The sequence below is a fragment of the Pseudoalteromonas sp. SiA1 genome, from assembly GCF_018732205.1.
In the GTDB taxonomy this organism is placed as follows: Bacteria; Pseudomonadota; Gammaproteobacteria; order Enterobacterales; family Alteromonadaceae; genus Pseudoalteromonas; species Pseudoalteromonas tetraodonis.
This window is the reverse complement of record NZ_CP076084.1, coordinates 1,685,489-1,800,831: the sequence shown is the minus strand read 5'-3', so window position 1 is coordinate 1,800,831 and position 115,343 is coordinate 1,685,489. Positions and strand designations below refer to the sequence as shown.

Here is a 115,343-nt window from a genome sequence, read left to right as displayed (position 1 = left end):
GATTTGTGATGTCTAATTTTATTTGGATCGGGTAAAAACCGTTGGATCGTTTTTTTAGCCATTTAAAGCAACCATTTACTTCTGTGTGGATGAGTCTTGGGTTTGTTATCGGAGTTGTTGTTACCGTATTTTATTACCAAACCCTTGAATTTACAGTTATCACAATTTCAATCCTCATTGTGAGCACGTATTTTAAGCCGTTTTTAACTGTATTGTTAGGCTTTATTTTCGGTATTTGCTGTGTAGCAGCACATTTTATCTTGTTTTATTCATTTGAATTACCTAATCAGCACGAAAAATACGCATATTCTGTCAATGTTGTTGTCGAAGAGGTCATTTCTTCAACCCCTCCACAATACGTAAAAGTGAAAATAACCCGTTTGGAAGATAGCGAATATAGTCAGTTTAGAGCACCTAATGCCTTATTAAGTATTAATTCAACACAACCTATTCAGCCAGGTGATGCTTTTACTGCTCAAGTTAGGTTAAAAAATTTTAGGGGGATTAAAAATTTTACAGTGTTCGACAGTCAACTCTATGCCTTTACACAAAAAATAGCGTTTAAAGGCACAGTATTAAATAATCAGTTAGCGATTTACAACCGCCCACAAAATAATCATATCGCGGCTTATAGGACTTATGTCAAAAAGCTCGTAAGTAATGCTGAGCTTAATTGGCTATATTATGTGCTCTTAACCGGAGACAAGTCGTTAATGACCTTTAAGCATAAACAATTAATGCAAAGTCTTGGGTTAAGTCATTTACTGGCTATTTCTGGATTGCATATCTCTTTGGTTTTCGGCTTTTGTTATTTTGCAGTGCGCTGTTTTCTTAAGTTGATTAAGCCTGAACTAAATCAATCATTAAATATTGCTATTTTTTATAGCGCTGCTGGCTTTGTTGCCGCTTTTATTTATGTTTACTTGAGTGATTTCATTATTTCGGCAACCCGCGCCTTAATTATGTTGGGTTGTTATTTGTTGCTTTATTATTTAGCGAAGCAAGCGCTTAGATGGCGAAGTATTTTATATGCGTTGGTTATTATTCTAGCGGTTAATCCATTTAGTTTGCTTAATCCTGGCCTGTATTTTTCCTTTTTAGCGGTATGTATTATTTTTATGGTTTTAAAACAGTTTCCGCTGCGAGGTCATTCATTGTTAGCCAATATTCGCACTCTTTTTATTATTCAACTGGGATTATTTATTGGCTTATTACCGCTGTCATTATACTTTTTTAATGGCGTGAGTTTAGCAGGTTTAGTTTTAAATCTTGTCGCTATTCCCATTTTATCTTTTGTATTAATGCCTGCTTTATTTTTAAGTGTGTTGCTGGGGTTATTAACCGACTGGTATGCGTTTATTGTGTTGTATGATTTTCCACTGACCTATATTTATCAAATGTTGCTGGCAATACCGCAGCACATACGTTGGCTTAATGTTGGTCAGGTAAGTATAACCACTGTGGTGCTGCTTTATAGTGTCGTTCCTTTACTTTATTTTATTGAGCTTCGCGTACTGGCGTGTATTCCGCTTTTGACTTTACTGTCTAATTATTATTTTACGCAATCTAGTCTTTGGCAGTTGAACGTATTTGATGTAGGCCATGGCCTAATGGTACTGATAAAAAAAGATAAGCATGCGTTTATTTATGATTTTGGCCCGAGTTACTTTAATCGCTTTAGTCGTGTGCCTAGTGTATTACTACCCTATATTGACGCCCATAATCTAACGGTAAGTACCGCGATTGTCAGTCATCAAGATAACGATCATGCCGGAGGTGTTGCGCATTTTAAAGCGGCCGGTTATGCATGGAGTTTTGATTATTTTCATCCAAATGGTGTATATAACGACTGTATAGCAACAACACTCGATTTTAATGGATTGAGTATTCAAACTTTTGCTAAAGAGGAATTTAATAATAGTAATGATAATTCCTGTATCGTTAAAATCTCAGCTGCAAACTATAGTGTGCTACTTACCGGTGACATATCAAAGACGCGAGAGTCGCAATTAATTAAAAAGGAAGATGATTTACAAAGTACCGTTTTGATAAGCCCACACCACGGCAGTGACAGCTCCTCGAGTGACGAGTTTATTAAGGCAGTAAACCCAACGATTGTGATTCATTCAAGTGCCTATCAAGGTCAGTGGCAATTTCCAAGTAAAGCGGTAGTTGAGCGTTACAATAAAATAAACGCCAAACAATATAGCACCGGTGATGTAGGACAAGTTAGAGTTGATTTTTATGCTAAGCACCTTGAGCTTACTACAGCGAGGGCGCAGGAAAGTTATTGGTTTATCAAAGATTGACGTTTTGTTTTGCTGTTGCTAAGGATACAATAGAGGCTGTCAGTGGTTTTAGAGAGTGTTATGGATCAAAGTACTACACAAATTTATAAACGGCTTGTTTCTTACGTTGGTGCCTATAAGTCGGTTGCCATCGTCGCAATTATTGGAATGATAGGTTATTCAGGTATGGATGCATTATTCATCCAACTGATGAAGCCGTTTATCGATGAAGGTTTAAATGAGCGTAATAGTCAGGTACTTACTTATGCGCCATTTGTGGTTATTGCGTTGGTGATCGGGCGTGGCGTATTTAATTTTATGTCATCGTACTGTTTAAGCTATGTTGGTTCGCAGGTAGTGCGTGCGCTTCGCCAAGAACTATTTGAGCATATATTACATTTGCCAGTATCGTTTCATGATAAAAACTCGACTGGCGACCTTATTTCAAAAATTACCTTTGATACAGAGCAAGTACAGCAAGCGATTACCAAAGCATTGCTTATTGTAGTTCGTGAAGGCGCTTTTGTGGTGTTTTTACTTGCAGTTATGTTTTATACCAGCTGGCAATTATCGTTAATCTTTTTAGTTATTATTCCATTAGTGGCTATTATAGTGGCGGTGGTATCTAAACGTTTTCGTCATATATCTAAAAATATTCAGTCTGCGATGGGGCAAGTTACCCGCAGCTCAGAGCAAATGCTCAGTGGTCACAAAGTGATCCACGGCTTTGGTGGTCAAACTCAAGAAATCGATCAATTTTCTAAAATTAATAATCATAATCGCCAGCAACGTATCAAAATGGATGCGACTAAGGCGTTAAGTGTCTCTATCATTCAAATTTTAGCCGCCAGTGCAATGGCCGTTATTTTATGGGTGGTGTCTATGCCCTCAATGATAGACAGTATTAGCTCTGGGGATTTTGTAGTGCTCATTTCTTCGATGATGATGTTACTACGCCCGTTAAAACAGCTTGCCAATGTGAACAGCGATTTACAACGCGGTATTTCAGCTGCGCAGAGTGTATTTTTAGTGCTAGATGAAGAAATAGAAAAAGACACAGGCACCTTATCGGTTGATAAAGTTAAAGGTCATATTGAGGTAAAAAATGTCACCTTTAAATACCCAACCAAAGACGAGCCGGTATTAAATAATTTGTCTATGACTATTCAAGCGGGCGAGAGCATTGCGCTTGTTGGTCGCTCAGGCTCGGGTAAATCCACCATATCAAACTTACTACCTCGCTATTATGATTTAGAAGCGCCCAGTGAAATATTACTGGATGGTATTGCTTTAAATGAATATAAGCTCACCGATTTACGTCGTCAATTTGCTTTAGTATCGCAGCAAGTGGTACTTTTTAATGACACGATTGCAAATAATATTTGTTATGGCCTCCAACGCGATGTATCGATGGAAGAGCTTCATGCTGTGGCTAAACAAGCTCATGTCTGGGAGTTTGTTGAAGATTTACCGGAACAACTTAACACTATGGTTGGTGAGAATGGGGTGATGCTTTCAGGTGGTCAGCGTCAACGTATCGCGATTGCTCGCGCAATATTAAAAGATGCACCAATTTTAATTTTAGATGAAGCGACCTCGGCGCTGGATACTGAATCAGAAAAACTCATTCAACATGCCCTCGATACATTAATGAAAGACAAAACGTCTATTGTAATTGCGCATAGGTTATCGACTATTGAAAATAGTGACCGCATTTATGTAATAGACGGTGGTCAAGTTATTGAAAGTGGTACCCATACAGATTTACTTGCTAACGATGGCACTTATTCTGCGTTATGCAAAATGCAGTTTGGTGAGCAAGGGTGAGTAAAATAGAGCAAAGCTGGTATAAACCTTTTAGCTTAATTACGTTATTGCTATTACCACTGTCCGCTATTTTTGGCTGTATTTCTTTGCTACGTAGATATTGCTATAAGTTCGGCATTTTTAAATCGTTTATCAGCAAAACACCGGTTATTGTGGTTGGTAATATAAGCGTTGGCGGTAATGGTAAAACGCCGTTTGTATTGTGGCTTTATGATTATTTAACTGCTAAAGGTTTATCTGTTGGTTTAATTAGTCGAGGTTACGGCGGGCAAGCAACTCATTACCCGTTATTGGTTACTGCACAAACGACTACTTTAGAGGCTGGGGATGAGCCGGTACTTTTATTTAATCGTTTACAGTGCCCATTAGTGGTTGGCCCTAATAGGCAACACAATATAGAAAAGCTCAACGCAAACTTTAAGCTTGATGTGATCATTTCTGATGATGGCATGCAGCATTACAAAATGGCACGCAGCATAGAATGTTGTATTGTTGATAGCGAAAGAAAATTTGGTAATGGTTTGCTAATGCCCGCAGGGCCACTGCGCGAAACCGTCTCTCGATTAAAGAGCGTAGACGTAGTAATTGAAAATGGCTCTGAGGATGAGTTTAGTTATCGCTTGCAGCCATCGGTTATTAAACGCGTTGCCGATAACACGGATATAGCGACGCCTTTAAAGGCTGCGCATGCGGTGAGTGCTATTGGTAACCCAGGTCGTTTTGAGGCTTCACTGCAAGCACAAGGTATTAAATTACTGTCTACACATCATTTTCGCGATCATTATGCTTATAGCGCTGATGATTTCGCTCAATTTGGCGATGACTGTGTATTAATGACAGAAAAAGATGCGGTTAAATGCCGTGATTTTGCAAAACCTAATTGGTATTACCTGCCTGTTGATGCTCAACCAACAGCGGCGGTAATAAACACATTAAATTTACTATTAAAAGAAAAAGGGATCCATCATGGCCTTTGATACGAAGTTACTCGAAATTATTGCTTGCCCCGTGTGTAAAGGTAAGTTGCGCTTTGATAAAGAAAACCAAGAGCTGATAAGTACAGCTGCAAAGCTTGCTTATCCTGTACGCGATGATATTCCAGTATTACTTGAAAATGAAGCCCGAGAATTGTCTCTTGAAGAGGTAGAAAAGTGGAATTCGTAGTAGTTATTCCTGCGCGTTACGCTTCTACTCGTTTGCCAGGTAAGCCACTTGCTGATATTTGTGGCAAGCCAATGATCCAACATGTCTATGAAAAAGCGTGTTTGTCGGGAGCGAGTAAAGTGGTTATTGCCACCGATCATCAAAAAGTATTTGATGCGGCTAAACACTTTACCAATGATGTATTGATGACTCGAGAAGATCATCAATCAGGGACTGAACGGTTAGCAGAAGTCGTTGATTTATTAAATTTATCAGAAGATACTATCGTGGTTAATGTGCAGGGCGATGAACCATTATTATCCCCTGATAACGTGTCACAAGTGGCTACATTATTAGCGCAATCAACCGCGCCTATGGCAACCCTAAGTGTTGCCATTGAAGAGCGTGATGAGGTGTTTAACCCTAATGCGGTTAAAGTGGTCAGCGATATTAATAAAAATGCCTTATATTTTTCAAGAGCCAGCATTCCATTTGATAGAAGTGCTATGATGGCAGAGCAGCAACCACTTAATTTAGCGCCTTTTCAACGCCATGTGGGTATTTACGCGTATCGCGCAGGGTTTATAAAGCAATATATTCAATTATCGGTATCACCATTAGAAGTTTTAGAATCACTAGAGCAGCTAAGGGTGCTTTACCATGGCTATGCGATTAAAATAGAGCAAGCGCTGGTGACCCCTCATGCTGGGGTTGATACACCAGAGGATTTAGCTAAAGTCGTTGCGCATATTCAAAGTAAAGCGCGTGAATAAAGCAGATACGCCTGTGTTTAAGGTGCAATACACGCACGATGATTTTTATATTATAACTAAACCTGCAGGGCTTAATTTTCATTCAGAAGATAGCCCTGGTTTTGTGGTACTTGCTGAGCAACAACTAAACGAAAAATTGTTTGCGGTTCATCGTCTAGACAAAGTGACTTCAGGGCTGATCATATTAGCGCGGCATAAAGACGCTGCGGCAAAGTTTACCCAGATGTTTACTGAGCATACTATAAATAAATTTTATTTAGCTGTAAGTGATTCTAAGCCTAAAAAAAAGCAAGGTTGGGTTAAAGGAGACATGGCGAAGTCACGTCGGGGTACTTTTAAATTATTAAACTCGCAAATAAATCCCGCTATAACGCGGTTTTATTCATTTAGTTTTAAAAGTGGTTTTAGAGCTTACCTATTAAAACCCTATTCGGGTAAAACCCATCAGCTCAGAGTTGCTTTAAAGAGTTTGGGTGCCCCCATAATGGGTGATGCAAGTTATGCAGGCAGCCCTGCAGAGCGTACCTATTTACATGCATTTGCGCTGGATTTTTTATGGAAAGGGCAAAAAATACAACATACCCTGTTGCCAGAATCTGGTGAAGAGTATGCGCAATTGATTAAACATCAAGATTTTAATTCTTGGCAAACGCCGTGGAAACTGGATTGGTAAATGAGTGAACAAGTAACTGATATCCGCTTTGGTGGTATTAAACGTCTGTATGGTCAACAGCAATTTGAGTGGTTACAGCAAGCACATTTTTGTGTTGTGGGTATTGGTGGTGTAGGCAGTTGGACTGCTGAAGCACTAGCGCGTACCGGCGTAGGTAAAATCACCTTAATTGATTTAGATGATATTTGTGCAACTAATGTAAATCGTCAAATTCATGCCTTAACAGGCACAATAGGGGAAGCTAAAGTTGAGGCGATGAAAACTCGCTGCAAGCTTATCAACCCTGAGTGTGTGGTGAATGTGATTGATGACTTTATTAGCCTTGATAATATTCAAGAACATATTCAAGGTTTTGATTATGTAATAGATTGTATTGATGCGGTTAAAGAAAAAGCGGCGTTAATAGCTCACTGTAAACGTAATAAAATGCCTATAATTACAACTGGCGGTGCAGGTGGTCAAACCGATCCGAGTCAAATTACCTTTGGCGATGTGGCAAAAACCACTCAAGATCCATTACTTGCAAAAGTGCGTTACATTTTGCGTAAACAATATAATTTCAGTTCAAACCCAAAACGTAAATTTAATATTGACTGTGTATATTCCACTGAACAGCTTGTTTACCCAGGTAGTGACGGCAGTGTGTGTCATGCGAAGCAAAATGCTGATGGCAGTATGAACATGGATTGTAATAATGGCTTTGGCTCAGTGACGATGATCACCGGTAGTTTTGGTTTTTTTGTTGCCGCTAAAGCGGTTCGAAAATACTTAGACAAGCGTGCGCGTCTAAATACTTAGATAAAGTGTTTTGGTTTAATAGTATTTAAAAAGCGCTTAAAGCGCTTTTTGTTTGGCCATGGTTTGTATTGTTTCAACCATGGCTTTTACTCCATTGCCCCTTGACGCACTCAAATGACTGATTAAGCCTAACTTTTCAAATTCATCATAAGCATTTACTGCTAACACTTCTTCGGGTGTTAAACCGTTATACAGGGCTAAAATTAACGCCAATAAGCCTTTTACTATGCGAGTATCAGAGTCTCCAATTACAACCAGTGCATTCTCGGTTAAGTCAAACTCGACAAACATCCATACTTTACTCTCACAGCCTGGCACTAACGCATCATCTGTTTTTAATATATCGGCTAGAGGTGGCAGCGTTTTACCGAGTAACATAATTTCACGGTACTTTTGTTGCCAGCTACTACTGCTTTGAATACTTTTAGTTACGAGTTGATATGTGTGTGTCATTATTTATCCAAATTAGTCTAATAAAGCAATGCATTCTTTGAGTGCGGCAATAAATTGGTCTACATCTTTAGTCGTATTATAAAAAGCAAAACTCGCTCTCAGTGAACCATTTAGGTTTAAATGACTCATTAAAGGTTGGGTACAATGATGACCACTTCGTACAGCAATACCATAGCCGTCAAGTAAAGTTGACAGATCATAAGGATGTTCATTTTTATAATTAAAGCAAAGTGTGCCAATATTCGATTTGAGGTCGCTGTAGATAATAATACCGTCTATTTTGCTCAATGCGTTCGCTGCATAAATAAACAACTGCTGTTCATAGTGCTGTAATGTTTGCAGATCAAGCGCCATTAAATACTCAAGTGCAGCGCCAAAACCTAAAACACCGGCTATATTTGGCGTTCCTGCTTCAAATTTAGCCGGTGCATTACGATAAGTACTGTGCGTTAAGGTTACTTTTTCAATCATTTCACCGCCTGTTTGATAAGGCGATAGTGCATTAAGGGCTGTATAACGGCCATATAAACCGCCTAGCCCTGTTGGCCCCACCATTTTATGAGCAGAAAACACGTAAAAATCACAATCGAGCTTTTTTAAATTCGGTCTTAAATGCAGCGCCCCTTGTGCGCCATCGACTAAGGTTAGCGCGCCTACCGCCTTAGCTGAGGCTATTAAGGGGACTAAATCAGTAATATTGCCTAGCGCATTAGAAGCGTGAGTAATAGCCAGTAGTGCAGGGTTGGTGCGCTTAATCACTTCACAACACTGTGCTATATCAAACGTAGCATCTGCATTAAGTGGTAAAGTTTTTAATGTTGCCCCGGTTTGCGCTGCCAGTTCTTGCCACGGCACGATATTAGCGTGGTGTTCGATTGGGCTAATTAAAATAGTGTCAGCAGCTGTTAATGTATTTCTTAAGCCATGAGCAACTAAGTTAATCGCTTCAGTGGCACCTTTGGTCCAGACAATTTCGTTACTGGTTACCTGAAAATAATCGGCAACGCGTTGACGTACTTGCTCATAAGCCGCTGTAGCTTGCTCACTCAGCGTATGACGTCCGCGGTGAACATTTGCATTCTGTAAGGTGTAAAACTGTGTCGTAGCGTCAATCACGCATTGTGGTTTTTGTGTTGTTGCTGCTGAGTCTAAATAAACCAAAGGGTAGCCATTGATTGTCTGATTTAGAGTAGGAAAGTCATTACGGATTTTTTTAGGATCAAACGAGGACACAGACATAGGCTCATAAAGTTAATCAAGTGGGCAGGAATTGTAATCTGTTTAAGATAATTCTCAAGTAGCAGGTAATAAAAAAGGCCGCAGAGGCGGCCTTTTAAACTAACTTAATGCTTAGCGCTTGTCAGTTGCTTTATAATCACGGTGTGTTTCACCTGTGTAAAGCTGACGTGGACGGCTGATCTTATGACCAGGTTGAGAAAGCATCTCGTCCCAGTGTGAGATCCAACCTACAGTACGTGCCATTGCAAAGATTACAGTGAACATGCTGGTAGGGATGCCGATTGCTTTTAAGATAATACCTGAGTAGAAATCTACATTAGGGTAAAGTTTCTTCTCAACAAAGTACGGGTCTTCAAGTGCAATTTGCTCTAGTTTCATTGCGATATCAAGTAATGGATCTTGAATGTTTAGCTCTGCTAACACTTCATGACATGTTTGACGCATTACTGTTGCACGAGGATCGAAGTTTTTATAAACACGGTGTCCAAAGCCCATAAGACGGAACGGGTCCGCTTTATCTTTTGCTTTTGCTACGTATTCGTCAATGCGATCAACTGAGCCAATTTCTTCTAACATGTTTAAACATGCTTCGTTAGCACCGCCGTGAGCAGGGCCCCAAAGTGATGCAATACCCGCAGCAATACATGCATAAGGGTTAGCACCAGAAGAACCTGCTAAACGTACTGTAGACGTTGATGCATTTTGCTCATGGTCAGCATGAAGCATGAAGATTTTATCCATTGCTTTAGCTGTGACAGGGTTTACTTTGTATTCTTCAGCAGGCACAGAGAACATCATGTGTAAGAAGTTTTCTGCATAGCTTAAGTCATTGCGTGGATATACAAATGGTTGACCGATGTTTGTTTTGTACGCCATTGCTGCAATTGTTGGTAACTTAGCAACTAATTTAATAGCGCTTGTTTTACGTTGAACTGCATCAGTGATATCCAGATCTTCATGGTAGAAAGAAGATAAAGCACCAACCACACCACATAGCATCGCCATAGGGTGGGCGTCAAAACGGAAACCTTGGAAGAAGTTTGCGATTTTTTCATCTAGCATAGTGCTACGAGTGATTTTTGTAGCGAAATCATCGTATTGCTCTTTAGTTGGTAACTCACCATTTAATAGTAAGTAGCATAACTCAACGTAGTTAGAGCTTTCTGCTAACTGTTCGATTGGGTAACCACGGTGTAATAAAACACCCTTGCCACCATCGATGTAAGTGATGGTAGATTCACAAGAACCAGTCGACATGAAACCTGGGTCATAAGTAAAGTGACCATGTGAGCCGAGTGTACGTACGTCAATTACATCTTGGCCAGCAGTACCTTGATAAATTGGAAGTTCGATTGGATCTAGCCCATCAATATGGACCGTGGCTTTCTTATCTGCCATCTATGTATCTCCTATTAAGATAACTATTCTGATTTTTATATTCTAAAATCTATTCTAAGCACATCTTTACATTTTAACGTGAAAGAGGGGTATAAAGTCAATTTTTATAAGTATTATGCACATATGTATAATAAATATTCGGTATAGATTGAATATTATACCATTGGCTAATTCGCAAACGACTCAAAGTAAACAAGAATTGTAAAAGAGTCTCCGGCTATATATACTAACGGAGGTTTTTAACCAATTTGTATTTGGGTAAACTTTTTTTTACATAATAATTTTCATAAAAAGTGAACTTTATTAGTATCAATACGTTTATTTTGATAGTTCCACCAGAAACATTTGGTGGGTTTTAGAAAAACAAGTAGATGAGCCCCACTGCGGGCAAGATGGGCAAGTAACTGTGAAAAAGCAAAGACCTGTAAATCTAGATCTAACAACTATATCTATGCCGGCAACGGCTAAAGCTTCAATTTTTCACCGCGTCACCGGTGTTGCATTATTTTTTGCTTTAACGTTTGTCATTTGGGCTTGGTCAGAGTCTCTTTCTTCAGCTGAAGGTTTTGAATTCGTCAAGAGTCTGTTTAACGGATTCATTGCCAAATTTATAGCTTGGGGCACCCTTTCTGTATTGGGTTATCACCTTATCGGTGGTATCCGTCACATTATTATGGATATGGGGCATTGGGAAGAACTTGAATCAGGCAATACTAGCGCTAAAATTGCGATGGCACTTGGCGTTGTGTTTGCTGTATTGGCAGGGGTGTGGATATGGTCTTAAATCAAGCAACTCTTAAACGTGATGGCGTACAAGATTTTGTATCTTTACGCACAACGGCATTAATAATCAGCGCGTATGCAATCTTTATTATTGGCTATTTTTTAGCAATGCCAGAAGTCACATATGAAGCCTGGACAGGCCTATTCTCAAACCTAGCAATGAAAGGGGCAACGTTAATCACCCTAATTTGCATTATGGTTCATACCCGTATCGGCCTTTGGCAGGTTCTTACCGACTATGTAAAGAACGCTAAATTGCGTGCTTTTTTAGGCTTTGTACTAAACCTAATGGCTGTTGCTTACGTAGCTGTGGGTTTAATCGTTTTATGGGGTGTTTAAGTGAAATATTCTGTTCGTGAATTTGACGCCGTAGTAATTGGTGCCGGTGGTGCAGGTATGCGCGCTGCTCTTGCTATTACTGAATCTGGCAAAACATGTGCGCTAATCTCTAAAGTTTTCCCGACACGCTCACACACTGTATCTGCTCAAGGCGGTATTACAGTCGCGTTAGGTAACTCGCATGAAGATAACTGGGAATGGCATATGTATGATACCGTTAAAGGTTCCGATTTTATCGGTGACCAAGACGCTATCGAATACATGTGTCAAACTGGCCCAGAAGCTATTACTGAATTAGAAAACATGGGCTTACCATTTTCGCGTTTTGAAAATGGCCGTGTTTACCAACGTCCTTTCGGTGGTCAATCGAAAAACTTTGGTGGTGAACAGGCTGCGCGTACTGCAGCAGCAGCTGACCGTACGGGCCATGCATTATTACACCTTCTTTATCAACAAAACGTTAAAAACAAAACCAATGTATTCTCAGAATGGTATGCACTTGATTTAGTTAAAAACGATAATGGCGATGTAGTAGGCTGTACAGCGATTGAAATTGAAACAGGTGAAATCACCTTCTTCAAATCAAAAGCAGTTGTGTTAGCGACAGGTGGTGCAGGTCGTATTTTCGCATCAACAACCAATGCTCACATTAATACCGGTGACGGTGTTGGTATGGCTGCACGTGCTGGTATTTCTATGCAAGACATGGAAATGTGGCAGTTCCACCCGACAGGTATAGCTGGCGCTGGTACGCTAGTAACTGAAGGTTGTCGTGGTGAAGGTGGTTATCTTTTAAATAAAGATGGCGAACGCTTCATGGAACGTTACGCACCAAATGCTAAAGATTTAGCGTCTCGTGACGTTGTTGCTCGTTCAATGATGACAGAAATTCGTGAAGGTCGTGGTTGTGATGGTCCTTGGGGTCCTCACCTTAAGTTGAAACTTGACCACTTAGGCGAAGAAACGCTTAACTTACGTCTTCCAGGTGTATGTGATCTTGCTAAAACATTTGCTCACGTTGACCCTGCAAAAGAACCGATTCCAGTTATCCCAACATGTCACTACATGATGGGTGGTGTGCCAACAAACGTAAATGGTCAAGTACTTAATATCGATGCTGCTGGCAACGAAAAAGTAGTACAAGGTTTATTTGCTGTTGGTGAGATTGCGTGTGTATCTGTACATGGTGCTAACCGCTTAGGTGGTAACTCATTACTTGACTTAGTTGTATTTGGCCGTGCAGCAGGTAACTTCTTAGGTAAATACCTAAATGACGTTGAAATTTCTAAAGCGGCTTCAGAGTCTGACCTAGAAGCGTCTCTTGCGCGCTTTAACCGTTGGGAAAACTCAACAGCTGGTCAAGGCGAAGACCCAGTTCAAATCAAGAAAGACCTACAACAATGTATGCAGCTTAACTTCTCGGTATTCCGTGAAGGTGACTCAATGGCTACAGGTCTTACTGAACTTAAAGAAATCCGTGAACGTTTACAGCACGCGCGTCTTGATGACAAATCATCAGACTTTAACACCATGCGTATTGAATGTTTAGAACTAGACAACTTAATGGAAACAGCTTACTCAACTGCAGTAGCTGCAAACTTCCGTACTGAAAGCCGTGGCGCACACTCTCGCTTTGACTTCCCAGATCGTGATGACGAAAACTGGTTATGTCACTCAGTATTTAATCCGGTAACGGATGAAATGAGCAAGCGTAAAGTAAACTACGAGCCTAAAACACGTGAAGCTTTCCCACCTAAAGCACGTACCTACTAGGAGCGAGACGATGGCACAAGTACAATTTTCAGTTTATCGTTACAATCCGGATGTTGATAACGCACCTCGTATGCAAGATTACACTTTGCAAACTGAGGAAGGCCAAGACATGATGGTATTGGATGCACTTTTACTATTAAAAGAGCAAGATCCTACACTATCGTTTCGTCGTTCATGCCGTGAAGGCGTGTGTGGTTCAGACGGCGTAAACATGAATGGTAAGAACGGTTTAGCATGTATTACTCCTTTATCTACGCTGCAAAAAAATGGCAAAGGTAAAATCGTAGTGCGTCCATTACCTGGACTTCCTGTTGTTCGTGACCTTGTTATTGACATGAGTCAGTTCTACACTCAATACGAAAAAGTAAAACCGTATCTAATTAATGATGAGCCTGCTGCAGGTGAACGTCTTCAATCTATCGAAGAACGTGATAAATTAGATGGGCTTTACGAGTGTATTTTATGTGCATGTTGTTCTACATCGTGTCCTTCTTTCTGGTGGAATCCAGATAAGTTTATAGGTCCAGCAGGCCTTCTTCATGCTTACCGTTTCTTAGCTGATAGCCGAGACACAGCAACAGAAGAGCGTTTAGCTGACTTAGACGATGCATTCAGTGTGTTCCGTTGCCACAGTATCATGAACTGTGTTAGCGTTTGTCCTAAGGGTCTTAATCCGACCAAAGCAATTGGACAAATAAAATCTATGTTATTAAACCGCTCGGTTTAATTTCTAGTAGACGAAAGATGGCTAATAATTTATTAGCCATCTTGTTATATAACTATTAATTTCTGCGCTAAAAAAAAGGGCTTATAAATGCACGAAGGTGTGATGAAGGCATGGCTAGAATCTTCACATTTAAACGGCGGTAACGTTGCTTATGTTGAAGAGCTTTATGAAGCGTATTTAGACGATGCGACTTCGGTGCCAGAAGAATGGCGAGAAGTGTTCGAACAGTTACCAAAAGTAGATGGTGTGGATGTTGAAGTAAAACATTCAGAAGTTCGTTCACAATTTGCGGCGCTTGCTAAAAACAAGCATAGAGAAGTAGTGGTAGCAGAGGGCAGTGGTGGCGACCTTAAACAGGTTAAAGTACTGCAACTTATTAATGCTTTCCGTTTTCGTGGACACCAAAATGCAAGCCTAGATCCACTAGGTATTTGGCAACGAGAACGTGTACGAGATTTAGAGCTAGAGTACCACGACTTATCGGATGCTGACTTTGACCGCGAATTTAACGTAGGATCGTTTGCCGTTGGCCGCGATACTATGCCTTTAGGTGAGTTATACCAAGCACTAAAAACCACTTACTGTGGTTCTATTGGCGCCGAGTATATGCACATCACATCAACAGAAGAAAAGCGTTGGTTACAACAGCGTTTAGAGTCTGTTCAGTCTAGGCCAAAATTTGATAAAAATGAAAAGCTACGAATCCTCAAGGGATTAACGGCGGCTGATGGTCTTGAAAAATATTTAGGGGCTAAGTTCCCGGGTGCTAAGCGTTTCTCACTTGAAGGTGGCGATGCGTTAGTGCCTATGTTAAAAGAGCTTATTCACCGTGCCGGTGAAAGTGGCCAAAAAGAAGCCGTTATTGGTATGGCTCACCGCGGTCGCTTAAATGTTCTTGTTAATGTGCTAGGCAAAAATCCATCAGAACTTTTTGATGAGTTTGCTGGCAAGCACAAAGAAACGTTAAGCTCAGGTGATGTTAAATACCACATGGGTTATTCATCAGATTTCGCGACTAAAGGTGGCAACGTGCACATGGCACTTGCGTTTAACCCGTCGCATTTAGAAATCGTAAATCCGGTGGTTATGGGCTCTGTGCGTGCACGTCTTGATCGTCTTAATGACAAAACAGGCAGCAAAGCACTTCCAATCACTATCCACGGCGACTCAGCAATTGCAGGTCAGGGTGTTGTTCAAGAAACGTTTAACTTATCGCAAACTAATGCATTTAGTTGTGGCGGTAGTATCCGTATTGTTGTTAATAACCAAGTTGGTTTTACAACAAGTAAAAAAGACGATGTACGCTCAACTGATTACTGTACTGATATCGCAAAAATGGTTCAATCGCCAATTTTCCACGTAAACTCTGATGATCCTGAAGCGGTTGCTTTTGTAACGCAACTCGCGCTTGATTTTAGAAATCAGTTTAAACGTGACGTTGTGATTGACCTTGTTTGTTACCGTCGCCATGGTCATAACGAAGCTGATGAGCCTAACGCTACACAGCCAATTATGTACCAAAAAATTAAAAAACACCCAGTACCTCGTTTAATCTACGCGGATCAGCTGATTTCTGAAGGTTCTTTCACAGAAGATGAAGTGAAAGCACTTGCTGATGATTACCGTAATGGTTTAGACGATGGCAACTGTGTTGTTGAAGAAATACAGCCAGAAACATCACACTCTTCAGATTGGGCTAAGTATGTAGGCCATGAATGGAGTGTTGATTACGATGCTAGCGTTTCGGTAGAAAAGCTTAAAGAACTTGGTAACATAGTTGCAAGTTACCCAGAAGAGTACAAAGCACAATCTCGTGTTAAAAAAATATACGATGATCGTAAAGCAATGGCTGCTGGCGAAAAACCACTTGATTGGGGTATGGCAGAAACTTTAGCGTATGCAACTATTGCAGCTGAAGGCACTGATATTCGTCTAACTGGACAAGATTCAGGTCGTGGTACCTTCTTCCACCGTCATGCGGTTGTTCATAGTCAAAAAGATGGTGCAACGTATTTACCATTACAGAACCTTAGTGAAGATCAAGGTACGTTTGAAGTGTTCGACTCAGTACTGTCTGAAGAAGCGGTATTAGCATTTGAATATGGTTATGCAACTGCAGAGCCGACCTCATTAGTATTGTGGGAAGCACAATTTGGTGATTTCGCTAATGGTGCACAGGTGGTATTTGACCAGTTCTTAAGTTCAGGTGAGCAAAAGTGGGGTCGCTTATGTGGCTTAACGTGTTTGTTACCTCATGGCTATGAAGGTCAGGGTCCAGAGCACAGCTCAGCTCGTCTAGAACGCTTTTTACAGCTTTGTGCTGATCACAACATGCAAGTATGTGTGCCATCAACACCGGCGCAAGTGTACGCAATGTTACGTCGTCAATCAGTTAGACCACTGCGTCGTCCACTGATTGTAATGACACCTAAATCATTGCTACGTCATCCACTTGCAACGTCATCGCTAGAAGAGCTTTCTGAGGGTGTATTCCACAACATCATTGATGAAATTGATGAGATTGATGCTAAGAAAGTAGAACGTGTTGTATTTTGTAGCGGCAAAGTTTACTACGAATTATTACAAGAGCGTCGTAAACTTGAGCAAGACAATATTGCAATTGTTCGTGTTGAGCAGCTTTACCCGTTCCCACATGACGAAATGAAAGCAATTATTGAACGTTACCAACACGTTACTGATTTTGTGTGGTGTCAGGAAGAGCCGCAAAACCAAGGCGCTTGGTACTGTTCACAACATCACTTTGTTGATGCAATTCCACAAGGTGCAAAATTGAAATATGCAGGCCGTAAGGCATCAGCATCTCCTGCATGTGGATATATGTCAGTACATACTAAAGAACAACAAGCGCTCGTTGCCGACGCGCTTACTATAGAAAAGAAAGGATAAGCAATGAGCACAGAAATTAAAGTTCCTGTTCTTCCTGAGTCGGTTGCAGATGCTTCCGTTGCTACATGGCATGTAAGTGTTGGCGACAAAGTAAGCCGTGACCAAAACTTAGTAGATATTGAAACAGACAAAGTGGTTTTAGAAGTGGTTGCACAAAATGACGGTGTGATCACTGAAATTTCACAAGAAGAAGGTGCTACGGTACTTGGTGACCAAGTGATCGGTTTAATTGGTGATGCGCAAGAAGCATCACCAAGTAAAGAGCCAAAAGAAGATAGCTCAGCATCAGAAAAATCAGAAGACGCGCCGGCGGCGCAATCAGCACCAGCATCAGAAGGTAAAGAAGTGGATATTAAAGTACCTGTACTTCCAGAATCAGTTGCAGATGCAACAATTGCTACTTGGCATGTTCAATCAGGTGACGCGGTAACACGCGACCAAAACTTGGTTGATATTGAAACAGATAAAGTTGTACTTGAAGTGGTTGCCCAAGAAGACGGCGTTATGGGTGAAATCATTCATGACGAAGGCGATACTGTTCTTGGTGAGCAAGTAATTGGTAAAGTAAAAGCAGGCGCTGCACCCGCTAAATCTGACGCTAAAGCGGACGCACCAGCAGCCAAAGAAGAAAGTTCAAGCGAGAGTTCAGATGTGTTAACGCCATCTGTTCGTCGTTTAATTGCTGAGAAAGGCCTTGATGCATCAAAAATCAAAGGTTCAGGTAAAAATGGTCGTGTGACTAAAGAAGATGTTGATCAATTCTTGAAATCACCTGCTCCAGCAGCAAAAGCTGAAGCAGCGCCAGCAGCACCTATGGGTGACCGCACGCAAAAACGTGTGCCTATGACACGTTTACGTAAAACAATTGCGAATCGTCTTCTTGAAGCGAAAAACTCTACTGCAATGTTAACTACATTTAACGAAGTTAACATGAAGCCAATCATGGATCTTCGTAAGCAGTACCAAGAAGTATTTGAAAAGCGCCACGGTATCCGTTTAGGTTTCATGTCTTTCTACGTGAAAGCAGTGACTGAAGCGTTAAAGCGTTTCCCAGATGTAAATGCATCAATTGATGGCGATGATATTGTTTACCACAACTATTTCGACATCAGCATTGCTGTTTCTACACCTCGTGGCTTAGTAACACCTGTTCTTAAAGACTGTGACAAGCTATCTGTTGCAGAAATCGAAAAGGGGATTCGTGAGCTAGCGCTTAAAGGTCGTGATGGTAAGTTAACGCTTGACGATATGACCGGCGGTAACTTCACTATCACCAACGGTGGTGTATTCGGTTCGTTACTATCTACTCCAATTATTAACTTACCGCAGTCTTCAATTTTGGGTATGCACAAAATCCAAGATCGTCCAATGGCTGTAAACGGTAAAGTTGAAATCTTACCTATGATGTATTTAGCGTTATCTTACGATCACCGCCAAATCGATGGTAAAGAATCAGTTGGTTTCTTAGTAACAATTAAAGAGTTACTTGAAGATCCAACACGTTTACTGCTGGATGTTTAATTAAGTAGTATGAAATATAAGCTGTGAGTTAAAATCACAGCTTTTTTTTTGTGCCTATGGTCATACTGGGGTTTTCATGTAGCGCCATGAGATCTATACTAGGCACGCAATTTGGGATAGTTGTTTATTTGCATAAATATTCAACTCTTTTAATATAAAAAATTGGATAAAGCATCATGAATTTGCATGAGTATCAGGCAAAACAACTTTTTGCCGAATATGGTTTACCAGTTTCTCAAGGTTTCGCTTGCGATACACCTGAAGAAGCTGCAGCAGCTGCTGAAAAGATTGGCGGCGATATGTGGGTTGTTAAAACTCAGGTTCACGCAGGTGGACGTGGTAAAGCTGGCGGTGTAAAGCTAGTTAAAACTATCGACGAAGTTAAAGCGTTTGCAGCTAACTGGTTAGGTAAAAACCTAGTTACTTACCAAACAGACGAGAAAGGCCAGCCAGTTGCTAAAATTTTAGTAGAAAGCTGTACTGACATCGCTAACGAACTGTACCTAGGTGCTGTTGTTGACCGTGCTTCTCGTAAAGTTGTGTTCATGGCGTCTACTGAAGGCGGCGTTGAAATTGAAACTGTTGCTGAAGAAACACCAGAACTTATCCACAAAGCTGAGATCGATCCATTAGTAGGTCCTCAAGCTTACCAAGCACGTGAGCTTGGTTTTAAATTGGGTCTTAACCCAACGCAAATGAAACAGTTTGTTAAGATCTTCATGGGTCTTGGTAATATGTTCAACGATTTCGATTTCGCATTACTTGAAATCAACCCGCTAGTAATCACAGATGAAGGTAACCTTCACTGTCTAGATGGTAAAATCGGTATCGATGGTAATGCACTTTACCGTCAACCTAAAATCCGTGAAATGCACGATCCATCTCAAGAAGATGCGCGTGAAGCTCACGCAGCAAGCTTCGAGCTTAACTATGTAGCCCTTGATGGTAACGTAGGTTGTATGGTTAACGGTGCAGGCCTAGCAATGGGTACTATGGACATCGTAAACCTACACGGTGGCAAGCCAGCTAACTTCCTAGATGTTGGTGGCGGCGCAACGAAAGAACGTGTATCTGAAGCATTCAAAATTATCCTTTCAGATGACAACGTTAAAGCTGTTTTAGTTAACATCTTCGGCGGTATCGTTCGTTGTGACATGATTGCAGAAGGCATCATTGGCGCAGTTAAAGAAGTAGGTGTAACAGTACCAGTAGTTGTACGTTTAGAAGGTACTAATGCTGAACTAGGTCGTGAAGTACTTGCTAAGTCTGATCTAAACATCATCGCTGCTGAATCATTAACAGACGCGGCTGAAAAAGTTGTTGCTGCTGCGGAGGGCAAATAATGTCTGTATTAATCAATAAAGATACAAAAGTTATCTGTCAAGGTTTCACTGGTGGTCAAGGTACTTTCCACTCAGAGCAAGCGCTTGAGTACGGTACACAAATGGTTGGTGGTGTAAGCCCAGGTAAAGGCGGTCAAACGCACCTTGGTCTTCCAGTATTTAACACAGTACGTGACGCTGTAGAAGCAACTGGCGCAACTGCATCAGTTATCTACGTACCAGCACCTTTTTGTAAAGATGCAATCTTAGAAGCAATCGATGCGGGCATCGAGCTAATTGTTTGTATTACTGAAGGTATTCCTACACTTGATATGGTTGACGTTAAAGTTAAACTAGATCAAACAGGTACACGTATGATCGGTCCTAACTGTCCAGGTGTTATCACTCCTGGTGAGACTAAGATTGGTATCATGCCTGGTCACATCCACAAGCCTGGTAAAGTAGGTATTGTTTCACGCTCTGGTACTTTAACGTACGAAGCAGTTAAACAAACTACAGATGCTGGTTTTGGTCAGTCTACGTGTGTTGGTATTGGTGGCGACCCAATCCCAGGTACTAACTTTATCGACGTTTTAGAAATGTTCGAAAAAGACGACCAAACTGAAGCAATCGTAATGATTGGTGAAATTGGTGGTACTGCAGAAGAAGAAGCTGCAGAGTACATCAAAGCTAACGTAACTAAACCTGTTGTTTCTTACATTGCTGGTGTTACTGCACCAGAAGGTAAGCGTATGGGTCACGCTGGCGCAATCATCGCAGGCGGTAAAGGTACTGCTGATGAGAAATTTGCTGCATTAGAAGCTGCGGGCGTAAAAACTGTACGTTCACTGGCTGATATCGGTAAAGCACTTAAAGAAAAAACAGGCTGGTAATCAGCGGTTATTCTTTAAAAAAGGCTCGCAATTGCGAGCCTTTTTTTATGTATGGCTAGAGCGTATTGCCCTTAATCTTAAAACGGGTAACTAATATGTTGAAAAAATCGCAGAGATAAATCTTGGCGCTGCTTATTAATTGCTAATTCATCACAGAATGCATGAACGGTTTTCTCTACTTGATTCATAAAGCGACCATAGCCAATCTCATGTTTATTATGCGCGGCGGCAACAATCACAAAATGCAGCGTCTCTACGAGTTTATTTTCATCAAAAAATACTTTCATTTGTGGCGCTGAATCTTCTATATCAAAACTAATTTTTTGTAACTCACCATTTCCCTCATTTCTATCTACTTCACTATTACGAATTATTGGCATTGCCCCATTGGCAACCATCGCTGCATGGGTGAGTCTATTATCTTCACAAAGTTGACTAAATAACTGCAAAAAGTGGTTATAAAACGGTTTATAAGTATGGCTATTAATTTGTGTTTGAAATTGCGTTTTAATATTACGTGACACGGGAATAGAGAAGGTGACGTAAGTCATTTCAGCATGGCTACTAGGTATTGCGCATTGTCTGGATTGATAACGAGGATATAAACTTCTTAGTTTATATCCATAGCTTTCTTTATTACCTTTTTCTTTAGCGAATAAATCATAGGTTAAATGTTGATGATCGCGCAGCTTAAAGCTTGGCTGGTCTAAGAATAACTGATCTTGTAAATGACTCAATACTTTTTGTACATTGGTATGAAATTGCGCAGAGTAGGCACGTATATCTTCACCAGTAGCTAAAAACAATAGGCGTATTTTTTTACTTTGCTGATTTTCTGTGTGATGAAGTTTATGCGCTTCATGGTAACGAGGGTTATAAAAAAACAACATTTGCTTATCGGTTTCAAGTTGGTAAGACTCATCATGAAATCTCACCACGGGGAGTTTATCATTTGCGAGTAAATGGACATTATGCAGTTCATATTCATCACATGATGCAAATAACTGACGCGCAATTCGTTCATAGCAAGCATTAATATTACTGAAGTTTTTATAAAAATCTTCATTAGGTGTAATTTCGGCTAATAAGTAATGATTTGCACGTGCATTACTTGGAATATATATGCGGTGTTGATTTAATGAGGCCATCTTCGTTCCTTTAAGTTGGGGTTATTCGTTTACTATAAATCGCTTTAATGACTTTAATATTGCGCTAAAACAAATTTTGCTCATAAACTACCCCTTATCTAACAAACTTTGGTAATAACTGCATAAACCCGCATCTATTACTGTATGTTAAGGTTGGTTTTTGTAATAATGCAGTAGTTTTGTTATCACGCAATATACAGAGGTTTATAATCCTATGGCGGAAATCGAGAATCGCCCAAATAACTTTATTAGAACCCGAATTGATGAAGATTTAGCAAGTGGAAAACATGCCACAACGCATACCCGTTTTCCACCTGAACCTAATGGCTTTTTACATATTGGCCATGCAAAATCAATTTGCTTAAATTTTGGTATCGCCAAAGACTATAACGGTTTATGTAACCTTCGTTTTGACGATACAAACCCAGAAAAAGAAGATATTAACTACGTTAATTCAATTAAAGAAGACGTACAGTGGTTAGGGTTTAATTGGGATGGTGAGATTAAGTATTCGTCAAACTATTTTGATCTGCTTTATGGTTATGCGGTAGAGCTTATTAATAAAGGCTTAGCGTATGTTTGTTTCTTAACTGCAGATCAAGCTCGCGAATACCGTGGTACATTAAAAGAGCCTGGTAAAAACAGCCCATACCGCGAAACATCACCTGAAGAAAACCTCGCATTATTTGAAAAAATGCGTAACGGTGAATTTAAAGAAGGTGAATGTGTCCTTCGCGCTAAAATAGATATGGCCAGCTCATTTATGGTGCTGCGCGATCCAATTATATACCGTATACGTTTTGCTAATCATCATCAAACAGCGGATAAGTGGTGCATTTACCCAATGTACGACTTCACGCATTGTATTTCTGATGCACTTGAAGGCATTACTCATTCATTATGTACGCTAGAGTTTCAAGATAACCGTCGTTTATATGACTGGGTATTGGATAACATCAGCCTTGAATGTCACCCGCAACAAATTGAGTTTTCACGTTTAAACCTTGAATACACAATTATGTCAAAGCGTAAGCTTAATGACTTAGTGGTTAATAAGCACGTAGAAGGGTGGGATGATCCGCGAATGCCAACCATTGCGGGTCTGCGTCGTCGTGGTTATACACCGGCATCTGTTCGTGAATTCTGTCAGCGTATCGGTATTACTAAGCAGGAAAATATGGTTGAAATGGGCATGCTTGAAGCGTGTATCCGTGATGACTTAAACGAAAATGCTCCGCGTGCAATGGCTGTACTTGATCCAGTGAAAATTGTGATTGAGAATTATGAAGCCGATAAAGTAGAAACGCTTTCTGTGGCTAATCACCCAAATAAAGAAGAAATGGGTCGCCGTGAAGTGCCTTTCACGCGTGAAATTTTTATCGAACGCGAAGATTTCCGTGAAGAAGCGAACAATAAGTTTAAACGTTTAGTGCTTGATAAAGAAGTACGCTTACGTGGTGCTTATGTGATTAAGGCAGAGCGTGTTGAAAAAGACGACAATGGTGAAATTACCACTATTTACTGTACTTACGATCCTGAAACATTGGGTAAAAATCCAAGCGATGGTCGTAAAGTAAAAGGGGTTATTCATTGGGTATCTGCGCCTGAGTCAGTGACAGCTGAAGTACGTTTATATGACCGTTTATTCAGTGTGCCTAACCCTGCAGCCGCAGAGGACTTTGAAAGCACGTTAAACCCAGACTCATTAGTGGTTATTTCTAATGCTAAACTTGAACCTTCATTGGCTAATTCTGTACCTGCACAAGGTTTTCAGTTTGAGCGTACCGGTTATTTCTCACGTGATACTAAATCAGAAAACGTGGTATTTAACCAAACGGTTGGCTTACGTGATTCGTGGGCTAAAATAGAGCACAAATAATACTGCTCTATTTTTTAGTTATAAAAAAACCTGCTTAATCGCAGGTTTTTTTTATTAAACTAAATAGGCTTTTAACTATTGCTTTGCGCAAACGCTTTACACGCGTCTTTATCTTCACATTCGCCATATAGGTAAAGAGAGTGATTGGTCAGCTTAATACCGTTTTCTTCAGCTATTTCGAGTTGACGACGTTCAATTAAATCATCTTCAAACTCAACAACCTTGCCACATTTTAAACACACTAAGTGGTCATGGTGAGTGCTGCCAGAAAGTTCAAATACTGACTTACCGCCTTCAAAGTGGTGACGGCTTACAATTCCTGCATCATCAAATTGATTTAAAACACGGTAAACAGTCGCAAGACCAATTTCTTCGCCTAGATCTAATAAAACCTTGTAAACATCTTCAGCGCTTATGTGTTGGTTATCTGGAGATTGAAGAATCTCTAAAATTTTAATACGCGGTAAAGTTACCTTTAGCCCGGCTTTTTTAAGTTCCAAGTTATGATCAGTCATTAAATCTGTCTCAATTTTATTTAGTTATACTAGACATCTTGCAAGATGTACTCGTCACAATAACAGTTAGGATAACGTGCCTTAGCAGGAAGTGCAAAGAACAATTGATCTATATCAATATTAACGCGGAAAATGCTAACTGTTTGATAATATTTTAAACAGTTAGCATTTAAAAGGGGGGGATTAATCTGCTAACTCACTTAAGCACATTTCATCATATACCTGAGCACACCACTGCTTAACACGCTGCTCAGTCAATTCTGGCTGACGGTCTTCATCAATACCTAAACCAACAAAATGCTTGTCATCAGCCATGCCTTTTGATGCTTCAAAATCATAACTGTCTGTAGGCCAATGGCCTACAACAATAGCGCCACGTTCTGTTACGATATCGTTAATCATGCCCATAGCATCTAAGAAGTATTCTGCATAGTCTTCTTGGTCGCCACAGCCAAAAATAGCCACTAGTTTACCTTCAAAGCTTACTTCTTCAAGCTCAGGAAAGAAATCATCCCAATCACATTGCGCTTCACCATAATACCAAGTTGGAATACCGAATAAGATCAGATCAAACTCAGCAATCTCTTCTTTAGAGCTTTTTGCAATGTCATGCACAGCAACGAGCTTTTTACCCAATTCTTTTTGGATCATTTTTGCTACGTGTTCTGTGTTACCTGTGTCACTTCCGAAAAAAATGCCTACACTTGCCATGGATTTAAACCTTTTATCTATCAATAGCCAATCTTTCTTGTAAAATTGTTTCGATCAACGCACTGCGGCTAATATTTTGTGCATCTGCCATATCACTCAGTGCCTGATACAGCTGTGACGAAACTTTAAATTCAACACGCTTTAAACCACGTGCCTTATCTCTTTTTATTTGATTACGTTTATTAACCTTTAACTGCATATCCCGAGGAAGGGGATTAGTTTTAGGTCTTCCTGGACGTTTCTCGTATTCAAATAAATCAAGCGTTGTTCTATCTGTTTCTGACTTGGCCATGCTTAACCTACACCCGCACCTTGCCAAAATACCTGAATAAGTCCTTTGGCAATAAAGCCAGAGCAACCTAAAAAGAGTACCAGCCACACAATATAACGACCAAATTTAGGCACATTGCCGCTTTTCAGTACGTCTTTAATTGCCAAGCCGATAAAAATAAAAATACCTGCTAAGCCAAAATACAACCCTAAGGTATCAAATTCGTTAATAAACTGACTGACCATCGACGTATAACCTTTAAATTAAACGGCGCGTACTATAGCACATAAATCTTTAATTATTTAGTGTGATAAATCAAAAACACGCCATAAAAATAACATTAAACTGCAGTTAAAAAATCATTGATTGCTTTGTTTACAGCCTGTGGTTTTTGGGCATGTAACCAATGACCCGCACCATGAATGATTTTTGCACTGACGTTTTTAAACAGCGCATTAATCGCTTCGCGATGCTCGGTTAAAATGTAGTCAGAGTCATTACCTTTAATAAACAGAGTTTCGCACAAACAAGAATTATTTGCATTAATGTTTGCGGTAATAGTTGAATATTTATCATCGAGCACAGGTAAATTAAAGCGCCAAACAAAGTGCCCATCATCATTTTTATATAAACTTTTTAATAAAAACTGACGTACACCTAACTCCTCTATATACGGTTGCATTATTAAATCAGCTTGCTTTCTATCACTAATATCTGCATTTTTTACTGCATTTAAAGCCTCAAGTATTTGAGTATGGCGCGCAGGGTAGCTCACAGGCGCAATGTCAAGAACCACTAGTTTATCGACTAAATCAGTATGGCTCAGTGCTATTTGCATCGCCACTTTGCCGCCCATAGAGTGCCCAACCAGATGCGCTTTTTGTATGTTTAATGCCGTCATTAATTCAACAACATCATTAGCCATTTCAGTATAATCCATTTCATCGCTGTGGGGCGAAAGGCCATGATTACGTAAATCAACATTGGTTACGCAAAAATGCTCGCTTAATGGCTTTGCAATCACATTAAGGTTTTCTAAAGAGCCAAACAGTCCATGGATCAAAATAACATTTGGACCTTGACCAATTTGTTTGTAATTTAATTGCATAGACGCCTCCTTCAATTTTGCGCATAGTTTGCCGAGCATTACCCTAAAAAGCAAAAAATACAGATATTATTTAAACGTTATGTACAAATATACCTAGCTCCCTGATTATTTGGTCGTTATTAATTATTTATATGTTAAGGCAGTGAGGGTTTAAAAGTGATTTATACTCGTCATAGGTTTTAAAACTGGAGCAACTATTATTTGTAATAATGTCTTGCCTAAATCGCTTTTAATTCCAACGACGCTCGCATCTTGAGGTGATTTGGGTATAATCATATCGAAAGAAAAATGTGACCCGTAATGACAGGAAGAACATGAAACAAATCGACATAGACGACGAGTTATATCAGTACATTGCAAGCAACACACAGAGTATTGGTGAGAGTGCATCCACTATTTTACGTCGTTTATTAAATCTTAACGGCGAAAAAATTAACACCAAACAAGACACTGATCATAAAAATGAAACCGTTAGTGTGTCTAATTCACCATTAGAACAACCAATAGCAGACGTTGAACAGCCAACCCAAGTGGCAAAACCGCCGGTAAATAAAAAAAATGCAAACGTATTTAATATTTTAAATAAAGAAGAATTGGCGATGCAAAAAGGCGTTGTAGGTCGTTTCTTATTTATTTTAAGTGCATTTTATCGAACCCATAAAACAGATTTCTCTGCGGTGCTAGATATTAAAGGTCGAGATCGTGTTTACTTCGCGACCAGTAAAGAAGACTTAGTGAATAGCGGTAGTAGTATGAACCCAAAAAATATCACTGACAGTGAATATTGGGTGATGACCAATTCTAATACCACGCGTAAAAAAATGATGCTGCATGAAGTTGCACTTAGTTTAGGCTATAGCAACGAGCAAGCTGAAAAAATTCGTGATTATCTTTAAGGAAAGACCATGGCAATTCATTCCGGCGCAGGTAAAACTGCACCACAATCGGCTTTAGTGAATGTACCAAAGTTAGTGTCTGCGTATTATTTAAATGAGCCTGACTTAGAGCAAAACCCCGAGCATTGTGTTGCATTTGGCACCTCAGGGCATCGAGGCTGTGCCTACGATGTAAAATTTAACGAATCACACATATTATCAATCACCCAAGCTATTTGTGATTACAGAAAACAGAACGATATATTTGGTCCGTTATTTTTAGGTAAAGATACCCACGCACTGAGCGAGGCGGCCTTTAACTCAGCAATTGAAGTGTTGGTTGCTAATGAAGTGCAAGTGATCACCCAAGAAAATGGTGACTTTACTCCAACGCCAGTTATTAGCCATGCTATTGTTAGTTATAATAAAAATCATCCTAATGAGCTTGCCGATGGCATTGTAGTGACTCCATCTCATAATCCACCAGAAGATGGCGGTTTTAAATATAACCCGCCCAATGGCGGTCCTGCAGACACAGACGTTACAAAATGGATTGAAGACAGAGCCAATCAATTATTATTAGAAGACTTAGTTGAAGTAGAACTGTTTCCTTTTGCTAAAGCTTCACGTTCTGGTTTTATTCGCTACGAAGATTTAATGACGCCTTATATTGATGATTTAAAAAACATTATTAATTTAAAAGCGATTAGCGATGCAGGCATCAAGATTGGTATTGATCCATTAGGTGGCTCAGGCATTAACTTTTGGCCAGTGATTGCGCAAAAATATAATTTAGATTTAACGGTCGTTAATGACAGTGTTGATCCGCGTTTTGCATTTATGCCGCTTGATAAAGATGGCAAAATTCGTATGGATTGCTCATCACCTTACTCAATGGCTAATTTAATTGCCCTTAAAGATGATTTTGATTTATCGATTGGTAATGACCCTGATTATGACCGTCACGGCATAGTAACACCAGATGGGTTAATGAATCCTAATCACTTTTTAGCCGTAGCGATTGACTATTTACTAACGCATCGTGATTGGGATGCCAGTGTTGAAATCGGTAAAACTCTTGTTTCTAGCTCAATGATTGACAAAGTAACTGAGCGCAACAAGCGTAAAGTAAAAGAAGTACCCGTTGGCTTTAAATGGTTTGTTGAGGGTTTAAACAAAGGCAAATTGGCCTTTGGTGGTGAAGAAAGCGCTGGAGCGGCTTTCTTACGTTTTGATGGCACGGTTTGGTGTACAGATAAAGATGGCTTTATCATGGGCTTACTCGCCGCTGAAATTCTTGCTGTTACAGGTAAAACACCGTCTGCGCTGTATAAAGAACTAGAGCAAGAGTTTGGTGCGCCACTTTATAAACGCCTAGATGCGCCAGCAACGCCTGAGCAAAAGTCGCGATTAAAAGCACTCAGTGCTGATGACGTAAAAGCAGATACCTTAGCGGGTGAGCCTATTTTACAAAAGCTAACTCATGCGCCAGGTAATAATGCAGCTATTGGTGGGCTAAAAGTGGTAACTGAAAGTGGCTGGTTTGCGGCGCGTCCGTCAGGTACAGAAGATATTTATAAAATTTACTTAGAATCATTTAAAGGCGAAGAGCACTTGGCCTTATTAGAAAAAGAAGCTAAAAAACTGGTTGATTCAGTGATTAGCTAATATGCAATTACAACTAAAAACGGCTGATTTTATCAGCCGTTTTTGTATCTATAATTTACAAAAAAAAGGGCTTTTATCGTTATGTCAGCCACTGCAGAATATATTAATCAATTAAAACAAGATGGTGATTTTTTAACGCTTTCGCGAAACCATGAATGGCATTTAGAGGCAGGTCAATTTACGCTTAATAACAATACTCAGGTTACCATACACGATACCGGAGTGATTGAGTTTGAACCAGATTGTATAACCTCAAAAAATGTGGTGCTATCCAGTGCCATTCATGGCAATGAGACAGCCCCCATTGAAATTTGCGATGAACTCATTAAACACATTATTAGTGGGCAACTTGAATTACAACAACGGGTTTTATTTATTTTTGGTAATCCTCAGTCAATTAATATTGGTAAACGATTTGTAGAAGAGAACTTAAACCGCTTGTTTAACGGCCACCACACTGTTGATGGTATAGCGATGAACGACGAACGCGTTCGCGCTGATAAACTTGAGCAATATGTTAGCGATTTTTACGCCCGTTCAGAGCAGGGTACGTATCGCTGTCATTATGATTTACATACCGCTATTCGCGGTTCTAAAAACGAAAAATTTGCTGTTTACCCATTCTTACATGGCAAGCCTTGGAAAAAGTCGCAACTGCAGTTCTTATTAAGCTGTGGTGTGAATACAGTATTGATGATGAAGTCGCCAGCCACCACGTTTAGCTACTATTCGTCGTTTGTGCATGGTGCCGACTCATTTACTGTAGAGCTTGGGCAAGTGAAACCCTTTGGTGAAAACGACATGTCACGCTTTGCAAAAACAAAACAAACTCTAACTGCATTAATTAGCCAAAAAGAAGTAAAATACCCAGAATTTAATGCAAGCGACTTTGAGTTGTTTTCTGTTCATCGAACTATTAACCGCACAGAGCAAAACTTTAGTTTTCCGTTTTCTGACGATGCCGAGAATTTTACAGGGTTTGCAAAGGGTGAGCTTTTAGCCACCGATGGCGATAATGCCATATATGCCGACGTAGAAGGGGAAGCAATTATTTTTCCTAACGCACAGGTAGCCATTGGGCAACGTGCATTACTTACAGTAGTCCCTATGCAAGTGGATAGCCGCTTTAGCTAAATCAACACATCAGACCACTTGTTATTAAAGTTTAACCAACTGATTAATAAGTGGTTAATTATATGTATAGTTAACTTGCCAGTTTTTTGCTCATTATTTACTTTTGTTTGGTCACAGTTTTGTTGAATAACACTTTACGTTAACGTAAAGTGTTGGCAGCTTTAATTAAATACAGTGCAGATGTTGCAAAGTTTATTCAGCAACTATCACCCATAATAATAATCCAAAGGGGCGCTGTGATACCGACAACAAAAGAAGGTAGGTTATGAGTAATCCCAATAACGTATCGCTGAATATTAATCATGAGCTTGAGTTTATTGACGGCCACGCACTTAATATTCCAACCCTGAGTATTTTAACTGAGGACGGCGACATTCATCCTAGTGCTCCTGCACCTGATATTTCTAAACACACCGCTATTAAATTATACGAAACCATGCGTTTTATTCGTTTATTGGATGAACGTATGCAGGGTGCTCAACGCCAAGGGCGTGTTAGCTTTTACATGCAGTGTTTAGGGGAAGAAGCGGCGGTAACAGCCTCTGCTGCAGCCCTTGAACAAGATGACATGATCATGGCGCAATACCGTGAACAAGCAGCCTTACACTATCGTGGTTTTACCCTTGATCAATTTATGAACCAAATGTTTTCGAATGAATTAGATTTAGGTAAAGGCCGTCAAATGCCGATCCATTATGGTTCTAAAGCACTTAACTACATGACCATTTCATCACCTTTGGGAACACAAATTCCACAGGCTACGGGTTACGCATATGGTCAAAAAGTAAAACACATTGATGCTAAAACAGGTGAACTAGCAAGTACTATTGATAACGTTACTATTTGTTATTTTGGTGAAGGGGCTGCCTCAGAAGGTGACTTTCATGCAGGCTTAAATATGGCTGCAGTACATAAAGCACCGGTTATCTTTTTTGCACGTAACAATGGTTATGCTATTTCAACCCCAGCCGATGAGCAATTTAAAGGCGATGGGATTGCATCGCGTGGTGTGGGTTATGGTATTAAAACCATTCGTGTTGATGGCAGTGATGCGCTCGCCGTTTACGCGGCTACTAAAAAAGCCCGCGAAATTGCTGCAACACAAGGTGAACCGGTATTAATTGAATCGATAGCGTATCGTTTAGGTGCGCATTCAACATCAGATGATCCAAGCGGTTACCGTTCAAAAGATGAAGAAGCAAACTATAAAACATGCCCAATTGAGCGCTTTAGAAAATGGTTAGTAAAACAAAATTGGTTAGATGACGCAGAAGATATCAAAGCGAAAGAAACAATTCGTGATGATATTTTAGCGGCACTAAAACGCGCTGAAGTAATTGATAAGCCGGCGTTAGAAGAGCTAATTTCAGATGTTTACGATACGCCAATTCCATCTTTACAACGTCAATATGATGAACTTAAAACGCATATAAAAGCACATCCAGACGCCTACCCAACAACAGCAGGGAGAATTAAGTAATGGCTAAAATGAACATGCTACATGCAATTAATTCTGCTTTAGATATCACCATGAATGAACATCCTCAAGCGTGTATTTTTGGTGAAGACGTGGGTTATTTTGGCGGTGTTTTTAGAGCAACATCAGGGTTACAAGAAAAGTACGGTAAGCATCGCGTATTCAATACCCCGCTCACAGAGCAAGGTATTTTAGGCTTTGCAAATGGTTTGGCAGCCTTTGGTGCACCTGCATTGGCAGAGATTCAATTTGCTGATTACATCTTTCCTGCGTTTGATCAAATTGTGAATGAATCGGCTAAGTTTCGTTATCGTAGTGGTAATGAGTTTAATGTGGGTAATCTAACGATTCGTACACCTTACGGTGGCGGTATTGCTGGTGGTTTGTATCACTCGCAATCGCCAGAAGCGTACTTTGCTCACACGCCAGGGTTAAAAATTGTCGTGCCGCGTAACCCGTACCAAGCTAAAGGCTTACTGCGTGCGTGTATTAAAGACGACAACCCAGTGCTATTTTTTGAGCCCAAACGTTTATACCGTGCTTCAACTGGTGAAGTGCCTGAGGAAGATTACAGCATTGAACTTGGTAAAGCTGAAGTGGTTCAAGAGGGTACTGACGTTACTTTATTAGCGTGGGGTGCACAAATGGAAATTATAGAAGCAGCGGCAAAGCAAGCCAGTGAACAGGGCATTAGCTGTGAAGTGATTGACCTTCGCAGTATTTTACCATGGGATGTTGAAACGATTGCTAAATCAGTGACTAAAACAGGCCGTCTTATTGTTAGTCATGAAGCACCTATTACTAACGGTTTTGGCGCAGAAATAGCCGCAACCATCGCTCAAGAGTGTTTTCTGCATTTAGAGTCGCCTATTTTACGTGTTTGTGGCCTAGATACGCCATACCCGCTGGCGCTCGAAAAAGAATATGTTCCAGATGCATTAAAAGTAATGGCCGCAATTAAACAATCAGTGAACTTTTAGGGGTTTCCATGGCTAAAGATTTTATATTACCTGACATTGGTGAAGGCATAGTTGAATGCGAAGTAGTCGAATGGCTGGTACAAGAGGGCGACACTGTAAAAGAAGATCAGCCTATTTGTGATGTGATGACAGATAAAGCCTTAGTGCAAATTCCAGCGGTACACGATGGGGTGATCACTAAGCTGCATTGTAAAAAAGGCGATATTGCTAAAGTACATGCGCCGTTATTTGCAATGGATGTTGCCGGTGAAGCGCCTAGTGAAGAGACTCAAACAGCTTCTTCACCAACAAGTACTCGTGAACACTTAGAAGACTTTATTTTACCCGACATTGGTGAAGGTATTGTTGAGTGTGAAATTGTTGAATGGTTAGTTGCAGAGGGCGATGAAATAGAAGAAGATCAAGCCGTTTGTGATGTAATGACCGATAAAGCATTAGTACAAATACCAGCTAAATACACCGGTACAGTGCAAAAGCTGTATTATCAAAAAGGTGAAATTGCGAAGGTGCATAGCCCATTATTTCAAATGACGGTTGCAGGGCAAGTCGCAAAAGAAGACGTTGATGTTAACCAAGCAGTTGTAAAAGCACAAAGTAACGCAACGTCAGACGCACCTGCTAAGCAAACGCAAACTGCAATAGTTAACGAAAAAGCGGTTGCATCACCGGCGGTTAGGCGTAAAGCGCGTGAGCTTGACGTTGATTTAACCTGCGTACCAGGTAGTGGTAAAAATGGCCGTATTTATAAACAAGATATTGAAGCGTTTATAAAAAATGAAGTGCCATCTGGCATGGATACCTCTGAGCTTAACAAGCCACAAACTACCCAGAGTAAAAACACTCGTAGTACTGAACACGCAACTAGCGCGGGTGGAACGCGAACAGAAGTAATTAAAGGCATTAAAGCGGCCATGGCAAAACAAATGGTGGCTTCAGTTTCAACGATTCCGCACTTTACTTACAGTGACGAAATTGATCTAACTGATTTAATTGCACTTCGAACTGATCTTAAAGAGCAATATAAAGCACAGGGCGTTAAACTTACGATGATGCCGTTTTTTATTAAGGCATTATCTTTGGCAATGACTGAATTCCCGGTACTTAACTCAAAAGTAAATGATGATTGCAGTGAAATTACCTACTATGATGATCACAATATTGGGGTTGCAGTGGACTCTAAAGTGGGCTTATTAGTACCAAATATTAAAGCCTGCCAAACTAAGAGTATTGTAGAGGTGGCTAATAATTTAACGCAATTAACTGACTCAGCTCGAGAAGGCCGCGTAGCACCAGATGATTTAAAAGGCGGTACTATTAGTATTTCTAATATTGGTGCGATTGGTGGCACTATAGCTACACCAATTATTAATAAGCCAGAAGTGGCGATTGTTGCCTTAGGTAAATTACAGCACCTTCCGCGCTTTGACGAGCAAGGGCAAGTGGTATCGCGTGCAATTATGCAAGTAAGTTGGTCAGGGGATCACCGTGTAATTGATGGCGGCACTATCGCGCGCTTTAATAATTTATGGAAAGAATACTTAGAGCAGCCAGCTAAAATGATGATGGCTATGCGCTAAGTCTTTATATTCATTTATAAATTAAAAAACCAGCAACTAGCTGGTTTTTTTATAACTAAATAAATAAAAGCTAGACTGATTTAGCTCAGAAAATACAGGCCATAACCAACCATTAATGCCGGTATGGCGGTATAAATTGTAGCAATAATAGCCGCTTTAGGTGTCATGGCAATGGCTGGGAAAAGTGCATCGCCATCGTTGGAAATGGCATTGGCCGCTAATGCGCTAAACGGAATAACCCCTTGAATATATAAAGTGGTAACAATTATTTGCGGGCCACAGCCAGGTAAAAAACCAATTAATACCGCTATGAGCGGGGCCATATAAGCATAATTTAAAAACCATGTTTTTAAGTCAAGGCCAAACACTGTTACCAGTAGTTCAAATAATATAAAGGAGGCAACCACCCACGCGGTTACAAAATGAGTATCTTGCAGTACTTTTGTGAGTTTTGAAGGTGGACTGCATATATCATCTTCTGAGGTTACTTCTTTATAGCTTTCACCTTTTGAAGATAACGCCCACATAAATACGACAAACAACGCCATTAATGCGCCAAAATGAGTAACAGTGAATGTGGTGTACTGCCCAAATTGGCTCAAATCAATATTAAAAGCGAGTAAAAAGGCAATGAGTAACCCCGGAATAATAGCGATGTACCAAATAGGCTTACTGAGCGTAATTATCTTCGTCGGTAAAAGGGTAATCTGTGGTGTGTGCTTTTGATCAGTTGGGCATAAGTAGCCTGTTTTATGAAGTGTGTTGACGATTAAACCCGTTACAGAACCAACCACAAACCCTATTGCCATGATGGTTAAACCCTCGGTAGGGCGAGTCGCTAATAATAAAAACGCGGCATCACCCATAGTCGCCGTTAATACAGCCACAATTGCGCCAAAGCTAGCTTGGCCTTTTGTAAATTGAGTCACCACAATAATCGCGCCACCACAGCCTGGTAACATGCCTAAAAAAGCAGCAAAGCTGACCTCTAATACCGGTGACTTAGCATTTAGGTAACGAAGCTCTAGTTGGGGTAAATGATCAATCGCGTAGTAGTAAATAAATAAGGTCGCAGCAACAAACACACTCACTTGAAAAAAAGCATCACTGAGTGCAGTAATTGTTATGGTGCGTAAATCGGGCAGGGCTAAACAGACTAAAATTAACAGAGGTAAAATTAGGCGTTTATTTTGATGAAAAACACGTTTTGCAGCTGGCGAAATAACTCCTAAATGGGATGTTAAAAACATACAGTACGACCTAATTAAAGAATGAGATCGCACTGTACTATTTTATTAAATGATAATCAATATCATTTAAGTGTTGCCGCAGTAGTTACTTTTTACGTTGAAACTCTGAGTTTTCATTCCACGTAGGCCACTGAGTTTGTTGTGAAATATCAAAACCTACTTTATAAAATAATTGTAAATCTTGAACCGCACCTGATAAATCCCACTCATCGCGGTATCTATCACAAGGTTGATGGTAACAACCACGCAGTACTAAGCTCATACGCTTACGGTAATTTGCAGTTTCATCGTCAAACGCTTGTGTACCGCCACCGGCATACATGGCAGGAACACCCATATTAGCAAAGGCAAAGTGATCTGAGCGGTAGTAGCCACCTGAAGATGGTTTAGGGTCGCCCGATACTGTTCTGCCTTGCTCTTTGGCCGCAGTTGCTAATAGCTCATCCATTTGTGATTTACCAATACCCACCACACTAATATCTTTTACTTTACCTAATAGGTTTAAGCTGTCCATATTAATATTTGCAACGGTTTTATTAGCTGGAATAACTGGATTCGCGGCATAATATTTCGAGCCTAATAAACCTTGCTCTTCAGCGGTTACCGCTAAAAAGGTCATTGAACGGTCAGGGCGTTTACCTAGTTTGGTAAAGGCTTCGGCAACTTCTATCATACCGGCTGTACCTGTCGCATTATCGTGGGCACCATTATAAATTTGATCGCCTTTACGATTTTTATCCGTTCCTAAATGATCCCAATGCGCAGAGTAAATAATATGCTCATCGGGTGTTTTACTACCAGGAAGAGTGGCAATGAAGTTATAAGATACCGATTTTTTGATGGTGTTTTTTACATTCACAGTGGCTGTTAAATCGCCCATATCAACATGGTAAGCACCTTTGGCAGCGTTTGCTTTGGCGGTTTCAAAATTAAGGCCTGCTTTAGAAAAAAGCTCTTTTGCAACATCAACAGTAACCCAACCTTCAACAGCAACACGGTCCATATTATTGTTTTCTTTTACGAAACCAAATTGCTCGCCACTCCATGAGTTCTCAACCACAGACCAAGGGTAAGACGCTGGAGCAGTTTCATGAATAATAATAGCACCAGCAGCACCTTGACGGCTTGCTTCTTCGTATTTGTAAGTCCAACGCCCGTAATAGGTCATTGCATCGCCGGTGAATAAAGCAGGATCTTTAGTTGCAAAACCCGGATCGTTTACCAGCATAACAACGGTTTTACCTTTAACATCTAGGCCTTCGTAATCATTCCAGTTATATTCAGGTGCGTTAACACCGTAGCCCACAAATACAAGCTCCGAGTTTTCAATTCCTTCTTGCGCACTAATACGGCTACTACCCATAACCATGTCTTTTTTGTATTGGTAGTCTTTACCGCCAATATTAAGCACCATATCAGAGTCTGCTTCTAACGATACAAGCGGCACTTCTTGGAAAAAGCTGTCGCCATTACCCGGCTCAAAGCCTAAAGCAGTAAATTCTTTTGTTAAGTAATCAAGCGTAAGCTTTTCACCTTCAGATGAAGGAGCACGTCCACCAAATTCATCAGAAGCTAACACTTTTACATGCTTAGCAATTTCATCCGCTTGAATGCTGTTGTAGCCTTTAGCGACATCATCAGATGTAATACTTGTTGTTGCACAGCCGGCTAAAATTGCCGTTGTTATTAGGGTCAAAGAAAAATAACGTTTCATATTGGCTCTTTTTTTGTTCTAAGTGGCATTAGTATATGAACTTCTGTTAATTAGAACCAGTTTTTGCGGTAAACTGTTGCTGATAAAAATGTACAGTAAAGGTAACAATGAAGCGTTTTACTCCCCCAGAACAATTTCAAGTAACGAGTATAAATGGAGGTGCATTTGAGCACCTTCGTCAGCTGTTTAAAATAGATCAGCAAACAGACTGGCCTGAGCCTGCGTACTTTACCCCGTATTTAAACGCCATCAATGCTAATAATCTGCCAATTCGTTTTGTCGATGATGCCAAGGTTGATTTTGCTGAGCGCTATTATGAACAAGTCATTTTTGAAACAGGGGACGTGCCCACCCGACAACAAAACTGGCATGATCTGTTTGGTGGTTTTATTTGGTGCTTATTTCCAAAAACAAAAGCCCTTATTAATCAGCGTCATGTTGATGAAATAGCGTTGCATGGATTAAAACAACGAAGTAAACACCGTAACGCACTGACCTTGTTTGACGAGTGTGGGGTTGTGCTAGCTGTCAGCGAATCACAGTGGAAAGAGTGGTTAAGAGATCATCAATGGAAGACTGCATTTGTAGAGCACAAAGTACAGTGGGGGAAAACCATTGCGCCTTTCATGTTTGGCCATGCTAATTATGAAATGTTAACCAAACCTTATATTGGACTGACTGGCAAAGCCTTATTTGTAAATGTACCGGATGAAATATTTTGTAAAGATTTAGTAACTCAATACCAGTACCTAGATCAGCGCCTTTATGAGATGATTAAAACTGATGATTGTTTAGCCGATAACAAACAGCTTTCACCTTTACCTTTATTAGGTGTTCCTGGTTGGTTTGATGAGAATAACAATCCATCATTTTACGATAACACGGACTATTTTAGACCGAAACGAAGGACACGAAAATGATAGAAGTTACCGCGCTTAAAAAGAAGTTTAAGCTCACTAAAGATCATAAAAAAAATAAAATAGATGATATAGACCCCCGTGAAGATAAAGATTATTTTCACTCGGTTAAAAATGTCAGCTTTAGCTGTGCAAAAGGCGAAGTACTAGGGCTATTAGGACCGAATGGCGCGGGCAAAACCACGACGTTAAGAATGATCTCTACCGCTTTAAAACCGGATGATGGCAGTATTACTATTGCAGGAAACGACATAATTAAAAAGCCACTCATTGGGCGCAAGTGTATTGGTTTTTTATCTGGCTCTACTGGTTTATATGGTCGTTTAACGGTAAAAGAAAACATAGAGTACTTTGCAAAACTGCACGGCATGAGCAAGCAGGCTATTAAGGCACGCTGTGAAGAATTATTTACCTTACTTGATATGCATAAATTTATTGATAAACGCGCTGAGAACCTATCAACCGGCATGAAGCAAAAAGCCAATATAGCGCGTGCTGTGGTACACCACCCAGACGTTGTTATTCTCGATGAGCCAACTACCGGCCTCGATATTATGACCACCCAAACGGTGATCAACTTTATTAAAGGCTTAAAAGCACAAGGTACTCCTGTTATTTTTTCTACGCATCATTTAGATGAAGTAGCACTTTTATGTGACCGCGTTGCGGTAATTAATGAAGGCGTTAGTTGTTTTGATGGCACGCTTGCTGAATTTAAACAGGCAGGCAACAGTGAAGAATTAAATCAAGCGTTTATGAACATATTAACGGAGAAACATGATGTTTGAAGTATTTAAAAAGGAATTAACAGAGCTACTACGCGATAAAAAAACCTTATTGTTCGTGGTGGTATTTCCTATTGTGGTTTTCCCGTTGTTATTTGCTGTGGTTGCGTTTATATCCTCGCAAGCTGCGCTTGATGCTGAACAAAAAGTAAATACCTATGTGATTATCAATGGCGACTATGCACCAGAATTTACTGATAAAGTGTTTTATCACAAAAGCTTTGAGTTATATAAAGGTGATAAAACCTTCAACAGTATTGAGGAGCTAAAAGCTGGTGTAAACGCCGGCGATATCGACATGGGAATATACCTGCCAAGTGATGCAGTGCAAACATTAAATGAGCAAAAGCAAAGCGAATGGCAAGTTGTATTTAATGATTCAAAATCAATTAACTTCTTATTTGAGCGTGTCAAAGAGCTTGCTAAAGAGTACAGCGATACTTTACAAGAAAGTAAATTATTGAGCTTTGGTATAGATAAAAGCGCACAAGAATCTATTTTAAAGCCAGTTAATGTAGTTAAAGTAGACACTGCCGATAAGCGTGAAAACCTAGGTGAAAAAGTGGGTGGGTTTTTACCTTATCTACTTATTCCGTTAGTACTGGTAGGCGCAACGTATCCTGCTATTGATTTAGGGGCCGGTGAAAAAGAACGAGGTACCTTAGAAACCTTATTACTTACACCTATTACTCGTACCGAGCTAGTATTGGGTAAATTCATTACTCTACTAACCACGTCAATTGCATCAACCACTATAACCGTAATTAGTATGGGGTGTTGGATAGCCTTAGCGCTGGCTTTTGCTGATCTTGAATTTATTAAAGCCGCTTTTAGTACATTGGCTATCACAGACTTACTAATGATTTTTGTCTTATTATTGCCTATAGCTGCAACCTTTTCTGCATTAGCTCTGGCAATATCAATCTATGCACGCTCGTTTAAAGAAGCGCAAAATTACATGACGCCATTAAGCATGGTCGTGTTTTTCCCGATTATTATTTCAATAATGCCTAACATGGAACTGACTTCTAAAACGGCGTTTATTCCCGTGACTAACGTCGCCTTAGCGATTAAAGAAATTGTTAAAGGCACCGTTGATTACACGCTAGTGGGATTGATATTCCTAGCAACAGCAATCATCGCTGGGGCACTCCTGGCATTTTGTGTGAAATGGTTTAATCGTGAAGATGTGTTGTTTAGATAATTCATAAGTATAAAAAAGGTCGCAGAGCGACCTTTTTTATTAATTATTACTAGGTTTTAGTGCTGAAATGAGTACTTAAAAAATCGAGCTTGGCTTACAGAAATTAATAAAAAACCGCTGTATGAAAAAACCATACAGCGGTTTTTTAATTAATTTTAAGCTTATGCATTAAATTGATTTTTGATTGTTTCAATCGCGCTATCAATATCTATCATTAGCTTTTCACCAGTGCGGCGGTTTTTAAGTTCTACCTTGTTTTCATCAAGGTTACGCTCACCAATTACAAGTGTGTAAGGTACACCGAGTAATTCCATGTCGTTAAACATAACACCAGGGCGCTCTTTACGGTCATCAAATAGCACATCTAAACCTGCATCTTTCAAACCTTGATATAGATTATTAGCAATATCAGGGATGCGATGCGATTTATGCATATTCATTGGCACAATTGCTAAATCGAAAGGGGCGATGGCTTTAGGCCAGGTAATACCGTATTGGTCATTATTTTGCTCAATGGCAGCGGCAACTACGCGCGATACACCAATACCATAACAACCCATAGTCATTGTTTGGTTTTTACCCGATTCGCTTAATACACCTGCTTTCATTGCTTCTGAGTACTTAGTACCTAGTTGGAAAATATGACCAACTTCAATACCGCGCTTAATTTGCAACGTGCCTTGACCACACGGGCTAGGATCGCCCTCAACAATATTACGGATATCAGCAACCTCGTAGTCTGTTACGTCGCGATCCCAGTTAATACCACTAAAGTGCTCATCGTCTTTGTTGGCACCAGCTACAAAATCAGCCATTACATTCGCGGTTCTATCAACAATAATTGGCATGTTTAAGCCAACAGGGCCTAAAGAACCCGGTTTTGCGCCAATGGCAGCCACAATATCTGCCTCGGTTGCCATTTCTAATGGTGCAGCAACCAGTGGGTGTTTTTCAGCTTTAAGTTCATTAAGCTCGTGATCGCCACGCAGTACTAGTGCAACTAAGCCACGTTTTCCGTCTTCATCAGGGGCGCCATAAACAATCAGTGTTTTAACACCGCGATGTGGTTTTACACCATAGTGTTTTTTCAGCTCATTAATTGTTTTAGCATCAGGCGTTGGGAATGCTTTTAGCTCTTTGCTTGCTTCAGGGCGCGATTCAGTTGGCGCTAGCGCTTCTGCTTTTTCAATATTAGCGGCGTAGTCACTAGCATCACTAAAGGCAATAGCGTCTTCGCCAGATTCAGCAAGTACGTGAAACTCATGCGATACACTACCGCCTATAGAGCCGGTATCAGCAATAACAGGGCGGAAATCAAGGCCTAAACGTTCAAAAATATTACAGTAGGCTTTGTGCATAACTTGATAAGTTGCATCTAAACATTCATCGGTTAAATGGAATGAGTAGGCATCTTTCATAGTAAATTCACGAGCACGCATAACACCAAAGCGCGGACGACGTTCGTCACGTACTTTAGTTTGTACTTGGTACAAAGTAATAGGCAGTTGCTTGTAGCTGTTAATTTCTTTGCGGACAAAATCGGTGATCACTTCTTCATGGGTAGGACCCATAGCAAATTCACGATTGTGACGATCGGTAAAGCGCATAAGCTCTGGACCAAACTCACTCCAGCGGCCCGATTCTTCCCATAAGTCAGCCGGTTGAATTACTGGCATTAGCATTTCAATTGCGCCTGCTTTATCCATTTCTTCGCGTACAATGTTTTCTACTTTTCTAAGCACACGTAAACCAGAGGGTAGCCAAGTGTATAAACCCGAAGCGACGCGACGGATCATTCCGGCTCTAAGCATTAATTGATGCGATACAATTTCCGCATCTGATGGCGTTTCTTTAAGTGTAGCGAGTATATATTGACTAGTACGCATGTTTTTTCCGAAATAGAGTAATATGTTCTTTTAATTAAGGCGCTCAGTTTACCAGCGGATGCATTGACACTAAAGCGCTAAGTGATTTTTTATCGCATTTTATAGCCATAGCAGGGTTTTAAAGTTAGTTTAACTGGGCTCTATATGAGTAACCAGATGATGAGAGTCAGTCACTTGCCAGGTAATGTTGTATTCATACAAATTCATACCATAACTTTGCATGCCTTGTTTTTGCTTTTTATACGCTGGGCGAGGATCTTGTTTTAGCACATTGCTGATAAATGCTTGTAGCTCAGGATAGTGGCTTTGTTTATTTATAAATTCCAAAGCTTGCTCACTAAATTCAACACTCATTTGAGTTTCTGGACGCGTATCGGCAAATCCAGCGCTTGCATCAGGTAAAGCGTCTGAATAGGGCAAATAAGGCTTAATATCAACAATAGGTGTACCATCAAGTAAATCAATACCGGCGAGCAATAACGCTAACTGCCCATTTTTGTATTCAATTCCCTCTAACTTAACAGCACTCATCCCTATAGCGTTAGGTCTGAATGTAGCGCGTGTGGCAAAAACGCCTTTACGTTCATTGCCACCAAGGCGCGGCGGGCGCACCATTGCTGAATAGCCTTTATCCGCGGTTTCATGAAAACGAAATAACAGCCAAATGTGGCTAAATTCATCTAAACCACGAACAAATTCTTCACGATTAAAATCTGGAGCAAAAATAAGTTTAGCTTTTGCTTCTGGCACTAATCGAGGTTGTCTAGGAATGGCAAACTTTTGTTTATACGGTGATTGAATATGGCCAATAGCCGAAATCTGATAATCGCTCATAATGCTCGCTAACAAATAAAATAGGGGGGTATTCTACCTGTAATTACCATTGGTGGCATTAGCTTAATATAATCAGCATAAAGAGAGTTTAGACTGACTGGTTTAAATGTGAGATAAAAAAGGGCAAGGCTAAACCTAGCCTTACCCTTACATTGCAACTATTGAGTTGTTATTAAAACATATATTGGAAAGATACTGACGCAACGTCCATTTCTGGATCAATATCATCATCTAATTCGTAACGCTCATACTCTAAACGCACTTGCATATTGGTTGTGAAAGCATATTCAATACCTGCACCATAAAATACGTCACCACCGTCTTGTGATACGCTAACGCTGCCTACTGGTAGTTCTTGAGTTAAATCAGCATCCCATTCAAACCAACCGCCTTTTGCATAAACAGAAAAATCTTCAGTGATTGGCGCTGCAAAACGCGCTGCTAGTGATACCCCATCAATTTCTGCTTTACTGTCTATGTCACTCACTTCATCAAAATTTTGATAAGCAAGTTCAAGGCTGAAATGTTCATTAAATTGAGTACCGATATAACCTTTTAACATTTGCGCGTCGTCATCGAAATCGGTGTCGTTTTCGCTATCTTCAAACTGAAATGAATATTGGCCGTAACCAATACCCGTATAAATACGTGGAGAGTCCATGTCGGTAACATCAGCCTGTGCTGCTGAATTAAAACCCAGTGTTGCTAAAGCAAGTGCAGAAAGAGAAAGTGTTTTAATCATTGTATAGCTCCTTTAAAAAATAAAATCTAATGTTCGATAGATTCATCAAACGTCGATTTACTAATTGCAGTGAACATGCCAATATTTTTTTTGTTTAATATTTGCTCTTAAAGTGTATTTATTGAACTTTTTTGGTGGTTTCAGTACGCAAAACATCCAGCTGTTAAGCGTACTGTTAATTTGTAAAAAATAAAAATTGTAGAATTTACAGCTTGTTGTAGTTTATACATACCTGCAAAAGGTACTTAATTAAACTTGATAAAGTAAGTTTTCTGTTTCTATCGCTATTTGTTTCATTTTAATGGCGTAATTTTCTAGCTTTTTATCTTCGTCAGTAACAGATGTGAATTCAGGAACGGCAACAGGGTAACCCGTCTCATCCATAGCAACAAAACTTATTACACAATGATTAGTTTCAACTAAGTTTTGGGTTTTAGGGTCGCCACAGCGTACTTGAATGAAAATTTGCATACTGGTTTTGCCGGTGTGTGCAATTTTGGCTTCCACTTCAACAATTTGGCCAACCAAAATAGGACGGCTAAACTTAACGCCTGCAACCGATACGGTTACGCAGTAATGACCGCTCCAACCTGCAGCACAGGCATAGCCTGCTTGGTCAATCCACTTCATGACCACACCACCATGCACCTTACCACCAAAATTTACATCGGTAGGCTCTGCTAAAAAACGAAAAATTACACTCGACGACGCCATAACACACTCTCATTTATTCATATTACTTAACAGCATAGCGCAAAAAAGGGGCCGAAGCCCCTGCAATTTAGGATAAGTTTATAATTTCTTTAGAAAGGTTGTTACATATTGGGGTAGTTAGGACCGCCAGCACCTTCAGGGGTGACCCAAGTAATATTTTGGCTCGGATCTTTAATATCACAGGTTTTACAATGCACACAGTTTTGCGCATTGATCACAAAGGCTTGCTCGCCTTCGACTTCTTGTACTTCATAAACGCCGGCAGGGCAGTATCGCTGTGCAGGTTCATCAAATTTAACTAAATTTACCTTAATCGGAATTAATGCATCTTTGAGTTTCAAATGACACGGCTGCGATTCTTCATGATTAGTGTTTGATAAAAATACCGAAGAAAGCTTATCAAAGCTGAGTTTGCCATCAGGCTTCGGATAGGCAATTTTTTCAGCTTGATCAGCGTCTTTTAAAGTGGCGTGATCGGGTACGTTATCTTTAAAACTAAACGGTAGGGCACCCTTAAATATGTTTTGATCAAGGGTGTTGTATGCACCGCCTGCAAATTTACCTAATGTATGCATTGCAGGGCCAAAGTTACGAGATTGATACAGCTCTTTATACGCCCATGACTTTTTAAACTCAGCGGTGTACTGGGTTAAATCAGTGTTAGCTAAATCGTTTTGTAGCGCATTAAAAATGACCTCAGCAGCTATCATGCCTGACTTCATAGCCGTATGATTACCTTTAATTTTTGCAAAATTAAGCGTGCCTGCATCACAGCCCACTAACAAGCCACCCGGGAAATGCATTTTAGGCAAAGAGTGTAAACCGCCTTTGGCAATGGCGCGCGCACCATAAGCAATACGCTCACCCCCTTCAAGGGTGTTTTTAAATACCGGGTGGTGTTTTAAGCGCTGAAACTCATCAAATGGGCTTAAATGTGGATTTGAATAATTTAAATCAACAATTAAACCAACCACCACTTGGTTGTTTTCGCTATGATACATAAAAGCACCACCGCCAGTATCGCCACTCAATGGCCAACCGGTTCCGTGAACTACTTTACCAAGCTGATGTTTAGATTCATCCACTTGCCAAATTTCTTTAAAGCCTAAACCGTAATGCTGTGGCGAGCATTCATCGTCTAAAGCAAACTGATTGATCAGTTGCTTACCTAAATGGCCGCGACAGCCCTCAGCAAATACCGTGTATTTAGCACGTAACTCCATACCCGGCATGTAACCGTCTTTTTCGTCGCCGTTTTTATCCAGCCCCATATCACCGGTAATAATGCCTTTAACAACATCATCTTCAATAATAAGTGAATGAGCACTAAAGCCTGGAAATATTTCAACGCCCAAGTTTTCTGCTTGCTCAGCAAGCCAACGACATACATTCCCCATAGAAACAATGTAGTTACCGTTATTATGAAATGTGTTAGGGGTTGCAAAATGAGGGATAGAGGTTGCTTTTTGTTCGTTATTAAACCAATAAATTTCATCGCTTTGGACTTTAGTCGTAACAGGCGCGCCCAATTCTTGCCAGTTTGGCAGTAGCTCATCCAATGCTTTGGTTTCAAAAACAGCACCCGATAATACATGCGCGCCCACTTCAGAGCCTTTTTCAACCACACAAATCATACACTCTTGTTGTTTTTCTTGTGCTTGCTGCGCGAGTTTAATTGCTGTTGAAAGCCCAGCAGGGCCTGCCCCTACAACAACAACATCAAATTCCATGGTTTCGCGTTCAATCATAATAACCTCTTTATCTATGACGGACTCACTCTTGCCCTATAGGCAAAAAGTAAGCTAAGCAACCTGTTATTTTGTGATGCAAATTAAACGTTACAGGTTGTGAATAGTTTAAGGTTATTTTAGGTTGACGTTTACGTCAACAGGAAGTAGTCTGATTTCATAAAATAAATAGGTTGACGTATACGTTAGCTTATAGGTTTAAATAATTATGGAGTCCCTATGAAAGTTCTCGTACCAATAAAAAGAGTGATTGATTACAACGTAAAAGCTCGCGTTAAACCTGATAACAGCGGTGTTGATTTAACAAACGTAAAAATGGCAATGAACCCATTTTGTGAAATTGCGGTAGAAGAAGCGATTCGTTTAAAAGAAGCAGGTACTGCAAGCGAAGTAGTTGTTGTGACTATTGGCGCTAAAGCATCACAAGAGCAATTACGCACAGCACTTGCCCTTGGCGCTGATAAAGCGATTCATGTTGAAACCGAGCAAAACCTAGAATCTCTCCATATTGCAAAGTTACTTGCGAAAGTGGTTGAGCAAGAATCTCCTGAGCTGGTTATTTTAGGCAAGCAATCTATCGATTCTGATAATAATCAAACAGGCCAAATGCTCGCTGCATTAACTAATTGCGGCCAAGGTACATTTGCTTCAAAAGTCGTTATTGAAAATGGCAAAGTGAATGTAACCCGCGAAGTTGATGGCGGTTTGCAAACTGTTGCACTTAATTTACCAGCGATTGTAACCACCGATTTACGTTTAAACGAGCCTCGTTATGCGTCGCTACCTAATATTATGAAAGCTAAACGTAAACCGCTAGAAGTTATTGCGGCTGATTCGTTAGGTGTCGATTTAACACCGCGTATTGAAGTCGTTCGTGTAGAAGAACCAGCAAAACGCAGCGGCGGCATTATTGTTGAAGACGTTGCACAGCTTGTAGAAAAACTTAAAACAGAGGCAAAGGTGATTTAAATGAAAACTCTTGTAATTGCAGAGCACGATAACGGTGCCTTAAAACCAGAAACCTCAAAAACCATTAACGCCGCTAAAAAATTAGGCTTTGATGTCGATGTATTGTTAGCTGGCATAAACTTAGGTGCCATGAGTGAGTCACTTGCGAGCATCGAGGGTGTTACAAATGTATTACTTGCAGATAACGCGGTGTACGAACATCAACTTGCTGAAAGCATGACAGATCTAGTGTTATCACTAGCTGACAGTTACAGCCATATCGTGGCAAGTGCCACAACGACAGGTAAAAACTTTATGCCGCGTGTTGCCGCATTATTAGATGTTGCACAAATTTCAGAAATTATTGATGTTATTGACGCAGACACGTTTAAACGCCCAATCTATGCGGGAAATGCCATAGCAACGGTTAAATCACTCGATAGTAAAAAAGTGATCACAGTGCGTGCAAGTAGCTTTGATTTACAAGGCGAACAAGCACCAGCTAATGTCACAACCTTAGATACGGTCTCTGATTCACAGTTAAGTAGTTTTGTTAGTGTTGAGCAAACTGAATCTGAACGCCCAGAGCTCACTGCAGCTGATGTAGTTATTTCAGGTGGTCGAGGTATGCAAAATGGTGAAAACTTTGCACTTCTTAATGGTATTGCCGATAAACTGGGAGCTGCAATTGGCGCTTCACGTGCAGCGGTTGACGCAGGCTTTGTCCCTAACGATATGCAAGTAGGCCAAACAGGTAAAATTGTAGCGCCTAATTTATACATAGCCGTGGGTATTAGTGGTGCCATTCAGCATTTAGCAGGCATGAAAGATTCAAAAATTATTGTCGCCATTAATAAAGACCCAGATGCACCAATATTCCAAGTGGCTGATTACGGTTTAGTTGCTGATTTATTTGATGTATTACCCGAGCTTGAACAAGCTTTATAAAGTTAAATAACCACAGCATTATATAAAGTTAAATATTCTGATTTAAAGCCGCCGTTTCATTCTTGATTCTGCGGCTTTTTTAATTCAAAAACGCCACTTATCTAAATTACTTGCGCTTGGCTTTTTTTTATAACAAAGTGACAGCGTTGTCATTTGTAGTCATACAAATTATTAAATAGGAGCCAAAATGACAAGGTATAAAGCGCTTGATGCTATGCGGGGGTTAACCATCGCATTAATGATACTAGTAAATACACCGGGTTCGTGGTCCCACGTATATACCCCTTTACTTCATGCCGATTGGCATGGGTGTACACCAACGGATGTAATTTTTCCGTTTTTCATGTTTATTATTGGCTCTGCGATGTTTTTTTCATTTAAAAAAACCAACAGCACAGCTAATGCAAGCCAAGTGTTACGGCTGATAAAACGAGGAGCAATTATTTTTGCTATTGGTTTAGCGTTAAATATGTATCCCTTTACCACGAGCATTGAAAACTTAAGAATACTGGGCGTATTACAGCGAATAGGCATTGCCTATATTTTAGCGTCTATCTGTGTATTGTTACTCAACAGGCGAGGGGTGATCAGCTTATCGGTTGTTATTTTAATTGCATATTGGTTACTGCTTTTAAGTGTTGGTCCTAATAATGCATATACACTAGAGAATAACTTAGTTAGAACGGTTGATATTACGGTATTAGGTGAATCGCATTTGTGGCAAGGTAAAGGATTAGCGTTTGATCCAGAAGGGCTTTTGAGCACCTTACCAAGTGTAGTAAGTGTTTTATTTGGCTTTGAGGTTACCCGTTTACTTACCAGCTCTAGCAGTCAATGGACAAGTATTAAGCGTTTGTTGGTCATTGGGGTTGTTGGTATCGCTTTAGGGAAATTAGGCTCGCTGATTATGCCAATTAATAAATCGCTTTGGACCAGTACCTTCGTTATTTACACCTCAGGGATTGCCTGTATTGTACTGGCCTTTTTTGTGTGGCTTTGCGACATAGTAAAACCCGAACGCCTTGTTAATCCATTAATTGTGTATGGCTCGAATCCGTTGTTTATTTATGTGTTATCGGGTGTGTGGGTACTGAGCTATTCACTGATTAATATTGGCGAGCTAAACTTGGGGGATTGGATGTATCAACAGTTAGCCTTAGTCATGAGTGCTAAATTGGCATCGTTCACCTTTGCTTTATTGCATGTTATTGGCTTTTGGTTAATTTCAAATATGCTTTATAAACGCAAGATATTTATAAAGATTTAGATAAAGACAATAAAAAACCAACCCTTAGGTTGGTTTTTTATTTAACGTTACAAAGCGTGGCTTAGTACGTTGCGCTGCCTTTAGTACGTGGGAATGCAATTACATCACGTACGTTACCCATACCAGTAACATAAGCAACTAAGCGCTCAAACCCTAAACCAAAGCCAGAGTGTGGCACGCTACCGTATTTACGTAGGTCGCGGTACCAGCTGTAGTCTTCTTTATTTAAGCCCATTTCGTCAAGGCGTGCATCTAATACATCAAGACGCTCTTCACGTTGTGAACCACCAATGATCTCACCAATGCCAGGTGCTACTACGTCCATAGCCGCAACAGTTTTGCCGTCTTCGTTTTGACGCATGTAAAATGCTTTAATATCGCGCGGGTAGTTTTTAATAACAACCGGTGCTTTAAAGTGTTCTTCTGCTAGGTAACGCTCGTGCTCAGACTGTAAATCTACACCCCATTCAACAGCGTACTCAAATTTCTTGCCACATGCTTTTAGAATTTCTACAGCGTCTGTGTAATCAACTTGTGCGAAGTCTTTTTCAACAAATTCTTCTAAACGGCTAATCGCTGTTTTTTCGATACGTTGAGCAAAAAACTCCATGTCGTCACGGCGTTCTTCTAATACCGCTTTAAACACGTACTTAAGCATGTTTTCAGCCAATTTTGCGATATCTTCTAAATCAGCAAACGCAACTTCTGGCTCTACCATCCAAAATTCAGCTAAGTGGCGAGATGTATTTGAATTCTCTGCACGGAACGTAGGACCAAAGGTGTAAATTTTAGACATAGCTGACGCATATGTTTCACCGTTTAGCTGGCCAGATACCGTTAGGAATGCTTCTTTACCAAAAAAGTCTTCGCTGTAATCAATTTCGCCTTTATCTGTCATTGGCAGGTTTTGCATATCAAGGGTTGATACGCGAAACATTTCACCTGCGCCTTCACAGTCACTGGCTGTGATGATTGGTGTGCTGATCCAGTAAAAACCTTGCTCATGGTAAAAACGATGAATCGCTTGCGCTAAACAGTTACGTACACGCGTTACTGCGCCAATCATGTTGGTGCGCGGGCGAAGGTGAGCGTGCTCACGTAAATACTCAATGCTGTGGCGCTTAGCCGACATTGGGTAAGTATCTGGATTTTCAACCCAACCTAACACAGTCACTGAGTTAGCTTGAATTTCGAAAGATTGGCCTTGTCCTGCTGATTGTACTAATACACCGGTAACCGACACAGAACAGCCTGCTGTTAAGCTTGTAACTTCATCATAATTATTCAGTGAATTAGGAACTACCGCTTGAATAGGATCAAAACACGAACCGTCATGAACGGCTAAAAATGATATTCCTGCTTTTGAATCGCGGCGTGTACGGATCCAGCCTTTAATGGTTACTTGGCTGTCTACCGCAACATTGCCTTTTAATAGCTCTGAAATCGCTAAATGGCTCATCTTCACTCCAATGATATAAGTTGCCTAACTATATAAATTAATTGTGCGTTACTCATGCATTTATGTATGTAAGGTCACTGCACTTGAACCTTGTATAATACCTAGTAAAGTAAAATAAAAAAACTGTTGTGGGCAACTCTTTAAAAGTTTTTAGTCATGCGCGGTTTTTTTAACCAGTTTTTAGTGTTAAATGGCTACTATTACCATTTGTTACTCTGAAAATTCATCAATTTGTGGCATTATTAGTAATCAAACCGAATTAACGTTTACCATTAATAAAAAATGGATGCTATGAAACAAGTTTTTATTTTACGAGGACTGCCAGGCAGTGGTAAGTCATATTATGCGCAAAATCTCGCTGACGAATTATCGGGCGCAGATGAAAGCAATTATTTTATTTGCTCAACAGATGATTACTTTGTAAACGAGCAGGGTGAATATCATTTCGATAAGTTTAAATTATCGCAATATCATAACCTAAACCTAGCACGTTTTATTAACGCGTTAGCACAAGGTATTGAACTGGTTATTGTTGATAACACTAACATTAAAAAATGGGAATTCATTGCCTATTCGCAAGCAGCGATAGCTTTAGGGTATCAAGTAAAAGAAGTGATTGTTGGTGAAGTAAAAGACAAATCAATGCAGCACTTATATGCCAAGCGCAACAGCCATAACATACCGCTTAAAACCATTAGTAAAATGGCCTACATGTTTGAGTGGTAATTATAAGAAAAGCCCAAAATTAGGGCTTTTTCATAAAACTACTCGTGTTATTACGCGCTAGCTTTTAAATGCCGCCAATGGGTGAGATGTACTGAGCGAAACATGTACCTTGTCACCTGGGTGTACAACCACTTCATGGCTTACTCGGCTAGTTACCACGGTTTCGCATGCAAGTTTAACCGCGCATAAACGGCTACCGCCTTCAAAGCGTACCCAAATTACTTCACCATTATTACCAATACTGCTTTGTACTAATAATACATCATCTGGACGAAGTAAAACTTCTACCTCTCCAGTGTCACAATCAACGCCGTTTGCAGGTACATTACCAATATCGGTAAGCGCTTGGCCGTTATTTAGCTTTCCTTTTATAAAGCTGGCTTCACCTAAAAAGCGGGCCACAAAGCGGTTGTTTGGGGTACTAAAACACTGCTCTGGGGTGTCAATTTGTTGTATTTCACCGCCTTTTAAAACACCCACACGATCGCCCACCGAAAGCGCTTCTTCTTGATCGTGCGTTACCCAAATTGCCGGTACGCCAGCTTCTTTTAATGCGTTGCGGATATCCCAACGCAACATATCTTTTAAGGCTGCATCAAGGTTAGATAATGGCTCATCAAGTAAGACAAAGTCAGGTTGGTGGGCAAGGGTACGCGCTAATGCTACGCGTTGCTTTTGCCCGCCTGACAGTGTGGCTGGTTTTTTATGCCTAAATGCATCTAAACCAAGAAGTTTTAGCCAGTGATCGGCAGGGCTGGTGTCTTTAAGTTTAAAACATACGTTTTGCTCAACTGTTAAATGAGGGAACAACGCAAAGTCTTGAAACACCATACCTACGCTGCGTTTTTCAGGCGCCACAGTATGCTTTGGTGTCGCTGTCCATTTAGCCACTTTAATTTCACCCTCGCTAATCGGTAAAAGCCCCGCTAACGCTTGTAAAATAGTACTTTTTCCGCAACCTGTTGGACCAACAAGCATTAATATTTCGCTTTCACCTAAGGTGAAATTTAAATCGCTAACAACACGGTTACTGCCATAATCTATAGACAACTGACTTACAGATAGCATTTTTTATAAATCCTTAATGTTCAAACTGGTTGCGTTTTTCGCCAGACATCATAATAGCTAAAGCACCCGCAGAAATCACTACCAACAATAAGCCAGGAATAGCAGCACGGCCAAAATAACCGGCTTCGTAAACACGCCATAAGTAGGTAGATAGCGTTTCAAAGCCTGTGGGGCCTAGTAAAAGTGTGGCTTCTAATTCACGCATTGACTCTAAAAAGACCAAGGCGCCACCTGCAATAATACCCCGCATAGTCAGGGGTAAAGTAATACGCGTAAAGGCTTCGCGCGGGCTTGCGCCTAGTACCCGCGCTGATTTTACCAAGCTTGGGTCAAGATGCTCGGTGCTGGTACGCACAGAACCTACCGCAAGTGGTAAAAAACGTAGCATATAAGCAATAATCAATAAGCCCAGCGTTTGATATAAAAAGGGTAGTTGTAAGCCGCCGTACACAAGCGCTGTGCCCATAACAATACCCGGAATACCAAAACCAAAGTAAGTAACACGTTCCATTATTTTACCAGCCTTACCACTTAAAGCCGCATGGGCAACCGGAATGGCAACAATAACTGTAACAATAGCGGCAATGGCTGAAGCGTAAGTTGAATGCCAGGCAATACTAAAATCAAACGAGCTAAAGCCATCACGCACTAACCACAAAGTAAATACTGCTAAGGGTAGGCCAATAGCGAGTAACAAAATAGGTGCAAAGGTGGCAAACATAGCGCCTAGTTGCCATTTTTTAGGGAATAAAATAAGCGAACGACCTTGACGCTCTGAGGCGGTTTTTATTTGTGATTCAATCATTAATAAAAAGCCAACAATTACCATCAGTTGCAGTGACAACATAGCCGCACGGCTTAAGGCAAAAGCATTATATTCCACATAAATAACACGGGTAAACGTATCTAAGCGCATCATTGCGGGAGTACCAAAGTCAGATAAGGTATATAGTGCAACCAATAACGACCCTGCAGCAATGCCATTTACTACGCGGGGTAAAATAACTTTAAATACGCTTTGCGTCATCGACATACCCAGCGTGCGAGCAGCGTTGACCATACTGGCATCTAAACTAAGTAAAGACGAACGGGTAGTCATCATAACAAACGGAAAAGTATACAAGGTCATGACAATGGCGGCTCCCGTTAAGCCATACATAGAAGGGGTTTCAAAACCAAGTAAGTTGTTTATTTCACCGCCAGGACCAAATGCAGCATAAAGCGTAAAAGCGCCAATGTAACTGGGAATAGCAAGCGGGGCTGCAAACACCACCAGCCAAAACTTTTTAAACGGTAACTGCACATAGGCGCTAATGAATGCTAAGGGCACACCAATTAAAATTGAACCTAATACAGTTAATCCCATTAACGACAGGGTATTGCCTAAAATAGTTAAATTATGGCTATCAAAAAAAGAGCTTGCGTCAGAGGCAAGCGTAATTAAAACAAAAATAGGGGTCAGGGTCACTAGCGCTGCAAGCAGCGCCATTGGGTAAGATGTAGGTATTCGCATTATAAAACGCCGCTGCTGCGCATTAAATCTATAGTTGGGCGTAAATCAGCCAACTGGGTTAAATCAATTTTAGGTGGCGAAATACTGGTTAACTTTGGCAATCCATCGGGTTGAGTAATGCCATTAACCAGTGGGATTTCATAGGCTTCGCTTGCTAAATAACTTTGCACTTCAATGCTAAGTAAATAGCGCATAAAGTTGATTGCCAGTGGGTCGTCAGATAACGATAAAATACCTGAAGCGTTAACTAAACAGCCAGCATCATTTTGCGTAAAGGCTAAATCAAGTTTTGCATCGGGCTTACCTGATTTTAAGCGCAGCGTGTAGTAATGATTAGCAAAACCAATGTCTACTTCACCACGTTCAACGCCCATTACCACACCGAGTTCACCGGCGTAGGTTTTAGATCGTTTTTTAACTTTTTTGAGCCACTTAGCCGTTTTATCATCACCTTCTAAAAGCCGCATAGCAGTAATAAACGATTGAAAAGAAGCATAAGCAGGCGCCCAACCAATACTTAAATCACTGTCGGCAATGTCCATAATGCTCGTTGGAATTTGCTCTTTGGTTAAGCGATCGGTATTAAAGGGTAAAGTACGAATACGGCCAGTAACAGGTGCCCATTCATCATATCTAAATTGTGGCTGTAATTGCGCTGATAAATCACTCGGCATGGGCTTGGCAAGACCGGCATCGGTAACTAAACCAATTGCCCCAGAGTCGACTGCCCAAAATAAGTCGGCACGTTTAACCCCTGCATTTGCTTCGGCAACAATGGTGTTGGCAAGCGCTGCGGTAGGGCCGCGACGAATGGCAAGGTCAAGATCAGGGTTCTTTTTTTGAATGGCTTGTAATACGTTTTCGTATAAGCCACCTTCACCACGGCCTAAATAAAGCGTCAATGCACCTTTTAGTTTAGGCAATGTATCAACAGACACGGGGTTTGCAATAGCAATATCAGCGGCAAAAGCGCGTGAAAGCGATAGCGGTAAAGCACCCGCTACCCCTAACGCAGCTAAGCCTTGAATAAAGGTTCTGCGTTTCACTTAAAATACATCCTTACGTGCTTTTTCTGCTTTTTCAATCAGCGTTTGAGCGCGGCTTAGTTTGGTTTGCATATCAACAACCACATCACGAACTTCATCAACACTTTTATTATTAGAAATTGCTTGTGGAAGTGTTACGTTAAAGTCTTTTTCTAGAACTTCTACTAACTTCGCGTCTTGTTCAATTAGTGTACCTTCAACACCTTCAAATAAATGTAGGTAAGTATCGTGCACTATGTTGGTGGCTTCATCGCTTAAACGTTCTGCGTATTTAGCGACCACTCGGTCTAATTTATGTTTAATTTCGTCGATAGTCGCGCTTTGCGTCATTTCTTTGGTTGCTGTTGCTTTTACGCTATCTAATAACCCTTTTTGTTGAAACTTAGCAGCCAGTTTAACTGCGCCTAATCCTTGCCATAGGGCATTATTCATTGCTTGTTGTTGTTTGCGTACTTCTGACGCTGGTTTTTTATTATCGATAGCCATTTTTATGCCATACAAACCTTGCCAAATAGATGCATAGACAGGCACGTAATTAGTTTCTATTGCGCTGTGGAATTTAACTGACTCCCAGTACTCAACCAAATCATCACTATTGACTGCTTTTGCGCCTTTTTTCTCGTAATCGCTTACCATGGTATCGACTTTAGAGATCATCCATTCAACGTCTTCATTGTAAGTTTTTAAATTAGCTTGAAGGTGATTAACATGCTCACCAATAGGGCCATTAGCAAGTGCCGGTTGTGCAAAAATCGCAGAGGCGAGTAAAAAACTTGCACTTAATGTCTTGGCAGGCTTAAGTAATATTTTCATAGCAAGTGAGTCCATAAATGTTATTGTAAATGATAGGCATTATCATATCCCTAAAGATCACTCAGATCAACACACTAAATGACGGGTCAGGGCTAAAAATACCAATGTTTTGGGACGAATAGGCAGCAAACTAATTATTTGCATAAATTTTAACGTAATCCTTGATAATAGTTAACCTATCTATACGTAATGTTTACCTTTTATGGCGTTATAAATAGCATCACATAAAGCGCGAATACTGTTTTTGTCACTTATATACGGTGGCATTAGATAAATTAGCTTACCAAAGGGGCGTATCCATACTCCTTGAGATACAAAATAAGCCTGAATTTTAGCGACATCAATGCTACCTGCCTCTTCTGTAAGCTCTACTACGCCAATAGCTCCTAAAGTACGTACATTCGCCACGGTGCTGAGCGCTTGGCATTTATGCAGCTGCTGTAATTGAGTATTTATTTCGCTGATATGGTGTTGCCAGTTTTGGCTTAGTAATAAATCAATACTGGCGCAGGCAACAGCACAGGCAAGGGGATTTCCCATAAATGTAGGTCCGTGCATCAAAACCCCAGCTTCTCCTTCGCTGATCCCTGTGGCTATTTTGTCGCTAGTTATGGTTGCCGAAAGGGTCATTGCGCCACCAGTCAGCGCTTTACCTATACACAGTATATCGGGCTCTATATTGGCATGCTCTACAGCAAACAATTTGCCGGTGCGGCCAAATCCGGTGGCAATTTCATCGCAAATAAGCAGCACATCATATTGAGTGCAGAGCTTACGCACACAGGCTAAATACTCAGGATGATAAAAATTCATCCCCCCGGCGTTTTGCACTATAGGTTCAATAATAAACGCGGCTACTTGCTGGTGGTGCTTTAAAAAATAGCTTTCGAGTTCATCGGCCTCAGCTTGATTAAACGCACTATTAAATTGGCTAATAGGCGCAGGCACAAAAATATGCTCAGGCAAAAAACCAGCGTACAAACTATGCATAGAATTAATAGGATCGCACACACTCATCGCTGCAAACGTATCGCCATGGTAGCCTTTGAACGGGGTCATTAATTTTTGTTTTGTTGTAACCCCTTGGCTTAACCAATATTGCAGCGCCATTTTTATCGCTACTTCCACACTTACTGAGCCACTGTCGGCTAAAAACACCTTTGTTAATCCCTCTGGCGTTATCGCTACCAGCTTTTTACAGAGCTCTACTGCCGGCTGGTGGGTTATGCCACCAAACATTACATGGCTCATTTTATCTATCTGGGCGTGCATCACTTCATTTAAAACCGGATGGTTATAGCCGTGAATAGCACTCCACCATGAGGCCATACCGTCAATGAGTTGTTCGCCCGTTTCTAAGTGAATAAGGTTGTGATTTGCATGCGTTACGGGGTAAACCGGAATAGGTTGAGTCATTGAGGTGTAGGGGTGCCAAATGTGCTGACGATCAAAATCAAGGTCTATCGTTTGTTTATTAATCATATGTAAACTTTAGCTAAGTGGGTTTCGTTGACAATGGTACGGCAATACGTATTCTAAGCCAATAACACCAAGAGCAAAAAATAAAAGAGAGTATTATGGAGCTTGCAACAGTTCGACACGATTGGACCCACAGTGAGGTGAAAGCCTTATTTGAAATGCCATTTAACGATTTATTATTTAAAGCCGCCTCTGTGCATCGCGCTAATTTTAATCCAAACGAAGTACAAATTTCTACGTTGTTATCTATTAAAACCGGTGCCTGCCCAGAAGACTGTAAATATTGCCCGCAATCGGGGCATTACAAAACTGATTTAGAACGCGAACGCCTAATAGAAGTAGAAAAAGTGGTAGAGCAAGCGCGGTTAGCAAAACAAAAAGGCGCCACTCGTTTTTGTATGGGGGCTGCATGGTCAGATCCAAAAGACAGAGACATGCCATACATTTCGCAAATGGTAAAAGAAGTAAAAGCCCTTGGCCTTGAAACCTGTATGACTTTAGGCATGTTAAATAACGAAAAAGCCCATGAACTGCGCAGTGCAGGGCTTGATTACTATAACCACAACCTAGACACATCACCTGAATACTATGAGCAAATTATATCAACTCGTACCTTTCAAGACCGCCTTGATACTATAGGCAATGTGCGAGACGCTGGTATGAAAGTCTGCTCCGGTGGTATTGTGGGTATGGGTGAGCAAGCAAGCGATCGTTATGGGTTATTAATGCAGTTAGCTAATTTACCCCAGCAGCCCGAAAGCGTGCCAATTAATATGCTAGTAAAGGTAAAAGGGACACCGCTTGAAAACGTCGATGACTTAGATCAGTTTGAGTTTATTCGCACTATTGCCACAGCACGTATTATGATGCCCCATAGCTACGTACGTTTATCAGCAGGGCGCACAGCAATGAACGAACAAATGCAATCAATGTGCTTTTTTGCCGGTGCTAACTCTATATTTTATGGTGATAAACTTCTTACTACAGAAAACCCAGAAGCCGATGCCGACATGCAATTAATTAAAAAGCTCGGGATGAACCCAGAAACACGCCACGATTATTCAGATGAAGCCGTTGCTGCGTCTTTGTCATCGCAAGTGGCTGATAAAGCAACCGCAGAATTGTTTTACGAAGCGTAAAGTGCTCAGTACTATGCTAATAGTTTAAAGTATCGCGTTGAAGGTTAAAGCATTTATGTCATTTGAATTTATAAACACCCATTTAGATGAACGCAAAGCACAACAGCTATTGCGTAAACGCTATGTAGTGCAAAGCGCAACGGCGCGCACTATTACGGTTAATGATAAAACCTACCTTAACTTTGCGAGTAACGATTATTTAGGGTTTGGCGATTCGCCGGTGGAGTTAACCAGTGCGCCATTGCTAGGTAGCCACAGCTCAGCATTAGTGACGGGTTATCAACAACCACAGCAAGCGCTTGAGCAAGCTTTATGCAGTGCTTTGGGTTATGAAGCTGGCATGTTATTTAACTCTGGCTTTAGCGCAAATAGCAGTGTTATTAAAGCCTTGTTTCAAGATAAAGCGACAGCGCAACACAGTGCTATTTTTCAAGATAAACTCAATCATGCCAGTTTAATTGATGGCGCATTACACGCCAACGCCGCGTTAATACGCTTTAACCATAACGATATAAACCATTTACGCTCACGGCTAGAAAAATCAAAAGCGCGCAATAAGCTCATTGTGTCTGAGGGTGTGTTCTCCATGGATGGTGATACCGCGCCAATTAAAGCGCTATTTACCTTAGCAAAGCAGCATAACGCCTGGCTAATGATAGACGATGCCCATGGTTTTGGTGCTTTAGGAAAATCGGGGCTAGGCAGTTGTGAAGCCTTAATTGCAGCCGATACCTTGCCCGATATTTTAGTGATCACCTTTGGTAAAGCGGTTGCTAGTAGTGGGGCGTGCGTATTAGGTTCGCAGCATTTTATAGATTACATGCTGCAGTTTAATCGTGATTATACCTACTCAACCGCTATGTCGCCGTTTATTGCCTCTCATACTTTGGCGCGTATCAAAAGCATAAGAGATGCCAACGACAGGCGAGCTAAATTAAACGCTAATATTGCGCTGTTTAAACGCCTAGCTAAAGAGCAGCACATTGCGCTAATGGACTCTAACACCGCGATTCAACCAATTGTTTTAGGCTGCGCCGAGCAAACGTTAAAAGCCAGTGAGCAACTAAAGCAGCAGGGCATTTGGCTAACGGCTATTCGCCCGCCAACTGTTTTACACAATACCTCGCGTTTGCGTATTACCTTAAGTGCAGCCCACACCCATGACGATATAAAACAACTCGTTGGTAGTTTACAAAAGGTCATTTCATGATAAGCCAACAGGCAATTAAAACTAAGCCACTTATCCCTACAACTGTGTGTATAGCTACTCAGGTTTTAAAAAAAACCACAGCGCATAACTTTTCAAAAGCAGCAAACAGTTACAGCCAGCATGCCAATGTGCAAAAACAAGCGGCAAATGATTTATTTAAACTCATTAGTGCAAACCCTAAAAAGCTCTGTGTTGACCTAGGGGCAGGGCCGCTTGTTAATACTCAGGCTTTAAAGGCATTATTTGGCCAAGTTGTTGCCATAGATTTAAGCTTTAACATGCTAAAAAGCAGTGATTTAAACACCCCAAAACTGTGCGCCGACATGGATAATTTACCGCTGCAAGCTAACAGTATTGACGTGCTATTTAGTAATTTTGCGCTGCAGTGGTCTACTAATTTTGAAATATTAATGCACTCGCTTTACCAAGCATTAAAACCAGGCGGGCAAGCCTATATTAGTACGGTTGTTGCAGGGTCATTAAACGAGATCAAAACCGCCTTTGCAGTGCTTGATTCACACAATCATATTAATCAGTTTGCAAGCCATAATAATATAAACCAATCGGTCGAAAAGGCAGGGTTTAAGATCACCGCCTCAAAAAAAGTCATCTATACCGATCAGCACAGTAGTGCATTAGCCGCTATAAAATCGATTAAAGCCATTGGTGCCACCACACAAAATCATGCAACAAGTCGTCGTGGTTTATTAACTAAATCAGCACTGCAAAAAGTATGTGATGCCTATCCGCTTTCAAACAATAAAGCCCATGTATCTTACCATGTGGTATTGTTATCATTAGAAAAAGCCCAGTAAAAATAATAAGGCCATGCCATGAACCAGTTTTTTATTACCGGTACCGATACCGACGCCGGTAAAACTCATGTAACCAGTTTGCTGTTAAAGTTACTCGCACAACATAAAAAGCGCGCAATAGGCTTTAAGCCGATTGCCTCTGGGTGTGAAATGGCATTTGAGCAGCTCGTAAACGCCGATGCACTAATGCTAATGGAAAGTGCCACAGTCAGCGCTAAATACGACATTATTAACCCATTTGCATTTGCGCCGCCAATAGCTCCCCACATAGCTGCAGAGCAAGCAGGTATAAACATAACAGTAGAAAAGCTGAGCATGGCTTATCAACATGTTAAGCAACAAGGCGCCGATTACTTGTTAACAGAAGGCGCGGGCGGCTGGGCATTACCAATTAATAATAACGAGTATTTATACAACTGGGTAAAAGCAGAGCAACTACCCGTAATATTGGTAGTAGGGATGAAACTAGGCTGTATAAATCATGCATTACTCACTGCTGCACACATGCAAAGTATGGGTGTTAATTGTGTAGGGTGGATTGCAAACCAAGTTGATGCCACTATGGATGAATACCAAGCAAACCTAGATTCACTGAAAACACGTTTACCATTTCCACTGCTTGCCATTAGCCCATACACAGAGCAAACCCCTAAATTACAAATTTATAAAACCCTGCTTGAAAAATTATCCATAAATCCATAAATAACCCTTGTGTTGTGACATAGTTTGTCACAGAATAGCGCTGACGTTATGACATAGTGTGTCATGACGCAGTGATTGCTCAAAGCCGATCAAACATAGTAAATCGCTCAGCAATAAATGTTATTTTTGGAGAACTCGTATGAAACGTGTATTTTTGTTTTTATTAACTAACCTCGCGGTTATGTTGGTATTAGGTGTGGTGCTTTCAATCATAATGAGTGCGCTGGGCTTAAGCCATCGTAGCCTTGGCGGAATTTTACTAATAGCGACTGTATTTGGTTTTGGTGGATCGTTTATTTCGTTATTTATGTCGAAATGGATCGCCAAAAAATCAACCGGTGCGCAAGTGATCACCCAACCTCGTACCGAAACTGAACAATGGCTGGTAAGCACTGTGGCTGCTCAAGCTAAAAAAGCCGGTATTAACATGCCAGAAGTGGCTATTTACGACAGCCCAGAAATGAACGCGTTTGCAACGGGCCCGAGTAAAAATAATTCGCTGGTGGCGGTAAGTACGGGTTTATTACATAACATGAGCCAAGATCAAGCCGAAGCCGTCCTGGCACACGAAGTATCGCATGTGGCCAATGGTGACATGGTAACGCTAACGCTTATTCAAGGTGTGGTTAATACCTTTGTTATTTTTGCCGCTAAAGTACTGGCTGGCATTGTTGACAACTTTATCAATAGCGATGAAGAAGAGGGCGGCAGCAGCTGGTCTTACTTCTTATTCGATATGTTATTCCAAGTATTATTTGGCGTATTGGCAAGCATAGTGGTTGCCCATTACAGCCGAAAACGTGAATTTGCAGCCGATAACGGCGCAGCTCAGTTGGTAGGCGCAGACAAAATGCGTTCAGCCCTTGAGCGATTAAAGCAAAACCACCCATCGCAATTAGAAGGCTCAATGATGGCCTTTGGTATTGCCAGTGGTAAAGGCATGGCTGAGTTGTTTTCATCTCACCCACCGCTTGACGCACGTATAGACGCATTACGTCGTTAAAAAAAATTCAAGTTTTTCACAGTACTTGTAAACAAAAAGCCTGCATTTGCAGGCTTTTTTATGTTTAATGGTTTTTATTGCGATTGAATAATGTCAGTAATGCCCTCCGGCGAGAGTATTTCAATCCAGTAACCGTCTGGGTCTTTAATAAAGGCAAGGCCCTTCATTGAGCCGCCGTCTGGCTGTTTTACAAACTCCACATCGTATTTAGCAAAGCGCTCACAGGCAGCGTATACATCGGGTACGCTTATACCAATATGGCCAAAGCCTTTTGGTTCTTCATTACCACTGTGATAACCGCTAAAGCTGTCGTCGTTTTCAGTGCCCCAATTATGGGTAAGCTCAATCAGCGCAGGGCGGCGAAACACCCACTGCGTTTTTTGTTTATCATCGCCTTTTGGCATGTCTTGCTCGTAGCCTAAAAAGTACAAAGTAAATTCCATACCAGGAAAGTCGTACTTACCTAACAACTTCATGCCCAATACGTTTTCATAAAATGCCAGCGACGGTTTTGGATCTTTAATACGCAACATAGTTTGCTGCATCACATAGCCCTCAGTGGCCTGTGCAATTTGCTCTGGAGATTCGTTATAGCTAGACATGAGATAATCCTTAAAAAATGACTGAAAAAACCTTAATGGATTTAAAAAGGCAGGGTATACGCTCATCATAATCAACAGCAGCAAAAATTAAAACCACCGAGCTAAATTACTAGCCAGTGAGTTGGGTGTTTTGTAAGCGAAAAATAGAATATTTAGCGGTGCTGTTTATTTATACAGTAGTAGAGTTTTGTCCAATAACATTATTAAAAGTCGTTTTGGTGTATTTTAACAACGGGTGTTTTACCGCCTACGTAATTACTTGTTTACATTGAAGTTGTTTAGTGGAATTATTAAGCAATGTAATATACGCCACTTTGGGGTGTTATAAACCCCCAAAGTGGTGTTCAATAAGCTGTTATATTTTCAAACTGATTGGAGTATTAAATGAATTCAGAAGTTAAAATCGATATCCTATTTGCTGGGCTATTATTGATTCCAATATTGATCCTTGCAATTCCTTATCTTAAAAACAAGTTAGTTCTCCTTTCTCGCGGTAAAGCTTTTTCAATTATCTCATTACCAATATCAGCATATTTAATTTATGACATATCAATTGAAAGCAATGTTTTCGGCTTAATCGGTTTGTGTGTAGCGTATATAGTTTTCTTTTCTACTTATGCCGCTTCGATATCACTATTGGCTGTTTCAACAAAAAACGAAAACTTGGCGTAATAAAAATATAACAAGGCACTCAAAAGGACAAAAAACAGTTGGCTTTTTACTCCTTCGTCGCTAATTTTAGCCAACTATTTTTTGCCTCTTAGTGAGGCGTTAGCCTTACAAGGAGTTTGGTCTTGGAATCAATGTATATTTATATAATTTTCGCTTTCATAGTTATTTGGTTTATTGAAAATAGAGTCAATTTATTTACTTCCTATAAAGCTTTAATAGAAGACGGAGATAACGTTATAGTTAACCCTACTATGCTGTCTAGATGCTATGGGTTTTCATCTAAAGTAGTTGTTAAATCCAATATTACAAAAATTCAACTAGCGGATAATTGTATTAGCTTATTCACTCAAAGTGGTAACGCCATAGACATTTGGTTGCCTAAAAAGTCATGTGACACTGTGGCTAATCAGGCGAAGAAATATTTCGAAAATGCTAGTTTGGTAAAAGTGTAAGGCTAACAAGCAACTCAACGTGACACGCAACAGTTGGCCGCGTTCACTCCGTTCACAATTATGGCCAACTATTACTTAGCCCGTTAATGTGGGCGTTAGCAGTAAAGGGAGTTTCGGTGAAATACTTATCTGAGGAAAAATATTCAAATATTATTACAGAAATTCGAGATAGAGTGCTTTCTGCCGATATATTTTCAAATGAAAAGAATCGTATCTTTATTGAATGTACATCATTACAAATTAGAAAAATTTTAGAGTTAATTGCGTATTTATCAATATTAGCTAATGGGGATAAACTTAACTCGGATGAAAGAAGTGACTATCACGTAAAAAAAATAGTTGAAAACTTAAATAAAAAAACAACTATTTTTTATCCTTTTCCCAGCAGGATAATCGCTCCAGATAACAGTAATGGTCAACCTGTCTTGATTCCTTTGGGTAATAAAAGCTCATTATCACAAAAGGATTTCGCTGAAGCGTATCAGCTTTGTGGGAAAGTACTACATGCACAACATCCTCTAAAGCCTGACTTAGATATCGAATTAGTTTTTTCAAAAAATAAAGCAACAATATCAAAAATAAAGCAGTTAATTCAAAATCATACTGTGGGGATTAAAAGAGCTGAAAATCAGTATTCTTTTTTATATGTCGAAGTTGATTTTACAAATAGTGAACAAGCTAAGCCATCAACTATCAAGGCTTATAATTCTCATATTTACAGTGAGCAGCAGTTAATTGATATATTTAATAACGGTGAAGTGTAATTTACTGCTAACAAGGCATTAAAAACCAAATGGGGTCAAATCTTGACTTCAGACATCAAACTTATGTGGCAGCCTTATAAGCTGCTTTTAAAATGCTAGTGACTCACAAGCTAATTAATCTCTGAGTTAAATTAAGGAAAAGGATTTTTTATGAAAGGCATTAATTATGAAAGGTATTAAACGTATTTGGTTTTGGTTTACGCTAGTTGTGTGCCCATTGTTGATTATTTTAGGCGTGGCTACCTTTGCACAGTTATTAGGGCAGTACATCTATTCTCAGCAATTTAGTTTCTCTTCGCTATCTAGCTTTCAAATTGCGTTTATAGGGGGCGGAATTTGTGCGTTTTCTGTATTTTTAAGCACATTAAAAGAAGCAAAAATACGCTTTTTTGCAAAATGAGTTAGTTAATAGGGAAAAGTGAGGTTGTTGGTGGGCTCGCCAAGGTTTGTTTGGTTTTAAGCCTCTTTTAAAATGGCTGTAAAATTAAAAATAATAAAATGGACGACTTAAAAAAACCAAATGGGGTCAAATCTTGACTTCAGACATCAATACATGCAGCAATCTTATAAGCTGCTTTTAAAATGCTGGTGACTCACTAGCTAATTAATCTTTGTGTTAAATTAAGGAAAAGGATTTTTAATGGAAGGTATCAATTATGAAAGGTATTAAACGTATTTGGTTTTGGTTTACGCTAGTTGTGTGCCCATTATTAATTATTTTAGGTGTGGCTACCTTTGCACAGTTATTAGTGCAGTACATGTATTCTCAGCAATTTAGTTTCTCGTCACTATCAAGCTTTCAAATTGCGTTTATGGGGGGCGGAATTTGTGCGTTTTCTGTATTTTTAAACACATTAAAAGAAGCAAAAATACGCTTTTTTGCAAAATGAGTTAGTTAATAAGGAAAAGTACGTTTGTTGGTGGGCTCGCTAGGTTTGCTTGGTTTTGAGCCTGTTTTAAAACGGGTGTAAAATTAACAGCTATTAAATGGATGATTCAAGGATGAACAAAGGATTATTAAAATCGTGGAATGACGAGAAAGGCTTTGGCTTTATTAAATCAACTACACTGCTGCACGATACCTTTATACACATATCGTCGCTCAAACATATGAGCCGAAAACCTAAAGTAGGTGACATTATCTATTTTGAGGTTGCAACTGAGCCCAACGGTAAAACTAAAGCTGTAAATTGCCGTATTGAGGGCGTACTCGCACAACCACACATAAAAACTTCAACAAGGCCGGTTAAAATAAGCAAAACGTCAGGTAAAAACTCACCGTTAATGAAATTTATAACACTTGGTATTATTTTTAGTATTGGTTTTAGTGTATATAAAACCGGTTTTTTAAATACCAAGCAAACACCTGTAGTGACTAATGCTAACTTAGAGTCATTTATGCCCGCTAGTTCAAACTCAATTACTAAAACACCACCAACATTTCGTTGTGATGGCCGCCAACATTGTAGCCAAATGACCTCGTATGAAGAGGCATTATTTTTTATTCAACATTGCCCAAATACCAAAATGGACGGGGATAAAGATGGCGAGCCTTGTGAACGGCAGTTTGGGAATAGGTAGTTTTTATATTGGGGTTATTAATAAACTAAAAATTAGTTGATGCCTGTTAAGTGGAATACGATTTTTAGTAATACAGTTATAAATAGCTGGTGGATTAAAAGCCATTTACCATGGAGGTTGTTATGTTTAAAGCAATAATTGGATGTGCTGTTATATTTTCGTTTGTTTGTATGTTACTCGCGGCCGCACCTTTTACGCCTGCAATATCAGGTTCATTTATTATGCTGTTGTTTGCAGGAGCTATTGGATACAAGGGCTACCTGCAATCAAGTTTGATATTGCTGTTAATTAATACGCTGGCGGTTATTGGCAGCCCAGCTATAAATATAGAAAACACCCAAACATTACTGTTTTTACCGATATTATTTTCAATCTCATTTGGTGGTGTTTTATTAGGCGTAAGAAAGTTAACTTTAAAAAACGATTTGTAGACGAGAGTTTGCACATATTTTATAGCTAATCTATATGATGAACCAACTCTTACTTCTCTTTGTGAAAAAACCTTAAAAAGCGATTTTCATAAAGAGAAACTAAAGAGGAAAAATGCAAAAATATAGGCTTACACGTTTTTACTTCTTCTAAAAACAAAGCGTTTCTTAGGCCTCTATGTAAGTAACGCATTTATATTCAAACCTAATGAGGTCAAAAACTAAAGCACCTCAAATATAGCTGCAATGCCTTGCCCGCCGCCAATACACATTGTGACTAACCCAAACTTGCCATTAATTCGTTTGAGTTCGTACAAGCATTTAGTTGATAAAATTGCACCTGTTGCGCCTACAGGGTGCCCTAACGCAATGGCGCCGCCATTCGGGTTTACTTTATGGGCAGGGAAATTTAACTCGTTTGCAACGCACAGAGCTTGTACTGCAAAGGCCTCGTTAGACTCAATTACATCCATATCGTCAATGGTTAAGCCGGTTTTTTCAAATACCTGTTGTACTGCAGGAATAGGGCCGATACCCATTAAAGTAGGATCAACGCCTGCTCTGGCATAACCCACTAAACGAGCCAGCGGTTTTAAGCCTTGTTCATTGGCTTTTTGCTCTGACATAAGAACCAACATGGCTGCACCATCGTTTATACCTGATGAGCTTGCTGCGGTAACGGTGCCATCTTTTTTAAAGCAGGGCTTTAAAGTGGCAAGTTTTTCGGCTGTGGTATCGGCGCGAACGTGTTCGTCGGTGTCAAAAAGGTACGACCCTTTTCGCGACTTGATTTCTATTGGGAGGATTTGCTGTTTAAAATGGCCCGAGGCAATCGCTTTTGCGGCTTTATGATGGCTGTTTGCTGTGTACTCGTCTTGCTGCTGACGGCTAATTGAATATTTTTCTGCGATGTTTTCAGCAGTTATTCCCATCGGGTTATTATCCCATGGGTCTTGTAAGGTCGTGGTGAGCTCATCGACCATAGTGCTATTGCCCATTTTTTGCCCCCAGCGGTTACTTTCAAGGGTATAGGCAGAGCTACTCATGCTTTCTGCTCCGCCAGCAAGGGCTGCATCTACATCACCTAATTGAATTTGTTGTGCCGCTTGAATAATGGCTTCAAGGCCAGAGCCACATAAGCGATTAAGCGTTACAGCGTGGCTGCTTATAGGCAACCCAGCATCGAGACCAATGACCCTTGATAGGTAGGCGTCTTTAGGGCCGTTATGAATAACTTTGCCTACCACACATGAACCTACTTGGTTAGGAGAAACTTTAGACCGATTTAGGGCTTCTTTTGCGCACAAAGTGCCAAGCTCAGCTTGGCTAAAATCTTTAAGGCTGCCACCAAAGCTGCCGATAGCGGTACGAACCGCACTGAGTATTACTACGCTGTTGTTTGTATTTTTTGTCATTGTGTTCTCTTATTATTTTTATAATCACTTTGTGCTGGTGTATGTTTAATAGACTAATGCGATTAATAGTTTTATTAATGCATCAAAGCATAATTTCTCAATAAACTAAAGGCGAGGTTGGGTTTAGCTGTATGTGTTTTCTAATAAAGTGAAAGTAAAATAGGCGTGTGATATTTATATTTTTGTTTAAATTTATAAAATAGGGCTCTCATTATGAGAGCCCACGGGGATTTATAAATCAATCATTTCAATATTAACAACTACATTTTTAAAACCCGCATCTTCAAACTCTTTTTTTAACTTTTCTGCACTTGAATAATCACTAGCTGAAACACTTCGCTTACTTCTTTGGTTAGTGACAAGTGGGGTTTCGTCACCAAAGTAAACACTGCCCGCAAATTGGCTTTGTGCATAAAAGTGGCCTGTTAGGGTTGTTTTTTTAGGTCTTAAAACATGGCTTAAATAGTATTGCATTGTTGATAAGCTTGTTTGTTGTATCATCCAAGGCCAATCCCATTTTTTATTCTCACCTGGTATATAGCGGTGTTCCCATTGATACTCAATGCTTTTATCTTGACCTGCCCAACGGCCAATTACAAAATTAGCAGTGTCGTTAGGTCTGTTTTCAGGATGGCTTAATAAAGCATTGCCTCCCCAACGCATAAAGCCATTTATAGATAGATCATAGGTAATATCAGCATCGAATGAATAAGGATACGATATTGATGATTTAAACAAATCGACCTTAGCATTAAGCTTTGTGAATGCTGGTACATTGGTTCTTGCCTGTACAACTACTCGCTCAGCTTCTGAGCCGCCATTACTTGTTCCCCATGCTTGCTCCGCTGCTATTGTGACAGATAACGAAGTGTCTGATCCGCCAGTAACAGAGGGAGACTTCCATGTATTAGATAATGTAACAGACTCAGAAATACTGTAATCATTGGTTTTAGACCAATTAGTAGCCGCATCGTATTCAATTGTAACGACTGACATTTGAGCTGCTGACGTGTCATTTACTGCAGGGACTGTTAGCGTTTTTATTAGTTCTTTGTCGGCAGCAACAATATCACCTGTTATTTTATATGACTCGTTATCCATCACATATTCAAAGTTAGATACGGTAATAGCTGATTTTTCATCACATCGGTAACCATCACAACTGCCACCGTTGTAACCTTGTATTTTCCATCCTGAGCCCGCTTTAGATACCTCCATGTCATCACCCACATAGCTTGAGCGATTGCCACCAACCCACGCAAATCCCATTGTATGAGCAAGGTATGAAAGGGGTTTTATAAAACCCTCTTTTTGATTTACTAAGTCCCATTCAATTTGGCTTTGACTGCCAGGCGATACTTTTACTGGACTTAATGTAGGTATTTCATTAATGGGATCGGTAGGGTAGCACCAAGAATTTGCAGCAGACCCTTGTTTTATTTCACCTGCGTAGCCAGAACCCATAATAACCCAGCCATTAGCTAATCCCGTTATTTGCCACTTACCCATTTTGTTAGTAAGTTCATTTCTGTAGGTTTGCGCTTCAGCCTTTGTAATTAGTCTATTATCAGCTGAGCAAACTCCAGCACCTAAGCTTTCATTTTTAAGTTGATCTGGATAAATTGCAGTTGTATTAGCACTTACAAAACTTGTATGCGACAACAGCAATAGGGGTAATATTTTTTTCATTAAGTTACATCCTTTAAAATTATATTTAAATGAGGTCCTAATTAAATAATCTAATTTTGGACCGATTTTGATTCTAAAGAACTCGCTTTATTTTTATAGAGTGTTATATGAAAGTTGATTTTTCAAAAATATTAGTTGCTTAAACATTACAAAAATTAATTAAATTATTAATGCTGCGGTAGCTACATTTTGATTCCTTTGAGAGAGTGCTCTAAAAAATCAATTAAATAGCGTGTGCTTTTTGGAATTAATTTATCAGGCCATATCAGGTTTACATCTCGCTTTATGGGTTTGAACTGAGTTAATACTTCAACTAAGCTTTCGTCTTTTATATGCGGTAATAAACAATATTTAGGGCCATAATATACACCTCTTCCTTCAATAGCAGCTAAGGCACACATTTCTATATCGTTAGAAATAAAGTTAGGTTGAGGTTTAAAAATTACCTGTTCATTTTTATTTGTTTTAAAGGACCAGTTTTCGAATGGCGAGCACGATATATGGGGTAGTTTAGCTAAATCGTCAAAATTACTTGGTATGCTATATTGCTCAATTAAACTCGATGAACAAGCTAAAACAAAACTCATTTGGTTAATAACTTTACATATATTTTGAGAGCTATCTAGTTTTCCAATTCTAATGGCTAAATCAAACTCGGTGGCTTTTAAATCAAGGCGTTCATCCGATAGCATCATATGAATCTTAATATTTGGATAAAGTAATGTGAATTGATTTATAACGCCTGAGAAGTACACACTCTTTATAAAGTTTTGCGGCGCTATTAGTTTAATTTTACTCACTTTATTTTCACTGAAATTCTTAAAATTGCACAGCGTAGTTTGTAAACCTTCTACATGGGCTAGGCAGTGGCTATAAAAACTCTTTCCAGGTTCTGTTAATCGCAAACTTCCTTTTTCACGATAAAACAACGCTAACGATAAGTCTTCTTCAAGTTTTTTTATTTTTCTTTGTAAAGTGGGTAAAGGAATATTTAACTTTACTGACGCTTCATTAAATGTTTTGTAATGATTTACTTTTATAAAAAGCGCGATGATATCAAGCAAGGTAAATCTCCTGTATAAATTTAAGACATGAAATTGTATCTAGTACTTAATAATTAGTTAAAGTTATAAAACTAATTATTTAATTAAAGTACTCATTAGTCCCTTTTGTGGCAACAAAAAATTTACCTTTGTATTAGAACATTTAATATATTATTGTGAGCGAAGGTGTACTTACTTGAGGTATTAGTAATTAAAGATTCTGCAAATAACGCGTTTTTGAAAATAAAACTCAATAGAAACAATGCGTAACATTTTACGATACGTTTTAATAGACAAACAATAAACGAGTATTTACGCTAGACACACTTTTTTGGGAAATAATCATGATGCATAGGATCTGATTACCTAAATGGAATTTGCCACGATAAATCAACAGAACTGAAGGTATTAAAGATGAATGTGTTTATAAAATGGTTGATTTTAGCTGCATTAATTATTGCTGCTATTGCCTGTTATTCTTATGGTAGCACTACTGGCTTATTTATTTTTATTATTGCGGGCTTTGTTTTTGAAATGGCATTTTGGTTTAAGGTGTTTCCTATAAAAAAGAAATCGTCATGATAGGAAGCCTATTTAACCGTCTTAAAAAATGAATTTTTAAGTGGGCTTGCAGCTTTGAGAATAGAATAAATAATTAGTCTGCTATTACTTTGCTTAAATATTAGAAAGACTGCAATTTTTGCAGCCTTTTGGTTTATAAACTCAGTGGGTAACTCTATCGCCCCAAATGTCTTCCAGGCGACTATCACGGCCACAACGCCAGCGATAGGTGTTATAACGAATAGGGTTATTTTTGTAATAATCTTGGTGATAACTTTCATCGCCCTTTATAGGGTAAAAGGTTTTAGCATCAAGAATAGGGGTTACTACCGTTTGCTCAGGAAATTCGTTAACTACCGCTTGTTTAGATTGCTTAGCTAATTGTCGCTGTTGCTCATTAGCAACAAAAATCGCACTACGATAGCTTGGGCCTTTATCACAAAACTGACCTTTTGCGTCAAAAGGATCAATATTCACCCAGTAATGGTTTAAAATATCTTGATAGCTTAATACATTAGTGTTGTAGGTAACCAGAACAGCTTCGTAGTGGCCTTGGTGATTACCATTGTAGGTTGGATTTTTAAGTTCACCACCAGTAAACCCTGAGATCACATCGGTTACACCTTCGAGTTTTTCAAAGTCACTTTCCATACACCAAAAGCAGCGACCGGCTAAAATAGCTTGTTCAGTTTTAGCGTACGTTAATGAGCTAAACAAAATCCCCATAGAGGTCAATGCTAGCGCTAATGTGTGTTTCATAAAAATGTTCACCTTTAGTTATGTATAAATACTTGTATAGTAAGACCCGCTAACTTTAAAAACTCTTTCATTACAAAGCTGTTTAACGGGTTGAGCTCACTTTATATAAAACGGATGCGAAATATGAAAAGTTTAATGACGAATGATCATTTGCATGATGAATTATTAATCATTTTACAAAACAACTTTGCTCCCTCAGGGTATAAACTACCAAACGCTGATGAGTTGATACCTCATAATCAAAATGCCCAATACCATGGCTATGCATTTACTTTAAACCAAAAACGTATAATTTACAGAAAAGCTAAAGTTACACCCGACAGACCTGGCGCTTTTTTAGCACTATGGAAACGCCCATCGGATTTGAGTAATTCTAAACCAATTCCATTTGCCAATGAGTTTGACTATTTACTCGTAGAGGTTACTAGCGAAGGTTTAACCTCTACGAACAGCCAAGTTACAAATATTGAACGAGGCTTGTTCATGTTCCCCGTAAATGTATTACTAAAAAAGGGCATAGTAAGCTCTTTAAACTCTAAGGGTAAAACAGCTTTTAGAGTGTTTCCACCTTGGAGCGAAAGCAGAGCATTAAAAGGGACTGGCGCATTTAGTAATTCAGCTAAAGTTACTCAGCGTTGGCAATGCGATTATTTTTTAAAGCAAGATCAATATAAACTAATTGATTTATCTAAGTTAAACAATATCTTAGCTAACGCTGTTTAAATTTGAATTATTAAGTCACTCTACGAGCATTGTCATATATAAGGTTGTTTACTAAAGTGAAATTATAACCTTATGTAAATTTGAAAAGGGAAATCATGAACCAGTTAACCGAAAAGTCAATTAGTTGTCCTTACTGCGGCGAAACCATAGAAGTATTAATTGATGTGGCTGATATTGATGAGCAATACATAGAAGACTGCCAAGTGTGTTGTAAGCCGATTTCGTTTGTTGTATTTGAAGATAACGACGAACTTAATGTAAATGTATACAGTGAAGATGACGCGTTTTGAAGGAATCAACAAGGCGAATGACATTACAACCACTTAATAATACGCATATTATCGAGCTAATGAGTTGGTTTAATGATCAACATGACATAACTCAATGGGCTGGCCCTTACTTTAGGTACCCATTTACGGCGCAGACTTTTATTGAAGACTTAAACCTTGATGTCTCGACTTCTTTTGTATTGGTTGGACAACAAAACGTATTACTCGCTTTTGGGCAATATTATCAACAAAAAAACAAATGTCATTTGGCGCGTTTAATAGTAAACCCTATACGAAGGGGGGAGGGAATTGCAGCCTCCCTAATTAAAGCATTATGTAAACATGGGCAATTAAACTTAAATGTTAATGATTGCTCATTGTTTGTTTATAAAAACAACCTAGCAGCAGTATCGGCTTATAAAAAGCTAGGCTTTAAAGTTGCTGCTAATACCCCAGAAAATCAAAACTTAAGCCCATTACCAGAAAACTGTTTACATATGGTTAAGTGATAAATTTTCTTTAATTTAGCTATTTTGCTGTTCACGCGCTAATTGGTTAGGCAACAACTGCTCTACAATTTCTCTCGCTGGTAAGGTGTAACGTACACCATCAAACATAACCGATGTGAACTCGTTAATATTAGTAATGCCGGTAAGGGTCCAACCTTCACCACGTTTTGGGCAGTAAACAGTAGTAGTTGGTTGTATTACTTTAAAATTGTCACTCATAGTTTATCTCAATTAATGCTTGTGAATACGGTATGGTAAGTTAATAATGACGCTCTATAAAGTGCTATTTAAAGCGCGTTTACTTTATTTGGCGTAGGCATGTTTAAAACTATAAAATTACCCCGCGTTACCTTACGTTTAATTACCCACAAACACGGCGCAGCGCTATTAACTATTTTAAATAATCCACTCGTTTATGAGTTTAACGATTATAAAACCCCGCTAAATAAACAGCATATTAAGCAGCTAATTCAAGATGATATCTCGAGTTATTACCAAGGTGAAGGTGTTCGGCTTGCGATTGAACATAATATATCTGGCGACCTAATTGGTACCTGTGGTTTATATAACATAAATAGCCAAACCCAAAGTGCTTATTTGGGCTTCGAACTCGATCCTTTTTATTGGCAGCAAGGTTTAATGCAAGAAGTGCTGCGCGGTTTTATAAGCCAGATACCGAGTGTATTAAAGATAGAGCAATTATATGCAGAAATTCACGGACATAACGTTCGTAGTTATAATTTACTGACTAAGCTTGGGTTTGTGTTAAACGAGCAATTAAACAATGGTATTTGGCATAAGCAATTAACTAAAATGGGTGACGCATGAGAATAAAAAAGCGATTATTTTAAATGTGTTGCTTGCTGTTAGTGTATTTGGGGTTACAACAATTGGGTTTAGTTATTACAAAAATGATGTATCAGATTTTGTTGATGTAACCCTAGATTCAAAGGTGCTTAATGAGTCTCGTAAGGTATTTATAAGGTTCCCCGATGATTTTGATAAAAATAAAGCGTATCCACTTATTATAAAAACAGATGGTAATTTTAATTTAGCTAATTGGGATAAAGCGCTAAAAGCATTAAATACTGAAAGTATATTAAATGAGGCTATTTTAGTTGCTATACCTAATCAGTTTTTTACTGATACCCGAAATCGTGATCTTGTACCACCTTATGCAAGGAAGGACGTAAATACAAATCCTCGACCTAAACATGAAACTTCGCCAGAAATTTTTGGTAAAGCTGATTTGTTTTTAGCTTTTATAGAGCAAGAGCTACTTACTTATTTAGAGGCTAACTACAGGTTAACTGAAAACCGTATATTAACGGGATTTTCGGCAGGGGGCAGTTTTACTTTATATACGCTGCATACCAAACCAATGCTATTTAATGGTTACTTTGCATTTAGCCCTGCGGCTTGGTATGACGATATGACCGTAGTAAATCATCTTAATACCTTTTTACAAGTTAAAACACAGAGCTACTATAGACCCGCCTTATTATATTTTACTGTTGGCGGGGCTGAGCATAAATTAATGCTTGAGGCGTATAATAACTTGGAGCAAAGTTTAGTAAGCCATACTAGTAACTGGTTAGTGTGGGGCAGTAAAGTAAACCCTGATGCAAAGCATAATGATAATCCAGCATTGAGTATTACGGGGGCTTTAATGGCCTATGATGAATTTATTAATTAATAATATTGTTAAACTTTAATTGAGAGTAGTACTAGTAAAACGGCTTAACTGTATATATGTACAGTTAAGCCGTTTTGCTATAAATTATTTTATGGTGTAAATGGCTGGTGGATGTAAGGTAACACACGTAAGAACACATCATACTTAATTGTGTTTAAATGTAATCTTAGCAATGGCGTAATATAAATTATCAATTTAGTCATAAGTGGAGTGGTGGGTTTATAACGCTTATTGAGTTTGGCTATCTGGATCGTTAAATAAAGAATTTAAATAACAAAAAAGGTGGGCGGTGCTTTATTTATATCAGCACCGGTTTATACGTTTACGACTTAATTACAAAAGCGCTATTTTATTACTTAACTGTCTAAGCATATTTTCAGCATTTGGTAAGGGATCGTTTAACCCATCTATTAAGGTCATAAAATAACAGTCCATCATTACGCTTGCTTTTGTTTCATCAAACTTTGGTTGTTCACTAAAAAGCAGTTGTTTAAATTCATCCATCTGCGCTTTAAAAAAAGACGTTCTCCAAATGATGTCGCTAATTAATAGCTTACTAAATTCACTATTTTCACAATAAAAAGAATAAAGCGGATGAGCGTAATGACGTAACTTTAAGCGAGGGGAGTGCTGCGTATCTAACTGCTTTGCTTGGTTAATAATAACGGCTATTTGTTGTTGCATACCGGCCATCAATAAATCAATTTTATTTTCAAAATGACTAAACACTGTACCTACAGCAACATTGGCTGCAACTGCTATTTCTCTTGTTGATGTGTGATCGTAACCTTGCAGCAAAAATAATTCCCATGCTGAAGCTAAAATTTTATCGCGTGTCTTTTCTTTTTTACTCATTATATTTCAATGCTTTACTTGTTTGTTAAATAAAAGGGCTAAATCATTATTTGATTAATTGAGCGTGCTCAATTAATATTGTGAGCACGCTCATTTTTATAAGGATGTTACATGAAGTTTATCAAACGTGTTATTGGTTATGTACTTTTTATTCCACTAATTTATTTTTATTCTTATTTGCTAGGGCCAATATTAAAAGCAGTTTTAGTCCCAGGAGGGGTTGCTTTTTTATGGCTTATTCTAGGGCCAACAGAGGGGACGCGTGCGTTAAAAAAAGCATTTAAGAAAAAATAGCTCAAGCTTCAACTAAACAAATCGAAAAAAAGCCCTGCTATTTTGCAGGGCTTTAAGTTTAGCTTTGTGATTTTAAGCTTGAAAGCTCAACTGATATTAAAGAACGTATCTAAAACCAAAAGCAATACCGTCATCTTCCGATTGCTCCATTAGCGCTTGCTGCTGTTTATTATTACTTTCAAAATCACCAAAGTCTTTACGTGCTTCTACATAAAGTTGTGTGTCTTGGTCAATTAAGTAATGCACACCAATAACTGCAAACTGACGCTTAAATACATCGTTAGGATCGGCATTAAAGTTTGGTTGAATTACGTAGTCATCACCTGCATCAAATAAGTTATAGGCAATGAATGGTCTAAAATCGTTATCAAAGCGATACGACACAAATGTTTCAATACCAATCGCATCTTTAATTAAACGACCTATGTTATCTGTATCGTGGTTTTCGTTTTTGTTGATATTAGCGGCTACATACAAGCCTGGCGCATCAATATTGCCCCAAATAACACCTGCACCATAAATTAAATCGTCAACAGAGCGGGTTGTTCCGTCGCCATACGTTAATTCAAACTCGCCGCGGTTAATACCCGCGGTCAGTTTTAGCTTATCAGTCACGTTATAGGTTACTGCACCGCCAAACGTATAGTTAAATTCAACTTGTTGTGCAGCAGCATCTCCAGACTCAAAATTTGCTTGGCATTGTGATTCTGTAATATTACTTACATCACAAGTATAAAAAGCGCTGTTTTTTAACTGAGTTTGAACACTAAAGTCAAAGTCGTTGTAGCTATTACGGTATTGCAGTGTTTTATCACCACGACCAGTACCATTTACTGCACCATCGTCTTTGTTGTAAGTGTAAACACCGGCAGCGTTACCATCCCATACATAGCTGTAGTTTGTAGCATACACAACATCAAACCACGCACCCCATTGTTTACCAATCGTAATTTGGCCGTATTTATCGTGTTTAAGTCCTGCATAACCTAAACGATTATATAAAAACTCATCTTGAATAGATTCAAAACGGTTGTTGTATACAATATCGCTACTGCCAACAGGGTTGACACCCCATTCAACTAAAGCCATTGCTTCCCAGCCGTTTTTTAGTTGGCGTTTAAAATCAAAATTAATTCGTGAGGCACCATTGACGATTTCGTTTTGACCTTGAGTATTTATCACTCGCGCATCAATATATCCGCCTACTGCGACTGTATTTTTTTCATCCTTAAACACTTCTACTGCTGAAACACTTGGAGCAGCTAAAATACCCGCAATTGCTAGCGATACTAATTTTCTTTTCATTGTGTGTGCCTTGCCTAAATTAAAGACGTTTTTATAATTACTAAATTCGAAGTCGTGCAGACTAGCAAAGCAATAAAAGGCTCAAAAGTGAAAAATTATCAATGACAATTAGCATAAAACACGCAGCTTGTTCATTTTAAGTTAATGCTGTTTTTATTTTGTAGCCGTATAAACTGCCATTTAATTTTGGAATAAGACATTTGGCTTAAATGCAGGAGAGGGAGTGTTGAATTTTTTTCATAGTTGCGCCTGTCGGCATGGGTAGAGCTAAAACTCTAATACTATAAAAAACGTTAATATAGCCGTATTAATTGTTAATAAAAGTAAAATGCGACCAAGTCGCCTGTAAACGCGATTAAATAATTTATAAAGGGTTTTATGCTAGTTGTTTTTTTATTAAACATTTTTTTACTGCATCAACAGTACAATAATGAGTTTTACTCACCTTTTCAGCACATTTACTCGCCCAGTACTTTGGCTATTTAATTGCTTTTATAGTTAATAAACAGCCACCTTTTACTTTGAGTTTGGTGCTATAAACTTTCATAGAAAAAAACGGTGATTTGGTTTAAACTGCGCGCAATTTAAATACTTCAGTCTCCCTTGGAGGGTAGCGCTATTATTAGTACAGCTAACATCACCATGCAATTTGGTGCTAAACCGTTATTTGAAAATATCTCAGCTAAATTTGGCGAATCAAACCGTTATGGTTTAATTGGTGCTAATGGTTGCGGTAAGTCGACCTTTATGAAAATCCTTAGTGGTGAATTAGAACCATCTTCGGGTAACGTAAGTACTGATCCAAATGAGCGCGTTGCTAAACTAAACCAAGATCAATTCGCCTACGAAGAATATTCTGTTATTGATACCGTGATTATGGGTCATAAAGAATTGTGGGATATCAAACAAGAACGTGACCGTATATATAGCCTACCTGAAATGAGTGAAGAAGACGGCATGAAAGTAGCCGATCTTGAAACTGAATTTGCTGAAATGGACGGTTACTCGGCTGAATCTAAAGCGGGTGAGTTACTATTAGGTGTGGGTATTGCTACAGAGCAGCACTACGGACCTATGTCAGAAATTGCACCAGGTTTTAAACTTCGTGTGCTTCTAGCTCAAGTGTTGTTTTCAGACCCTGATATCATGCTGCTCGATGAGCCTACCAATAACTTGGACATTTATACAATTAAGTGGCTTGAAGATGTATTGAATCAACGTGACTGTACCATGATCATCATCTCGCATGACCGTCACTTTTTAAATTCGGTATGTACGCACATGGCCGATATTGACTACGGTGAACTACGTATTTACCCGGGTAACTACGATGAATACATGTTTGCAGCTACTCAAGCACGCGAACGTTTATTAAGTGAAAACGCCAAAAAGAAAAGCCAAATAGCAGAGCTTCAACAGTTTGTATCGCGTTTTTCTGCCAACGCATCAAAGGCAAAGCAAGCCACTTCACGTGCAAAACGAATTGATAAAATTCAATTAGACGAAGTAAAAGCGTCGTCACGTCAGTCGCCATTTATTCGTTTTGAACAAGAAAAGCAGTTATTCCGTAACGCACTAGAAATGACTAGCTTATCGCAAGGTTTTGAAGAAACTTTATTCTCAGGCCTTGAGGGTTTGGTTGAAGTAGGTGAACGCATTGCTATTATTGGTGAAAATGGTGTGGGTAAAACAACATTATTAAACACTTTAGCAGGACGTTTAGCGCCTAAAAGCGGTGAGTTTAAATGGTCTGAAAATGCAAACATTGGCTACTATGCACAAGATCATGCCGATGAGTTTGAAAAAGACATGAATTTGTTTGAGTGGATGGAGCAATGGCAACAAGAGGGCGACGATGAGCAAGTTGTGCGTAGCTTCTTGGGTCGTATGTTGTTTTCACAAAACGATATAAAAAAATCAGTAAAAGTAATATCTGGTGGTGAGCAAGGTCGTATGCTGTTTGGTAAAATCATGATGCATAAACCAAATATCTTATTAATGGATGAGCCAACCAACCACATGGATATGGAATCAATTGAAGCGCTTAACTTAGCACTTGAAGCGTATGAAGGTACCTTGATGTTTGTGTCACACGACCGTCAGTTTGTATCATCAGTTGCCACTCGTATTTGGGAAATTAAAGACGGTAAAGTTATCGACTTTAGAGGTAACTACTCAGAATATTTAGCGAGTAAAGAAGCTTAATTGCTGATTGTTTCGCTGTTTAAAAAAAGCCATGTTTAACATGGCTTTTTTATTGCCTGCTGGTCGCATTAGTGCAGCATTTAAGTATATAATACCCGCCATAAAACCGGACATAAGTCCGCTATTTTTAAAATACATTACTGAGGAGTATTTATGACTGTTGGCATTATTATGGGTTCTAAATCAGATTGGCCAACCATGGAACACGCCGCCCTTATGCTAGAAAAATTTGGCATTGAGTATGAAACTAAAGTGGTTTCTGCCCACCGCACTCCTCAATTACTTGCCGATTACGCAAGTTCAGCCGCAGAACGCGGTATTAAAGTTATTATTGCAGGCGCAGGTGGCGCGGCGCACTTACCGGGAATGGCGGCAGCGTTTACATCTCTGCCAGTTTTAGGCGTACCCGTTAAATCTAAAGCGCTAAACGGTGTAGACTCTCTGTTATCTATTTGCCAAATGCCAAAAGGTGTTGCGGTAGGTACCCTTGCTATTGGTGAGCCCGGTGCTGCAAACGCAGGTTTATTAGCGGCACAAATTTTAGGTTGTCAAAACCCAGAAATATTCGCAAAAATCGAAGCGTTCCGTAAAGAACAAACTGAGACTGTTTTAGCTAACCCAAATCCTGCAGAGTGATCATGAATATTTTAATTTTAGGGGCAGGGCAGCTAGCACGAATGATGAGCTTAGCTGGTGCACCGCTTAATTTAAATGTGGTTGCTTATGATGTAGGCAGCAAAAAGATTGTACATCCGCTTACAAACGAAGTGTACCCAACAACGCTCGAACAAGCGATAGAAAACGCTGATGCTATTACGGCCGAGTTTGAACATATTCCAGATGATGTACTTACACAGTGTTGTAATAGCAATAAGTTTTATCCGGGCAAACAAGCCATTAAAACCGGTGGCGACCGTGCGCTTGAAAAAGCGCTCCTAGATAAAACCGCTGTTGCATGCGCGCCATATCAATTAATTACAGAAAAAGCGCATCTTGAACTCGCGGTTCAAACACTTGGTAAGCCATTAGTCATTAAAACATGCCAAGCGGGTTACGATGGTAAAGGCCAATGGCGTTTAAAATCAGACGATCAAATTGAGCAAATTTGGGCTGAAATGGCTGATTTTATTGCATCAGGCACTGAGCACGCTCCGCATACCATAATTGCAGAAAAAATGATCCCGTTTGATCGTGAAGTCTCTATTATTGGTGCGCGCGATAAACACGGCCATGTTGCTATTTATCCATTAACTGAAAACGAGCACACCGAGGGTGTGTTAACGCTTTCGGTTGCAGGTAAAAACAATAATAGCCAACTAGAACAACAAGCAATCACGGCATTTACCCGAATTGCGAATGAGCTTAATTATGTGGGTGTACTCGCCATTGAGTTTTTTGATGTGCAAGGTACATTACTGGTTAATGAAATTGCGCCGCGAGTTCATAACTCAGGCCATTGGACGCAACAAGGTGCTCATTGCTCGCAATTTGAAAACCATATGCGCGCTGTTGCCGGCTTACCTTTAGGTAGTACGCAACTTAAGCAACCGACTGCTATGATAAATGTATTAGGCCAAGCACAAATCCCTACTGATGTGTTAAAAACAGCAGATGTAACCAGCCATTGGTACGGTAAAAGTGTAAAACCTGGTCGTAAAATGGGCCACATTAATGTATCTGCTGATAATTTACAGCAATTAGGTGAACGCCTTGGTGAACTCGCAATGTGTTTACCAGAGCAAGATTACCCCGGTGTATTAGCTACCAGCAAATCGCTATTATAAGTTAAAAAACAAAGCGATAAATTGAACTTAACTTCAATATATCGCTTTACCTTCTAAAGGTTCTTTTCAATGATCCATCCAAAGTTTCGTACTATTGTGTTTGCCTTTTTTATGGCACTTTTCATGTCAGGTTTTATGTCGTTAGTTATTTCTCTATTTAATGTTGGTATGGTCGATAACATCGTATCTATCTGGCTTAAAGCGTGGTTATTTGCCTTTTGTATTGCCTTTCCAACGGTTATATTTGTTGCCCCCGTTGTCCATAAACTGACTAATAAACTCATTCGCGCTTAACGTTATGATTATCGCTAAATTACATAAACCTGTATTTATAATATTACTGGATTTGTGCATCACTCCATTTATTGGCGCTGGTAGTGCCTTGGTTATGGGGGCGTTATTTGCGATTACCTTGGGTAACCCGTTTGCTGAGTTATCACAAAAGGCCAGTAAATGGATGCTAAAGTTGGCGGTTATGGGGCTGGGGTTTGCTGTTGATTTTAATCAGGTAATTGAGGTTGGTCGCAGCTCTTTAGTGTTAACAATTGTCAGTATTACTGCCATAATTGGGCTTGGCGAAATTTTAACTCAAGTGTTTAAACTTAATCGTAACACAGGCGTGTTAATTTCCTTTGGAACCGCTATTTGTGGTGGTAGCGCTATTGCGGCCATGGCACCGGTTATAAAAGCCAAAGATCATGAAGTGGCTGTGGCGCTAGGTATCGTATTTTTACTCAATGGTGTAGGGTTATTATTGTTCCCTGCAATTGGGCACTATTTTGAATTAACCCAAGAGCAGTTTGGATTATGGGCTGCACTTGCAATTCATGATACCAGCAGCGTGGTAGGTGCATCGGCTACTTATGGTGCAGTGGCACTGAGCATAGCAACAACAGTGAAGCTTACTCGTGCTATGTGGATTATTCCATACACTACGCTTGCGGGTGTGTTTATGCGCTCAGATGAAAAGGCGAGTATTCCATTATTTATTGTAGGCTTTTTATTAGCCGCATTAATTAATACCTATGTGCCGTCGCTTTCATCTTATTGGGAGTTGATAAACATTGCAGCGAAGCAAATACTAGTGATGACACTGTTTTTAATTGGTAGTGGTTTGTCGTTATCGGTACTAAAGCAAGCGGGAATTAAACCGTTTTTAATGGCTGTGATTCTTTGGATCGTGGTTAGCAGTGTTATTTTATTATTAATTATAGATGGATTCATATAATGAGACATGATCTCGGTATTAAAATTATTGGTGGCTTTTTATTGTCACTGGTTTCAGCAAGCTATGTTCACGCAGAGTCATTACGGGTCGCAACGTTTAATGTCAGTATGGATGCAACCAATTACACCGCTAAAAATGAAAAAGTAAAAAGCGATGCCTTAGTTAACGCGCTGCGCTCTGACCACCAGCAAATTAAAAATATTGCTGAAATAATTCAACGCGTTCGTCCAGATGTGGTGCTTTTAAATGAATTTGACTACGTCCCTAAATCACAAGGGATAGAATACTTTAAAACCCATTACTTAAATGTAGGGCAAAACGATCAAGCGGCTATCGATTATCCTTATGTTTACATTGCACCAGTTAACACAGGCTTAGCCACAGAGTTTGATTTAGACAACGATGGCAAAAAAAATTGTGTGATGGGCGATGCGCAAGGTTTTGGATTTTTTGAAGGCCACTACGCAATGGCGTTTTTGTCTCGTTACCCCATTGATTTTGACAACATCAGAACCCTGCAAACGTTTAAGCACAAAGATTTACCGAATGTGAAAATGCCGGTAGATCCAAAAACCAATACAAATTGGTATAACGAAGAAGAATGGAATGCTTTACGTTTAAGCTCTAAATCGTTTTGGGATATACCGGTAAAAGTAAATGATAAAGTAGTTCACATGTTAGCCTCGCATCCTACGCCGCCTGTGTTTGATGGTGATGAAGACAGAAACGGCATTCGTAATCATGATGAAATTAGATTAATTGCTGATTACGTTAATAACGAAAGTTACCTGTATGACGATAACGGTAAAAAGGGCGGCCTTGCAGCAAAATCACGCTTTGTGATTTTAGGTGACTTAAATGCCGCCCCTGAGGGCGATAAAAAGCGCACAAATACAACAGATCAGTTACTTAAAAGCCCGATGATTAATGCCGGTTTTATTCCAACCAGTGAGGGCGCTAAAGAGCAATACCCACAAGCTTATGCTAAAAATTACACTGCTAACTGGCAGGCACGCGTTGATTACGTTCTGCCTTCAAATTATGGACTAACCATTAAAGATGGTGGCGTATTTTGGCCGAAAAAACAAAGCGAATTGTACCGTTTAATCAAAGATAGAAACGCATCAAGTGACCACCGTATGGTATGGCTTGATTTAACGGTTGAATAAACGGGTTACTCACCCCGATATCAGCGTTGTTTATCTTAAATAATTGCAATTATAAAGGTGCTTCTGCTTAAATACGGTTAATTATAATAACCGTTAAGAAGCACTATGATTTTTAAATTTTCATCTTCTAAAACACTTGTTGCAATGGCTGTTGCGTCAAGTATTATGTTAGCGGGCTGTACAGCAACCGCCACCACTTCTAATGACTCAGCTATTCAAACAAATACCAAGGTTGCAAGTGTTGTTAACACACCTGCAGACATGGGTGTCTCAAAAATTACGCTTGAACAAGCGATGGCTCACCCTGATTGGATTGGACGTCAACCGCAAGGTGCATTTTGGAGTGCTGACTCAAGTACTGTTATTTACGCGCGAAAACAACAAGGTAGTGAGCTAAGAGATTTATTCACTCAAGCTGTAAACGCTCAAACAGCAGAGCAAGTGGCTTTAAATCAGCTTCACAGCGTAGGCTCAAGTAAAGCTGTTTTTTCTAACGATAAATCACTTCAAGCTTATGTGTTTGAAGGCAACATATTTATTAAAAACGTACAGTCAGGCGTAATTAAGCAAATTACGCAAAGCTCAGCCACCGAGTCAAAACCACAATTTTTAAACGATGGTAACTTAGCGTATCGCCAAGGTAATATCTTTTTTAAAGTAGATTTAACCACAGGTTTAACCCGTGAAATTGCTAATTTAAAACTGGCTGACAAACCACAAGGCGTAAAAGAGCCAACAACTTATATTGCCAAAGAACAACATAAGCTGATTGATTACATTGCACTGCAGCATAAAAACAAACAAGACAAGTATGCGCGAAATGAGCAAGTTAAAACCCAAAATAGCTCAATTGCCAACACGCATTACTATTTAGGTGATGGCAACACGGTTGATGAAGCCCAGCTTTCTCCAAATGGCGACGCGTTAATTGTGGTTGTTCAAGAAAAAAGTTCATGGCGTGGTGAAGGCGATATTATGCCTAACTACATCACTGATGATGCGACTATAGAGCCTAAAAAAGTTCGCCGTCGTGTGGCTGACGCTAAAGAGCAAACTTCTGAAATTGTTTATATTAACCTTGCAGATCAAAGCCAAACTACTTTAGGGTTTAATACCTTGCCTGGTTTTGATGAAGATGTACTCGCTGAGGTTAAAAAAGAAAACTATGCCCGTGAAGGCAAAACGTATAAGTCTAAGAAGCAACCGCGTGGCATTAATGTAATTTCAGACTGGGGATGGGATCAATCGCCTATCAGCTGGAACGATGATGGCAGCCAAGTGGCGATTATGCTTGAAGCGTGGGATAACAAAGATCGTTGGTTGGCCACCGTTGATTTTGAAAATAACAAACTCGTATCTCAACACCGTTTACATGACGATGCGTGGATTGCGTATGCGTTTAACGACTTTGGTTGGTTAAATGATTCAACCACGCTGTATTATTTATCGGAAGAGTCGGGGTACAGTCAGCTTTATAAAAAGCCTTTAAATGGCAAGGCTACGGCTTTAACACAAGGTCAGTTTGAAGTGTCTGACTTAACGCTTACTGATGACAATAGTGCTATTTATTATAAAGCGAATGTTGAGCATCCGGGTCTTTACGAAATATACCGCGTTAATCCACAAACAGGTGTTAGTGAGCAAGTAACCGACTTAAACGGTATGACGGATTACACCTTAAGCCCTGATAAATCTAAGTTATTACTTAGACATTCTAAAATCACTATGCCGACTGAACTTTATGTGGCAGAGGCTAAAGCAAACACAACCGCGACTCGTTTAACCAATACGGTATCTGATGCGTTTTTAGCTAAAAAACTAACAGCGCCTAAAATTGTTGCTGTGCCATCAAGTCATACAGATCAGCCCATATACGCCAAAGTCTATTACCCCGCTGATTACCAAGAGGGTGAAACAGGCAAAACCCGCAAAGCGGTTATTTTTAACCACGGTGCAGGGTACTTGCAAAATTCACACATGGGGTGGTCTGGCTACTTCCGTGAATTTATGTTCCATTCATTACTAGCAGATGAAGGTTATGTAGTAATGGATATGGATTACCGCGCATCTAAAGGCTATGGTCGTGATTGGCGAACGGCTATTTATCGCCAAATGGGAACACCTGAAACACAAGATCTAGCCGATGGCGTAAAATGGATGGCGGATAATGCCAATGTTAATACCCAAGCGGTAGGGACTTACGGTGGCTCTTATGGTGGGTTTATGACCTTCATGGCGTTATTTACCGCACCAGACTTGTTTCAATCAGGCGCAGCGCTTCGTCCAGTGACTGATTGGGCTCATTACAACACAGGTTATACGGCTAACATTTTGAATCACCCTGATGTTGACCCGATTGCCTATGAGCGTAGTTCACCTATTTATTATGCAGAAGGGCTTAAAAAGCATTTATTAATAAATGCGCCTATGGTTGATGATAATGTGTTCTTTCAAGATTCAGTGCGTTTAGTACAGCGTTTAATAGAACTTGAAAAAGAAAACTTTGAAACAGCAATCTTCCCAGTAGAACCGCATGGTTTTGTTCAGCCTTCGAGCTGGTTAGATGAATACCGTCGAATTTATAAACTGTTTAAAGAAACGCTTTAATCGACTAAAAATAAAAACGCCACTTATGTGGCGTTTTTTTAACCGTGTTTATTATCGTTTTTGATGTGTTTTACAACCAGCGGCACAGCTAATATAACCCCACCAATTGCACCAATTAAATGCGCATCAACGGCCACCGTTGATTGAATGAGTTGACCTATTTCTGCGCTTGGACCATTAACTTGCTCAAGAATAAGTTTTATCCATACACCAATAAACAAGATATAACCTGATTTTAGCCCGACGGTGACATCTTTTATGGCCCCCCACACGATCACGCCATGCAATAGCGCACTCAGCCCTGTATAAATAATGATTGTTGGACAAAACCAATAAACACCCAAGCCACACCAAAGCGCAAGGAGTGCAATATTAAAGCTGTATTGCTTAGGTGTAGTATATTCACCGTGCAATAACCAAATAAGCGCGATACCAGCACAATTTAAACCTAGGTGTACCCAGTTAGCATGTACAAATTGACTCGTAAATAAGCGCCATAGTTGGCCTTGTTCAATTAATGGGCGATTAAACTCAAGCTCATTGTTCATACCAAGCCATGCTAAGAGCGTACTTAATACAATTAAACACAAGGGGGGTAAAACATAACGCGGCTGAAGGGGTAAATTAAGCATTTAATGATCATTTTTTTATATTTATTTTTGCATATTGTGCCTGTTTAACTTTAAGATGCCAATTATCTTCCATGCAATTTAAGTTTAATCAGTAATTATGAATTTTAAGCTCAACTCTTTATTTGCTCTCTCTTTAAGTGCACTGTCTTTTCCTTTATTTGCACAGCAAGCAAGCCAAATTGAAACCCGTGAACCAGAAGCCGCCACAGGGGTAGTACAAAAGCAGTTAGTACCTGGCGATAAATACATGGTTGCGGCTGCAAATCCTTATGCCTCACAAGCGGGTAAGGCCATTTTAGCCCAAGGCGGAAGCGCCGTTGATGCCGCAATTGCCACCCAATTAGTGCTTACATTAGTTGAGCCGCAATCATCAGGCATTGGTGGTGGTACGTTTATGATGTATTACAACAAAGCTAACAATAAACTCACCAGTTTTGATGGTCGCGAAACAGCCCCCAGTAATGCCGATGAAAACCTGTTTTTAAATGAACATGGCAAAGCTGTTAAATGGATTGAAGCAGTTGTAGGTGGTCGCTCGGTGGGTGTACCAGGTATTTTACATGCGTTTGCCAGTGCCCATAAACAATATGGTAACTTGCCATGGGCAACGTTATTTAAGCCAGCTATTGCGCTAGCTGAACAAGGGTTTGAAGTATCTCCACGATTACATGGTTTACTCGTTAGGCAGTTAAACCCGGGTGTTATGAGTATGCCGGTCATAAATGAGTATTTTTTTCCCAATGGTGAAGTGATCAAAGTAGGCAGTATTAAAAAAAATCAGCCGCTTGCTAATTTATACAAAGACATTGCCTCACAAGGGATTGACGCTTTTTATAAAGGTGATAATGCAAAAGCCATGGTAAGTGCAGTGCAGAAATCAAAAATTGCACCGGGTAAATTATCTGAGCAAGATCTTGCTAACTACACCAGCAAAGAGCGCGCCCCTGTATGTATTAAATACCGCGTTTACAAAGTGTGCTCTATGGCACCACCTAGTAGTGGCGGTGTAGCGGTGCTACAAATTTTAGGCTTGCTTGAACATAAAGATATGGCCAATATTAAAGCTAATAGCGCAGAGGCTATTCATTACTTTAGCCAAGCATCGCGCATTGCGTTTGCCGATCGAAATAAATACATTGGCGATCCTGATTTTACCCAAGTCCCTACCGAGGAGTTATTAAACAAAGACTATATCGCCACCCGCGCAAAATTAATCACTGAAAAAGATCAAAAAGCATTTCCTGGTGATCCAGTTGATTACTTAAGCTACGCAAATGATGACTCTTTTGAACTTCCGTCTACGTCACATGTCTCGATTGTTGATAGCAAAGGCAATGCTGTTTCGATGACCAGCTCTATAGAAATGGCGTTTGGTTCGACGGTCATGGTTAATGGCTTCATTTTAAATAATCAGCTGACTGATTTTTCACTTTCGCCGCGTAAAAATGGCAAGTTAGTGGCTAACAGAGTAGAAGCCCATAAACGTCCGCGCAGCTCAATGTCACCCGTGATGGTATTTAATCAAGATGGGAGCTTACGTTTAGTGGTTGGCTCTCCTGGCGGTAGTCGTATTATTGATTATGTAGCGCAAGTTGTTATTGGCATTTTAGATTGGAATTTGAACGCGCAACAAGCCATTAATTTACCGCGTACCACTAATCGCAACGACTACACCAGCATTGAAAAAGGCACTGCACTTGAAGCGGTGGTACCAAAGCTTAAAAAGCGCGGCCATGATGTGCGCGTGATTGACTTAAACTCTGGGCTGCATGCGGTAGAAGTTAAAAATAACCGTTTGTATGGCGCCGCCGATCCTCGCAGGGAAGGGATGGCATTATCGGATTTAAGTAATAATAAAGCCTCATTTAAATTCTAAAACATGTATAATCAACAGCAGGTTTGCAGCTAATGTATTACCTGCTGTTATTTATGTAACAGCTTAATAGTTAATGATTATTTGATTGAAAATAGTATGTTAACTAACGTAAAAAATTAGCAAATCTAAAAATAACTGACACTGTTGTAATCATTGCACACAGCAAACGCTGGTCTAATGCTCGTTTTAATTTTTATAAACTCACAACAGCCAGCTAACATATTCACCAAATATGAGTGGCTTTATACTAAAGTAGCGCTTGTATTTGTAAATTTTCAATGGTCTGACAAGCTTAAATGTCATTGCAATTTAGCCTTTAACAATGATAATGGCAGATCATTACTTAAGATTCAGTAAAGCTTGGAAATATGACTACAAATACCGATCCAAATTATCTTTATATTCCTTATTCTGGCCCAGGCCTAATTGAAACCCCGTTATTGAATAAAGGAAGTGCTTTTAGCCAAAAAGAACGTGAAAACTTTAATCTTGCTGGTTTACTTCCTCCTCGTTACGAAACAATAGAAGAGCAAGTTGAGCGTTGTTACCAGCAGTACTCAAGTTTTAACGACAACTTAAATAAGCACATTTATTTACGCGCCATTCAAGATAACAACGAAACGCTTTATTACCGCTTAGTGCGCGATCATATTGAAGAAATGATGCCTATTATCTACACCCCAACGGTGGGTGATGCGTGTGAAAAGTTTTCTGATATTTATCGCAGTGCCCGTGGTTTATTTATTTCCTATGAAGATCGCTTTCACATTGACGATATTTTACGTAATGCCACAAAAGGCAAAGTAAAAGTGATTGTTGTTACCGACGGTGAGCGTATTTTAGGCCTTGGCGACCAAGGTATTGGCGGTATGGGCATTCCAATTGGTAAACTTTCTTTGTATACCGCGTGTGGCGGTATTAGCCCAGCCTATACGTTACCGGTTATGCTCGATGTGGGAACCAATAACGAAAAATTATTAAACGACCCAATGTACATGGGTGCTCGCCATAAACGTATTGCACAAGACGAATACGATGAGTTTTTAGACTTATTCATTAAAGCAGTTAAACGTCGCTGGCCAAATGTGTTACTGCAGTTTGAAGATTTTGCTCAGCCTAATGCAATGCCATTATTAAAGCGTTACCGTAATGAAATTTGTAGCTTTAATGATGACATTCAAGGTACTGCGTCGGTCACTGTGGGGTCTTTATTAGCAGCATGTCGTGTTAAAGGTGCTAAATTATCAACTCAAAAAGTTGTTTTTGTAGGCGCAGGCTCTGCAGGCTGTGGTATTGCTGAACAAATTGTTAGCACTATGGTTGCTGAGGGTATTAGTGAAGCACAGGCACGTAGCCAAGTCTTTATGGTTGACCGTTTTGGCTTATTAACAGATGGTATGCAAGGCTTACGCGACTTTCAACAAATGCTTGCACAACCAACTAGCTGCCTAGCAGATTGGACTTACAGCGGCGAATACGCGTCATTATTAGATGTAATGCACTGTGCTGAACCAGATATTTTAATTGGTGTATCTGGCCAACCTGGTTTATTTACCGAACAAGTCATTCGCGCTATGCATGCTAAATGTGAATCGCCAATTATTTTCCCGTTAAGTAACCCATCTAAACAAGTAGAAGCCTACCCAGAAGATGTAATTAAATGGACCGATGGCAAAGCAATTGTTGCAACTGGCAGCCCATTCGACCCAGTTGTTTATAACGGTGTGACTTACCCAATTCCACAATGTAATAACAGTTACATATTCCCAGGTATTGGCTTAGGTGTTATTGCCGCTAAAGCGACGCGTATTACCGATGCGATGCTAATAATGTCGAGCGAAATGTTGGCTGAGTCGTCACCTTTAGCTAATACAGGTAAAGGCAGCTTACTACCGGCACTGACTGAAATTGAAACGCTTAGTAAACGTATTGCGTTTGCAGTGGCTAAAAAAGCAATTGAAGAGGGCGTAGCCCTTGAAATTTCAGACGATGCGCTGTGGGCAGCCATCGACAAAAACTACTGGTTACCAAAATATCGTAACTACAAGCGTTGCAGCATTTAATTACAGTAGAGATTAAAAAAAACAGGCTTTTGCCTGTTTTTTTATACTTGTTCATCTTTAATTAACCGCATAAGGTGTTAACTGAGGCAATCAAATTTAAAAGGATAGACTTATGAAAACGCTTTCGATTTTAACCGCCGCATTACTCAGTACATCAGCTTATGCGAGCAACGCCCCAGAAGAGCCGCATATTTATGTTAAAGGTGAAGCTTCACTAACGACGATGCCGGATCATGTTTTATTAACGGTGGGCATTACTGAAATAGATAAAGACTTAATTGCCGCAAAAAAACAAACCGACACCACTATGGCCAACGCAATTAGTTTAGTAAAAAAAATAGGCGTTGCTGATGCCGATATTAATGCTGGTCAAATCTCAATCTATCGCGATAATCAATATAACCGTGAAACGGGTAAACAAGAGTTTACTGGCTTTAAAGTATCAAGAACGCTCACTATTAAACTCTCTGCAATTAATAAATACCCTGAATTATTACAGAGCTTAGTTAATAATGGCATTAATGAAATTAGACAAACGCAATTTTTAGCTAGCAACTACGATGAGCTGCATAAAAAAGCACAAAAAATGGCAATTAAACAAGCCAAAGTCGCGGCAAAAGAGCTAAGTGACGACTTTGATGTAGAGTTAAAAGGCTTATATAGCGCGTCTATAACCCCGCTTGATATGCCATCTACACCGTACATGCGCAGTGAAAAAGTAATGATGGCAGACAGTGCACCTGGTAATTATGTCCCTGATGCCTATCATGCGGGTGAAATTACAATTAGCGCGTCAAGCTATGCAATTTATTATATAGATTAGGGTTTGATGATCTTTCAATGCCAAATAGGCGCTGCCGAGGAGCGATAGCTCTTTGCCCCTCGGCAAAATAAATAGCTCTACAGAGCTTACTCGCTAATAGGTCGGTGCTGCTCAAAACGTGCCACCAACTGCTTACCTTGTAACTCACTAATTCGCACTATTGCTTGTAGCATATTTCTAATTTCTTGTCGGTCATACTCATTACAAATGTGCTGATTAATATCATCAACAATGGCACCTAAATAATTAAACACACTGTTTCGAGCTTCAACATCCTCGTTGGCAATAAACAAAATATTTTTAAATGCTTCAATAACATTGGTCATTACATAGGCATCAGCTTTGGCATAATTACGCAAAGGAGTGAAGTTATCGTGCAGTAATTCATCAAAACTGGTTTCATGAAAATAGAGCAAAGGGGCTTCTTCTGGTTGATAACACGCGTAGTTAATCGCATTAATCTTTAGGCGAGCAATCAATAAAATACTCAGCATATCAATAGCTTTAACCGCTGTGCCCGGATCGTTAATCCCAGGGCTCATTGCTTTTACAGCGATTTCAGAAATTTGGGTTAATCCATAACGGTAATGATCGCTAATGTATTCTTCTATATAAAAAATAAAGCAGTCTAAGATTTTCTCTATTAACTCTTCGTTTTCACAAATGTCTTTATTACACTTTAAGAACGGGTAGCCTTTAACGGTAAAGTAACCTTGCTTAACGGTAATAAAAAGTTCTATTTTTTCTTCAGCCAAAATAGCACACAGCTTATTTGTGTGAACCCCTTTGTAGTAACCCTCAGTAGTACTTTTTATTGAATGCCAATTTGAAAATTCAGGAAAGTTATCGACGGGGTTATCGCCTTGTTTGTTGATGATGTCTTGGATCTCTTGTTTGGTTTGTCTAAATAAACCATTTAATACGTTATCAACCTGAATTGCTTTTGAAATAGAGTGAATAAAAAAAACGAACAAGCCCAAAGATATCAAACCAAAAATTAATGCAAAGAGCACCCCTAATGAGGGTATTGCCGTATTTCCGTTATCTAACTTATTAATATTAATGAGCATTATAATAGAATAAATAATACTGCCTAAATAAAACCCTAATACCATTTGATGCGATTTACGGGTAATAAGCCCAGGAACGACTCTGGGTGACAAACTAGCGCTGGCCGCATTTAAAACCACCATCACCATAGAAAAACTAAATACGGTTAACGAAATAATACTGCCAGCTAAGGTGCTTAATATGGTTCGTGCGTTTTCTGCACTGTCTACTAATACAAATGAGATTAATGATTTAAATTGCTCAATAGGGGCTAAATACTCAACAGACATAGTGAGTACAGCAAAAATTAAAAACGCAACAGACAGGAGTGAGGGATAAAAGCCAATACTGTTTATTATTTCACGATAGTGATTGGTGATTTTTGTTCTTAAATACATATTATCCTTACTTATTACTATTCCAATGTATAAATTACTCTAGCATAGTTCATGATAAAACTACTGATTTACCGCTTAACTTATGTGTTATTATTGCTGAAAAATTAAATGGACTATACTGTGATCATATCTAGCTATGCGGCCTTATTGGCCCTTTATTATATTTATTTGAGTGTTAATGTTATAAAAATACGTAAAGCCGAAGGGATTTCGTTAGGTAATGGCAGTAATACCGCGCTTGAACGTTCAACCCGAGCGCATGGTAATTTTATTGAGTACGTGCCCATTAGCTTAATTTTAGTTTTTTTATTGGAGTATCAGGGGTTAGCAAGTCATTATGTGCATGCGCTAGGCGGTTTATTATTTATCAGCCGTGTTGTTCATGGTTCTGCCATTATTAACAATAATTTAAAGGCACGTGGATTGAGCATGATGATCACCTTTGCTATTGTGATAGTAAGCGCGGTGTTATTACTTTTAAGTAGATAAACGATTATGCGGTTAGCTATTGTTTTTACATGTGTTTATTTTTTCAGTTCGCTGACATCATTTGCATGGGCAATAGAAAATAATAGCAAAAACACCGTTTCTAGTTTGCATGTTGTATACCCCAAAACAATGCGCAGTGGTGAAGATGAAATATTATACCCGTTAGTACTATTAAGAACAGCTCTGCAATTCAGCGGAGAAAATTTTACATTACAACCCTCAAGTATTTCGATGCCACAGAGCCGATCGTTAAAGCAAATTCTTCATAATGATGAAATAAACGTAGCTTGGACCATGACCTCTAAACAGCGTGAGCAACAATTACTACCCGTTAGAGTGCCTATATTTAAGGGGTTATATGGGTGGCGTGTTTTGGTAACTACACAGGATAAAGTGAATACCTTATTAAACATCAATACCCTTAGCGACTTTAAAAGCATACACTTTATTCAAGGGCATGATTGGCCTGACACACAAATACTGCAGGATAACGGCTTAACTGTATCGACATCAATCGAATATAGTTCGTTATTTAATATGTTGATAAAAGGCCGAGGTGATGTATTTCCTCGTTCTGTGTTAGAGGTTGAAACTGAGCTCAATACCTTTAAAGATGAAGCCGGTGCTAACCTCACGATAGTGCCACACTTATTGTTGCAATACCCAAGTGCTATCTACTTCTTTTTTAGTAAAGAAAAGCCCGAAATAGCGCAAGCGGTTGAGAAAGGCTTAGCTATTATGCGTAAAAACGGTGAGTTTGATCGTTTGTTTAAGGCTTATCATCGCAGTGCGATTGAGCATGCAGATATAAAAAATAAAATTATCATTAAATTAAAAAACAATCAGTTACCCACATTAACACCCCTTAATGATGCATCACTTTGGTTTTCAGAAAAAGACATTTAAAACGCCATGACACAAAAAATATTTATTATTGGTTTACCACGCACTGGGACGACTAGCGTATGTAATGCATTTTTAGATTTTGGTATACCCACTGCCCATACTGCATACACCAACGCTTGTTTTGAAAATGCGGTGGCTATCGCAGACACACCTGTATTTAACGATTATCAAACATTAGATAAATATTACCCAGGTTCTAAATTTATATATTTAAAGCGAGAACTTAGCGCGTGGCTGCCTTCAATAAAACAGCTTTTGCTGCGTATGCATACCAATTTAACGCGAGCCGATGGCGGCTTTAATATTCATTTAAAGCGCTGCTACTTAAATACCTTTAGTGATTTTTCGCTCGAAAACATTAATCAGGATGAATATTTAACTAATTGTTATAACAGTCATTTTAATAGTGCCAATAGTTATTTTGCTGACCGGCCTAATGATTTTTTGACCATTGATATAGCAAATCCCGAGAGCTTTAATAAGCTATGTGAGTTTTTAAATATTACCAGCAGCTTAGCTGGCTTTGATAAAATGAACATGGGCGGTAAAGTCACTGCATGGAACGATATAAAGCACCCATTAAAAATTGAGTCGACGGCGAAAGGGAGGATCGATAAGTTTTTGCCTTATGAAAGTTAAATTTAAATCGCGATCAAAGATTTTTATTTTTAAATACGCTAAAATCCACGCATTATTTTATAAATTGTATCCCTATGTTTGAATTAAAATACCACACGCCATTTGAATGGACCGAAGTTGTTTTAGCCGACTTTGAAACCTTTTTACAAGACCACGCCGCTGCTGAAAAAAAAGCATCTGGCATGGCAATGTCAATGCTTTCACATTATCCGGATAAGCGTAAATTAGTTAAAGCCATGACTGACTTAGCTCTTGAAGAGTTAATTCATTTTAAACAAGTGCTTAAGCTATTAATTGAACGCGATACTAATTTGGGTGATGATAAAAAAGATCCATACATTAAGCAAATTCGTGCACACTTTAGGCATGGTCGTGACGGGTTTTTAATGGACAGACTATTAGTAGGTGGGGTAATTGAGGCGAGGGGACATGAACGTTTTTCTTTAGTTGCCGAGGCACTACCTGAAGGAAAAGAAAAAGATTTTTATGTCGCAATTGCTAAATCAGAAGAAAAACATAAAAATTTATTTGTCGAACTCGCCTACGAATACTTTGATAAGCAAGAAGTTGACGAACGCTTAGACGAGTTACTAACAATAGAAGCCGAAATTTGTAAAAATATTCCTTTTACAGCGGCTCTCCATTAAAAATTACGGTATGTTGTTTTAAAAGCAAAAGCAACATACCAACTTTTCAATTTATAACTGCTCCCTTCATACTAATTAAACAATCAAATAAACCCTAAGTAGATCAACTTTACTGCGCTTACTTTACACAGCCTACTCATAAACAGCTATTATGAATTATTAAAGTTTAGCTTGTCGAAGGATGTGAACCGATGCAACCAATTAAACACATTGCCGTATTAACCTCAGGGGGCGATGCGCCTGGGATGAACACCGTATTATTTGCCATAGTAAAAACCGCTCAACAACATGGAATAAAAGTGTCGGGCGTTCGAAAAGGGTTTGAGGGTTTAATTGATAATGACTTAGTGACACTTGATTGCAAAAGCCTTCAACAAACCATGCACTTAGGTGGTACTGTGTTAAAAACAGCGCGTAGTGAAAGATTTAGAGGTGATGCTGGTAGAAATCAAGCACTAGCCACAATTGAACATAATAATATTGACGCTTTAATTGTGATAGGTGGAGATGGCTCATTTAGAGGGTGTTTATGGTTATCACAAATTACTGACATACCTTATATAGGCATTCCAGGCACTATTGATAATGATATTGCGGGTACAGATTACACCTTAGGGTTTGATACGGCAGTAAACACATCAATGCAATGTATTGATAATATTAGAGATACTGCAGAATCACATAATAGGGTGTTTGTTATTGAAGTAATGGGACGTGATTCTGGTTATATTGGCACTTATGCCGGTTTAACCTCTGGCGCCGATTCGATATTAATACCTGAAAGTGATGAAGACATAACTTATTTAGTGAATAAAATTAGTGATTATCACAGTGAGCATGCTTTTATTGTGGTGGTATCTGAAGGTGATGAAATTGGCGTTGAGCATATATGTGAGAAAATAAGTACCGTTAATCCCAGTATAGATTTGCGCGTAACTAAGCTAGGGCACTTACAACGCGGTGGTAATCCATCTGCAGCGGATCGTATGTTAGCAATAAGATTAGGCGTACACAGTGTTAAGGCTTTATGTGCTGGAGAAAGCGCTAAAATGGTGGGTATTTTAAATAACAAAGTATCAAATACTCCTATGCAAGATGTTGTAAAACAACATGTTATAAATGAAGAGCTGCAAGGGCTGTTATCTGTATTTTGCCGCTAACGACTAATTAAAGAGGAATAATGACCAATGCGAGATAATAAAAACTCTAAAATGACGATTATTAAAGGTATTACAATAAGTTTTTTATTTGCCGGTTCAACAGTCGTATTGGCCAAAGATGATTGTTCAGATTTAACGGGGTGTGCGAAAAAAGCCTGTGAAGTTAACCACCAGTTATTAACTGCAAAACGCCAAGGTAATTCACACCAAGCTGCAGGTCTTAATAAAGCACTCAATAATATAAACGAATACTGCACCCAGGATGAATTAAAAGCAGAGTTACAACAAAAAATAGATGATACCAATAGCGAAATTGAAGAATATAAAACCGATCTTAAAAAAGCTAAGCGCCAAGGTAATCATGACAAAGTTGAAAAGTATCAGCAAAAGCTAAACGACAAAACTAAACAGCTTAAGCAATTAATTGATGAGCTAAATAGTTTGATTGATTAAAATGTCATTACAGCGTTTTTATATTTAATAAAGTAGAGCATATTACTATAAATAAATAATGTGCGAATAAAAGGGCTAAAATACCATGTTTATAAGTGACGTAATTGCCGATAGTTAGTTTGCTTAAGTACATATATATTTTATTTAACATAATATAAATTATAGGTAGTTATATATCTATATATAAGCAGCGCTCTATTTTAAAAGCTTCAAGCTTGCTAAGTCCAATACTAGACGGTATCGGACATTAAGTGGCTTTAAACAACTATTATAGTTATCACCTTGAGGTTCCTTAATGCTTAGCTTAATATTAAAGCACAAGCCGTAAAAAACATTGAAGTATTCATATGGAATTTGTACGCCCACTCGAACCAATTTTAATTATTGATGATGTTAAACAGATCCGCGCTGATTTAAGCCAAGTATTAGCCGGTTTAGGTTTTGATGACATTATTGAGTGCGATAATTTTAATTGTGCTAAACCTCTGCTTATTGAAAAATCACCCAACGTTATATTCTTAGATGTTGATTTACCTGATTCTGAAAGCATTGAAATTTTAGAGTCGATTAACAACGAACACCCTCATGCACATGTTGTTATGTGTTCAGGCCACAATAGCTTTGAAACAGTGCAAAATACCTGGGAGCTAGGCGCAAAAGAATTTATAGCTAAGCCCTTTAACGCGCAAAAAGTTGATGCGGTAATGAAACGTTTAGAACTCATAGATTAAAGGAAATTATGCAGCACATTGTTACGACAATAATTGATGACCTATCTACCGTTATATTTGGTAAACAACAACAAATAAAATTAGCGTTAGCCTGTTTATTTAGTGAAGGCCATTTACTAATTGAAGACTTACCCGGCATGGGAAAAACCACTTTGTCGCATGCATTAGCTGCAGTACTGGGGTTATCGTATCAGCGTATACAATTTACCAGCGATTTATTGCCCGCTGATATTATTGGCACCAATATATTTAATAATAATGAACATAGTTTTTCATTTCATAAAGGCCCAATTTTCAGCCAAGTGGTGCTCGCTGATGAAATAAATCGCGCGGGTCCTAAAACACAAAGTGCTTTATTGGAGGCGATGGAAGAACATCAAGTAACAGTAGATGGAGACAAGTACCCGCTCCCTACTCCATTTTTTGTAATTGCGACTCAAAATCCATTATATCAGGCAGGTACATACCCGTTACCAGAATCACAACTAGATCGTTTTTTAATGCGAATTAGTTTAGGATTTCCACCTAAAGATGCAGAAAAACGGTTACTGTTAAATAATCAAAAACGTGACTATTCTCAGTTACCGCAGCGAATTGAACAACATCAACTTATGCAAATTCAAGATGCTATATCAAATATCACGCTAAGTTCGCCAGTGGTTGATTATATAATTGAGTTAGTGACTTATACTCGTGAGTCTCAAACATTAACGACTTCGCTTTCCCCAAGAGCCAGTATGGCACTGGCTAAATCGGCCAAAGCGTGGGCTTATATTGAAGGCCGTGATTATGTACTACCCGAAGATGTACAGGCTGTTTTTTCAAGTGTGTGTCAGCATCGATTAGGTTTACATAGTGATGCGGGCGATACACAAATAGCGGCCATTTTAAAACATGTTTTAGTGCCCGTTTAGGTAAATGCGTATTTATAAATTTAAGCGCCCTACTTTTATTCACGATATAAAAAGCGCGATTTTAACTGCCTTATTAAAAAATAAGCACAAAAAAAATAGCATCACCTTAAAACATAATACTATTTATGTTTTACCATCCACGCTTGGCGTTTACTTTAGCGTTGTTGCATCATTAAATTTTGTAATGGGGATTAATTATCAAAATAATTTAATTCTGTTTATGGCTTATTTAATGTTTGTGATTATAATTTTTGCATTGTTATTGGGCTACAGTAATGCCAGAGGTTTAACTGTCAGCTTTAAATACGCCATTGACAGTTTTGCGCCTCAGGCACCACAGCTAGTTTGGCAAATAGAAGCAGCTGATCCTTGTCAATCAATTACATTAAGTTACCCCAATGATTTAAAAAATGCATGTTACATTACGCGCGTTAAAAATGAAGCAATAAAATCTCAATTATCATTACCTTATACCAAGCGAGGCTGTTATCAGTTAAAGCCAATAAAAATTGCCAGTAATTACCCCTTTGGTTTAGTCAGTGTGTGGAGTTATATACAACCTAATAAAGTGGTGTATGTTTATCCGTCAATTATTAAAACAACAAATCAAAAACACCAAAACCTAGTTTCAAATAATACCGATGAAGGCACTGAAAAACATAAAGGTGACGATGAATTTGAAAGTTTAATTACTCATTTGCCAGAAATGGGGTTACAGCGAATATCATGGAAGCACTATGCAAAAACACAGCAATTACTTGTAAAACAATTTAGTGATTTTAAATCAGCCGATGCACAATTCGATTTTAACTTAGTCACGGGCGATACCGAACAGCGTTTAGGGCAACTCTGTTTTTTAGTTTGCCAAGCATTTGAAAGCGATATTAATTATTCTTTAAAACTTCCCAATAATTTAATCGCCAGCAATTCAGGCAAGCTGCATCATCAGCGCTGTTTACAAGCGTTAAGCTTAGTCGGTAATGATAATGAATAAGATTAAAAACCATCGTGTTATTAACTTTGCTCTATCGTTTATTTACTTAGGGCTAGTCAGTTTTTTTACAGAGCACTTACCCCTGCCCTTTATTGCAATGCTTAGCGTGTTATGTGGCTGGAATGTTTATTTAACAGTTAAGCAAAAGCAAAAACCCAACGCGTGGTTTGCTAATGGATTGGCCGCCATTGCATTAATTATTATGCTAAGCAGCATAGGCTTTAAAGATACCGTTTTATTGTTTGTAGCCATGCTGTTATTGTCGTGTGTTTTTAAATTATTGCAGGCAAAATCAAAACAGCATTACCAATTGATCATTACCCTTACGTTCTTTTCACTCTCAGCGGTATATTTGTTTAGCCAAACCATTTTTACTACCTTAGTTATAAGCACTTTATATATTATAAACTTTGCGGTCCTAGGGTTATTAGAGTCTAGTCATAGTTTAAAACTCTCTTCAAAACAAAGTGCTAAAATTATGCTACTGGCTTTTCCTTTAGCCGTAATACTTTTATTATTTTTACCTAAACTTCCGGCATTTTGGCAACTACCCGGTCCAAAAATGGCACAAACAGGATTATCTGAACAAGTCGATCCGTTTGATATAGCAAAGTTATCAAATTCAGATGAACTAGTATTTAGAGCAAAATTTAATGGTACACCACCACCTACGCCCTATTATTGGCGCGCTATTGTACATGATGAATTTGATGGTGCAGCGTGGAAAACATCCTCCTTTTTAAAGCAAGCGTTGATATTACCCGCTAAAAAAAGCACGAGTGAAAATGAGGCTCAGTATACGGTTATAGCTGAGCCTGCTATTTCAGATTGGCTATATGGGCTTGGTTTTTCAAGCAGTGAAAGCCCCAATGTTATTGCCAATACTTTAGGTTTATTACGAAAACAACAATATAAATCCAAGGTTTTACAATATGCAGTTAATAGTGAACCGTTATCTAGTACATCGCTTAATAAGTCCCAACAGCGGTTTTATAGCCAATTAACTGTTAGTAATAATCAAAAATCTCAGCAGTTAGCGCAACAATTAAAAAATAATAGCGCCAATGCCGATGAATTTTTTAATCGACTTTTAAGCTATTTTTCAAAAAATGAATTTAGCTATACACTAACACCTACACCCATGCGCGGCGAAAATACGCTCGATCAGTTTATGTTTAATAATAAACGCGGCTTTTGCGGGCATTATGCCAGTGCCGCCGCCTTTATTTTTAGAAGTGCAGGTATTCCTGCGCGTGTTGTCAGTGGCTATTTAGGAGGCGAGCTAAATAAAAACAGTGATTATATGACTATTCGTCAATACGATGCGCATGCCTGGGTTGAAGTATATACCGGTGCCGGTTGGAGAGTATTTGATGCCACAGCGGTTGTCGCACCCGAGCGGTTAAACGGCTCCTTGTCACAAAGCACCACCCTTAATGACGAATTTAAAAATAATATTAACTTTGGACTCGTTAGTTTAAGTAACTATGCCGCCATTAATTGGCTTAGACTTGAATTAGAAAACTTAGATTATCAATGGTCTAGTTGGGTACTTGGGTTTGATAAAGACAAGCAACAAGATTTGTTTGCTACCTTATTTGGTAATAAGTTTATTTGGCTGGTGCCACTTGGGGTTATTATTATTTTAATTTTGAGTTTTACGGCTTACTTTATTTATTTAAACAGACCTAAAGCCTCAACAAAACAACCGCCACTGGTCAATGAGTATTATGAAATTATTCGTTGGGCTAATAAACACGCGATTAGCTATCCTGAAAATGCCACGCCAACCCAAACTTTAGAACACATTAGCAATCAAGCGCCCCATGTAGAGCAACAAATAACCGCTTTTTGTGAGTTATTTAAGCAAGTGCGCTATGCAAGGCATCCATTTACTAAAGAACGTAAAAATCAGGCTAAAGATCTGATAAAATTAATTAAATCTACAAAACAGAGAAATCTATGAACGCAGTAATTATCGGCGTTATTTTAATGCTGGGACTCACTTTAGTCCGTGTAAATGTGATTGTTGCAATGACGATAAGTGCACTGGTTGCTGGATTAACAGCTGGCATGGGATTGAAAGAAAGCATCGATGCATTTAATTCAGGATTATCGTCAGGTGCCGAGATTGCTTTAAGTTATGCTATGTTGGGCGCATTTGCTGTGGCAATTTCTAAGTCAGGCCTAACACGTATTTTAGCCGCGAAGTTATTGGCAAAAGTTAACGCACAAACTGGCTCAAGCGAAAGCCTGCTCAGCTATTTTATCCTGTTTATTATTTTGATTTGTGCTATTTCTTCACAAAATTTAGTCCCTGTTCATATTGCGTTTATTCCTATTCTAATTCCGCCGTTATTAGTGGTGTTTAACAAATTGCGATTAGACAGACGCGCTATTGCTTGTATTTTAACCTTTGGTTTAGCCACCTCGTATATGGTACTCCCTTATGGGTTTGGTGGAATTTATTTATACTCTATATTACATAAAAACCTAGTGGATAATGGCCTTGAAATAGTCAATACCAGCGTACCTTTGGCAATGATTATTCCTGCTATTGGCATGTTCGTGGGGTTGTTAATTGCGCTGTTTATTACTTATAGAAAACGCCGAGAATATACAAATACCGCCCTTACCGTTGAGAGTAAACAAACAGAAATTGATAACCCCAAAAAAGTAATGATGGTTGGTTTATTTGCTGTTGTTGCGTCGTTAATTGCTCAAAATGCCAGTGGCTCTATGATATTAGGCGGCCTAGTTGGCGTGGTTATATTTAGTGTATTTGGTGTGGTTAAGTGGGAAGAAAACGGCGACGTATTTAGTAAAGGCGTGGCAATGATGGCCATGATTGGTTTTATTATGATCTCAGCACAAGGTTTTGCCGCGGTCATGAAAGAAACCGGACACGTAGCCAGCTTAGTTCACAGTAGCGCCGCAATTTTTGATGGTAATAAGCCGATGGCAGCTGCTGTTATTTTATTAGTCGGCTTATTCATAACGATGGGAATTGGCAGCTCTTTTTCAACGGTGCCTATTATTGCCACCTTGTTTGTGCCTTTATGTTTAGAGCTAAACTTTTCCGTAATGGCAACCGCTGCACTTGTTGGTACTGCTGGCGCATTAGGTGATGCCGGCTCCCCTGCCTCCGACTCCACGTTAGGGCCAACTTCCGGCCTTAATGCTGATGGTCAGCACGACCATATTTGGGATTCAGTTGTTCCAACTTTTATTCACTTTAATTTACCGCTATTGGTATTCGGCTGGATAGCCGCCATGGTACTTTAATTTTTAAAAGGTGTGCTTTGTGCACGCCTTTTTATTTTGAAATTTACACCTTCCTTTTTACCTATTATCCCAAACAAACTTTAATGCTAAGTTTGTAGCACCAAGAAATAAAGTATGATGTGTTCTTAATGGGTTTTAATATAAGCACCAAACTAGGTGCTTATATTAATTTACTATTTAGCGTTATAACTCAAAGCCATGTAGCATTTTATCGCATACTACCGGTGTTGGTCTGTGGTTATCATCCACGGCAACAAAGGTAAAACTACCCGTAATAGCAGAATGCTTATTATCTTTGTGCATGGTTTCTAGGAATATTTCAACATCTACCTTTAGGCTGGTATTCCCTACATGCGACACTTTTGAGATTAATTCGGCAAATGAACCTGCCGGAATAGCCTCTTTAAAATCTACCCTATCAGATGAAATAGTCACTAATGGCTTACGGCAAAAACGGGTAGCTGCTATAAAAGCAACCTCATCCATCCACGCTAATGCATCACCACCAAATAGCGTATTGTGGTGATTAGTACGCCCAGGAAATACCGCTTTTGTAACCGATGTGGTCGAATCTTTTATACGCTGCGCAATAATTGCTTCGCGCTCTACTTGAGTCATAATCTCTACTTTTTGTTTGCTAATGTGTCTTGCATCAATAATGCAGGGTCAAGGCGTTCACCTTGCCAATTAAATCGCCAATCTAAATGCGGGCCAGTTACACGGCCCGTAGCACCTATTTCAGCCACTTTCATACCTTGTGTAATTTTATCCCCCACTTTTACATCTAGCTTGCTTAGATGAATGTAAGTCGAGGTAACACCGTGGCCATGATCTAAAATTAAAGTACCACCTGAGTAATATAAATCTGGTTCAGCAAATACCACGGTACCGCTGATCGGCGCATACACAGGAGAGCCTGTTTTATTTGCTATGTCTAAACCAAAGTGTGGTCTGCGTGGTTCACCATTAAAGTAACGCTGGCTTCCATAAACACCTGAAATACGGCCCTCGGCAGGCCTGAGCACAGGCTGTAAAAAGTACTCTAGGTCAGAGTTAACAGCGCGCGCTTTTCTTACCGCAACCGCTTCACGGCTAATACGTTCACTGACCGCTTTTGGTGGCGATACATATTTTTTTGCAACACCGGTTATTTTATCGATGTTGTAGTCACGAAGGGTTATAACTAAATCTTGGCTGTGGCTTTTACCGGTTTTATCTACCCAGCTTAATGTATGTACAGGTTTTGCATCACGGCCAAAACCAAATACAAACAACCCATTATCAGCAAGTTTTAACGACTTACCATTGAGGCTTACCGACTTAGCGTTATCTAATTGCCCAGTTACTAGGCCGCCTTGAGTTAAATGCCCTTTTAGCTCAAGCGCTATAGCACTAAAGCTAGTTGATACAATTAACGCTGACACTAATAAGGATTTAAGCATAACTAATTGACCCTTTGCCAACGCCTTCATAAGCGGTAATTTTTACGTCTTTTTCTGGATGCTGCAGTTTTACTTGGCCGGCAATATACTCAGCAATACATTCTACTGTGGTATCTATGGGTAAAATGTCGCAACGCGATTCGCTAATAGCCATTTCAAAATAACCTTGCGCGGCTGTATATGCAAAACACACGTCATCCTCTTTGGCGATAATGTGTTTTAATTCAGAGGCGCTGATTTGATCTTCGCTGGTAGCTAAGTAAATATCTTGCCATTTATCAGCCCACTGTTTTTGTAAACGAGGCATAGAGATACCACCTAAGCTGATCCCTATTTGTGAACGATGGCCATGAATAATGCGCTGGCAATTACCATCATGCTTTTTAAGGCCATGGCTGTAGTGGTAGTAAAAACTTTGGTTGTGCTCAGGCTTTAATACCAGTTCAATTTTTTCAATATTATCAGGAAGCTGTGGCAGTATTGTGGCAATTAAATACTCTGTGACCGACTCAATGGTTATCTTATCGGTATCTATCAGGCAAAAAGCTTGATGAGGCGCACTCATTGCAAGGTGCTTATTCTCACCAAATGTACAATCTAATGTTTTATGATCAGCAAATTCATTAATGCTACCGTTTATGTTATTTGGAACAGCTAAACGGTGATCAATACACTCATCAATAATGCCTTTTATTTGCTTTTTAACTAAGCCAAAGTCTAAAACCATAGACTCTTCATTTAGTTTGCCATGTAAAGTCAAATCAACAATCCAACTTTCGCCAACTGCACCGCGTTTATTGCATAAATAAGAAAAATCAATCACAGTGAGTGAGTTAACAAAAAGGGTCATAAATTTCCTTTAAACTGATTAAAAGTCAGCCCTAATTATAATGATTTCTGTTAGTAATTGCGCGGTTTAATCATACTAAAATCAGTTGCATTGTCTGATTGGCTATATTTAAACCATTTTTTAACTGCTCCGAGTTGTTTAGCGTACAAGTGTACGCTAAAGTACGGGGCAATTTCTAAGCAAAGATAAAGTGTTATGGAACCTAAAAATAGCTATACAAAAGAAGATTTGATCCTTTGTGGTCAAGGTGAAATGTTTGGTGAAGGAAATTGTCGTTTACCAAGTGACAACATGTTAATGATGGATCGTATCATCTCTATCACCGATGATGGTGGTGAGCACGGTAAAGGCCAAATTATTGCTGAGCTAGATATTGACCCTAGCCTTTGGTTTTTTGACTGCCACTTTAAAGGCGACCCTGTAATGCCGGGTTGTTTAGGCTTAGATGCAATGTGGCAACTGGTTGGGTTTTTCTTAGGCTGGTCTGGTGGCCCAGGTCTTGGCCGCGCATTAGGTGTAGGTGAAGTTAAATTTACTGGCCAAATTCTACCAACGGCAAAAAAAGTAACTTACCGTCTCGATATGAAACGCGTTATTAAACGTAAGTTGTTTATGGGCATGGCTGATGGCACTGTTGAAGTAGACGGCCGCGTTATATACGAAGCAAAAGATTTAAAAGTGGGCTTATTCCAAGACACTAGCGCGTTTTAATTTTAACGCACGCAACAAAAAAGCCTCTAACTAGAGGCTTTTTTGCTTAAATTCGTTGTGAGTTTATGTTTTATACATATTGCGATTTTCTATTGCCTCGCGCCAACCACCAAGCCACTCAGACTTAGGATCAACTTGTTGATAAGGGCAGTGCTCTTTTGAGCGACCAGCTAAACCAGCTTTAAAACCTTGAGAATGAGCTCTTTCTAAACGATCTCTTTTCTGTCTCTTCATCGGTAAAATCCTCACCTTTATATTTATATTTTTGTAGCATTAAGTTCATCTACATTTAATAAATAGCCAACAAAAATGTTTAATTCAAACACAAAATACAATTAATTTGTTTGACTTTAACTAAGCTGCTGATGCAATGATAAATTAATTTAAAAATAATTTTATTGCTCAACTTTAACCAATTTAACTTTATTAAAATGTTCCGATACATCGGTTCAAAACACATAAGTGTCATATTTGTGACTAACAATATACCCTTAAGTTCCCAATTAATTTGTAATCAAAAAATGAACGTCAGAGCTGTTTTAAAAACATCCCAAATAAAAGCTTGATTAATTAAAACCGATCGGTCTAATATGAAGCATGAACAAAACACCAGCAGTTGCAACTAGGCGTGGCCGCCCACCCAAAATAGCTAGAGACAGCGCAGATACAAAAGCGCTGCTCATTCGAGTGGGCTTAGAAACCTTAACTGAGTTTGGCTTTAGTGCCACCGGGCTCGATACCATATTAAAAAAAGCAAAAGTACCAAAAGGCTCTTTTTATCATTACTTTAAAAGTAAAGAAGCCTATGGTTTGGCTCTTGTTGATGCCTACGACGATTTTTTTATAAATAAACTTAAATTTTACCTAGAGCAATCTGAAGTCCCCGCACTTGAGCGCATTGTTAATTTCACACAAAGCGCAATTGCTGGAATGCAAAAGTATGATTACAAACGCGGGTGCTTGGTGGGTAACTTAAATCAAGAGCTTAATCATTTAAGTGACGACTTTAAAACTCGTTTAATGCAAAGCTACATCGCTTGGCAACAACAATTAAAACGATGTTTAGATTTAGCCCAGCAGCAACAAACTATTAATCCACACATTAATACCGAACAAATGAGTGAATATTTTTGGGTGGGTTGGGAAGGCGCAGTAATGCGAGCTAAACTAACCCAATCAAGTAAGCCACTTACTTTATACACAGAAATGTTTTTACGCGCATTACTCAGTTAATGCATTTTTTATTACTAATTTAAAGACGATCGGTCTAAAAGGAAATCTAATGAGCAATTCTATCAAAGCTATTGTTATAGATAAGCAAGACGACAACTACACTGCAGCTCTAAGCACCATAAACAGTGACGATCTACCAAACGAAAATGTATTAATTGATGTGCTTTACAGTACCTTAAATTATAAAGATGGCTTAGCCATCACGGGTAAAGGGCCTGTTGTACGTAGCTTTCCTATGGTGCCGGGGATTGATTTAGTGGGTACAGTGACTAGCAGCGACAGTGCTGAATTTAAAAGTGGCGACCACGTTATTTTAAATGGTTTTGGTGTTGGCGAAAAGCACTGGGGTGGCTTATCTCAAAAAGCGGCACTGAGCAGTGATTGGTTAATTCCCCTACCCGCTAACTTATCACCTAAACAAGCTATGCAAATTGGTACTGCCGGTTATACGGCAATGCTCAGTGTTATTGCACTAGAAAAGCAAGGCGTTACTCCCGAGTCAGGTGAAATTTTAGTGACCGGTGCTAATGGTGGCGTAGGCAGTTTTGCTATTTATTTACTAAGCCAGCTAGGTTATCAAGTCACCGCTGCAACAGGTCGTATGGAGCAAGCAGACTATTTAAAATCATTAGGAGCAACTAATGTAATTGATAGAAATGAGTTTTCTAACCCTGGTAAACCTTTGCAAAAAGAACGCTTTGCTGCAGCTATTGATTCTGTAGGTAGTCACACACTTGCAAATATTTGTGCATCACTTAAATATGGGGGGGTTGTTACTGCTTGCGGGCTTGCTCAAGGTATGGACTTACCGGCCTCGGTTGCACCATTTATTTTACGTGGGGTTTCATTAATGGGTATTGATAGCGTTATGCGCCCTAAAGCGGATCGTGTTGAAGCTTGGAAACGTTTAGCTTCATTAGTTAATGCCGATTACTTGGATAAAATTTCAACTGAAATAAATCTTGATCAAGTCATTGAAAGCGCTGAGCAACTAATGCAGGGCCAAATTCGTGGTCGTGTAGTGGTTAATTGTCAAAGTTAAGCATTTTTGCTACTAAACTCTCGTTATTAAATTTATAATGTTCGCTGATTTTTTAATAACGAGAGAACACCTATGAGCAACCAAGAACTTTTCAGTAATAACCCACTGCAAGGCGTTAAATTAGAGCAAGTGGTTGAAGAACTGGTTGAGCAATATGGGTGGGAACTCCTGCATGCCTACTTACAACTTAACTGCTTTAAAAATAACCCTGACATTAAATCTGCAGTTAAATTTTTGCGTAAAACCGAGTGGGCACAACAAAAAGTAGATAATTTCTATTTGTACCGCCTTAAAAACTTACCTCGCCCAGATGACGTACAATACGAACTGCCTCCACGCGACCGCATTATTCCTGAAGGCGATAAACCAGGTGAGCCTTGCGAGTTAAGCTTTTCTGATGCAAAACGTATTCAAGAAAAAAAAGCAGCAAAACAACGTGCGCGTACCCGTAAGCAACGTTCAAATTCAAGTAACCCGTGGGGTAACTAATACGTATTTTAGGCAAGAGTTAACAATAAACGTTAGCTCTTGCGTTACTGCAAACTGAAGTAATTAATAACCGCGGTATTTCCAAAAGTCGTCTTCAGTTTTAGTTTTTTCATTAATAAGATTAAATGTTTTATCTGCAATCACTTTCCCCGCTAAAGATAGGGTCATACGCCAGTCACCTATTTTATCCTCAATAGGCTCCCATACCGTATCGCCTAAATAAAACGACCAGTCGTTGTCTTTAACATATACAGTACCCTCAAAAGGCAGCATCACTTCGCCATTGGTATCTATAATACCTGGGTGGTAAATACAAAAATGTAGTTTTTCGCCTTTAGCTTTTTTAATATTAACTATCAGACCAAATTCTACATCAAGTTCTGCTTTGACTTGCGTAGTGAATTGAGTAATTTGCGGTAGCGATTTACTGTCTTTGTCCCAGTGACTATATATGCCGAAACTTTGTAATGTAATTTGTGGTTTAGATTTTGCCATTGAACTTTCTATTTTTGTACTTTCAATTTTTAAACCACCAGCTTAAGCGAGCGGTTTATTAATTAAGTAGTTGCTTTGGATTTTTAGGGTAATATTTGCTTGGTTGTTGTTCACATAAACCAAACTCACGAGTGTTTTTATACGGTAACTTCATAAAGCCAGCCACCCCCACGTCGGTAATATTTACCGCGTATTGCATAAGCTTATTTAGTAAACGTTTAAATTCTACTTCTTTGCTGGCATCAAGTAATCTGTAGTAATGATGAATTTTCATCCTATCTGGCAGCGCTTCAAAAATAATACAGCCGGTATGATGTATCTGGTTTAGCTCAAATACACATTTAATCACTTTTTTAGGCAGTTGCAATTGCTCATCGGGGTCTTTACCATCTTCAAAATATGAATGCGGACGCGTTACATCGCTGGCTTTTACATTAACCACTTCATAATCAAGCTCAGGTAACTGGTTAAATTTAAACGCGCCGGTGCCATCGCGCTCTAGTTGAATCGTTTTGCGGGCATCAAATAAACAACACTTAAATAAGCCTTTTTGGCTAATAGCCTGGGCTAACATTACTGTGTTGTTTACTGCATCGGTGAATGCGGTTGCGAGGGTCTCGTCATGCATAATGAGTGACGATTCAACATACAAAGATTCATCTTTCCAATGAAAGCTGAGCCCTCCTACTACAGGATATTTAGCTAAGCGGCTAATAGAGGCTAAAAACGCTTTTTCGGTATCCCCAGTATCAAATAAAAACTCTTTATAATACCTATCAAGCTGAGCATCGTTAACATCTAAAAGTTGTTGTTTATGATCGGCTTGGCGTAAAAATTGTTTTCTAGAGCTATAAACTACGGTTTCGGGTTCGGGGTCTTGGCTAAACCAAAACGGAATTGCCGCTTTAGTTTCTGTTTTTGGTAGTTGTGGTAAATACGCTTTTGCCATGGTTTCTATGTTACGCATAAAATAGTCACCTGCTTTGTCTCTGACTAACCGTTCTTTTGAAAGCATGCCATCAATAACGTTTGCCAGCTCCTTAGGTAACATTAAACTTCTGGCAGGTATAGCCTGAGCACCAAATCGGCAAGACTGCGCCGAGGCAAGTGCATATAGCGTTGATGCAACCCCCTGCTCATCAAAACGAGGGGACGACTTTTCACCCGACATTTGCGCATCACCTATAAAATACACATCGCCCATACGGGCATTGGTAGTACTTAAGTCACCCGACATTAAATCCATAAAATTACTGGCAATTGGGTTTCCTTGTTCATCTACTTGGGCATAAACAGAGCTTCCCCAGTCAACCAATGAAAGCTGCTTTTCATTTTCATCCCACACCAAGTTAGAGGGTTTAATATCACCATGTACAATAGGCTGCGGGCTTAAACCATTTTTATGACGACGTAAATCAAGCAACACATTTCTTAATTTAACCGCTAAGCTCATTATTTTGGCGGCCGGTAAGCGCCCTTGCTTTAGTGATACTTTTTCAAGGTCTTCACCAATGGCGCGCGCCATCATCAAAATGCCTTGTTTTTTTATTCGCTCAAAGCCATAAAATGTTGGCACTAAGGGATTTTTGATTTGCGAAAGCATATACGCTTCATCTTCAAGGCGATCACGGACACTTTGCGCGAGCGTAATTCTAGAAAACTTAAACACCCAAGGCAGGCCATGTTCATCATCCCCTGCAAATACAAACCCAAATGCCCCTGAGCCAATCATTTCTACCTTTTTATACCCAAGCAAAGTGAGCTGTTTAATACAAATATTAAGCCACTGACGATGTTTTTTTGCATCACGGTGTGACAGCAAATAAACCGATTGCTCTTCGTTGATATAAAAATTGCGAATTTCTTTAGCTTTCAATGCGGGTTCTCTAGGTTAGTTGTTAAAAGCGCAGTGTTACCTTTATATTTGATAGTAACGCGAGCATTGTTTTAATTAAACCTTTAAGCATCACAATATGTTTATCAAGCTGTTATGTCATGGTATTTAGTCATGATTTAGACGTATATCGCTGTTATTTGCTATTTCGCCGTATCCTACTTAACCACAGCATCGTAAATAGGGTAAAACACACCTTTATATTATTCTTAGGTTAAAAAAATGAAACGTATTATAAAAGCCTCTTCAATCGCGCTTGCTCTGAGTATGTGCATGAATGCCCAAGCCGCAGACTTTGATTTTTCTTCAAAGGTGAACAGCGATGCAAATACGCTGGTTGTATTTTATAGCCAAGATGGAAATAACAGCCAATTTAAAGCGCTCGACAAGCAGTTCGATGGCCAATTGCAACGCGTTATTGATATAGAAAATTTTACCGGCGATTATGCTAAAGTGGCACAACTTGTTGCGCCAAGTAAAAGTAACTACAGCCGCGTTTTAGTCGCAGGTACTGGTAATACAAGCGAGTTTGATAAAGCAAAAGCAGCTAAGTTAGGCGGTAATATTCACGCTCAACTAGTTAAAGCCAAAGTAGGCACTGCCAGCGTTGTATTTGAAGATGTAACCGGTGTAAGTGACAATGCATTACTTGCTGCTAACTTTGCCCATGGTGCAAACTTACGCGATCATCGTTTTGAAAACTATAAAAAAGAACCAAACACTGAAACAGTTAGCTATACATTTGATGTTGATAACACTAAGCAAACTCGCAAGCTTTACACCCAATTAGAAAGTATTCAAGCCGGTGTTTTTTTAGCCCGCGATTTAACCTCTGAAGTCGCTACCGAAATGACACCTATTGACTTTGCTAATGCGGCAAAAGAATTAGCATCTTTGGGCGTAACCATCAAAGTATTGGAGCCTAAAGAAATAAAAGAACTGGGTATGGGTGCATTAGAAGCTGTTGGTCGAGGTAGCCAGCAAGGTGCCCGTTTAGTGGTTGCCCATTATAAAGGGTCTGACGATGCCCCTATTGCCCTTGTTGGTAAAGGCATTACGTTTGACTCAGGTGGTTACAGCATTAAAACCGGTGCATCTATTGCACGTATGAAGTCAGACATGGCCGGTGCTGCTGCAGTGCTTGGTACAGTTAAAGCAATGGCGTTAGCTAAAGCTGACAAAAACGTGGTAGCCGTTATGGGTATGGCTGCGAATATGGTATCGCAGTTTGCTGTAGCCCCAGGTGATGTTGTTCGCACCGCTGAGGGCTTAAGTGTTGAAATTTTAAATACCGACGCCGAAGGCCGCTTAGTGTTAAGTGATGCTATGTGGTATGCGCGTGAGCACTACAAACCAGAAATTATGATTGATGTTGCAACACTCACCGGTTCAAAAATCCGTGCTGTAGGCAATGAATATGCGGCTGTGTTCTCAGATGACGATACACTAGTATCTCAACTAACAGTAGCTGGTAAACAAGTAAACGAAAACCTATGGCGCCTACCCTTAGGGTATAAAGATATGTTGGAGTCTGACATTGCTGATTTAACAAATGTGGGTTCAGGTGGCCCAGGTGCAACCACTGCTGCCACTTTCTTAGAGCATTTTGCTGGCGATACCCGTTGGGTGCATATCGATATTGCAGGTAATGCCTTAGTGAAAAAAGGTAAAGATGAGCTTTCACCAGGGGGAACGGGGTTTGGTGTTCGCTTATTAAGCGAATGGTTATTAGCTAACTAATTGTTTATTAATACGAATAAAAGCGCCAAAGTAGGTTTACTACTTTGGCGCTTTTTGTACGAAAACAGTTTTATAGAGCTCAATACATCACTATTAATAAATCCTTAAAAGTGTGTTTATTATTTGATTTTGTTTGATTTATAGTCAAAGATAGAAGGAACAATTAGTAACGAGGTCAAAGGAATGAAAATAACCTACCTGCTCTACAGCATTTTTTATTTAAGCATTTGTTTTCTTTTCTATTTTGAACAGCTCTCCACCATTGCTGCAACAATTATAGTGCTGTTATCTGCAATTTTTTATATAAAACCAGCAAAATCTGAATCAGCAAATAACAATTCGTCACTAGGTGCCGTGCAGTCGTTCAATAACAAAATTGCACAAAACATTACCAAAGCCACCTCAAAAAATGCCATAGGCGCAGCTGAAGTGTCATTTTATGTTGATAGCTTATCTAAAGAAATAGACGCTTGTTATAACGAGAGTGAAACTGTCGGGCGTGCCACACACGAGCTTTCACAAAATAGTACTGAACTCAGTGACAGCATGACCACTATTAATCAAGCAATGGTACAAACAGCGCAAGCCTCAAGCTCTGCCGATAGCCGCTTACAAACGGCCACCAGCCAAATTGATTCGTTATCAGGCTCTATAGATAAAGTGGCCCAGCAATTAGATTTATTATTAAAAAGTGCCAGTGATATACAAAGCATTACCCAAGTTATTCAAAACATTGCAGAGCAAACCAACCTACTTGCTTTAAATGCGGCCATAGAGGCCGCTCGTGCAGGTGAGCAAGGTCGTGGTTTTGCGGTTGTTGCCGACGAAGTGCGTAACCTTGCAAATAAAACCAATGAAGCAACCAAACAAATTGCAGACATGCTCACAGACATTAACGCCAACAGTATAAAAACCAATGAAGATATGAAGCAGGTTTCACAGCAAAGTATTTCTGTAAAATCAGAGCTTGAAAACGTGACTCAATCCTTTTTAACGATTAACCAAGATATTGGTGCCTCATCTACCGCGCTTGATAGTATGCATCAGTCTGTTTCTGCATTTCAGCATGCAACCACACAAATAAATAGCTCAGTCACTAGTATTAGTAGTTTATTGGGCGAAGTTACTAAAAAAGGCAGTACAATTTCTCAGCAAGCGTCTTCTTTATCGCTGGGATCAGAATCAATATTTAGAGAGCTTGAAAACATAGAGTATGACGCATTCTTTAAACCAATCCTGATATCGGCTAAACACGCCAGTAAAGCAATTGGCGAATGTTTTGAGGGTTGGATCCAAAGCGGAAAAATAACCCAGCAACAACTTTTTTCGCAAAACTATAAACCCATCGAGAATACTAATCCAACCAAGTACACAACCGATTACGATAAACTGACAGATCAATCACTGCCGGCTATTCAAGAACCAATACTGGAAAATAAAGACATAATTTTTGCAGGAGCCGTTGATACTAAGGGCTACTTTCCTACTCATAACAAACGCTATAGCCAAGCCCTAACCGGTAACTTTGAAAAAGATTTAGTAAACAACCGTACTAAACGTATTTTTAATGACCCGACAGGAATTCGCTGTGGTAGCCACACCGAAAGCTTTTTATTACAAACCTATAAACGTGATACCGGTGAAATA

Annotated in this window: 113 protein-coding genes (2 of these 113 running past the window's edge); 74 read left to right on the top strand and 39 right to left on the bottom strand. The window is 39.4% G+C overall.

The annotated features are described in order from the left end of the window. On the bottom strand, positions 1–62 hold the 5' portion of the coding sequence (locus KK487_RS08295) for a DUF2062 domain-containing protein (RefSeq protein ID WP_215521697.1). The gene continues 445 nt to the left of window position 1, outside the view; only the first 62 of its 507 coding nucleotides appear in the window; its start codon is at positions 60–62; the stop codon falls past the left edge of the window. Between KK487_RS08295 and KK487_RS08290 the strand changes: the two genes are divergently transcribed. Genes KK487_RS08290 through tcdA form a run of 7 tightly spaced genes read left to right on the top strand, consistent with a single transcriptional unit; the run spans position 42 to position 7,502 of the window. Continuing rightward, complete coding sequence (locus tag KK487_RS08290; protein ID WP_215521696.1) at positions 42–2,309, top strand: DNA internalization-related competence protein ComEC/Rec2; 2,268 nt, start codon at positions 42–44, stop codon at positions 2,307–2,309. The two genes, KK487_RS08295 and KK487_RS08290, sit on opposite strands and share 21 nt — an antisense overlap. Positions 2,310–2,369: 60 nt before the next feature. Then, positions 2,370–4,115, top strand: coding sequence for a lipid A export permease/ATP-binding protein MsbA (gene msbA, locus KK487_RS08285; RefSeq protein WP_215521695.1), 1,746 nt, complete (start codon positions 2,370–2,372; stop codon positions 4,113–4,115). After that, on the top strand, positions 4,112–5,092 hold the full coding sequence (gene lpxK / locus KK487_RS08280) for a tetraacyldisaccharide 4'-kinase (protein WP_064662498.1): 981 nt from the start codon (positions 4,112–4,114) through the stop codon (positions 5,090–5,092). Before msbA ends, lpxK begins: the two co-directional genes overlap by 4 nt. After that, on the top strand, positions 5,082–5,279 hold the full coding sequence (locus tag KK487_RS08275) for a Trm112 family protein (RefSeq protein ID WP_008112074.1): 198 nt from the start codon (positions 5,082–5,084) through the stop codon (positions 5,277–5,279). The genes lpxK and KK487_RS08275 overlap by 11 nt, the downstream gene beginning before the upstream one ends. Continuing rightward, entirely contained in the window at positions 5,267–6,031 is a 765-nt protein-coding gene (kdsB, locus tag KK487_RS08270) for a 3-deoxy-manno-octulosonate cytidylyltransferase (RefSeq protein ID WP_024603043.1), read from the top strand. Before KK487_RS08275 ends, kdsB begins: the two co-directional genes overlap by 13 nt. Then, the gene (locus KK487_RS08265) at positions 6,024–6,704 is read left to right on the top strand and encodes a TIGR01621 family pseudouridine synthase (protein WP_036954656.1); all 681 of its coding nucleotides are present in this window, start codon (positions 6,024–6,026) and stop codon (positions 6,702–6,704) included. Before kdsB ends, KK487_RS08265 begins: the two co-directional genes overlap by 8 nt. Continuing rightward, complete coding sequence (gene tcdA, locus KK487_RS08260; protein WP_024603041.1) at positions 6,705–7,502, top strand: tRNA cyclic N6-threonylcarbamoyladenosine(37) synthase TcdA; 798 nt, start codon at positions 6,705–6,707, stop codon at positions 7,500–7,502. A 36-nt stretch (positions 7,503–7,538) separates the two neighbouring features. On the opposite strand, the gene KK487_RS08255 is transcribed toward tcdA, so the two are convergent. From KK487_RS08255 to KK487_RS08245, 3 genes are all read right to left on the bottom strand, one after another. After that, a complete protein-coding gene (locus KK487_RS08255) occupies positions 7,539–7,955 on the bottom strand; it encodes a SufE family protein (RefSeq protein ID WP_024603040.1) in 417 nt (138 codons plus the stop codon). Positions 7,956–7,967: 12 nt separating this feature from the next. Further along, positions 7,968–9,194, bottom strand: a complete 1,227-nt coding sequence (locus tag KK487_RS08250) for an aminotransferase class V-fold PLP-dependent enzyme (RefSeq protein ID WP_036954659.1) — start codon at positions 9,192–9,194, stop codon at positions 7,968–7,970. 111 nt (positions 9,195–9,305) lie between these two features. Then, positions 9,306–10,592: a citrate synthase gene (locus KK487_RS08245; RefSeq protein WP_013465014.1), complete on the bottom strand. Its 1,287-nt coding sequence runs from the start codon at positions 10,590–10,592 to the stop codon at positions 9,306–9,308. Positions 10,593–10,998: 406 nt separating this feature from the next. Between KK487_RS08245 and sdhC the strand changes: the two genes are divergently transcribed. The 8 genes from sdhC to sucD all read left to right on the top strand — a co-directional run bounded on the left by sdhC (position 10,999) and on the right by sucD (position 20,857). Next, entirely contained in the window at positions 10,999–11,376 is a 378-nt protein-coding gene (sdhC, locus tag KK487_RS08240; RefSeq protein WP_076916082.1) for a succinate dehydrogenase, cytochrome b556 subunit, read from the top strand. Further along, positions 11,367–11,714, top strand: a complete 348-nt coding sequence (gene sdhD / locus KK487_RS08235; protein ID WP_036954661.1) for a succinate dehydrogenase, hydrophobic membrane anchor protein — start codon at positions 11,367–11,369, stop codon at positions 11,712–11,714. Before sdhC ends, sdhD begins: the two co-directional genes overlap by 10 nt. Next, on the top strand, positions 11,715–13,487 hold the full coding sequence (gene sdhA, locus KK487_RS08230; protein WP_013465011.1) for a succinate dehydrogenase flavoprotein subunit: 1,773 nt from the start codon (positions 11,715–11,717) through the stop codon (positions 13,485–13,487). 10 nt (positions 13,488–13,497) lie between these two features. Next, positions 13,498–14,214, top strand: coding sequence for a succinate dehydrogenase iron-sulfur subunit (locus KK487_RS08225; RefSeq protein WP_008112091.1), 717 nt, complete (start codon positions 13,498–13,500; stop codon positions 14,212–14,214). Positions 14,215–14,301: 87 nt separating this feature from the next. Further along, entirely contained in the window at positions 14,302–17,121 is a 2,820-nt protein-coding gene (gene sucA, locus KK487_RS08220) for a 2-oxoglutarate dehydrogenase E1 component (RefSeq protein ID WP_215521694.1), read from the top strand. Between the two features lie 3 nt (positions 17,122–17,124). Continuing rightward, positions 17,125–18,642 (top strand): 2-oxoglutarate dehydrogenase complex dihydrolipoyllysine-residue succinyltransferase, encoded by a 1,518-nt coding sequence (gene odhB / locus KK487_RS08215; protein WP_128583834.1) that lies wholly within the window; start codon positions 17,125–17,127, stop codon positions 18,640–18,642. A gap of 176 nt (positions 18,643–18,818) precedes the next feature. Next, positions 18,819–19,985 carry an ADP-forming succinate--CoA ligase subunit beta gene (gene sucC, locus KK487_RS08210; RefSeq protein ID WP_008464053.1) on the top strand — a complete coding sequence of 389 codons (1,167 nt, stop codon included), beginning with the start codon at positions 18,819–18,821 and terminating at the stop codon, positions 19,983–19,985. Then, positions 19,985–20,857 (top strand): succinate--CoA ligase subunit alpha, encoded by an 873-nt coding sequence (sucD, locus tag KK487_RS08205; RefSeq protein ID WP_024603036.1) that lies wholly within the window; start codon positions 19,985–19,987, stop codon positions 20,855–20,857. The genes sucC and sucD overlap by 1 nt, the downstream gene beginning before the upstream one ends. A 77-nt stretch (positions 20,858–20,934) precedes the next feature. Here sucD and KK487_RS08200 read toward each other — a convergent pair whose 3' ends face one another. Continuing rightward, on the bottom strand, positions 20,935–22,005 hold the full coding sequence (locus tag KK487_RS08200; RefSeq protein ID WP_128583832.1) for a DUF3083 family protein: 1,071 nt from the start codon (positions 22,003–22,005) through the stop codon (positions 20,935–20,937). A 214-nt stretch (positions 22,006–22,219) separates the two neighbouring features. Between KK487_RS08200 and glnS the strand changes: the two genes are divergently transcribed. Next, on the top strand, positions 22,220–23,884 hold the full coding sequence (gene glnS, locus KK487_RS08195; protein ID WP_128583830.1) for a glutamine--tRNA ligase: 1,665 nt from the start codon (positions 22,220–22,222) through the stop codon (positions 23,882–23,884). Positions 23,885–23,955: 71 nt separating this feature from the next. Here the strand turns inward: glnS and fur are convergent, their stop codons facing one another. The 5 genes from fur to KK487_RS08170 all read right to left on the bottom strand — a co-directional run bounded on the left by fur (position 23,956) and on the right by KK487_RS08170 (position 26,489). Further along, entirely contained in the window at positions 23,956–24,399 is a 444-nt protein-coding gene (gene fur / locus KK487_RS08190) for a ferric iron uptake transcriptional regulator (RefSeq protein ID WP_013465004.1), read from the bottom strand. 183 nt (positions 24,400–24,582) lie between these two features. Further along, on the bottom strand, positions 24,583–25,110 hold the full coding sequence (fldA, locus tag KK487_RS08185) for a flavodoxin FldA (RefSeq protein ID WP_008113772.1): 528 nt from the start codon (positions 25,108–25,110) through the stop codon (positions 24,583–24,585). 13 nt (positions 25,111–25,123) lie between these two features. After that, a complete protein-coding gene (gene ybfE, locus KK487_RS08180; protein ID WP_008113775.1) occupies positions 25,124–25,402 on the bottom strand; it encodes a LexA regulated protein in 279 nt (92 codons plus the stop codon). Between the two features lie 2 nt (positions 25,403–25,404). Then, complete coding sequence (locus KK487_RS08175) at positions 25,405–25,626, bottom strand: DUF2788 domain-containing protein (protein WP_008113777.1); 222 nt, start codon at positions 25,624–25,626, stop codon at positions 25,405–25,407. 95 nt (positions 25,627–25,721) lie between these two features. Then, positions 25,722–26,489 (bottom strand): alpha/beta fold hydrolase, encoded by a 768-nt coding sequence (locus KK487_RS08170; RefSeq protein ID WP_008113779.1) that lies wholly within the window; start codon positions 26,487–26,489, stop codon positions 25,722–25,724. A gap of 314 nt (positions 26,490–26,803) precedes the next feature. Here KK487_RS08170 and seqA point away from each other — a divergent pair, with 314 nt between their 5' ends. The 6 genes from seqA (at position 26,804) to KK487_RS08140 (ending at position 34,200) form a co-directional block, all read left to right on the top strand. After that, positions 26,804–27,385 (top strand): replication initiation negative regulator SeqA, encoded by a 582-nt coding sequence (gene seqA, locus KK487_RS08165; RefSeq protein WP_069439500.1) that lies wholly within the window; start codon positions 26,804–26,806, stop codon positions 27,383–27,385. A 9-nt stretch (positions 27,386–27,394) separates the two neighbouring features. Further along, a complete protein-coding gene (gene pgm / locus KK487_RS08160; RefSeq protein WP_013465002.1) occupies positions 27,395–29,032 on the top strand; it encodes a phosphoglucomutase (alpha-D-glucose-1,6-bisphosphate-dependent) in 1,638 nt (545 codons plus the stop codon). A gap of 81 nt (positions 29,033–29,113) precedes the next feature. After that, on the top strand, positions 29,114–30,166 hold the full coding sequence (astE, locus tag KK487_RS08155) for a succinylglutamate desuccinylase (protein ID WP_013465001.1): 1,053 nt from the start codon (positions 29,114–29,116) through the stop codon (positions 30,164–30,166). A gap of 265 nt (positions 30,167–30,431) precedes the next feature. Next, the gene (locus KK487_RS08150) at positions 30,432–31,646 is read left to right on the top strand and encodes a thiamine pyrophosphate-dependent dehydrogenase E1 component subunit alpha (protein WP_096038451.1); all 1,215 of its coding nucleotides are present in this window, start codon (positions 30,432–30,434) and stop codon (positions 31,644–31,646) included. Beyond that, positions 31,646–32,623 (top strand): alpha-ketoacid dehydrogenase subunit beta, encoded by a 978-nt coding sequence (locus KK487_RS08145; RefSeq protein WP_013464999.1) that lies wholly within the window; start codon positions 31,646–31,648, stop codon positions 32,621–32,623. The genes KK487_RS08150 and KK487_RS08145 overlap by 1 nt, the downstream gene beginning before the upstream one ends. 8 nt (positions 32,624–32,631) lie before the next feature. Next, complete coding sequence (locus KK487_RS08140) at positions 32,632–34,200, top strand: dihydrolipoyllysine-residue acetyltransferase (protein ID WP_058154663.1); 1,569 nt, start codon at positions 32,632–32,634, stop codon at positions 34,198–34,200. Positions 34,201–34,280: 80 nt separating this feature from the next. On the opposite strand, the gene KK487_RS08135 is transcribed toward KK487_RS08140, so the two are convergent. Both KK487_RS08135 and KK487_RS08130 read right to left on the bottom strand, forming a co-directional pair. After that, positions 34,281–35,450, bottom strand: a complete 1,170-nt coding sequence (locus KK487_RS08135; RefSeq protein WP_013464997.1) for a putative manganese transporter — start codon at positions 35,448–35,450, stop codon at positions 34,281–34,283. Between the two features lie 85 nt (positions 35,451–35,535). Further along, positions 35,536–37,164 (bottom strand): M28 family metallopeptidase, encoded by a 1,629-nt coding sequence (locus KK487_RS08130; RefSeq protein ID WP_013464996.1) that lies wholly within the window; start codon positions 37,162–37,164, stop codon positions 35,536–35,538. A 107-nt stretch (positions 37,165–37,271) separates the two neighbouring features. Between KK487_RS08130 and KK487_RS08125 the strand changes: the two genes are divergently transcribed. From KK487_RS08125 to KK487_RS08115, 3 genes are read left to right on the top strand one after another with little or no spacing between them, the layout of a single operon-like run. After that, on the top strand, positions 37,272–38,084 hold the full coding sequence (locus KK487_RS08125) for a DUF3025 domain-containing protein (RefSeq protein ID WP_013464995.1): 813 nt from the start codon (positions 37,272–37,274) through the stop codon (positions 38,082–38,084). Next, positions 38,081–38,869 carry an ABC transporter ATP-binding protein gene (locus KK487_RS08120; RefSeq protein ID WP_033103409.1) on the top strand — a complete coding sequence of 263 codons (789 nt, stop codon included), beginning with the start codon at positions 38,081–38,083 and terminating at the stop codon, positions 38,867–38,869. The genes KK487_RS08125 and KK487_RS08120 overlap by 4 nt, the downstream gene beginning before the upstream one ends. Continuing rightward, positions 38,862–40,070 carry an ABC transporter permease gene (locus tag KK487_RS08115; protein ID WP_013464993.1) on the top strand — a complete coding sequence of 403 codons (1,209 nt, stop codon included), beginning with the start codon at positions 38,862–38,864 and terminating at the stop codon, positions 40,068–40,070. The genes KK487_RS08120 and KK487_RS08115 overlap by 8 nt, the downstream gene beginning before the upstream one ends. A gap of 161 nt (positions 40,071–40,231) precedes the next feature. On the opposite strand, the gene KK487_RS08110 is transcribed toward KK487_RS08115, so the two are convergent. The 5 genes from KK487_RS08110 to KK487_RS08090 form a co-directional block, all read right to left on the bottom strand. Further along, on the bottom strand, positions 40,232–41,956 hold the full coding sequence (locus tag KK487_RS08110) for a proline--tRNA ligase (protein WP_033103411.1): 1,725 nt from the start codon (positions 41,954–41,956) through the stop codon (positions 40,232–40,234). 129 nt (positions 41,957–42,085) lie between these two features. Continuing rightward, complete coding sequence (gene tsaA, locus KK487_RS08105) at positions 42,086–42,790, bottom strand: tRNA (N6-threonylcarbamoyladenosine(37)-N6)-methyltransferase TrmO (protein WP_013464991.1); 705 nt, start codon at positions 42,788–42,790, stop codon at positions 42,086–42,088. A 172-nt stretch (positions 42,791–42,962) separates the two neighbouring features. Further along, positions 42,963–43,532 carry an outer membrane beta-barrel protein gene (locus KK487_RS08100; protein ID WP_058154661.1) on the bottom strand — a complete coding sequence of 190 codons (570 nt, stop codon included), beginning with the start codon at positions 43,530–43,532 and terminating at the stop codon, positions 42,963–42,965. Between the two features lie 249 nt (positions 43,533–43,781). Next, positions 43,782–44,246 carry an acyl-CoA thioesterase gene (locus tag KK487_RS08095; protein ID WP_024602547.1) on the bottom strand — a complete coding sequence of 155 codons (465 nt, stop codon included), beginning with the start codon at positions 44,244–44,246 and terminating at the stop codon, positions 43,782–43,784. 101 nt (positions 44,247–44,347) lie between these two features. Then, positions 44,348–45,994, bottom strand: a complete 1,647-nt coding sequence (locus KK487_RS08090; RefSeq protein WP_215521693.1) for an electron transfer flavoprotein-ubiquinone oxidoreductase — start codon at positions 45,992–45,994, stop codon at positions 44,348–44,350. A 219-nt stretch (positions 45,995–46,213) separates the two neighbouring features. Here KK487_RS08090 and KK487_RS08085 point away from each other — a divergent pair, with 219 nt between their 5' ends. The 3 genes from KK487_RS08085 (at position 46,214) to KK487_RS08075 (ending at position 49,157) form a co-directional block, all read left to right on the top strand. Beyond that, positions 46,214–46,963: an electron transfer flavoprotein subunit beta/FixA family protein gene (locus KK487_RS08085; protein WP_128583823.1), complete on the top strand. Its 750-nt coding sequence runs from the start codon at positions 46,214–46,216 to the stop codon at positions 46,961–46,963. Further along, complete coding sequence (locus KK487_RS08080) at positions 46,964–47,890, top strand: electron transfer flavoprotein subunit alpha/FixB family protein (RefSeq protein ID WP_064663950.1); 927 nt, start codon at positions 46,964–46,966, stop codon at positions 47,888–47,890. A gap of 187 nt (positions 47,891–48,077) precedes the next feature. Beyond that, the gene (locus tag KK487_RS08075; protein WP_215521692.1) at positions 48,078–49,157 is read left to right on the top strand and encodes an acyltransferase family protein; all 1,080 of its coding nucleotides are present in this window, start codon (positions 48,078–48,080) and stop codon (positions 49,155–49,157) included. A 61-nt stretch (positions 49,158–49,218) separates the two neighbouring features. Here the strand turns inward: KK487_RS08075 and asnS are convergent, their stop codons facing one another. Beyond that, the gene (gene asnS, locus KK487_RS08070; protein ID WP_013464983.1) at positions 49,219–50,616 is read right to left on the bottom strand and encodes an asparagine--tRNA ligase; all 1,398 of its coding nucleotides are present in this window, start codon (positions 50,614–50,616) and stop codon (positions 49,219–49,221) included. 291 nt (positions 50,617–50,907) lie between these two features. Between asnS and KK487_RS08065 the strand changes: the two genes are divergently transcribed. Further along, entirely contained in the window at positions 50,908–51,342 is a 435-nt protein-coding gene (locus tag KK487_RS08065) for an AAA family ATPase (RefSeq protein ID WP_013464982.1), read from the top strand. Positions 51,343–51,399: 57 nt separating this feature from the next. Here the strand turns inward: KK487_RS08065 and KK487_RS08060 are convergent, their stop codons facing one another. The 5 genes from KK487_RS08060 to bioA form a co-directional block, all read right to left on the bottom strand. Next, on the bottom strand, positions 51,400–52,410 hold the full coding sequence (locus tag KK487_RS08060) for an ABC transporter ATP-binding protein (protein ID WP_215521691.1): 1,011 nt from the start codon (positions 52,408–52,410) through the stop codon (positions 51,400–51,402). Positions 52,411–52,423: 13 nt separating this feature from the next. Next, on the bottom strand, positions 52,424–53,923 hold the full coding sequence (locus KK487_RS08055; RefSeq protein WP_036982834.1) for an ABC transporter permease: 1,500 nt from the start codon (positions 53,921–53,923) through the stop codon (positions 52,424–52,426). Then, on the bottom strand, positions 53,923–54,969 hold the full coding sequence (locus tag KK487_RS08050; protein WP_036982831.1) for an extracellular solute-binding protein: 1,047 nt from the start codon (positions 54,967–54,969) through the stop codon (positions 53,923–53,925). Before KK487_RS08050 ends, KK487_RS08055 begins: the two co-directional genes overlap by 1 nt. Next, positions 54,970–55,782: a hypothetical protein gene (locus KK487_RS08045; protein WP_215521690.1), complete on the bottom strand. Its 813-nt coding sequence runs from the start codon at positions 55,780–55,782 to the stop codon at positions 54,970–54,972. A gap of 180 nt (positions 55,783–55,962) precedes the next feature. Continuing rightward, positions 55,963–57,264, bottom strand: coding sequence for an adenosylmethionine--8-amino-7-oxononanoate transaminase (bioA, locus tag KK487_RS08040; protein ID WP_215521689.1), 1,302 nt, complete (start codon positions 57,262–57,264; stop codon positions 55,963–55,965). Positions 57,265–57,359: 95 nt separating this feature from the next. Between bioA and bioB the strand changes: the two genes are divergently transcribed. The 5 genes from bioB to htpX all read left to right on the top strand — a co-directional run bounded on the left by bioB (position 57,360) and on the right by htpX (position 62,130). Then, positions 57,360–58,400 (top strand): biotin synthase BioB, encoded by a 1,041-nt coding sequence (gene bioB, locus KK487_RS08035; RefSeq protein WP_058154647.1) that lies wholly within the window; start codon positions 57,360–57,362, stop codon positions 58,398–58,400. A gap of 55 nt (positions 58,401–58,455) precedes the next feature. Further along, complete coding sequence (locus tag KK487_RS08030) at positions 58,456–59,610, top strand: aminotransferase class I/II-fold pyridoxal phosphate-dependent enzyme (protein ID WP_182779413.1); 1,155 nt, start codon at positions 58,456–58,458, stop codon at positions 59,608–59,610. Further along, positions 59,607–60,425: a methyltransferase domain-containing protein gene (locus KK487_RS08025; protein ID WP_215521688.1), complete on the top strand. Its 819-nt coding sequence runs from the start codon at positions 59,607–59,609 to the stop codon at positions 60,423–60,425. The genes KK487_RS08030 and KK487_RS08025 overlap by 4 nt, the downstream gene beginning before the upstream one ends. Before the next feature lie 18 nt (positions 60,426–60,443). Continuing rightward, positions 60,444–61,127 carry a dethiobiotin synthase gene (bioD, locus tag KK487_RS08020; RefSeq protein ID WP_215521687.1) on the top strand — a complete coding sequence of 228 codons (684 nt, stop codon included), beginning with the start codon at positions 60,444–60,446 and terminating at the stop codon, positions 61,125–61,127. A gap of 139 nt (positions 61,128–61,266) precedes the next feature. Next, positions 61,267–62,130, top strand: coding sequence for a protease HtpX (gene htpX, locus KK487_RS08015; protein WP_215521686.1), 864 nt, complete (start codon positions 61,267–61,269; stop codon positions 62,128–62,130). A 74-nt stretch (positions 62,131–62,204) separates the two neighbouring features. Here the strand turns inward: htpX and gloA are convergent, their stop codons facing one another. After that, positions 62,205–62,732, bottom strand: a complete 528-nt coding sequence (gene gloA, locus KK487_RS08010; RefSeq protein WP_138686930.1) for a lactoylglutathione lyase — start codon at positions 62,730–62,732, stop codon at positions 62,205–62,207. A 384-nt stretch (positions 62,733–63,116) separates the two neighbouring features. On the opposite strand from gloA, the gene KK487_RS08005 reads away from it, so the two are divergent. The 6 genes from KK487_RS08005 (at position 63,117) to KK487_RS07980 (ending at position 66,632) form a co-directional block, all read left to right on the top strand. Then, positions 63,117–63,404: a hypothetical protein gene (locus KK487_RS08005; protein WP_131691426.1), complete on the top strand. Its 288-nt coding sequence runs from the start codon at positions 63,117–63,119 to the stop codon at positions 63,402–63,404. Between the two features lie 568 nt (positions 63,405–63,972). Beyond that, on the top strand, positions 63,973–64,620 hold the full coding sequence (locus tag KK487_RS08000; protein WP_215521685.1) for a hypothetical protein: 648 nt from the start codon (positions 63,973–63,975) through the stop codon (positions 64,618–64,620). A 166-nt stretch (positions 64,621–64,786) separates the two neighbouring features. Then, entirely contained in the window at positions 64,787–65,020 is a 234-nt protein-coding gene (locus tag KK487_RS07995; protein WP_215521684.1) for a hypothetical protein, read from the top strand. Positions 65,021–65,276: 256 nt separating this feature from the next. Continuing rightward, positions 65,277–65,510 carry a hypothetical protein gene (locus tag KK487_RS07990; RefSeq protein ID WP_058154635.1) on the top strand — a complete coding sequence of 78 codons (234 nt, stop codon included), beginning with the start codon at positions 65,277–65,279 and terminating at the stop codon, positions 65,508–65,510. A 112-nt stretch (positions 65,511–65,622) separates the two neighbouring features. Beyond that, positions 65,623–66,201, top strand: a complete 579-nt coding sequence (locus KK487_RS07985) for an excalibur calcium-binding domain-containing protein (protein WP_215521683.1) — start codon at positions 65,623–65,625, stop codon at positions 66,199–66,201. A 122-nt stretch (positions 66,202–66,323) separates the two neighbouring features. After that, entirely contained in the window at positions 66,324–66,632 is a 309-nt protein-coding gene (locus KK487_RS07980) for a DUF6419 family natural product biosynthesis protein (RefSeq protein WP_215521682.1), read from the top strand. 218 nt (positions 66,633–66,850) lie between these two features. Here KK487_RS07980 and KK487_RS07975 read toward each other — a convergent pair whose 3' ends face one another. The 3 genes from KK487_RS07975 to KK487_RS07965 all read right to left on the bottom strand — a co-directional run bounded on the left by KK487_RS07975 (position 66,851) and on the right by KK487_RS07965 (position 70,797). After that, a complete protein-coding gene (locus tag KK487_RS07975) occupies positions 66,851–68,044 on the bottom strand; it encodes an acetyl-CoA C-acyltransferase family protein (RefSeq protein WP_215521681.1) in 1,194 nt (397 codons plus the stop codon). A 231-nt stretch (positions 68,045–68,275) separates the two neighbouring features. Next, positions 68,276–69,733: an aerolysin family beta-barrel pore-forming toxin gene (locus KK487_RS07970; protein ID WP_215521680.1), complete on the bottom strand. Its 1,458-nt coding sequence runs from the start codon at positions 69,731–69,733 to the stop codon at positions 68,276–68,278. Positions 69,734–69,915: 182 nt separating this feature from the next. After that, complete coding sequence (locus KK487_RS07965; RefSeq protein WP_215521679.1) at positions 69,916–70,797, bottom strand: LysR family transcriptional regulator; 882 nt, start codon at positions 70,795–70,797, stop codon at positions 69,916–69,918. 393 nt (positions 70,798–71,190) lie between these two features. On the opposite strand from KK487_RS07965, the gene KK487_RS07960 reads away from it, so the two are divergent. Then, the gene (locus KK487_RS07960) at positions 71,191–71,358 is read left to right on the top strand and encodes a hypothetical protein (RefSeq protein WP_167380509.1); all 168 of its coding nucleotides are present in this window, start codon (positions 71,191–71,193) and stop codon (positions 71,356–71,358) included. A gap of 141 nt (positions 71,359–71,499) precedes the next feature. Here KK487_RS07960 and msrA read toward each other — a convergent pair whose 3' ends face one another. Continuing rightward, a complete protein-coding gene (gene msrA, locus KK487_RS07955; RefSeq protein ID WP_215521678.1) occupies positions 71,500–72,096 on the bottom strand; it encodes a peptide-methionine (S)-S-oxide reductase MsrA in 597 nt (198 codons plus the stop codon). Positions 72,097–72,219: 123 nt separating this feature from the next. Between msrA and KK487_RS07950 the strand changes: the two genes are divergently transcribed. The 3 genes from KK487_RS07950 to KK487_RS07940 all read left to right on the top strand — a co-directional run bounded on the left by KK487_RS07950 (position 72,220) and on the right by KK487_RS07940 (position 73,597). Beyond that, on the top strand, positions 72,220–72,819 hold the full coding sequence (locus tag KK487_RS07950; RefSeq protein WP_215521677.1) for a MepB family protein: 600 nt from the start codon (positions 72,220–72,222) through the stop codon (positions 72,817–72,819). 95 nt (positions 72,820–72,914) lie between these two features. Then, the gene (locus tag KK487_RS07945; RefSeq protein ID WP_036956501.1) at positions 72,915–73,109 is read left to right on the top strand and encodes a CPXCG motif-containing cysteine-rich protein; all 195 of its coding nucleotides are present in this window, start codon (positions 72,915–72,917) and stop codon (positions 73,107–73,109) included. A gap of 17 nt (positions 73,110–73,126) precedes the next feature. After that, on the top strand, positions 73,127–73,597 hold the full coding sequence (locus KK487_RS07940) for a GNAT family N-acetyltransferase (protein WP_215521676.1): 471 nt from the start codon (positions 73,127–73,129) through the stop codon (positions 73,595–73,597). A 15-nt stretch (positions 73,598–73,612) separates the two neighbouring features. Here KK487_RS07940 and KK487_RS07935 read toward each other — a convergent pair whose 3' ends face one another. Beyond that, positions 73,613–73,816 carry a hypothetical protein gene (locus tag KK487_RS07935; protein ID WP_013464954.1) on the bottom strand — a complete coding sequence of 68 codons (204 nt, stop codon included), beginning with the start codon at positions 73,814–73,816 and terminating at the stop codon, positions 73,613–73,615. 99 nt (positions 73,817–73,915) lie between these two features. Here KK487_RS07935 and KK487_RS07930 point away from each other — a divergent pair, with 99 nt between their 5' ends. After that, entirely contained in the window at positions 73,916–74,425 is a 510-nt protein-coding gene (locus KK487_RS07930; protein WP_215521675.1) for a GNAT family N-acetyltransferase, read from the top strand. Next, positions 74,415–75,293 carry an alpha/beta hydrolase gene (locus tag KK487_RS07925; RefSeq protein WP_215521674.1) on the top strand — a complete coding sequence of 293 codons (879 nt, stop codon included), beginning with the start codon at positions 74,415–74,417 and terminating at the stop codon, positions 75,291–75,293. The genes KK487_RS07930 and KK487_RS07925 overlap by 11 nt, the downstream gene beginning before the upstream one ends. Before the next feature lie 333 nt (positions 75,294–75,626). Here the strand turns inward: KK487_RS07925 and KK487_RS07920 are convergent, their stop codons facing one another. Then, entirely contained in the window at positions 75,627–76,148 is a 522-nt protein-coding gene (locus KK487_RS07920; protein ID WP_028835232.1) for a TetR/AcrR family transcriptional regulator, read from the bottom strand. A 111-nt stretch (positions 76,149–76,259) separates the two neighbouring features. Here KK487_RS07920 and KK487_RS07915 point away from each other — a divergent pair, with 111 nt between their 5' ends. After that, positions 76,260–76,442 carry a hypothetical protein gene (locus KK487_RS07915; protein ID WP_024602491.1) on the top strand — a complete coding sequence of 61 codons (183 nt, stop codon included), beginning with the start codon at positions 76,260–76,262 and terminating at the stop codon, positions 76,440–76,442. 96 nt (positions 76,443–76,538) lie between these two features. On the opposite strand, the gene KK487_RS07910 is transcribed toward KK487_RS07915, so the two are convergent. Beyond that, positions 76,539–77,747, bottom strand: a complete 1,209-nt coding sequence (locus KK487_RS07910; protein WP_028835233.1) for a porin — start codon at positions 77,745–77,747, stop codon at positions 76,539–76,541. A gap of 618 nt (positions 77,748–78,365) precedes the next feature. On the opposite strand from KK487_RS07910, the gene KK487_RS07905 reads away from it, so the two are divergent. The 7 genes from KK487_RS07905 (at position 78,366) to KK487_RS07875 (ending at position 86,740) form a co-directional block, all read left to right on the top strand. Next, positions 78,366–79,952 carry an ABC-F family ATPase gene (locus KK487_RS07905; RefSeq protein WP_214552433.1) on the top strand — a complete coding sequence of 529 codons (1,587 nt, stop codon included), beginning with the start codon at positions 78,366–78,368 and terminating at the stop codon, positions 79,950–79,952. Positions 79,953–80,105: 153 nt separating this feature from the next. Continuing rightward, positions 80,106–80,588, top strand: coding sequence for a 5-(carboxyamino)imidazole ribonucleotide mutase (gene purE / locus KK487_RS07900; protein ID WP_013464946.1), 483 nt, complete (start codon positions 80,106–80,108; stop codon positions 80,586–80,588). Between the two features lie 2 nt (positions 80,589–80,590). Continuing rightward, a complete protein-coding gene (locus KK487_RS07895; RefSeq protein WP_064664141.1) occupies positions 80,591–81,736 on the top strand; it encodes a 5-(carboxyamino)imidazole ribonucleotide synthase in 1,146 nt (381 codons plus the stop codon). 69 nt (positions 81,737–81,805) lie between these two features. Continuing rightward, entirely contained in the window at positions 81,806–82,030 is a 225-nt protein-coding gene (locus tag KK487_RS07890) for a DUF2798 domain-containing protein (RefSeq protein WP_013464944.1), read from the top strand. A gap of 4 nt (positions 82,031–82,034) precedes the next feature. Then, a complete protein-coding gene (locus tag KK487_RS07885) occupies positions 82,035–82,964 on the top strand; it encodes a YeiH family protein (RefSeq protein ID WP_215521673.1) in 930 nt (309 codons plus the stop codon). Continuing rightward, complete coding sequence (locus tag KK487_RS07880) at positions 82,964–84,133, top strand: endonuclease/exonuclease/phosphatase family protein (RefSeq protein ID WP_215521672.1); 1,170 nt, start codon at positions 82,964–82,966, stop codon at positions 84,131–84,133. Before KK487_RS07885 ends, KK487_RS07880 begins: the two co-directional genes overlap by 1 nt. Before the next feature lie 105 nt (positions 84,134–84,238). Beyond that, entirely contained in the window at positions 84,239–86,740 is a 2,502-nt protein-coding gene (locus KK487_RS07875) for a S9 family peptidase (RefSeq protein ID WP_215521671.1), read from the top strand. Between the two features lie 38 nt (positions 86,741–86,778). Here the strand turns inward: KK487_RS07875 and rrtA are convergent, their stop codons facing one another. Further along, on the bottom strand, positions 86,779–87,372 hold the full coding sequence (rrtA, locus tag KK487_RS07870) for a rhombosortase (RefSeq protein ID WP_058154611.1): 594 nt from the start codon (positions 87,370–87,372) through the stop codon (positions 86,779–86,781). Between the two features lie 97 nt (positions 87,373–87,469). Between rrtA and ggt the strand changes: the two genes are divergently transcribed. The 3 genes from ggt to KK487_RS07855 all read left to right on the top strand — a co-directional run bounded on the left by ggt (position 87,470) and on the right by KK487_RS07855 (position 92,134). Further along, positions 87,470–89,248, top strand: coding sequence for a gamma-glutamyltransferase (gene ggt / locus KK487_RS07865; protein WP_215521670.1), 1,779 nt, complete (start codon positions 87,470–87,472; stop codon positions 89,246–89,248). A 368-nt stretch (positions 89,249–89,616) separates the two neighbouring features. After that, positions 89,617–91,311 carry an NAD-dependent malic enzyme gene (locus tag KK487_RS07860; protein ID WP_028835240.1) on the top strand — a complete coding sequence of 565 codons (1,695 nt, stop codon included), beginning with the start codon at positions 89,617–89,619 and terminating at the stop codon, positions 91,309–91,311. Positions 91,312–91,423: 112 nt separating this feature from the next. Then, positions 91,424–92,134 carry an SIMPL domain-containing protein gene (locus tag KK487_RS07855; protein WP_058154604.1) on the top strand — a complete coding sequence of 237 codons (711 nt, stop codon included), beginning with the start codon at positions 91,424–91,426 and terminating at the stop codon, positions 92,132–92,134. An 86-nt stretch (positions 92,135–92,220) separates the two neighbouring features. On the opposite strand, the gene KK487_RS07850 is transcribed toward KK487_RS07855, so the two are convergent. Beyond that, entirely contained in the window at positions 92,221–93,582 is a 1,362-nt protein-coding gene (locus KK487_RS07850) for a DUF2254 domain-containing protein (RefSeq protein WP_058154602.1), read from the bottom strand. A gap of 120 nt (positions 93,583–93,702) precedes the next feature. Here KK487_RS07850 and KK487_RS07845 point away from each other — a divergent pair, with 120 nt between their 5' ends. The 11 genes from KK487_RS07845 (at position 93,703) to KK487_RS07795 (ending at position 103,800) form a co-directional block, all read left to right on the top strand. Beyond that, on the top strand, positions 93,703–94,071 hold the full coding sequence (locus tag KK487_RS07845) for an MAPEG family protein (RefSeq protein WP_058154601.1): 369 nt from the start codon (positions 93,703–93,705) through the stop codon (positions 94,069–94,071). 6 nt (positions 94,072–94,077) lie between these two features. Further along, positions 94,078–94,977, top strand: a complete 900-nt coding sequence (locus KK487_RS07840) for a transporter substrate-binding domain-containing protein (protein WP_215521669.1) — start codon at positions 94,078–94,080, stop codon at positions 94,975–94,977. A gap of 6 nt (positions 94,978–94,983) precedes the next feature. Further along, the gene (locus KK487_RS07835) at positions 94,984–95,616 is read left to right on the top strand and encodes a sulfotransferase (protein ID WP_215521668.1); all 633 of its coding nucleotides are present in this window, start codon (positions 94,984–94,986) and stop codon (positions 95,614–95,616) included. A gap of 74 nt (positions 95,617–95,690) precedes the next feature. Then, complete coding sequence (locus KK487_RS07830; protein WP_013464932.1) at positions 95,691–96,263, top strand: MiaE family protein; 573 nt, start codon at positions 95,691–95,693, stop codon at positions 96,261–96,263. A 191-nt stretch (positions 96,264–96,454) separates the two neighbouring features. Continuing rightward, entirely contained in the window at positions 96,455–97,423 is a 969-nt protein-coding gene (locus KK487_RS07825) for an ATP-dependent 6-phosphofructokinase (RefSeq protein WP_215521667.1), read from the top strand. 27 nt (positions 97,424–97,450) lie between these two features. Further along, entirely contained in the window at positions 97,451–97,876 is a 426-nt protein-coding gene (locus tag KK487_RS07820) for a DUF1090 domain-containing protein (protein WP_215521666.1), read from the top strand. Positions 97,877–98,223: 347 nt separating this feature from the next. Beyond that, positions 98,224–98,607, top strand: coding sequence for a response regulator (locus KK487_RS07815; protein WP_013464929.1), 384 nt, complete (start codon positions 98,224–98,226; stop codon positions 98,605–98,607). A gap of 8 nt (positions 98,608–98,615) precedes the next feature. Next, the gene (locus KK487_RS07810; RefSeq protein WP_215521665.1) at positions 98,616–99,521 is read left to right on the top strand and encodes an AAA family ATPase; all 906 of its coding nucleotides are present in this window, start codon (positions 98,616–98,618) and stop codon (positions 99,519–99,521) included. A gap of 4 nt (positions 99,522–99,525) precedes the next feature. Then, positions 99,526–100,515: a DUF58 domain-containing protein gene (locus KK487_RS07805; protein ID WP_215521664.1), complete on the top strand. Its 990-nt coding sequence runs from the start codon at positions 99,526–99,528 to the stop codon at positions 100,513–100,515. After that, on the top strand, positions 100,508–102,481 hold the full coding sequence (locus KK487_RS07800) for a transglutaminase TgpA family protein (RefSeq protein WP_215521663.1): 1,974 nt from the start codon (positions 100,508–100,510) through the stop codon (positions 102,479–102,481). The genes KK487_RS07805 and KK487_RS07800 overlap by 8 nt, the downstream gene beginning before the upstream one ends. Then, positions 102,478–103,800, top strand: a complete 1,323-nt coding sequence (locus KK487_RS07795) for a Na+/H+ antiporter family protein (protein WP_028835250.1) — start codon at positions 102,478–102,480, stop codon at positions 103,798–103,800. Before KK487_RS07800 ends, KK487_RS07795 begins: the two co-directional genes overlap by 4 nt. 183 nt (positions 103,801–103,983) lie before the next feature. Here the strand turns inward: KK487_RS07795 and KK487_RS07790 are convergent, their stop codons facing one another. The 3 genes from KK487_RS07790 to KK487_RS07780 are packed head-to-tail and all read right to left on the bottom strand — an operon-like array spanning position 103,984 to position 106,092. Then, on the bottom strand, positions 103,984–104,418 hold the full coding sequence (locus KK487_RS07790) for an acyl-CoA thioesterase (RefSeq protein WP_008114650.1): 435 nt from the start codon (positions 104,416–104,418) through the stop codon (positions 103,984–103,986). Between the two features lie 5 nt (positions 104,419–104,423). Further along, complete coding sequence (locus KK487_RS07785; RefSeq protein WP_096038419.1) at positions 104,424–105,242, bottom strand: M23 family metallopeptidase; 819 nt, start codon at positions 105,240–105,242, stop codon at positions 104,424–104,426. Then, on the bottom strand, positions 105,235–106,092 hold the full coding sequence (locus KK487_RS07780) for a 6-carboxytetrahydropterin synthase (RefSeq protein WP_096038418.1): 858 nt from the start codon (positions 106,090–106,092) through the stop codon (positions 105,235–105,237). Before KK487_RS07780 ends, KK487_RS07785 begins: the two co-directional genes overlap by 8 nt. A 195-nt stretch (positions 106,093–106,287) precedes the next feature. On the opposite strand from KK487_RS07780, the gene fabA reads away from it, so the two are divergent. After that, complete coding sequence (gene fabA / locus KK487_RS07775; protein ID WP_008114654.1) at positions 106,288–106,803, top strand: bifunctional 3-hydroxydecanoyl-ACP dehydratase/trans-2-decenoyl-ACP isomerase; 516 nt, start codon at positions 106,288–106,290, stop codon at positions 106,801–106,803. Positions 106,804–106,866: 63 nt separating this feature from the next. Here the strand turns inward: fabA and rmf are convergent, their stop codons facing one another. Then, positions 106,867–107,037, bottom strand: a complete 171-nt coding sequence (gene rmf / locus KK487_RS07770) for a ribosome modulation factor (protein ID WP_008114656.1) — start codon at positions 107,035–107,037, stop codon at positions 106,867–106,869. A 363-nt stretch (positions 107,038–107,400) separates the two neighbouring features. Between rmf and acuR the strand changes: the two genes are divergently transcribed. The 3 genes from acuR (at position 107,401) to KK487_RS07755 (ending at position 109,567) form a co-directional block, all read left to right on the top strand. Then, positions 107,401–108,036 carry an acrylate utilization transcriptional regulator AcuR gene (gene acuR, locus KK487_RS07765; RefSeq protein ID WP_016900341.1) on the top strand — a complete coding sequence of 212 codons (636 nt, stop codon included), beginning with the start codon at positions 107,401–107,403 and terminating at the stop codon, positions 108,034–108,036. 49 nt (positions 108,037–108,085) lie between these two features. Then, the gene (gene acuI / locus KK487_RS07760) at positions 108,086–109,078 is read left to right on the top strand and encodes an acrylyl-CoA reductase (NADPH) (RefSeq protein WP_215521662.1); all 993 of its coding nucleotides are present in this window, start codon (positions 108,086–108,088) and stop codon (positions 109,076–109,078) included. A 72-nt stretch (positions 109,079–109,150) separates the two neighbouring features. Beyond that, entirely contained in the window at positions 109,151–109,567 is a 417-nt protein-coding gene (locus tag KK487_RS07755) for a VF530 family protein (protein ID WP_008114664.1), read from the top strand. Positions 109,568–109,630: 63 nt separating this feature from the next. Here the strand turns inward: KK487_RS07755 and KK487_RS07750 are convergent, their stop codons facing one another. Together KK487_RS07750 and KK487_RS07745 are read right to left on the bottom strand one after the other, a co-directional pair. Further along, complete coding sequence (locus KK487_RS07750) at positions 109,631–110,062, bottom strand: DUF3859 domain-containing protein (RefSeq protein ID WP_013464918.1); 432 nt, start codon at positions 110,060–110,062, stop codon at positions 109,631–109,633. A 58-nt stretch (positions 110,063–110,120) separates the two neighbouring features. Then, on the bottom strand, positions 110,121–111,938 hold the full coding sequence (locus KK487_RS07745) for a protein kinase domain-containing protein (protein ID WP_215521661.1): 1,818 nt from the start codon (positions 111,936–111,938) through the stop codon (positions 110,121–110,123). Between the two features lie 240 nt (positions 111,939–112,178). Here KK487_RS07745 and KK487_RS07740 point away from each other — a divergent pair, with 240 nt between their 5' ends. Both KK487_RS07740 and KK487_RS07735 read left to right on the top strand, forming a co-directional pair. Then, the gene (locus tag KK487_RS07740; protein ID WP_215521660.1) at positions 112,179–113,696 is read left to right on the top strand and encodes a leucyl aminopeptidase family protein; all 1,518 of its coding nucleotides are present in this window, start codon (positions 112,179–112,181) and stop codon (positions 113,694–113,696) included. Between the two features lie 183 nt (positions 113,697–113,879). Then, a protein-coding gene (locus tag KK487_RS07735; RefSeq protein ID WP_215521659.1) for a methyl-accepting chemotaxis protein crosses the window boundary here: on the top strand, positions 113,880–115,343 show its 5' portion. The gene runs 84 nt beyond the window's last position; 1,464 of the gene's 1,548 nt are visible here — the first part of the coding sequence; it begins with the start codon at positions 113,880–113,882; the stop codon falls past the right edge of the window.

What these genes read in the sequence shown, in the direction of transcription:
- msbA (WP_215521695.1), top strand. Translation starts at nt 2,370, where the DNA reads ATGGATCAAAGTACTACACAAATTTATAAACGGCTTGTTTCTTACGTT.
- KK487_RS08275 (WP_008112074.1), top strand. Translation starts at nt 5,082, where the DNA reads ATGGCCTTTGATACGAAGTTACTCGAAATTATTGCTTGCCCCGTGTGT.
- tcdA (WP_024603041.1), top strand. Translation starts at nt 6,705, where the DNA reads ATGAGTGAACAAGTAACTGATATCCGCTTTGGTGGTATTAAACGTCTG.
- KK487_RS08255 (WP_024603040.1), bottom strand. Translation starts at nt 7,955, where the DNA reads ATGACACACACATATCAACTCGTAACTAAAAGTATTCAAAGCAGTAGT.
- KK487_RS08250 (WP_036954659.1), bottom strand. Translation starts at nt 9,194, where the DNA reads ATGTCTGTGTCCTCGTTTGATCCTAAAAAAATCCGTAATGACTTTCCT.
- KK487_RS08245 (WP_013465014.1), bottom strand. Translation starts at nt 10,592, where the DNA reads ATGGCAGATAAGAAAGCCACGGTCCATATTGATGGGCTAGATCCAATC.
- sdhD (WP_036954661.1), top strand. Translation starts at nt 11,367, where the DNA reads ATGGTCTTAAATCAAGCAACTCTTAAACGTGATGGCGTACAAGATTTT.
- KK487_RS08225 (WP_008112091.1), top strand. Translation starts at nt 13,498, where the DNA reads ATGGCACAAGTACAATTTTCAGTTTATCGTTACAATCCGGATGTTGAT.
- sucA (WP_215521694.1), top strand. Translation starts at nt 14,302, where the DNA reads ATGCACGAAGGTGTGATGAAGGCATGGCTAGAATCTTCACATTTAAAC.
- odhB (WP_128583834.1), top strand. Translation starts at nt 17,125, where the DNA reads ATGAGCACAGAAATTAAAGTTCCTGTTCTTCCTGAGTCGGTTGCAGAT.
- sucC (WP_008464053.1), top strand. Translation starts at nt 18,819, where the DNA reads ATGAATTTGCATGAGTATCAGGCAAAACAACTTTTTGCCGAATATGGT.
- sucD (WP_024603036.1), top strand. Translation starts at nt 19,985, where the DNA reads ATGTCTGTATTAATCAATAAAGATACAAAAGTTATCTGTCAAGGTTTC.
- KK487_RS08200 (WP_128583832.1), bottom strand. Translation starts at nt 22,005, where the DNA reads ATGGCCTCATTAAATCAACACCGCATATATATTCCAAGTAATGCACGT.
- glnS (WP_128583830.1), top strand. Translation starts at nt 22,220, where the DNA reads ATGGCGGAAATCGAGAATCGCCCAAATAACTTTATTAGAACCCGAATT.
- fur (WP_013465004.1), bottom strand. Translation starts at nt 24,399, where the DNA reads ATGACTGATCATAACTTGGAACTTAAAAAAGCCGGGCTAAAGGTAACT.
- fldA (WP_008113772.1), bottom strand. Translation starts at nt 25,110, where the DNA reads ATGGCAAGTGTAGGCATTTTTTTCGGAAGTGACACAGGTAACACAGAA.
- ybfE (WP_008113775.1), bottom strand. Translation starts at nt 25,402, where the DNA reads ATGGCCAAGTCAGAAACAGATAGAACAACGCTTGATTTATTTGAATAC.
- KK487_RS08175 (WP_008113777.1), bottom strand. Translation starts at nt 25,626, where the DNA reads ATGGTCAGTCAGTTTATTAACGAATTTGATACCTTAGGGTTGTATTTT.
- KK487_RS08170 (WP_008113779.1), bottom strand. Translation starts at nt 26,489, where the DNA reads ATGCAATTAAATTACAAACAAATTGGTCAAGGTCCAAATGTTATTTTG.
- seqA (WP_069439500.1), top strand. Translation starts at nt 26,804, where the DNA reads ATGAAACAAATCGACATAGACGACGAGTTATATCAGTACATTGCAAGC.
- pgm (WP_013465002.1), top strand. Translation starts at nt 27,395, where the DNA reads ATGGCAATTCATTCCGGCGCAGGTAAAACTGCACCACAATCGGCTTTA.
- astE (WP_013465001.1), top strand. Translation starts at nt 29,114, where the DNA reads ATGTCAGCCACTGCAGAATATATTAATCAATTAAAACAAGATGGTGAT.
- KK487_RS08150 (WP_096038451.1), top strand. Translation starts at nt 30,432, where the DNA reads ATGAGTAATCCCAATAACGTATCGCTGAATATTAATCATGAGCTTGAG.
- KK487_RS08145 (WP_013464999.1), top strand. Translation starts at nt 31,646, where the DNA reads ATGGCTAAAATGAACATGCTACATGCAATTAATTCTGCTTTAGATATC.
- KK487_RS08140 (WP_058154663.1), top strand. Translation starts at nt 32,632, where the DNA reads ATGGCTAAAGATTTTATATTACCTGACATTGGTGAAGGCATAGTTGAA.
- KK487_RS08135 (WP_013464997.1), bottom strand. Translation starts at nt 35,450, where the DNA reads ATGTTTTTAACATCCCATTTAGGAGTTATTTCGCCAGCTGCAAAACGT.
- KK487_RS08130 (WP_013464996.1), bottom strand. Translation starts at nt 37,164, where the DNA reads ATGAAACGTTATTTTTCTTTGACCCTAATAACAACGGCAATTTTAGCC.
- KK487_RS08125 (WP_013464995.1), top strand. Translation starts at nt 37,272, where the DNA reads ATGAAGCGTTTTACTCCCCCAGAACAATTTCAAGTAACGAGTATAAAT.
- KK487_RS08120 (WP_033103409.1), top strand. Translation starts at nt 38,081, where the DNA reads ATGATAGAAGTTACCGCGCTTAAAAAGAAGTTTAAGCTCACTAAAGAT.
- KK487_RS08115 (WP_013464993.1), top strand. Translation starts at nt 38,862, where the DNA reads ATGTTTGAAGTATTTAAAAAGGAATTAACAGAGCTACTACGCGATAAA.
- KK487_RS08110 (WP_033103411.1), bottom strand. Translation starts at nt 41,956, where the DNA reads ATGCGTACTAGTCAATATATACTCGCTACACTTAAAGAAACGCCATCA.
- tsaA (WP_013464991.1), bottom strand. Translation starts at nt 42,790, where the DNA reads ATGAGCGATTATCAGATTTCGGCTATTGGCCATATTCAATCACCGTAT.
- KK487_RS08100 (WP_058154661.1), bottom strand. Translation starts at nt 43,532, where the DNA reads ATGATTAAAACACTTTCTCTTTCTGCACTTGCTTTAGCAACACTGGGT.
- KK487_RS08095 (WP_024602547.1), bottom strand. Translation starts at nt 44,246, where the DNA reads ATGGCGTCGTCGAGTGTAATTTTTCGTTTTTTAGCAGAGCCTACCGAT.
- KK487_RS08090 (WP_215521693.1), bottom strand. Translation starts at nt 45,994, where the DNA reads ATGATTGAACGCGAAACCATGGAATTTGATGTTGTTGTTGTAGGGGCA.
- KK487_RS08085 (WP_128583823.1), top strand. Translation starts at nt 46,214, where the DNA reads ATGAAAGTTCTCGTACCAATAAAAAGAGTGATTGATTACAACGTAAAA.
- KK487_RS08080 (WP_064663950.1), top strand. Translation starts at nt 46,964, where the DNA reads ATGAAAACTCTTGTAATTGCAGAGCACGATAACGGTGCCTTAAAACCA.
- KK487_RS08075 (WP_215521692.1), top strand. Translation starts at nt 48,078, where the DNA reads ATGACAAGGTATAAAGCGCTTGATGCTATGCGGGGGTTAACCATCGCA.
- asnS (WP_013464983.1), bottom strand. Translation starts at nt 50,616, where the DNA reads ATGAGCCATTTAGCGATTTCAGAGCTATTAAAAGGCAATGTTGCGGTA.
- KK487_RS08065 (WP_013464982.1), top strand. Translation starts at nt 50,908, where the DNA reads ATGAAACAAGTTTTTATTTTACGAGGACTGCCAGGCAGTGGTAAGTCA.
- KK487_RS08060 (WP_215521691.1), bottom strand. Translation starts at nt 52,410, where the DNA reads ATGCTATCTGTAAGTCAGTTGTCTATAGATTATGGCAGTAACCGTGTT.
- KK487_RS08055 (WP_036982834.1), bottom strand. Translation starts at nt 53,923, where the DNA reads ATGCGAATACCTACATCTTACCCAATGGCGCTGCTTGCAGCGCTAGTG.
- KK487_RS08045 (WP_215521690.1), bottom strand. Translation starts at nt 55,782, where the DNA reads ATGAAAATATTACTTAAGCCTGCCAAGACATTAAGTGCAAGTTTTTTA.
- bioA (WP_215521689.1), bottom strand. Translation starts at nt 57,264, where the DNA reads ATGATTAATAAACAAACGATAGACCTTGATTTTGATCGTCAGCACATT.
- bioB (WP_058154647.1), top strand. Translation starts at nt 57,360, where the DNA reads ATGGAGCTTGCAACAGTTCGACACGATTGGACCCACAGTGAGGTGAAA.
- KK487_RS08030 (WP_182779413.1), top strand. Translation starts at nt 58,456, where the DNA reads ATGTCATTTGAATTTATAAACACCCATTTAGATGAACGCAAAGCACAA.
- KK487_RS08025 (WP_215521688.1), top strand. Translation starts at nt 59,607, where the DNA reads ATGATAAGCCAACAGGCAATTAAAACTAAGCCACTTATCCCTACAACT.
- bioD (WP_215521687.1), top strand. Translation starts at nt 60,444, where the DNA reads ATGAACCAGTTTTTTATTACCGGTACCGATACCGACGCCGGTAAAACT.
- htpX (WP_215521686.1), top strand. Translation starts at nt 61,267, where the DNA reads ATGAAACGTGTATTTTTGTTTTTATTAACTAACCTCGCGGTTATGTTG.
- gloA (WP_138686930.1), bottom strand. Translation starts at nt 62,732, where the DNA reads ATGTCTAGCTATAACGAATCTCCAGAGCAAATTGCACAGGCCACTGAG.
- KK487_RS08005 (WP_131691426.1), top strand. Translation starts at nt 63,117, where the DNA reads ATGAATTCAGAAGTTAAAATCGATATCCTATTTGCTGGGCTATTATTG.
- KK487_RS07995 (WP_215521684.1), top strand. Translation starts at nt 64,787, where the DNA reads ATGAAAGGTATTAAACGTATTTGGTTTTGGTTTACGCTAGTTGTGTGC.
- KK487_RS07990 (WP_058154635.1), top strand. Translation starts at nt 65,277, where the DNA reads ATGAAAGGTATTAAACGTATTTGGTTTTGGTTTACGCTAGTTGTGTGC.
- KK487_RS07985 (WP_215521683.1), top strand. Translation starts at nt 65,623, where the DNA reads ATGAACAAAGGATTATTAAAATCGTGGAATGACGAGAAAGGCTTTGGC.
- KK487_RS07980 (WP_215521682.1), top strand. Translation starts at nt 66,324, where the DNA reads ATGTTTAAAGCAATAATTGGATGTGCTGTTATATTTTCGTTTGTTTGT.
- KK487_RS07975 (WP_215521681.1), bottom strand. Translation starts at nt 68,044, where the DNA reads ATGACAAAAAATACAAACAACAGCGTAGTAATACTCAGTGCGGTTCGT.
- KK487_RS07970 (WP_215521680.1), bottom strand. Translation starts at nt 69,733, where the DNA reads ATGAAAAAAATATTACCCCTATTGCTGTTGTCGCATACAAGTTTTGTA.
- KK487_RS07960 (WP_167380509.1), top strand. Translation starts at nt 71,191, where the DNA reads ATGAATGTGTTTATAAAATGGTTGATTTTAGCTGCATTAATTATTGCT.
- msrA (WP_215521678.1), bottom strand. Translation starts at nt 72,096, where the DNA reads ATGAAACACACATTAGCGCTAGCATTGACCTCTATGGGGATTTTGTTT.
- KK487_RS07950 (WP_215521677.1), top strand. Translation starts at nt 72,220, where the DNA reads ATGAAAAGTTTAATGACGAATGATCATTTGCATGATGAATTATTAATC.
- KK487_RS07945 (WP_036956501.1), top strand. Translation starts at nt 72,915, where the DNA reads ATGAACCAGTTAACCGAAAAGTCAATTAGTTGTCCTTACTGCGGCGAA.
- KK487_RS07940 (WP_215521676.1), top strand. Translation starts at nt 73,127, where the DNA reads ATGACATTACAACCACTTAATAATACGCATATTATCGAGCTAATGAGT.
- KK487_RS07935 (WP_013464954.1), bottom strand. Translation starts at nt 73,816, where the DNA reads ATGAGTGACAATTTTAAAGTAATACAACCAACTACTACTGTTTACTGC.
- KK487_RS07930 (WP_215521675.1), top strand. Translation starts at nt 73,916, where the DNA reads ATGTTTAAAACTATAAAATTACCCCGCGTTACCTTACGTTTAATTACC.
- KK487_RS07920 (WP_028835232.1), bottom strand. Translation starts at nt 76,148, where the DNA reads ATGAGTAAAAAAGAAAAGACACGCGATAAAATTTTAGCTTCAGCATGG.
- KK487_RS07915 (WP_024602491.1), top strand. Translation starts at nt 76,260, where the DNA reads ATGAAGTTTATCAAACGTGTTATTGGTTATGTACTTTTTATTCCACTA.
- KK487_RS07910 (WP_028835233.1), bottom strand. Translation starts at nt 77,747, where the DNA reads ATGAAAAGAAAATTAGTATCGCTAGCAATTGCGGGTATTTTAGCTGCT.
- purE (WP_013464946.1), top strand. Translation starts at nt 80,106, where the DNA reads ATGACTGTTGGCATTATTATGGGTTCTAAATCAGATTGGCCAACCATG.
- KK487_RS07895 (WP_064664141.1), top strand. Translation starts at nt 80,591, where the DNA reads ATGAATATTTTAATTTTAGGGGCAGGGCAGCTAGCACGAATGATGAGC.
- KK487_RS07890 (WP_013464944.1), top strand. Translation starts at nt 81,806, where the DNA reads ATGATCCATCCAAAGTTTCGTACTATTGTGTTTGCCTTTTTTATGGCA.
- KK487_RS07885 (WP_215521673.1), top strand. Translation starts at nt 82,035, where the DNA reads ATGATTATCGCTAAATTACATAAACCTGTATTTATAATATTACTGGAT.
- KK487_RS07880 (WP_215521672.1), top strand. Translation starts at nt 82,964, where the DNA reads ATGAGACATGATCTCGGTATTAAAATTATTGGTGGCTTTTTATTGTCA.
- KK487_RS07875 (WP_215521671.1), top strand. Translation starts at nt 84,239, where the DNA reads ATGATTTTTAAATTTTCATCTTCTAAAACACTTGTTGCAATGGCTGTT.
- rrtA (WP_058154611.1), bottom strand. Translation starts at nt 87,372, where the DNA reads ATGCTTAATTTACCCCTTCAGCCGCGTTATGTTTTACCCCCCTTGTGT.
- ggt (WP_215521670.1), top strand. Translation starts at nt 87,470, where the DNA reads ATGAATTTTAAGCTCAACTCTTTATTTGCTCTCTCTTTAAGTGCACTG.
- KK487_RS07860 (WP_028835240.1), top strand. Translation starts at nt 89,617, where the DNA reads ATGACTACAAATACCGATCCAAATTATCTTTATATTCCTTATTCTGGC.
- KK487_RS07855 (WP_058154604.1), top strand. Translation starts at nt 91,424, where the DNA reads ATGAAAACGCTTTCGATTTTAACCGCCGCATTACTCAGTACATCAGCT.
- KK487_RS07850 (WP_058154602.1), bottom strand. Translation starts at nt 93,582, where the DNA reads ATGTATTTAAGAACAAAAATCACCAATCACTATCGTGAAATAATAAAC.
- KK487_RS07840 (WP_215521669.1), top strand. Translation starts at nt 94,078, where the DNA reads ATGCGGTTAGCTATTGTTTTTACATGTGTTTATTTTTTCAGTTCGCTG.
- KK487_RS07835 (WP_215521668.1), top strand. Translation starts at nt 94,984, where the DNA reads ATGACACAAAAAATATTTATTATTGGTTTACCACGCACTGGGACGACT.
- KK487_RS07830 (WP_013464932.1), top strand. Translation starts at nt 95,691, where the DNA reads ATGTTTGAATTAAAATACCACACGCCATTTGAATGGACCGAAGTTGTT.
- KK487_RS07825 (WP_215521667.1), top strand. Translation starts at nt 96,455, where the DNA reads ATGCAACCAATTAAACACATTGCCGTATTAACCTCAGGGGGCGATGCG.
- KK487_RS07820 (WP_215521666.1), top strand. Translation starts at nt 97,451, where the DNA reads ATGCGAGATAATAAAAACTCTAAAATGACGATTATTAAAGGTATTACA.
- KK487_RS07815 (WP_013464929.1), top strand. Translation starts at nt 98,224, where the DNA reads ATGGAATTTGTACGCCCACTCGAACCAATTTTAATTATTGATGATGTT.
- KK487_RS07810 (WP_215521665.1), top strand. Translation starts at nt 98,616, where the DNA reads ATGCAGCACATTGTTACGACAATAATTGATGACCTATCTACCGTTATA.
- KK487_RS07805 (WP_215521664.1), top strand. Translation starts at nt 99,526, where the DNA reads ATGCGTATTTATAAATTTAAGCGCCCTACTTTTATTCACGATATAAAA.
- KK487_RS07800 (WP_215521663.1), top strand. Translation starts at nt 100,508, where the DNA reads ATGAATAAGATTAAAAACCATCGTGTTATTAACTTTGCTCTATCGTTT.
- KK487_RS07795 (WP_028835250.1), top strand. Translation starts at nt 102,478, where the DNA reads ATGAACGCAGTAATTATCGGCGTTATTTTAATGCTGGGACTCACTTTA.
- KK487_RS07790 (WP_008114650.1), bottom strand. Translation starts at nt 104,418, where the DNA reads ATGACTCAAGTAGAGCGCGAAGCAATTATTGCGCAGCGTATAAAAGAT.
- KK487_RS07785 (WP_096038419.1), bottom strand. Translation starts at nt 105,242, where the DNA reads ATGCTTAAATCCTTATTAGTGTCAGCGTTAATTGTATCAACTAGCTTT.
- KK487_RS07780 (WP_096038418.1), bottom strand. Translation starts at nt 106,092, where the DNA reads ATGACCCTTTTTGTTAACTCACTCACTGTGATTGATTTTTCTTATTTA.
- fabA (WP_008114654.1), top strand. Translation starts at nt 106,288, where the DNA reads ATGGAACCTAAAAATAGCTATACAAAAGAAGATTTGATCCTTTGTGGT.
- rmf (WP_008114656.1), bottom strand. Translation starts at nt 107,037, where the DNA reads ATGAAGAGACAGAAAAGAGATCGTTTAGAAAGAGCTCATTCTCAAGGT.
- acuR (WP_016900341.1), top strand. Translation starts at nt 107,401, where the DNA reads ATGAACAAAACACCAGCAGTTGCAACTAGGCGTGGCCGCCCACCCAAA.
- acuI (WP_215521662.1), top strand. Translation starts at nt 108,086, where the DNA reads ATGAGCAATTCTATCAAAGCTATTGTTATAGATAAGCAAGACGACAAC.
- KK487_RS07755 (WP_008114664.1), top strand. Translation starts at nt 109,151, where the DNA reads ATGAGCAACCAAGAACTTTTCAGTAATAACCCACTGCAAGGCGTTAAA.
- KK487_RS07750 (WP_013464918.1), bottom strand. Translation starts at nt 110,062, where the DNA reads ATGGCAAAATCTAAACCACAAATTACATTACAAAGTTTCGGCATATAT.
- KK487_RS07740 (WP_215521660.1), top strand. Translation starts at nt 112,179, where the DNA reads ATGAAACGTATTATAAAAGCCTCTTCAATCGCGCTTGCTCTGAGTATG.